This window comes from Psychrobacter sp. T6-4 (genome assembly GCF_052258425.1).
Taxonomy (GTDB): domain Bacteria; phylum Pseudomonadota; class Gammaproteobacteria; order Pseudomonadales; family Moraxellaceae; genus Psychrobacter.
This window is the reverse complement of the sequence record NZ_JBQQEZ010000010.1, coordinates 1-115,343: the sequence shown is the minus strand read 5'-3', so window position 1 is coordinate 115,343 and position 115,343 is coordinate 1. Positions and strand designations below refer to the sequence as shown.

The 115,343-nt window shown below is 45.4% G+C and carries 87 protein-coding genes, 1 tRNA gene and 2 pseudogenes (1 of these 90 running past the window's edge); 35 read left to right on the top strand and 55 right to left on the bottom strand.

The window, feature by feature from the left end:
• From ACTXGE_RS08750 to otsB, 8 genes are all read right to left on the bottom strand, one after another.
• Nucleotides 1-624 carry the 5' portion of an ABC transporter permease gene (locus tag ACTXGE_RS08750; RefSeq protein WP_443543104.1) on the bottom strand. Its footprint begins 1,179 nt before the window's first position, so 624 of the gene's 1,803 nt are visible here — the first part of the coding sequence; its start codon is at nucleotides 622-624; its stop codon lies off the left edge, out of view.
• The gene (locus ACTXGE_RS08745; protein ID WP_435950926.1) at nucleotides 621-1,919 is read right to left on the bottom strand and encodes an ABC transporter substrate-binding protein; all 1,299 of its coding nucleotides are present in this window, start codon (nucleotides 1,917-1,919) and stop codon (nucleotides 621-623) included. Before ACTXGE_RS08745 ends, ACTXGE_RS08750 begins: the two co-directional genes overlap by 4 nt.
• 301 nt (nucleotides 1,920-2,220) lie before the next feature.
• A complete protein-coding gene (locus ACTXGE_RS08740) occupies nucleotides 2,221-2,895 on the bottom strand; it encodes a glycosyltransferase family 2 protein (RefSeq protein ID WP_435951030.1) in 675 nt (224 codons plus the stop codon).
• Nucleotides 2,896-2,948: 53 nt separating this feature from the next.
• Nucleotides 2,949-3,719 carry a class I SAM-dependent methyltransferase gene (locus ACTXGE_RS08735; RefSeq protein ID WP_435950927.1) on the bottom strand — a complete coding sequence of 257 codons (771 nt, stop codon included), beginning with the start codon at nucleotides 3,717-3,719 and terminating at the stop codon, nucleotides 2,949-2,951.
• Entirely contained in the window at nucleotides 3,703-4,536 is an 834-nt protein-coding gene (locus ACTXGE_RS08730; protein WP_435950928.1) for a PIG-L deacetylase family protein, read from the bottom strand. Before ACTXGE_RS08730 ends, ACTXGE_RS08735 begins: the two co-directional genes overlap by 17 nt.
• Entirely contained in the window at nucleotides 4,524-5,657 is a 1,134-nt protein-coding gene (locus tag ACTXGE_RS08725; RefSeq protein WP_443543101.1) for an acyl-CoA dehydrogenase family protein, read from the bottom strand. The genes ACTXGE_RS08730 and ACTXGE_RS08725 overlap by 13 nt, the downstream gene beginning before the upstream one ends.
• Before the next feature lie 13 nt (nucleotides 5,658-5,670).
• Nucleotides 5,671-7,290: an alpha,alpha-trehalose-phosphate synthase (UDP-forming) gene (locus tag ACTXGE_RS08720; RefSeq protein ID WP_443543099.1), complete on the bottom strand. Its 1,620-nt coding sequence runs from the start codon at nucleotides 7,288-7,290 to the stop codon at nucleotides 5,671-5,673.
• A complete protein-coding gene (gene otsB, locus ACTXGE_RS08715; RefSeq protein WP_435950931.1) occupies nucleotides 7,287-8,171 on the bottom strand; it encodes a trehalose-phosphatase in 885 nt (294 codons plus the stop codon). Before otsB ends, ACTXGE_RS08720 begins: the two co-directional genes overlap by 4 nt.
• Before the next feature lie 520 nt (nucleotides 8,172-8,691).
• Between otsB and ACTXGE_RS08710 the strand changes: the two genes are divergently transcribed.
• The 5 genes from ACTXGE_RS08710 to ACTXGE_RS08690 all read left to right on the top strand — a co-directional run bounded on the left by ACTXGE_RS08710 (nucleotide 8,692) and on the right by ACTXGE_RS08690 (nucleotide 16,189).
• Entirely contained in the window at nucleotides 8,692-9,843 is a 1,152-nt protein-coding gene (locus ACTXGE_RS08710) for an acyl-CoA dehydrogenase family protein (RefSeq protein WP_317199398.1), read from the top strand.
• Nucleotides 9,844-9,938: 95 nt separating this feature from the next.
• On the top strand, nucleotides 9,939-11,147 hold the full coding sequence (locus ACTXGE_RS08705) for an acetyl-CoA C-acetyltransferase (protein WP_435950932.1): 1,209 nt from the start codon (nucleotides 9,939-9,941) through the stop codon (nucleotides 11,145-11,147).
• Nucleotides 11,148-11,202: 55 nt separating this feature from the next.
• Nucleotides 11,203-13,386: a 3-hydroxyacyl-CoA dehydrogenase NAD-binding domain-containing protein gene (locus ACTXGE_RS08700; RefSeq protein WP_443543096.1), complete on the top strand. Its 2,184-nt coding sequence runs from the start codon at nucleotides 11,203-11,205 to the stop codon at nucleotides 13,384-13,386.
• On the top strand, nucleotides 13,379-14,449 hold the full coding sequence (locus tag ACTXGE_RS08695; RefSeq protein WP_443543094.1) for a CaiB/BaiF CoA transferase family protein: 1,071 nt from the start codon (nucleotides 13,379-13,381) through the stop codon (nucleotides 14,447-14,449). Before ACTXGE_RS08700 ends, ACTXGE_RS08695 begins: the two co-directional genes overlap by 8 nt.
• 60 nt (nucleotides 14,450-14,509) lie before the next feature.
• Nucleotides 14,510-16,189 (top strand): AMP-binding protein, encoded by a 1,680-nt coding sequence (locus tag ACTXGE_RS08690; protein ID WP_443543092.1) that lies wholly within the window; start codon nucleotides 14,510-14,512, stop codon nucleotides 16,187-16,189.
• A gap of 11 nt (nucleotides 16,190-16,200) precedes the next feature.
• Here the strand turns inward: ACTXGE_RS08690 and ACTXGE_RS08685 are convergent, their stop codons facing one another.
• Nucleotides 16,201-16,920: a TetR/AcrR family transcriptional regulator gene (locus tag ACTXGE_RS08685; protein WP_443543091.1), complete on the bottom strand. Its 720-nt coding sequence runs from the start codon at nucleotides 16,918-16,920 to the stop codon at nucleotides 16,201-16,203.
• Nucleotides 16,921-17,246: 326 nt separating this feature from the next.
• On the opposite strand from ACTXGE_RS08685, the gene ACTXGE_RS08680 reads away from it, so the two are divergent.
• On the top strand, nucleotides 17,247-18,398 hold the full coding sequence (locus tag ACTXGE_RS08680; RefSeq protein WP_317199404.1) for an acyl-CoA dehydrogenase family protein: 1,152 nt from the start codon (nucleotides 17,247-17,249) through the stop codon (nucleotides 18,396-18,398).
• Nucleotides 18,399-18,445: 47 nt separating this feature from the next.
• Nucleotides 18,446-20,938 carry an SDR family NAD(P)-dependent oxidoreductase gene (locus ACTXGE_RS08675; RefSeq protein ID WP_443543088.1) on the top strand — a complete coding sequence of 831 codons (2,493 nt, stop codon included), beginning with the start codon at nucleotides 18,446-18,448 and terminating at the stop codon, nucleotides 20,936-20,938.
• A gap of 131 nt (nucleotides 20,939-21,069) precedes the next feature.
• Here the strand turns inward: ACTXGE_RS08675 and ACTXGE_RS08670 are convergent, their stop codons facing one another.
• From ACTXGE_RS08670 to ACTXGE_RS08635, 8 genes are all read right to left on the bottom strand, one after another.
• Nucleotides 21,070-23,337 (bottom strand): LuxR C-terminal-related transcriptional regulator, encoded by a 2,268-nt coding sequence (locus ACTXGE_RS08670; protein ID WP_443543086.1) that lies wholly within the window; start codon nucleotides 23,335-23,337, stop codon nucleotides 21,070-21,072.
• 48 nt (nucleotides 23,338-23,385) lie between these two features.
• Nucleotides 23,386-23,817, bottom strand: a complete 432-nt coding sequence (locus ACTXGE_RS08665; protein ID WP_443543085.1) for a hypothetical protein — start codon at nucleotides 23,815-23,817, stop codon at nucleotides 23,386-23,388.
• Nucleotides 23,818-24,124: 307 nt separating this feature from the next.
• The gene (locus ACTXGE_RS08660) at nucleotides 24,125-24,472 is read right to left on the bottom strand and encodes a type II toxin-antitoxin system HicB family antitoxin (protein ID WP_443543083.1); all 348 of its coding nucleotides are present in this window, start codon (nucleotides 24,470-24,472) and stop codon (nucleotides 24,125-24,127) included.
• Between the two features lie 2 nt (nucleotides 24,473-24,474).
• Nucleotides 24,475-24,783, bottom strand: coding sequence for a type II toxin-antitoxin system HicA family toxin (locus ACTXGE_RS08655; RefSeq protein ID WP_443543081.1), 309 nt, complete (start codon nucleotides 24,781-24,783; stop codon nucleotides 24,475-24,477).
• A gap of 166 nt (nucleotides 24,784-24,949) precedes the next feature.
• Nucleotides 24,950-25,165, bottom strand: a complete 216-nt coding sequence (locus ACTXGE_RS08650) for a hypothetical protein (RefSeq protein ID WP_443543079.1) — start codon at nucleotides 25,163-25,165, stop codon at nucleotides 24,950-24,952.
• 220 nt (nucleotides 25,166-25,385) lie between these two features.
• A tRNA-Arg gene (locus ACTXGE_RS08645) sits at nucleotides 25,386-25,461 on the bottom strand.
• 52 nt (nucleotides 25,462-25,513) lie between these two features.
• On the bottom strand, nucleotides 25,514-26,305 hold the full coding sequence (locus tag ACTXGE_RS08640; RefSeq protein WP_443543077.1) for a hypothetical protein: 792 nt from the start codon (nucleotides 26,303-26,305) through the stop codon (nucleotides 25,514-25,516).
• A 153-nt stretch (nucleotides 26,306-26,458) separates the two neighbouring features.
• On the bottom strand, nucleotides 26,459-26,926 hold the full coding sequence (locus ACTXGE_RS08635) for a hypothetical protein (protein ID WP_317199408.1): 468 nt from the start codon (nucleotides 26,924-26,926) through the stop codon (nucleotides 26,459-26,461).
• A gap of 253 nt (nucleotides 26,927-27,179) precedes the next feature.
• Here ACTXGE_RS08635 and ACTXGE_RS08630 point away from each other — a divergent pair, with 253 nt between their 5' ends.
• The 3 genes from ACTXGE_RS08630 to recD are packed head-to-tail and all read left to right on the top strand — an operon-like array spanning nucleotide 27,180 to nucleotide 38,058.
• The gene (locus ACTXGE_RS08630) at nucleotides 27,180-31,364 is read left to right on the top strand and encodes an exodeoxyribonuclease V subunit gamma (protein ID WP_443543074.1); all 4,185 of its coding nucleotides are present in this window, start codon (nucleotides 27,180-27,182) and stop codon (nucleotides 31,362-31,364) included.
• Nucleotides 31,365-31,409: 45 nt separating this feature from the next.
• Nucleotides 31,410-35,783, top strand: a complete 4,374-nt coding sequence (locus ACTXGE_RS08625) for a UvrD-helicase domain-containing protein (RefSeq protein ID WP_443543072.1) — start codon at nucleotides 31,410-31,412, stop codon at nucleotides 35,781-35,783.
• 37 nt (nucleotides 35,784-35,820) lie between these two features.
• Nucleotides 35,821-38,058 carry an exodeoxyribonuclease V subunit alpha gene (recD, locus tag ACTXGE_RS08620; RefSeq protein WP_443543070.1) on the top strand — a complete coding sequence of 746 codons (2,238 nt, stop codon included), beginning with the start codon at nucleotides 35,821-35,823 and terminating at the stop codon, nucleotides 38,056-38,058.
• A gap of 69 nt (nucleotides 38,059-38,127) precedes the next feature.
• On the opposite strand, the gene ACTXGE_RS08615 is transcribed toward recD, so the two are convergent.
• The 4 genes from ACTXGE_RS08615 to ACTXGE_RS08600 all read right to left on the bottom strand — a co-directional run bounded on the left by ACTXGE_RS08615 (nucleotide 38,128) and on the right by ACTXGE_RS08600 (nucleotide 42,817).
• A complete protein-coding gene (locus tag ACTXGE_RS08615) occupies nucleotides 38,128-38,691 on the bottom strand; it encodes a hypoxanthine-guanine phosphoribosyltransferase (RefSeq protein ID WP_317199412.1) in 564 nt (187 codons plus the stop codon).
• Nucleotides 38,692-38,792: 101 nt separating this feature from the next.
• The gene (locus ACTXGE_RS08610) at nucleotides 38,793-39,461 is read right to left on the bottom strand and encodes a hypothetical protein (RefSeq protein ID WP_443543068.1); all 669 of its coding nucleotides are present in this window, start codon (nucleotides 39,459-39,461) and stop codon (nucleotides 38,793-38,795) included.
• Nucleotides 39,462-39,563: 102 nt separating this feature from the next.
• A complete protein-coding gene (locus ACTXGE_RS08605) occupies nucleotides 39,564-41,237 on the bottom strand; it encodes a DUF3482 domain-containing protein (RefSeq protein ID WP_443543066.1) in 1,674 nt (557 codons plus the stop codon).
• Between the two features lie 227 nt (nucleotides 41,238-41,464).
• A complete protein-coding gene (locus tag ACTXGE_RS08600) occupies nucleotides 41,465-42,817 on the bottom strand; it encodes a DUF2868 domain-containing protein (protein WP_443543064.1) in 1,353 nt (450 codons plus the stop codon).
• Nucleotides 42,818-43,059: 242 nt separating this feature from the next.
• Here ACTXGE_RS08600 and ACTXGE_RS08595 point away from each other — a divergent pair, with 242 nt between their 5' ends.
• Nucleotides 43,060-43,830, top strand: coding sequence for an SDR family oxidoreductase (locus ACTXGE_RS08595; RefSeq protein WP_435950973.1), 771 nt, complete (start codon nucleotides 43,060-43,062; stop codon nucleotides 43,828-43,830).
• Between the two features lie 81 nt (nucleotides 43,831-43,911).
• Here the strand turns inward: ACTXGE_RS08595 and ACTXGE_RS08590 are convergent, their stop codons facing one another.
• The 5 genes from ACTXGE_RS08590 to prpF all read right to left on the bottom strand — a co-directional run bounded on the left by ACTXGE_RS08590 (nucleotide 43,912) and on the right by prpF (nucleotide 50,140).
• Entirely contained in the window at nucleotides 43,912-45,414 is a 1,503-nt protein-coding gene (locus ACTXGE_RS08590) for a bifunctional 2-methylcitrate dehydratase/aconitate hydratase (RefSeq protein WP_443543062.1), read from the bottom strand.
• A gap of 154 nt (nucleotides 45,415-45,568) precedes the next feature.
• Complete coding sequence (locus ACTXGE_RS08585) at nucleotides 45,569-46,183, bottom strand: GNAT family N-acetyltransferase (RefSeq protein WP_443543060.1); 615 nt, start codon at nucleotides 46,181-46,183, stop codon at nucleotides 45,569-45,571.
• Between the two features lie 12 nt (nucleotides 46,184-46,195).
• The gene (locus ACTXGE_RS08580) at nucleotides 46,196-46,627 is read right to left on the bottom strand and encodes a hypothetical protein (protein ID WP_443543058.1); all 432 of its coding nucleotides are present in this window, start codon (nucleotides 46,625-46,627) and stop codon (nucleotides 46,196-46,198) included.
• Between the two features lie 211 nt (nucleotides 46,628-46,838).
• On the bottom strand, nucleotides 46,839-48,692 hold the full coding sequence (locus tag ACTXGE_RS08575; RefSeq protein WP_443543056.1) for an ABC transporter ATP-binding protein: 1,854 nt from the start codon (nucleotides 48,690-48,692) through the stop codon (nucleotides 46,839-46,841).
• A 224-nt stretch (nucleotides 48,693-48,916) separates the two neighbouring features.
• Nucleotides 48,917-50,140 carry a 2-methylaconitate cis-trans isomerase PrpF gene (prpF, locus tag ACTXGE_RS08570; RefSeq protein WP_443543054.1) on the bottom strand — a complete coding sequence of 408 codons (1,224 nt, stop codon included), beginning with the start codon at nucleotides 50,138-50,140 and terminating at the stop codon, nucleotides 48,917-48,919.
• 86 nt (nucleotides 50,141-50,226) lie between these two features.
• Here prpF and ACTXGE_RS08565 point away from each other — a divergent pair, with 86 nt between their 5' ends.
• Entirely contained in the window at nucleotides 50,227-50,379 is a 153-nt protein-coding gene (locus ACTXGE_RS08565; RefSeq protein ID WP_443543052.1) for a hypothetical protein, read from the top strand.
• Between the two features lie 3 nt (nucleotides 50,380-50,382).
• Here ACTXGE_RS08565 and ACTXGE_RS08560 read toward each other — a convergent pair whose 3' ends face one another.
• The 6 genes from ACTXGE_RS08560 to ACTXGE_RS08535 form a co-directional block, all read right to left on the bottom strand.
• The gene (locus tag ACTXGE_RS08560; protein WP_443543050.1) at nucleotides 50,383-50,628 is read right to left on the bottom strand and encodes a type II toxin-antitoxin system Phd/YefM family antitoxin; all 246 of its coding nucleotides are present in this window, start codon (nucleotides 50,626-50,628) and stop codon (nucleotides 50,383-50,385) included.
• A 207-nt stretch (nucleotides 50,629-50,835) separates the two neighbouring features.
• Complete coding sequence (gene acnD / locus ACTXGE_RS08555; RefSeq protein ID WP_443543123.1) at nucleotides 50,836-53,490, bottom strand: Fe/S-dependent 2-methylisocitrate dehydratase AcnD; 2,655 nt, start codon at nucleotides 53,488-53,490, stop codon at nucleotides 50,836-50,838.
• 212 nt (nucleotides 53,491-53,702) lie between these two features.
• Complete coding sequence (prpC, locus tag ACTXGE_RS08550; protein WP_317199423.1) at nucleotides 53,703-54,830, bottom strand: bifunctional 2-methylcitrate synthase/citrate synthase; 1,128 nt, start codon at nucleotides 54,828-54,830, stop codon at nucleotides 53,703-53,705.
• Nucleotides 54,831-54,900: 70 nt separating this feature from the next.
• Nucleotides 54,901-55,791 carry a methylisocitrate lyase gene (gene prpB / locus ACTXGE_RS08545; RefSeq protein ID WP_317199424.1) on the bottom strand — a complete coding sequence of 297 codons (891 nt, stop codon included), beginning with the start codon at nucleotides 55,789-55,791 and terminating at the stop codon, nucleotides 54,901-54,903.
• Nucleotides 55,792-56,194: 403 nt separating this feature from the next.
• A complete protein-coding gene (locus tag ACTXGE_RS08540) occupies nucleotides 56,195-57,466 on the bottom strand; it encodes an NRAMP family divalent metal transporter (protein ID WP_443543048.1) in 1,272 nt (423 codons plus the stop codon).
• A gap of 161 nt (nucleotides 57,467-57,627) precedes the next feature.
• On the bottom strand, nucleotides 57,628-58,584 hold the full coding sequence (locus ACTXGE_RS08535; RefSeq protein ID WP_443543046.1) for a LysR substrate-binding domain-containing protein: 957 nt from the start codon (nucleotides 58,582-58,584) through the stop codon (nucleotides 57,628-57,630).
• A gap of 142 nt (nucleotides 58,585-58,726) precedes the next feature.
• Here ACTXGE_RS08535 and ACTXGE_RS08530 point away from each other — a divergent pair, with 142 nt between their 5' ends.
• On the top strand, nucleotides 58,727-59,491 hold the full coding sequence (locus ACTXGE_RS08530) for a hypothetical protein (protein ID WP_443543045.1): 765 nt from the start codon (nucleotides 58,727-58,729) through the stop codon (nucleotides 59,489-59,491).
• 127 nt (nucleotides 59,492-59,618) lie between these two features.
• Here the strand turns inward: ACTXGE_RS08530 and ACTXGE_RS08525 are convergent, their stop codons facing one another.
• Both ACTXGE_RS08525 and ACTXGE_RS08520 read right to left on the bottom strand, forming a co-directional pair.
• Nucleotides 59,619-60,749: a zinc-binding dehydrogenase gene (locus ACTXGE_RS08525; RefSeq protein WP_443543044.1), complete on the bottom strand. Its 1,131-nt coding sequence runs from the start codon at nucleotides 60,747-60,749 to the stop codon at nucleotides 59,619-59,621.
• A gap of 116 nt (nucleotides 60,750-60,865) precedes the next feature.
• Nucleotides 60,866-61,543 carry a glutathione S-transferase family protein gene (locus ACTXGE_RS08520; protein ID WP_443543043.1) on the bottom strand — a complete coding sequence of 226 codons (678 nt, stop codon included), beginning with the start codon at nucleotides 61,541-61,543 and terminating at the stop codon, nucleotides 60,866-60,868.
• A gap of 220 nt (nucleotides 61,544-61,763) precedes the next feature.
• On the opposite strand from ACTXGE_RS08520, the gene ACTXGE_RS08515 reads away from it, so the two are divergent.
• Nucleotides 61,764-62,675 (top strand): LysR family transcriptional regulator, encoded by a 912-nt coding sequence (locus ACTXGE_RS08515; RefSeq protein ID WP_443543042.1) that lies wholly within the window; start codon nucleotides 61,764-61,766, stop codon nucleotides 62,673-62,675.
• A 10-nt stretch (nucleotides 62,676-62,685) separates the two neighbouring features.
• Entirely contained in the window at nucleotides 62,686-63,414 is a 729-nt protein-coding gene (locus ACTXGE_RS08510; protein ID WP_443543040.1) for an SDR family oxidoreductase, read from the top strand.
• 249 nt (nucleotides 63,415-63,663) lie between these two features.
• On the opposite strand, the gene ACTXGE_RS08505 is transcribed toward ACTXGE_RS08510, so the two are convergent.
• Nucleotides 63,664-64,161 (bottom strand): hypothetical protein, encoded by a 498-nt coding sequence (locus ACTXGE_RS08505; RefSeq protein WP_443543038.1) that lies wholly within the window; start codon nucleotides 64,159-64,161, stop codon nucleotides 63,664-63,666.
• A 146-nt stretch (nucleotides 64,162-64,307) separates the two neighbouring features.
• On the opposite strand from ACTXGE_RS08505, the gene ACTXGE_RS08500 reads away from it, so the two are divergent.
• Nucleotides 64,308-64,967: a hypothetical protein gene (locus ACTXGE_RS08500; RefSeq protein WP_443543037.1), complete on the top strand. Its 660-nt coding sequence runs from the start codon at nucleotides 64,308-64,310 to the stop codon at nucleotides 64,965-64,967.
• Between the two features lie 110 nt (nucleotides 64,968-65,077).
• On the opposite strand, the gene ACTXGE_RS08495 is transcribed toward ACTXGE_RS08500, so the two are convergent.
• Entirely contained in the window at nucleotides 65,078-65,821 is a 744-nt protein-coding gene (locus ACTXGE_RS08495; protein WP_443543035.1) for a M90 family metallopeptidase, read from the bottom strand.
• 124 nt (nucleotides 65,822-65,945) lie between these two features.
• Entirely contained in the window at nucleotides 65,946-66,098 is a 153-nt protein-coding gene (locus tag ACTXGE_RS08490; RefSeq protein WP_443543033.1) for a hypothetical protein, read from the bottom strand.
• A 143-nt stretch (nucleotides 66,099-66,241) separates the two neighbouring features.
• Between ACTXGE_RS08490 and ACTXGE_RS08485 the strand changes: the two genes are divergently transcribed.
• Entirely contained in the window at nucleotides 66,242-67,339 is a 1,098-nt protein-coding gene (locus ACTXGE_RS08485; protein ID WP_443543031.1) for a DUF2855 family protein, read from the top strand.
• A 56-nt stretch (nucleotides 67,340-67,395) separates the two neighbouring features.
• On the opposite strand, the gene ACTXGE_RS08480 is transcribed toward ACTXGE_RS08485, so the two are convergent.
• Nucleotides 67,396-68,025, bottom strand: coding sequence for a GDSL-type esterase/lipase family protein (locus tag ACTXGE_RS08480; RefSeq protein WP_443543029.1), 630 nt, complete (start codon nucleotides 68,023-68,025; stop codon nucleotides 67,396-67,398).
• A 26-nt stretch (nucleotides 68,026-68,051) separates the two neighbouring features.
• Nucleotides 68,052-68,558: a hypothetical protein gene (locus ACTXGE_RS08475; RefSeq protein ID WP_443543028.1), complete on the bottom strand. Its 507-nt coding sequence runs from the start codon at nucleotides 68,556-68,558 to the stop codon at nucleotides 68,052-68,054.
• A 261-nt stretch (nucleotides 68,559-68,819) separates the two neighbouring features.
• Between ACTXGE_RS08475 and ACTXGE_RS08470 the strand changes: the two are divergent.
• The 3 genes and pseudogenes from ACTXGE_RS08470 to ACTXGE_RS08460 form a co-directional block, all read left to right on the top strand.
• A pseudogene (locus ACTXGE_RS08470) lies at nucleotides 68,820-70,396 on the top strand (circularly permuted type 2 ATP-grasp protein); the annotation flags it as partial.
• An 847-nt stretch (nucleotides 70,397-71,243) separates the two neighbouring features.
• A complete protein-coding gene (locus ACTXGE_RS08465) occupies nucleotides 71,244-72,029 on the top strand; it encodes a transglutaminase family protein (protein WP_443543026.1) in 786 nt (261 codons plus the stop codon).
• A 34-nt stretch (nucleotides 72,030-72,063) separates the two neighbouring features.
• Nucleotides 72,064-72,804, top strand: a complete 741-nt coding sequence (locus tag ACTXGE_RS08460) for a peptidase (protein WP_443543024.1) — start codon at nucleotides 72,064-72,066, stop codon at nucleotides 72,802-72,804.
• Nucleotides 72,805-72,877: 73 nt separating this feature from the next.
• Here the strand turns inward: ACTXGE_RS08460 and ACTXGE_RS08455 are convergent, their stop codons facing one another.
• From ACTXGE_RS08455 to ACTXGE_RS08440, 4 genes are all read right to left on the bottom strand, one after another.
• Complete coding sequence (locus ACTXGE_RS08455; protein WP_443543022.1) at nucleotides 72,878-73,825, bottom strand: EamA family transporter; 948 nt, start codon at nucleotides 73,823-73,825, stop codon at nucleotides 72,878-72,880.
• A gap of 99 nt (nucleotides 73,826-73,924) precedes the next feature.
• On the bottom strand, nucleotides 73,925-75,148 hold the full coding sequence (locus ACTXGE_RS08450) for an MFS transporter (protein WP_443543020.1): 1,224 nt from the start codon (nucleotides 75,146-75,148) through the stop codon (nucleotides 73,925-73,927).
• Between the two features lie 240 nt (nucleotides 75,149-75,388).
• Nucleotides 75,389-77,023, bottom strand: coding sequence for a DEAD/DEAH box helicase (locus ACTXGE_RS08445; RefSeq protein ID WP_443543122.1), 1,635 nt, complete (start codon nucleotides 77,021-77,023; stop codon nucleotides 75,389-75,391).
• Nucleotides 77,024-77,493: 470 nt separating this feature from the next.
• Nucleotides 77,494-78,552, bottom strand: a complete 1,059-nt coding sequence (locus tag ACTXGE_RS08440) for a DUF1176 domain-containing protein (protein ID WP_443543018.1) — start codon at nucleotides 78,550-78,552, stop codon at nucleotides 77,494-77,496.
• Nucleotides 78,553-78,778: 226 nt separating this feature from the next.
• Here ACTXGE_RS08440 and ACTXGE_RS08435 point away from each other — a divergent pair, with 226 nt between their 5' ends.
• Complete coding sequence (locus ACTXGE_RS08435; protein ID WP_443543016.1) at nucleotides 78,779-79,435, top strand: IS1595 family transposase; 657 nt, start codon at nucleotides 78,779-78,781, stop codon at nucleotides 79,433-79,435.
• A gap of 138 nt (nucleotides 79,436-79,573) precedes the next feature.
• On the opposite strand, the gene yghU is transcribed toward ACTXGE_RS08435, so the two are convergent.
• Nucleotides 79,574-80,425: a glutathione-dependent disulfide-bond oxidoreductase gene (gene yghU / locus ACTXGE_RS08430; RefSeq protein ID WP_443543014.1), complete on the bottom strand. Its 852-nt coding sequence runs from the start codon at nucleotides 80,423-80,425 to the stop codon at nucleotides 79,574-79,576.
• A 189-nt stretch (nucleotides 80,426-80,614) separates the two neighbouring features.
• Between yghU and ACTXGE_RS08425 the strand changes: the two genes are divergently transcribed.
• Nucleotides 80,615-81,991: a DHA2 family efflux MFS transporter permease subunit gene (locus tag ACTXGE_RS08425; protein ID WP_443543012.1), complete on the top strand. Its 1,377-nt coding sequence runs from the start codon at nucleotides 80,615-80,617 to the stop codon at nucleotides 81,989-81,991.
• A 227-nt stretch (nucleotides 81,992-82,218) separates the two neighbouring features.
• On the top strand, nucleotides 82,219-82,551 hold the full coding sequence (locus ACTXGE_RS08420; RefSeq protein WP_443543010.1) for an ArsR/SmtB family transcription factor: 333 nt from the start codon (nucleotides 82,219-82,221) through the stop codon (nucleotides 82,549-82,551).
• Between the two features lie 68 nt (nucleotides 82,552-82,619).
• Here the strand turns inward: ACTXGE_RS08420 and ACTXGE_RS08415 are convergent, their stop codons facing one another.
• The 5 genes from ACTXGE_RS08415 to ACTXGE_RS08395 form a co-directional block, all read right to left on the bottom strand.
• Nucleotides 82,620-83,342, bottom strand: a complete 723-nt coding sequence (locus ACTXGE_RS08415; protein ID WP_443543008.1) for a sulfate/molybdate ABC transporter ATP-binding protein — start codon at nucleotides 83,340-83,342, stop codon at nucleotides 82,620-82,622.
• A gap of 29 nt (nucleotides 83,343-83,371) precedes the next feature.
• Nucleotides 83,372-84,328 carry a sulfate ABC transporter permease subunit CysW gene (cysW, locus tag ACTXGE_RS08410; protein ID WP_443543006.1) on the bottom strand — a complete coding sequence of 319 codons (957 nt, stop codon included), beginning with the start codon at nucleotides 84,326-84,328 and terminating at the stop codon, nucleotides 83,372-83,374.
• Nucleotide 84,329: 1 nt separating this feature from the next.
• Nucleotides 84,330-85,160 carry a sulfate ABC transporter permease subunit CysT gene (gene cysT, locus ACTXGE_RS08405; protein ID WP_435951032.1) on the bottom strand — a complete coding sequence of 277 codons (831 nt, stop codon included), beginning with the start codon at nucleotides 85,158-85,160 and terminating at the stop codon, nucleotides 84,330-84,332.
• A 214-nt stretch (nucleotides 85,161-85,374) separates the two neighbouring features.
• Nucleotides 85,375-86,463 carry a sulfate ABC transporter substrate-binding protein gene (locus ACTXGE_RS08400; RefSeq protein ID WP_443543004.1) on the bottom strand — a complete coding sequence of 363 codons (1,089 nt, stop codon included), beginning with the start codon at nucleotides 86,461-86,463 and terminating at the stop codon, nucleotides 85,375-85,377.
• A gap of 264 nt (nucleotides 86,464-86,727) precedes the next feature.
• Complete coding sequence (locus tag ACTXGE_RS08395; protein WP_443543120.1) at nucleotides 86,728-87,756, bottom strand: sulfate ABC transporter substrate-binding protein; 1,029 nt, start codon at nucleotides 87,754-87,756, stop codon at nucleotides 86,728-86,730.
• Between the two features lie 310 nt (nucleotides 87,757-88,066).
• Here ACTXGE_RS08395 and ACTXGE_RS08390 point away from each other — a divergent pair, with 310 nt between their 5' ends.
• The gene (locus ACTXGE_RS08390; RefSeq protein WP_443543003.1) at nucleotides 88,067-88,597 is read left to right on the top strand and encodes a hypothetical protein; all 531 of its coding nucleotides are present in this window, start codon (nucleotides 88,067-88,069) and stop codon (nucleotides 88,595-88,597) included.
• A gap of 156 nt (nucleotides 88,598-88,753) precedes the next feature.
• A complete protein-coding gene (locus ACTXGE_RS08385; RefSeq protein ID WP_443543002.1) occupies nucleotides 88,754-89,875 on the top strand; it encodes a Fic family protein in 1,122 nt (373 codons plus the stop codon).
• A 78-nt stretch (nucleotides 89,876-89,953) separates the two neighbouring features.
• Here ACTXGE_RS08385 and sat read toward each other — a convergent pair whose 3' ends face one another.
• A complete protein-coding gene (sat, locus tag ACTXGE_RS08380; RefSeq protein WP_443543000.1) occupies nucleotides 89,954-91,222 on the bottom strand; it encodes a sulfate adenylyltransferase in 1,269 nt (422 codons plus the stop codon).
• Between the two features lie 274 nt (nucleotides 91,223-91,496).
• Here sat and ACTXGE_RS08375 point away from each other — a divergent pair, with 274 nt between their 5' ends.
• From ACTXGE_RS08375 to ACTXGE_RS08365, 3 genes are read left to right on the top strand one after another with little or no spacing between them, the layout of a single operon-like run.
• A complete protein-coding gene (locus ACTXGE_RS08375; RefSeq protein WP_443542998.1) occupies nucleotides 91,497-93,188 on the top strand; it encodes a nitrite/sulfite reductase in 1,692 nt (563 codons plus the stop codon).
• A complete protein-coding gene (locus tag ACTXGE_RS08370; RefSeq protein WP_443542996.1) occupies nucleotides 93,181-93,783 on the top strand; it encodes a DUF934 domain-containing protein in 603 nt (200 codons plus the stop codon). Before ACTXGE_RS08375 ends, ACTXGE_RS08370 begins: the two co-directional genes overlap by 8 nt.
• Before the next feature lie 54 nt (nucleotides 93,784-93,837).
• Nucleotides 93,838-94,476, top strand: coding sequence for a phosphoadenosine phosphosulfate reductase domain-containing protein (locus ACTXGE_RS08365; protein ID WP_435948902.1), 639 nt, complete (start codon nucleotides 93,838-93,840; stop codon nucleotides 94,474-94,476).
• 95 nt (nucleotides 94,477-94,571) lie between these two features.
• Here ACTXGE_RS08365 and ACTXGE_RS08360 read toward each other — a convergent pair whose 3' ends face one another.
• The gene (locus ACTXGE_RS08360) at nucleotides 94,572-95,087 is read right to left on the bottom strand and encodes an SDR family NAD(P)-dependent oxidoreductase (RefSeq protein WP_443542995.1); all 516 of its coding nucleotides are present in this window, start codon (nucleotides 95,085-95,087) and stop codon (nucleotides 94,572-94,574) included.
• 238 nt (nucleotides 95,088-95,325) lie between these two features.
• Between ACTXGE_RS08360 and cobA the strand changes: the two genes are divergently transcribed.
• The 3 genes from cobA to ACTXGE_RS08345 all read left to right on the top strand — a co-directional run bounded on the left by cobA (nucleotide 95,326) and on the right by ACTXGE_RS08345 (nucleotide 102,634).
• Nucleotides 95,326-97,035, top strand: coding sequence for a uroporphyrinogen-III C-methyltransferase (cobA, locus tag ACTXGE_RS08355; protein ID WP_443542994.1), 1,710 nt, complete (start codon nucleotides 95,326-95,328; stop codon nucleotides 97,033-97,035).
• A gap of 175 nt (nucleotides 97,036-97,210) precedes the next feature.
• A complete protein-coding gene (locus ACTXGE_RS08350; RefSeq protein WP_443542992.1) occupies nucleotides 97,211-98,701 on the top strand; it encodes an exonuclease SbcCD subunit D C-terminal domain-containing protein in 1,491 nt (496 codons plus the stop codon).
• Nucleotides 98,702-98,752: 51 nt separating this feature from the next.
• Nucleotides 98,753-102,634 (top strand): AAA family ATPase, encoded by a 3,882-nt coding sequence (locus ACTXGE_RS08345; protein ID WP_443542990.1) that lies wholly within the window; start codon nucleotides 98,753-98,755, stop codon nucleotides 102,632-102,634.
• A gap of 119 nt (nucleotides 102,635-102,753) precedes the next feature.
• Here the strand turns inward: ACTXGE_RS08345 and ACTXGE_RS08340 are convergent, their stop codons facing one another.
• Nucleotides 102,754-107,610, bottom strand: coding sequence for an NAD-glutamate dehydrogenase (locus tag ACTXGE_RS08340; RefSeq protein WP_443542989.1), 4,857 nt, complete (start codon nucleotides 107,608-107,610; stop codon nucleotides 102,754-102,756).
• Between the two features lie 654 nt (nucleotides 107,611-108,264).
• On the opposite strand from ACTXGE_RS08340, the gene purD reads away from it, so the two are divergent.
• The gene (gene purD / locus ACTXGE_RS08335; protein WP_443543118.1) at nucleotides 108,265-109,590 is read left to right on the top strand and encodes a phosphoribosylamine--glycine ligase; all 1,326 of its coding nucleotides are present in this window, start codon (nucleotides 108,265-108,267) and stop codon (nucleotides 109,588-109,590) included.
• Nucleotides 109,591-109,764: 174 nt separating this feature from the next.
• Complete coding sequence (locus tag ACTXGE_RS08330) at nucleotides 109,765-111,162, top strand: ABC1 kinase family protein (RefSeq protein ID WP_443542987.1); 1,398 nt, start codon at nucleotides 109,765-109,767, stop codon at nucleotides 111,160-111,162.
• Nucleotides 111,163-111,310: 148 nt separating this feature from the next.
• On the opposite strand, the gene ACTXGE_RS08325 is transcribed toward ACTXGE_RS08330, so the two are convergent.
• Nucleotides 111,311-111,967 (bottom strand): methyltransferase domain-containing protein, encoded by a 657-nt coding sequence (locus tag ACTXGE_RS08325; protein WP_443542985.1) that lies wholly within the window; start codon nucleotides 111,965-111,967, stop codon nucleotides 111,311-111,313.
• 134 nt (nucleotides 111,968-112,101) lie between these two features.
• Between ACTXGE_RS08325 and ACTXGE_RS08320 the strand changes: the two genes are divergently transcribed.
• The gene (locus tag ACTXGE_RS08320) at nucleotides 112,102-112,293 is read left to right on the top strand and encodes a DNA gyrase inhibitor YacG (RefSeq protein ID WP_443542983.1); all 192 of its coding nucleotides are present in this window, start codon (nucleotides 112,102-112,104) and stop codon (nucleotides 112,291-112,293) included.
• Between the two features lie 140 nt (nucleotides 112,294-112,433).
• Complete coding sequence (locus ACTXGE_RS08315; RefSeq protein WP_435948910.1) at nucleotides 112,434-113,615, top strand: aspartate aminotransferase family protein; 1,182 nt, start codon at nucleotides 112,434-112,436, stop codon at nucleotides 113,613-113,615.
• Nucleotides 113,616-113,679: 64 nt separating this feature from the next.
• Here ACTXGE_RS08315 and ACTXGE_RS08310 read toward each other — a convergent pair whose 3' ends face one another.
• Entirely contained in the window at nucleotides 113,680-114,579 is a 900-nt protein-coding gene (locus tag ACTXGE_RS08310; RefSeq protein WP_317199468.1) for a LysR family transcriptional regulator, read from the bottom strand.
• Between the two features lie 218 nt (nucleotides 114,580-114,797).
• A pseudogene (locus tag ACTXGE_RS08305) lies at nucleotides 114,798-115,343 on the bottom strand (DNA polymerase III subunit gamma/tau); the annotation flags it as partial.

Below are 115,343 nucleotides of genomic sequence, written 5' to 3'. Positions count from 1 at the left end.
GCCAAGCGCCATCAGTAATAAAAACGGCAGCTCTTTTAGCACCAGTCCCAAAATGATACTAATGCCATAAGGATCGTGCGGTAGTATTCCTTGCGGCGCAAGCTCCCAACCGCTCAGCCATGGCGATACTAATCGCGCAATCATGCCTGAGGGCGCAATCAAAAACCCAATGGCGATCGCAGCCGCCGCATGTGGAATGACCAAGATTGGACTAAGCAAGCGCTCGATACGGGTCAGCCATACACTATTAAAAAACGCAGCTAGTATCATCAGAGCTATGATAAAAGCGAGCAGGGTACTGACAAGGCCCGTGGCAACACTCAACGCTACCATCTGCCCCAGACCGGGGGTTTGCCATAGTGCTTCAAACCCTTGTAAATTAAAGCTCGTTTGACCGATAGCAGGTACCCACCCAAAGGCCGGCAAAAGTACGCTGACAAGGCCACCTAGTACAGGGAATAGCAGTAAAAGCAGTAAAAATTTGGGGCTAAGGGTCACTAAGCGCGTAAACAGATCACCGTTGTAATGGGTAGTCATACTAGTGTTACCAGTATTAGAGTTCTGAGAACCTGAATTTTTAGCTAGTTCAAGTTTTTCATCTTTGTCATCAAAGAACTGACTCATTCGCTGACTCCATAGCGAGCTTGCCAGCCTTCAACAATAGCATCTACCCAACTTGGATGAGGTTCGCTAACGGTGCGTTTTATCGCGTCAAAGGGCAGTGCGCTTGGATGGGGCTTAGTCGTTGTAAATAGCGCTTGCTGCTCTGTGCCCAGGGTCGCAGGTACCAAGACCGTTTTGTCACCCCAAACGCTGGGATTTTGTTTATGAGCTTGCGCTTCAGGACTAAGTAAAAAGTTGGCGACCAATTGCGCCGCTTTCGGATGGCTAGCATTATAAGGAATTGCGACAAAATGCGTATTGCTCAAGCTGCCATCACTCATCGCATAGCTACGGATGCTCGGCGGCAAGTCATAACGCCGAACAGCGGCTGGGACTTCAGGACCTGAAAAAGTAAAGGCTAAGCTCAGCTCAGTATCATCAACCAAGCGACGCATTTGCGCGCCGCTTTGCAAGAATTGTTCGCCGTTACGCCAAAGGGTTGGATGCATCTCATCCAAGAACTCCCAAAGCGGAGCAAGCACGATTTCCTTGTTTTGCGCGCTGACAGGCTGATTTAACTCAGCTCTAATATCGGTGCCTGTCTTGGCATCGTTCTGCTCATGTATTATTACTAAAGCATACTTCAAAAAGCTGATACCCAAAAAGTCAGGTGGCTTGGGATAACCAAAGCGTCCAGGGTTTTGCTGTGTCCAGTTGGCAAGCTCATTCAAGGTTGTCGGCGGCTTCTTTACCGCTAAGCTATCATAATAAAAGGTCAGCGATGCCTGTCCCCATGGCGACTCCATACCCTCGGTAGGAATACCAAAATCAAGAGTCACGGCTGGATTATTGTTGGGATCGGTAAGAGTAAAGTTAGGTAGGCTATCTGCCCAGTCCTTTAATAGTAATGAGTTCTCGCTCATAGTGGCAAAATTAGCGCCATTGATCCAAATCAAGTCGACGCTACCTCGATCATTGTTGTTAGCAGATTTCTCAGCGAGTACGCGGCTGACGGCTTCACTGGTGTCACTTAATTTGACATGGACCAGATTGATATTATATTTATCATCAACCGTTTTAGCCGCCCACTGAACATAAGCATTAATCTGTGGATCGCCGCCCCAAGCGTGGAAGTAGACGTCTTGATTTTCACCCGCTTTTTGTACTTGTTGCCAATGGGGTTGATTGTCGTTACTTAATACTGCGATAGTCGATGCAGTACTAGCAGAGATACTCGCACAAACCCCAACTGCTATAGCGTAGCTGCTATAGCGAATCGTGTTTTGGATGGCGGGCAAGTATCTAGTCATGCGCATGAAATAATAACCTTTGATGCTAAATATGAGGTCGGACAAAGTATTTTTATTGAAGACTCTTTATGAGAGCATATGATCGTTGTTGAGTGATTACTCAAAATATTATATAGAGGATATAAAACCAAAGCCAGTATTTATACAAAGGTGAAGCGCTCTTTTGAATGGTTATGATAAACAGGCGCAAGCTTAGAGTTTAGAAAAGGTGAGTTTTTGATTAAGCATTGAGACAATAAAGGACATGGGATAGGTACACACTAAAACATAGTTATAGTAGACAGGTAAAAGCATGACACTGACGTAATTATTTTCTATTGGTGCTTTCTATATTGGCTAAAAATGCAGCAAACCCTTCACTTGCTCGCGCTTGCAAGCGGCTACTGGTAGTGACGCGGACACGATTACTCCAAGTAATAGCGTAACCTTTGGACTCGAACTTTTTGACCAAATCCACATCCTCATGGCATTTAAGGGGTGCAAAACCACCGACCTCGTTATACGCCTGACTACTAAAGCTTAAGTTTGCACCATGAATATGACGGTGATTCATTTTATCTTGATAATGGGCCATATACTTACTGCGCGTTTGCGGCATTAGGTGTGCCCAACTATCGACACTCACTACCCCGCAGATCATATCAGTCGGTTTATGGTTGATATGTGCAATTTGCTGCACCAGCCAATCTGTAGTCACTACTGAATCGGCATCGGTACAAGCGATCCAAGTGAACCCTTGCGTGATCGCATGGCGAATCCCTAAGTCCCGTACTTGCCCTACGCAGTGATAATCGCAGCTTAAATAGTCAACGCCAGCATTTTCGACTATCGCGCGCGTAGCATCCGTACAGCTATCGAGCATGACTACTATATATGTATCGATGGCTGCAGCTAATTGCTCGATTGAGCTTTGCACTGCGTTTAAGCAGTCGCTGATAGTCGCCGCTTCGTTATGCGCAGGAATGACGATAGCGATTTTTATATCCATCTGGTTATTATTATCATCCGCTTTATGATGGTGCTGATTATTATTAATCATATTAGATTTTCTTGCATCGCGACCGACTGCTCGGAGTACTGCCAAACATCTAACAAAAAATCACGATCTATGATCTGACTTTGATGCTCAAAGGCTAAGTGTTCTGCTTGATGGGTTGATGCATCAAACGCTTGCTGTAAGCGTTGATGTACGGTCTCGCCCGTCATAGCAAAACCCTCGATAACGTAGCGCCAATGACAACACAATAAAGTACCGCCTGTAGCTAGGTTTTGCTTTATCCATTTAATAACGCTATCGACATCAGCTGGCGATAAGTAATATAAAATTTCACTGATAATAATTGCATCAAAGGGGGGATGATAAGTGAGTGCATTGTCTGACAAAGCATCGTTTTCTAGAGTGAATAGCGCGCCAGGAATGATACCTTGTACCACCTTGACCCCAGACAAGTCTCTTAAACGCTGTCTGGCAAGTTGTACGGCTTTGGCATTACCATCTAGGCTTAAAAGCGACTGACAACGACGTGCAAGCAGCTCACTAAATACGCCATTACCGCAGCCCAATTCTATGGCATTGGTATACTTTGCTTGTGGCAATACCGCAAGGCACATGTCTCGTTTGCGCTTTTCATACCAGCGCGTCTGGTACTGCCAAGGGTCGCTGTTGTCAGTATACAGCACCTCAAAATACGTCTCTGAATACGCGTCAGATTGAGGACAATCCTTAGAAGCGCTTAAACTGTTATCGCTATTGACTAAAGTGTCGGCAGCATCCAGTGCCATAATAGATTTAGGATTGTGGCTCATGCAAATAAACCTCCCAAGGTTGGCTGATTCTAGCGATAGTTTGCGCGGATAAAATAGGCGGATTGCCTGTACTCTCATCAGTGGTGATTTGACTGGTAAAACAAGTAATAGCTTGCGATTTACGCTGTACCTGCTCAGCACTCAAATCTAGTCTTAGTGCACTGTGCCAAGGAATACGGTTATCGTCAGGCTGCGCCCAATGCCATGCCCAAATCAGGACTTGATAACAGGCTAAATGTTGGCGCTTAGCAAATGCTTGAATGACTTGTCCCGTCGCTTCATGATCAGGATGACCGTCGTGAATAAAAGGCGTCACCAAAATATCATTAGGCTGGATAATAGTCGCTAATTTTTTATTAAATAGTTCTTGCTCAGCGAATACGTTACCATCCGTCAAGTCCAAAGCGATAATGGATACTTGGTGCGCAATACCTAGCGCTTTTAAGGCGTTAATGCTCTCTTGCGGGCGAATAGTATTGAGCTGCTTTGGAGGATAAAGGGTTGAGTCTGGATGACTTTGGGTGCCATTGGTGACATGTACAAGGAGGATAGGGTTGCCATTAGCGGCTACGTGCTGGAGTAGTCCGCCGCAGCCTAGTATCTCGTCATCAGGGTGCGGAGCAAAGATACATACGCGCTTGTGCGCTGGGAGATGTGCTGTTATATCTAGCGGCGGCAGATGATGCAGTCCTGGCCAGTTTTGCCAAGCGTCTTGACTGGTACCATCGCCCTCAATTACGCGATCACCTACGATAGGATGGTTTTTTATATTATTTGCATTTGCCGTATCTGTTTGATCCTCTGCTATAGTTGCCATATGTTTTCTCGCATATGGGTTGAGTCATTTCTCAACTGGCTGACTGATTGAGCAGTGAGCTCGCCAATTTTTTGTAGATCAAAAGCGCCATGGCTTTGGCGTATAAATACAGGTAAGTCAGCGGCCACTCTTGCAAAATGTGCATTGCCGCAAAACGGTGCTGCACCTAGTGCCTGTCCGGCAGCATCCAATACTTGCCTTGCTACTTGCTCAGTATGTGCTCTGAGCTGACGAATAGCTAACTCATGACTGTGCTGCGGCTGCGTATCGATTAAGCGCGCGACGTGATAAAAGGATTGCTGAGTCGCTGCTAATATCATGCTGACTTGACCTAAATACATGGCCTTAAAATCGTTAGGCTTATGCTGATAAGCTTTGATTAAATAGTCTGCTAGACAGACTGTGGCACCATACCAACAAGCGGCAACTCCAGCGGCGCCATGCCAAAATCCTACTCTGTCTAAATACTCATTTGCTGCGCCAACTTGCTCAGCGGCTACGTTATCAAAATCTATCGTCGCTGTATCCGTAGCTTGCATACCAACCGCCTGCCAGCCACTAGTGTCAATAGCAATACCGTCTTGTTGCATATCGACGATCAGCAATTGCGAACGAGCGTCTTTGTCACGATAAGTCATCAGCCCATAATCAACAATGTGCGCCCCTGAGCACCAAGCTTTAGTGCCATTAACAGTGCCATGAACTTGGCCTTGCTGGTTAGTTTCGTCCGGCTTAAAGGATAAAGGGTGACCCTCTGCTGCCCAAACTGCAAGCAAGCCTTTTACAGGTTTTGCGTAGCCAATTTCATAGAAGATACTCAGCGCATCTAAGTGTGATTCAAACCATTTAGCAAGGGTTAGATCAACACTTGCGACATAAGCGAGGATTTGCCAACGCTCAAGGGTGCTTGCATCTTGTCCATTGCCATCACTAGTGGCGTTACCAGGATGCGGTACGCTTTGACTGTACTTAATTAAAATGTCTAATATATCGTAGCGTCGTTCATCGGTGATACTAAGCGTATTTAGCACTTGCTGATCAGCGACTAGCCTTTTTTCTATATCGCCTTTGATACTCTCTAATAAAGTATTTTGCCGTAATGGGACTTCTATATTAGCCATAACATTCTCCAAATTACTCTTGTAAATCAAACTTATGAGTAGCTCTTGGTAACGTGTTTTTTGCTTGATCAGACCTAATAGTATATAGATCCGCTAAAAAGTCTTGTTGCCAGGCATTAATATCATAGTTGCGTAAGCCCGCTAGTAGCGTCTGATGCCGCTCTTTTCGCTCCGAAAGTGGCATCGTTAAGGCCGTTTTTAAACCCTCTATGATACTTACGGGTTGATGCGGATCAATGATCACTGCTGCTTGCATGTGTTCGGCGGCACCTGCATATTTTGAGAGTAGTAGCACGCCAGGATCATCAAGATTTTGCGCGGCGATATATTCTTTGGCTACAAGGTTCATACCGTCCTTAAGCGAGTTCACCCAGCCCACATTACTATGCCAAAATGCTTGCATCAGCGTCTCATGATCAAGCACTTTTTCGCTGTAATGAACCGCCTGCCAGTTATGTTGTGAAGTACAGTTACGAGATGTATTTTGTGAGTGATATGTGTGACAGCTAGAAGTTGCAAATTGCTGATTGATATCATCAACGACTTGCTTAACCTGAGTATAAAGCTGCTGGTAAACGGGTAAGTCCAAGCGGCTCGGACAGGCAATTTGTAGTAGTTCAAGCTGATGTTGATAGGCAGGATATGTCTTGAGAAATTTATGATATGCCCAAAACCGCTGTAACAAACCTTTTGAATAATCAATTCTATCGACTGCTATGATTTGCTGTGCTACTGACTGAGTAGTACTGTCTTTTGATCTGTGTGTCAAATTTTTGGATGATAGATGACTTACTTGTGTTTGAATTTTATCGACATTGATGCCTATAGGGTAGGTGTGGATGGTCAAATGGTGCGATGTAGGGTAGCCCAAATCAAATTGTACATGGGTTTTATCTGATTTTATAGACTCTACATCATTCAACAATGGATATATCGTTTGAGTGTTTAGATCGTTAGATAAATAGTAGCTTAAGACGTCTATACAGTTGATCTTATCTTGCACAGTTTGCATACCAATGACGTCGTAATGGGCAAGATGCGTTATAAGTTCAGCACTTTTGTCTATCTTTTTCCAAAACGCTAATAGCGCAAACGGAATGTGCAAAAAAAAGCCAATACGGTTGTTGATACCTAGCTTTCGGCAATAATACGCCACGCTCAAAAAGTGATAATCATGTACCCAAATGACATCGTCAGGCTCAATGATTTGACTTAATTGACGCGCAAATAAGCGGTTTACCGCCTGATAGCCGGCATAATCATCCATAGCTTCATTAACTAATTCTGGGCGCTCATGTAGCATGAACCACAGCACACTATTAGCAAAACCGCAGTAGAAATGCTGATACTGCCTGCGCGTAAGTGCTGTCGTCATGTAGGTAACGTCTTTATGCGCTTGCTGCTTACAAGAACGTGTATCAGTTTGTGTATTGGTCTGCGAAAAAAAGCTGTGTTTGCGGCTATTAAACTGGTTACTATTATCAGCAAAAGTTTCGACCACTTCGCCATTCCATCCCATCCAAATCACCGAACTGCCGACCAATATATCGTCCAATGCTACGGCAAGCCCGCCCGCCGCCTGAGCATCATCAGGCATTTTCACCCGATTTGATAAGACGATCAGACGGCTCACAATGATGGTCCTAAATATTTAGGCGAATCAAGTAGAGAAGATTCTGTCAAGTGACGAGGTAGTGAGGCTTGCTTTTGACAAAAAGCAAAAAAGCGATGTAGTAGGGTGACTACTTCATCTGTGTCATTCACATAGTAATGTGCAGAAGTCGGCTCAGTACCGACTTTGATACCCATACCTGCTTTGTAATCGCCCTGTATCGCCTCAAATCCTGCTTCGTCAGTGCTGTCATCACCAATAAATATAGGACAAAGTGTCTTATCCGTCTGCATTGATTGTAGCAAAGTCAAAATCGCCGTGCCTTTATTCGCGTCTTGTGACACTAGCTCCCAAACATATTTACCAGATTTTATGACCCAATTAGGGTAAGGTTTTGCGACTTGAGTGATCAGGCTATACGCAACCTCTGCTAAAGCTGGATACTCACGGAAATGTAAGGCGATAGAGTAGGGTTTATCTTCTATACGGACTTTAGGATAAAACTGGCAGGCCTGTAGAAGTGCCTGTTTGATAACGCTAAGCTCTTTGATATCTATCTGCTTGATATGAGTCATATCGTCTGTCTGACCCGTTGAGTGCTTATTGGTAAAGATCTCAAGACCGTGGGTGGCGGCGATAGGTAAGACCAAAGGGAAGAGCATTGTCCTTGCGTTATCCAAACTACGCCCAGTGACAACCGCAATATCGACGCCTAAGTCTTGTATTTGTTGCAATATATTAAGAGTCGTACTAGGAATGAAGCTATTTTTTGGGTCAAGAGTAAAAGTAGCTAGCGTGCCATCGATATCCAAAAACAAACAGTATTGATTCTGATAGGACAGATACTCAGCGAACGTATCAGGCGCCAAGTATATAGGCGTGGACTTGCTAGATAAGGTCATGCTTTTTCCTTTAATAGGACAGGGTTAAGACCTATTTGAATAAGGGGTTAAAAACGAGAAGTTTATCAACCATTAATGCTCAGAAACCATTGATAACTAAGGCAAACCTTATAGTAAGTTTGCCATAATACAATGGCAAAAAAACCAATAGTTGTGTAGATTTTTTTAGTATTCGTCTTTATCGCTACTGTAAAAACATCTGGTTTGCTTTTACTTACCTCATGACTTTTAGCAAACATTAAACCTATAATTTCTAGCTTAAGTGTTGTGTTAGTGATTTATCGAAAATCTCATATCTCTAAAAATTAGAAAAAGTAATATTAATTACTATTATATTGAATCCGATTGCATCGCTACTTTTATTGTCTTAGTATAACTGCCACACTCCAACGATATTTAATATCAGATAATGGTTTGCAGAGGTAATAAATATTACCATTAGTGCTAAATATTCTATTCGACATCTACAATATCAAAACAAATTAATTATTACTCCCCAAAATCGTCAAGGAATAATTCCATGAGTATCGAAAACCTAGCGCCAGACTGGATGACTCAAGAGCGCAAAATGATTTATGAGAGTGCGCTCAAAATGTTCAAAGGTTGGGAGCCAAAAGACGAGCAGTGGCGCAAAAATGGCATGATCGATCGCGAGGCTTGGGAAGAGGCTGGCGAGAACGGTTTTTTGTGTGCCTCAATGCCTGAAGAGTATGGCGGCGGTGGCGGTGATTTTCGTGATGAAGTCGCTATCATTTATGCTCAAGCAGAATCCAATCAGTCAGGATTTGGCGGTATCGTGCATTCAGGAATCGTCGCGCCTTACATTTTGCATCATGCAACAAAAGAGCAAAAGCAAGAATGGCTACCAAAAATGGCAAGTGGCGAATACATCGCGGCTATCGCTATGACGGAACCGGGCACAGGCTCAGATTTGCAAGCGCTAAAGACTTATGCGGTAAAAGATGGCGACGACTATATTATCAATGGCTCAAAGACCTTTATTACTAATGGTCAGCATGCCAATTTGATTTTGGTGGCTTGCAAAACGGATCGTGATAAGGGCGCTCAAGGCGTCTCACTTATCGTCGTAGAGACAGAGGGGTTAGAAGGGTTTGAGCGTGGTCGCAACTTGGATAAGGTTGGTCTGTCATCGCAAGATACCTCAGAGCTTTCGTTTAGTAACGTGCGCGTCCCGCAAAAGAATCTGCTCGGTCCGATAGAGGGGATGGGGTTTATTCAAATGATGCAAGAGCTACCACGTGAGCGCTTGATTATTGCGCTGACAGGTATCGGCGCGATGAAGCTGGCTATCAATTTGACTTTGGATTATGTCAAAGAGCGCGAAGCCTTTGGCAAGCCGGTGTGGAAATTCCAAAATACTAAATTTAAGATGGCAGAGTGTTATGCCAATTATCTAGCTGCTCATAGTATGTGTGATCTAGCGATAGATGCCATTATGGAAAAAAGACTGTCGATTCCTCATGCCTCATTAATCAAATACTGGGTCACTGAAAAGCAGTGTGAAGTGATCGATGAATGTGTGCAATTATTCGGTGGTTATGGTTATATGAATGAGTACCCTATTGCGCGTCTATACGCTGATGCGCGGGTACAGAAAATATATGGCGGTACTAACGAGATTATGAAAGAGCTTGCGGCCCGCTTTATGTAGCCTGCTATAAAAAAATGTAGTTAAATTTTAAAAGAGTCTAGCTAGACATTTATTACCAATATTATTACTCATTTAAAAAGTGAAAAGGGATTTTTATGACTGAGACCGCTTATATCTATGACAGTATTCGTACCCCTCGTGGTAAAGGCAAAAAGGACGGCGCTTTATATCAAGCGTCGCCTACTTGGCTGGTTCGTGGCTTATTAAAGGAGATGGAGCAGCGTCATAACTTGGACACCAGCTTGGTAGATGACGTGGTGCTAGGCTGCGTCACCCCAGTCGGCGAGCAAGGCTCTGATATCGCTCGTACTGCCGTTCTTGACGCTGGTTGGGCGCGGGGCGTGGCAGGATTAACCTTGTCGCGATTTTGTGCATCAGGGCTTGAATCTATTAATCTAGCTGCAGCCAAAGTCATGTCAGGTATGGAGGATATGGTCGTCGCAGGCGGCGTTGAGTCCATGAGCCGCGTACCCATGGGCTCTGATGGTGGTTCTTGGTACATGGATCCACGTATCAATGACGCGACTGGCTTTGTACCGCAAGGCGTAGGTGCTGACACGATAGCTACGCTCAAAGGCTTTAGTCGTAGCGATGTTGATGCCTTTGCAACCGAGTCACATCGCCGCGCTGCCAATGCTTGGGAGCAAGGTTATTTTGATAAATCAGTCGTGCCCGTCACAGACATCAACGGCATGCTACTCTTAGATAAGGATGAGACCATTCGTCCCAATACCAGTGTTGAAACTTTGGCAGGGCTAAATCCTTCTTTCGCTATGCCCGGTCAGATGGGTTTTGATAGCGTCATCTTGGATAAATACACGACTATCGAGAAGGTAAATCACGTCCATCACGCGGGTAATTCCTCAGGTATCGTTGATGGTGCGGCGCTTTGCCTAGTCGGTAGTGCTGCTGCTGGTAAAAAGGCAGGACTCAAACCGCGCGCCAAAATCACCATGGCCTCAGTCATAGGTTCAGAGCCCTCTATCATGCTAACGGGCCCCACGCCTGCCTGCCAAAAAGCGCTAGATAAGGCGGGCATGCAAGCTTCAGACATTGATCTATGGGAGATTAACGAAGCGTTTGCTGCGGTACCTATGAATACCGCTCATGACCTTGGTATCTCGCTTGATATCGTCAACGTCAATGGCGGCGCTATCGCCATGGGACACCCGCTAGGGGCTACTGGCGCTATGCTCATGACTACGGTGCTAGATGAGCTTGAGCGCCGTGACCTCAAAACCGCTATGCTGACCTTGTGTGTTGGTGGTGGTATGGGTATTGCGACTATCATTGAGCGCGTATAACCTCTTTATTTACTACATGAAAATGATAACTTTGAGATCATTTAAAGGATAAAAAATGACGACAAATACAGCTACAGACAGCATAGATGCTATCAACACTCTCGCCAATTTTTCAGCGCAGCGTGATGACGATATCATTATCGTTGCTATCAATCAAAGCGCGCGAAAAATGAACGTTATCGGCGATGGTTTTACCGATGCTTTTGCTGCTATGACAGACAGCTTTATCAAGGATGAGTCAGCTAAAGGCCTCATTTTAACGTCAGCAAAAGACAGCTTCGTGGTTGGCGCGAATATCGATCAACTCTCAAACATTGAAACGGCTCAGCAAGCCTTTGATTTAGTCGAAGATCTAAAATCTAGCCTACGGAAACTTGAAACCTCAGGTAAACCGGTAGTCGCTGCTATGACGGGAACGGCATTAGGCGGCGGGCTTGAGCTGGCACTAGCTTGTCACTACCGTATAGCGATTGACTCTCCAAAAACCAAACTGGGTCTGCCAGAAGTTAAGCTAGGTCTACTACCGGGCGGCGGCGGCACTCAGCGCCTGCCAAGGCTCGTCGGTATTCAAAAAGCGCTTGAGCTGATGACGCAAGGGGTCGAGCTTCGGGCTAAAGCGGCCTTAGATATCGGTCTTATTGATGCAACAGCTACTGATTTCGATGATATGTTGGCGCAAGCTAAAGACTGGATCAAAGCCAATCCGAAAGCGCAGCAACCTTGGGATAAAAAAGGCTTTAAAATCCCTGGTGGCAACAGCATGCACCCTAAAGTGGTGCAAATGTTCTCAATCGCACCTGCCATGGCTAATCAAAAGTCGCATGGCAACTATCCTGCGATCACCCATATCATGTCTAGCGTCTTTGAAGGCTGCATCGTCGATATCGATACTGGTCTTGAGCTTGAGTCGCGTTTCTTCGCCGCTTGTGTGTTATCGCCCGAATCTAGAAACATGATCAACACCCTTTGGACGCAGCTCAATAGCATCAAAAAAGGCCAGTCGCGTCCTGATGGTATTGAGCGCTACAAGACCAAGAAAGTAGGCATCTTAGGCGCAGGTATGATGGGCGCAGGTATCGCCTATGTCAGTGCTAAGGCGGGACTAGATGTGGTATTACTCGATACCGAATTGGCAGGTGCCGAAAAAGGCAAAGCCTACTCTACTAAGTTGCTAGACAAGGCCATCAGCCGTAAGCGCTCAACTGAGGATAAGAAGCAAGCGCTACTTAATCGTATTCACCCGACCGTCTCTTATGACGATTTAGCAGACTGCGATTTAATCATCGAGGCGGTGTTTGAAAACCGTGAAATCAAAGCTAAGTGTACTCAGCAGTCTGAAGCCGTGATTCCAGAATCAGCCGTTTATGCGTCTAACACCTCAACCTTGCCTATCACAGGATTGGCTGAGGCCAGCAAACGCCCACAGCAGTTTATCGGTCTGCATTTCTTCTCGCCCGTCGACAAGATGCCTTTGGTCGAGATCATTGTCGGCGAAAAGACCGACGATGACACCTTAGCCAAAGCTTTTGATTATGTCTTGCAAATCGGCAAAACGCCAATCGTCGTTAATGACAGTCGCGGGTTTTATACTTCACGCGTATTCGGCACTTATGTGTCAGAAGGCGTCGCCATGCTAGGCGAGGGCGTACATCCGCGCAGTATTGAGGTCGCAGGTCTGAAGACGGGTATGCCTATGCCGCCCTTAGCGCTACAAGATGAGGTATCACTAAGCTTAGCCTTACATGTGAGTGAGCAGCAGCAAAAAGATATGGAAGCGGAGGGTAAAACCATGGAGATGCGCCCCTCGTACGATATTCTCAAAACTTTAGTCAAAGAGCACGACCGCGAAGGTAAAAAGAACGGTAAAGGCTTTTACGAGTATCCTGAAAAAGGCGATAAGCACTTATGGCCTGAGCTGGTTAATTTATATCCAACCGCGTCAGAGCAGCCAAGCCAAGAGGATCTTGTGGATCGTTTGATGTTTATTCAAGCCAACGAGTCGGCTAAATGTTTTGAAGAAAACGTCGTGCGCTCAGTGGCCGATACCAATATCGGCTCTATCTTTGGTTGGGGATTTGCACCGCATCAAGGCGGCACACTACAGTTCATTAATTCTATGGGTGTCGAGCAGTTTGTCGCCCGTAGTCGTCAGCTTGCCAAGCAATACGGCGAGCGGTTTGAGCCGGCTACTATCTTGGTCAAGATGGCGGCAAATGGCGAGGAGTTTGTAGATGGTTAATCAAGCTGATGGGCTGAGTAATTGCTTACAAGGATTGAGCGTCATAGATTTGACGCGCAATCTACCGGGGCCTTTTGCGACACGTTTGCTTGCTGATTTGGGCGCAGAAATTATCAAAATCGAGCCCAAAGGGGGCGATCCTGCGCGCGCCTTGGGTGGATTATTCGAGGCTCTAAATCACGGTAAAACCATCGAAAAGGTAGATTTTCGTGATGCTGAGGGCATAGCGTCAGTCAAGGAGCACCTCAAGAATGCTGATGTCATGCTCGACAGCTTTCGTCCTGGGGTGCTCAAGGGTATGGGTTTAGACCCCCAAACCTTACAGGCTATTAATCCAAAACTGGTCATTGTCTCTATTACGGGCTACGGCACGATTGACGGTAGTGACGTGACTCATGACTGGGCGAATAAAGCCGGTCACGATATCAACTTTATGGCGATGAGCGGGGTACTCGATCAGCTACGTACCGCAACTGGCGAGCAGGCTATGCCCAATATCCAGTTTGCAGACTTAGCAGGTGGTAGTGATACGGCAGTAATTGCCTTGTTAGCAGCGGTATTTGCCGCCAAGCAAACGGGCAAAGGTCGTCATGTCGCTGTCAGCATGACGCATAGCTTATACAATCATATGATTATGCCCAAGGCGACAGGGACGCTCGTCAAAAGCTTCTCAGAACAGAATCCAGCGCCGCATCATGACTTTTTGGGTGGATTATTGCCATGCTACCGCTTATACAAAACTTTGGATAATCGTTACATGGCGGTAGGGTCACTAGAGCTAAAATTCTGGCAAGGGCTATGTGAAGTTTTAGAGCTGCCTGAGCTCAAAGACGCGCATTGGCAGCGCGGCGTTATGCCCAACCTGCCAGCGAGCAAAGAGGCTGCTGCTATCGTTAGTGACAAATTTGCCAGTCAACCGCTTGAGTTCTGGCAGCAAGCTTTTGAGACCGCAGACGTTTGCGTAACGCCAGTTTTAAGCTTAGAGGAGGCCAAAGCACACCCACTATTTGCTCATCAAGACGGGCATCACAGCACGCTAGGATGGCAAGATATCAGACAATAATTCTCAAGTATGAGTTTTGAGGTTGTTTTTATTTAAACCGATTACCAAGGAAGGTAAGTTATGGATAAGTTTTGGACACAGGGTTATCCAGCAGGGGTCAATGCACAGATAGATCCGCCGCACAGTACGGTGATTGATATTGTAGAGAATAAGCTCACAGAATTTGCTGATAGAGAATTCTCTAGCAACATGGGCGTAAGCTACACTTATACGCAAATTGACAAAATGTCTCTGATGATTGCAGCTTGGATTCAAAACCTAGGGTTAGCCAAAGGCTCAGTCATCGGTATTATGATGCCCAATGTTCATCAGTATTTGCCCGTCGTTTTGGGCGTTATACGGGCAGGCATGGTCACCACGTTAATCAATCCATTGTACAGCCCGCGTGAGCTTAGGCATCAATTGGTCGACTCTGATACCTCAGCGTTATTTATCTTAGAGCCGTTTTGTAAAACGCTAGAAAAAATAATCGATAATACACCCGTTAAGACCGTCGTTATCAGCAAAATAGGCGATATGCTAGGGACTGCAAAAGGCACGATCGTAAACCTTGCTGCCAACTACATCAAAAAAGCCATTCCTAGCTATGAGCTAAGCTCCAACGATAGTTATAGTGTCACCCGCTATAAATCTATGCTAAAGCAAGCTAAAAACCTCACTTATTCTCGGCCTACTGCAAGAGCTGATGACTTATTAATGTTGCAATATACAGGCGGTACTACTGGCGTCGCTAAGGGTATTTTGATTAGCAACAAAAACGTCGTAACGGCAACTTATCAATTCGGTGAATGGTTTAAACCCGTCTATGCTAATATTGCTGATAACGTTCAGATGAACACCATCGTTGCGCTGCCGCTTTATCATATTTATGCTTTTATTTGCTCTATAGTAGGCTTGAGCGTAGGTCAACATCTCACCTTAGTTACCAATCCGCGCGACATTCCAAGTTTTATTAAAATTTTAGCTAAGCGCCCCTTTCATTTTCTTCCTGGTGTGAATACTCTATTCCAAGCCTTTGTGATGAATCCTGATTTTAAAAAATTGGACTTCTCAGAATGCAAGCTAACGGTGGTAGGCGGTATGGCTGCAACTCCCGAAACCGCTAGGCGCTGGCTTGAAGTGACAGGTCTGCCTATCTTAGAGGGCTGGGGTATGTCTGAGACTCTAGGAGTCGGCACCGCCAATCCATTCGATGGAACTAAGTACACTGGCAACGTCGGCTTGCCGCTACCAGGAGTCGATATCAGTATCCGCGATGACAAGGGTGACATTCTAGAATTAGGTGAAGTCGGTGAAATGTGCATCAAAGGCGATAATGTCATCTCAAGTTATCATAATATCGATAATGATCAGTTTTTTACTGCTGATGGCTACCTAAAGACAGGCGATATTGCGTCAATGGACGAGCAGGGCGCGATCAAAATATATGACCGCAAAAAAGATATGATTATCGTTAGCGGTTTTAACGTTTACCCTAATGAGGTCGAAAATGTCATTGAGACTCACTTTAAAGTTGCTGAATGTTCAGTCGTTGGTATTCCTGATGCGCTGCAAGGCGAGTCTGTCAAAGCCTATATCGTTAAAGCCGATCAAAGCTTAAATGAGGAGGAGATAAAAGCGCTGTGCCAAGAAAACCTGGCAGGCTATAAGTGTCCGCGCCATATCGAGTTTATAGACGAGCTCCCTAAATCTACGGTAGGTAAAATACTGCGCCACAAACTTAGAGCATCAGCAGCTTGAAGGGTCTGCGACTAATTGATAGGTTTTTGAGCGCTAGATATCTCAGGCTTGGACATGGAGCGCCACAAAATACTAAACAATGCGTCAAAATTTGCGTTTAGCGGTACATCCGCTTGACGAATGGTATGCATAATTCCAAGGCGGCTGATAAATCCCATAAACACATCAAACAAAATGTGCAGTGGCACTGTATCGACAAGTACGCCGCGCTTTTGACCATCCTCAAGTACGCTCAAAAAAGCATCGATAAGCTCTTTATTCTTGTAGATAGCAATATTATGAAATCGCGCTATCGATACTTTAGAGAGTACCATCACCGCATCAGGCTGCGTATCCACAAAGTCCAAGCACACCCACAATGTCTTACGCAGGCGATCCTCCACGCTATCAATACCTTGCAGATGATCCATCATCCGCGCAGCAAGCCTCACCAGCACAATATCCATAATGGTATAGAGCACCGTTTGCTTGTCCCCAAAATACTTGTATAGCGTCTGTAGCGACACATTAGCGGTACTGGCAATCTCAATCATCGTGATATCGCTGGCATCACTGCCTGCAAAAAGCTGGCGCACTGCTTTTTCTATTTTATCTAAGGTAGCAGGGCGCATCTCACTCAATGGGGCTATAGCTAAAGGTTTGTCCTGACTGTTTGCGTTAACTGTTTGGTTTTTAGATGAGCTTGATTTTTTACTACTAGCAGATTTCGGTTTTGAGCGCGCAGATTTCATATAGCATTTTCCGTAGGTAAAGCTAGCTTTGGGGCCGTTAGTTTTTAAAACTATAGGTTTTTAGGACTATAAACTAGGATAATAAAAATTACCATTATAATATATTTAGTTGCTAATGATAGGCTGTTTTTATACAATAAAACCATACTTACAAAGTATTGCGTTGTTTATAAGTACTAGCTATAAAGGTAATTTTTATTACTCTTAGTTGATTTTAGTATTTTAAAGCTAAACAGTGGTTAGCTCATAGGCTTACACCCTAAAGTATTTATCACTAGCACAGCATCTGCATTACCTACTCAAATTTACACTATCAAGGAAGAATTATGGCGATCAATTGCTTTAAACCCAGCTGGATGAACGAAGAGATTGAGATGCTGCATGAGAGTGCGCTAAAGCTATTTAAAAGCTGGGAGCAGCATGATGAGAGATGGCGCGACGATGGAATGCTTGATCGCGAAGCGTGGTTAGAAGCGGGCGAGATGGGCTTTTTGTGCGCCTCTATGCCAGAGGAGTATGGCGGGGCAGGTGGTGACTTTCGTCACGAAACCGCGCTTATTTATGCACAATCTGAAGCCAATATGTCAGGGTTCGGTGGGTTTTTGCATTCAGGTATCGTCGCTCCTTACATTCTCCATCACGGTACTGAAGAGCAAAAGCAAGCATGGCTACCAAAAATGGCGACCGGTGAGCTCATCGGTGCGATCGCCATGACCGAACCGGGCACTGGATCTGATTTACAAAACATCAAAACGCATGCTGTCAAAGACGGTGATGATTATATTATCAATGGCTCAAAGACCTTTATCACTAATGGTCAGTTGGGCAATTTGATCATTGTAGCCTGCAAGACTAATAGAGACGAGGGGGCAAAAGGCGTCTCACTAATCGTCGTCGAAACAGACAAAGCACCTGGGTTTGAGCGCGGTAAAAAGCTTAAAAAACTCGGCATGGCGTCACAAGATACCTCTGAGCTATTCTTTACCAATATGCGTGTTCCGCAAAAGAACTTACTCGGTACCGTCGAAGGTATGGGGTTTATGCAGCTGATGCAGGAGCTACCGCAAGAGCGCCTTATTGTTGCACTAGCTGGGGTTGGTGCGATGAAGTTGGCGCTGGATCTGACTATTGACTACACCAAAGAGCGTACCGCTTTTGGTAAGCCAGTTTGGAGCTTTCAAAACACACGCTTTAAATTAGCAGAGTGCAACAGTCATTATATCGCCTCAAGCGCGCTTTGCGATGCGGCTATTGAGTCGCTACTAAAAAAAGAGCTAACCGTCCAACATGCCGCTTTAATCAAATATTGGGTAACCGAGAAGCAGTGCATCGTCATGGATGAATGCGTGCAGCTATTTGGCGGTTATGGCTACATGATGGAATACCCGATTGCTAGGCTGTACGCTGATGCCCGCGTACAAAAAATCTATGGCGGTACCAACGAGATTATGAAAGAGCTGGCATCAAGATTTATGTAGATTTTATTCAGGCGAGAATTAGTTTTTACAATTGGTTTATATGTAATATGAATATTCAAAAGACTGACAAACCCAAACGTACGCCTATCGATCGCATCGCTGATCTATTGATGGAGGTGGAGCCTACCCGTCAATTCAATCGAATTAAGAGAATCGTTGCTAAGCGCTCCTTTAAAGATGAGTTATGTCACAAGGTTCAAGGCAAACGTATCTTAGTCACTGGTGCCTCCTCAGGGGTGGGTCGTAGTGCCGCTTTATCTTTGCTCGAGTCAGGCGCACATGTGTTACTGGTGGCGCGCCGTAGCGATAAGTTGCAAGAGGTCGCTGACGCCGCCGCTAGATTTGATGGTACAGCTTTTATTTATACTTGTGATTTGAGTGATGATGATGACCGCGAAAACCTGATTAAACAAGTGCTAAAGGTGCATGGCGGAGTCGATACGATCATCAATAACGCAGGTCGCTCAATCCGCCGCACTATTTATGACGCGGTCGACCGCTTACATGATTATGACCGCGTCATGAAGATTAATTACTTTGGCGCTATCAACCTCACCATTCCTTTGGTCGATCGTATGCGTATTAGCGGCACGGGCGGTCATGTTATTAACATCTCAACGATGGGCACGCAGCTCAAAGGCACGCCAAGATTTGGCGCTTATATTGCTTCAAAAAATGCACTGGATGGCTTCGCTGAAAGCGTCGCAGCTGAAACCTACAATGATGGTATCAACTGGACCACCGTACATCTGCCGCTTACCCAAACTGATATGATTGCGCCTGCACAAAACACGTGGAACGCTTATCCTAAACTATCGGTCGAGGCGGGCGCGGACATGATCTTGTATGCTGTCGCTTACGAGCCTATACGGGTCTGGCATCCGGGTATTTGGGTGATGGGAGTCATTGATAGCCTATTTAGTAAGTCAGCTCTTAAATATAAGTCGCTTGAGTTTCCCAAATATGAGTCAGAAAAGCCGCTACCCAAAGTGGCTGTTATTGGCGCAGGCATGTCAGGTATTGCGATGGCAAAGGCGCTAAAAGAGGCTGGAACTTCCAATTTTGTTGTTTATGAAAAGGCAGATTCTGTTGGCGGCACGTGGCGTGACAATACTTATCCCGGACTTGCCTGCGATGTTCCTGCTCACTTTTACTGTTATAAAGATGAGCTATCGCCCAAATGGAGTCATGTCTTTGCGCCCGGTCATGAGCTGCGTGATTACTTTGAGGATGTCACCCAAAAGCGCGGCTTGACCGAGCATATCAAATTTAATAGTGAAATCGATGAGGCCAAGTTTGAAGACGGCCTTTGGAAGATCAGAACTAAGACTGGAGACACTGACGAAGCGGACGTCCTAGTCTGTGCGACAGGGGTGTTACATCATCCCAATATGCCAGATATTTTAGGCATTGAGTCCTTTGCAGGTGCAAGTTTTCATAGCGCTCGCTGGGATCACAGCATTCCTCTAGAGGGCAGGCGCGTTGGTATTATCGGTAATGGCTCAACAGGCGTGCAAATTCTTAGTGCTTTATCTGAGCAATGCGCGCAAGTGACTCTGTTTCAGCGTAGCGCGCAGTGGGTAATTAGTGCGCCCAATCCAGAGATCCCCAAATCACTACAAACGCTCGCCAAAAAAGTACCTGCTGTTCAGCGCTTGGCATACCACACCGCGGGCAAAGTGTTTACCAGTTTGTTTAAGGCGCCACTAGCTCCAGGATGGCAGCGTACTTTTTTTAGTAAAAGTGCCAAGGGCAGCTTGTCACAAGTGTCCAATGATGAATTGCGCGCGCGCTTGACGCCGGACTACGCGCCGATGTGCAAGCGCATGATTTCATCCCCAACGTTCTATAAAGCGGTGCAGCAATCTAATGTCGAGATTTGCACTACCCATATCGGGCGTATTGATCCCAAAGGAGTCATTACAAAGGATGGTCAGCTTCACAAGTTTGATATCTTAGTCTTTGCCACAGGCTTTCATGCGCAGTCCTATATGCGTCCAATGCAAGTAACGGGTCGTGACGGTATGGCTTTGGATACCGCTTGGAATGAGGGGCCAATCGCTCATAACACTACGATGATCCCAGGTTTTCCAAATCTATTTACGCTTATGGGCCCTAACAGCCCTATTGGTAACTCATCGCTAGTCCCTATTGCAGAGGCGCAAGCAGAGTACGTGATAAAATGGATGGATCGGATGCGCCGCGAAGGTATCACTGAGATTGAACCAACCGAGGCGGCCACCGAAGCCTTTTATCAAGAAGTAAATGAAGCCTTGGGTACGACAGTTTGGGTCAGTGGCTGTAATAGCTGGTATCTAAACGAGGATGGTCGCCCGATTCTATGGCCATGGCCTCTAAAGGAGTTGACCCGCCGCTTAACTCAAATCGTAGAGTCTGACTTTCACATTAAGCGTAACGATCAGGCCGATGCCAAGCTAGCGGATGGCTATCGTGCAGACTCAGCCGATGAGTTTGACAGTCAACTGCTCAAACCAGATACTTTAAGCCCAAGGCCAGATTTGGTAGGCCCTAAAGCTTGAGCGGTTTAAAATTATTTAAGATTTATTCAGTTTTTTAAAAATAATGAATAGTTTTAAGTGAGTGACTTATGAGGGTTTTTATTAGGGTATGTGGATAATATCTGTTCAACACTTCCTAATATATTGGTTGTTTATATCAGCCCAAGCTCTCGAGCAATCGCTACAGTCTCTGTCCTACTGTTGGCTTCTAGCTTTGAGTAGATGCTGCGCAAATGAGTTTTTGTCGTGGCCTCAGAGATAAATAAACTCTCTGCAATCTCTTTATTTCGCATGCCTTTAGCCAATAACACCAAGGTTTGTCGTTCTCGTTTGGTAAGCGCAGGCTTAGGTTGGTTTGGAACTGGAGCGTCAGTGAGGACATCAAAGTCGCCAAGTTTAGCCAAAAACTGCCTATCGATTGAGAGCTCGTCTATCTTGTTAGCACTCTTTTGCCGCCACAGTCTTATCAGTTCATGAATACTTTTATCTTCATCTAAGAATATTCGCACAAATCCTTGCTTACTGGCAAAAACTAACGCATCGGTGAATACACGCATAGCGGGATTTTTTTTATTTAATGCCAGTAACGCGCTACTAAGTAAGATTCGCACTTTTAGTGCTCGGCGTAAACGCAAGTCAGCTTGGGCGGTTTTAAGGGCTTGTTTAAGCTCGTTTTGTGCCTGCTGCGCTTGCCCATCAGCAATCAGTAGTCGCCAACGCATGATATCTTGTGATTCGATATCGTGAGCGGGCCACACAAAGTTGGTCACATTATTTGGAATGTGCATGTCCTCAACTTGCGTCAAAGCAATTTTGGCTGCCATCATATTGTCATTTAGCCAATGAATGCGAGACTCTTCAAGCTTTACGCTCATAATGACACGCTTTAATCCTGCTTGAATACCGATGGCTTCAAGCTCTTGCAAGTAGTGATGGGCGCGGCTGATATCGCCATGATGTCTGGAGATTTTGGCTTGTAGTAAATAGGCTAATATCAAAGAGTCGACAGTGCCGTTTTCGCGCACGTAGGGCAGGCACTCTCCCAAAATGTACTGCGCGCGCATGAGCTCATCTCGCTCATAGAACAGCTCAGCATAGGGCACCCCAATCACCGCTTTGCCGCCAGGTATAGATTGCTCTCCTTTAATCCAAACTTGCTTGTAGCTCCGTTGCAACCGCAGCTCGCCTTGATTAAGCTGGCCTTGGATAAGATCTATCCATCCCTCTAGCGCATTACATAACGAGCGAATAAAAGTGTTTTGCAGGTTTAAATGTTGATGCAGCGCCTGATTCATGATCTGTCTTGCGTCATCATATTTACCTTCAACGATAAGACAATACGCCATAATGCTGATCAGTACCCCATACATCAAAGACTGGCTAGGTTGCTGATTGACGCTCATCCTTGATAACAAGTCCTTGGTTTGCTCATAACAGGTTTCAATTTGATCAGTCATTGACAACTGCAAGCATTGTAGGGTCAAGATTTGCTCGTATTGACTGTCCGAATACGCATCAGCACTCTTTGCCATAAAGCTATCTAGGATCAATTGCGCTTCAATATGACGACGATTGAGTACCAACACCCACCCATAGATGAGCTGTAGCGATTGATGTTGCCTAAAAGCGTTTGGCGAGAGTTTATCGAACCAACGTAGTAAGCGCCGAAAGCGCCCTTCAACCATCAATGACATCGCATATTGATTAAGTAGAACAATAGCGGGCCTTTGATCAGGATCAGCTAATAGGTGCTCAATAGCCATTACTGGACGGCTATGCTCAAGATACCAGCTTGAAGCGCGGCGGTTGAGTTGTCGGTGTAGCGTAGGCTGAGTCGATTTTAGGTAGCCAAGCAGGTAGCTTGAGAATAGATTATGATAGCGATAATACTGATGGCTGCTGTCTGTTGGGACTAAAAATAGATTGTTTTGAGCCAAAAGACTCAGCTTGCTAGCGCTATCATCGATTTGCATCACATGATTGCACAGCGGTGCGCTCAGCTCCGTCAAAATACTGCTTTGTAATAAAAAATCTCGTTGAGCATCGCTAAGTTTAGTTAAGATATCTTCGGCTAAATACTGGGCAACCTCAGTATTTGAGCCTGAAAAGGTCGAAAAAAACTGTTCGGCGTCCTGCTGTTCACCTAATGCCAATACTGCTAATTGAATCGCAGTAATCCAGCCTTCAGTCCTATCTAACAACACTTGAATGGTTTTGTCTCTAAAGGACAGACCTGAGGTTTGTTGTAGTAAATGCATAGTTTCGCTAAAGGAGAATAACAGCTCTTTTTGAGTGACTTCAAGCAGTTGACCATAGGAGCGTATGCGTCCTAATTTTAGATCGGGAACACTTCTAGAACCGATAATAACTTCGCTATTAACAGGTAGATATTCGATGATTTGCTGAATATAATTGAGCACCACAGGACTATGGATAGATTCAAAATTATCAAAAAATAGCCTAAGTGGCTAAACACTAGAAGCTAATCGCTCAAGTAGGCCTTGGTAATTAGCAAAAGCGTCGTCAGAGAAAGGGGAGGAAGCGGTATTGGCACTAGAATCTAAACTGGTATCTAAGTTAGTGTTTAAGCTGCTATTTTGGTCAGTCTCCCATCTAGCATAAAGATGCCGTACTAGTCTTTCAATATCGTTATCAGCATTGTCGATGGTGAGCCAAAGGGTTTTTGCCTCGATCGATTGGCAATACTGCCAGTATTGCGTGAGCAGTATTGACTTACCATAACCGGCTGGTGCTTGTACCAAAACAACTTTAACACTAGATTCTTTGTGGATAAGAGCATCTAGTAGTCTCTTACGATAGACACATTTAGTCTGTAATGGGGCAGGTTGAAGCTTGGCTAAAGCTAACTTAGGATGATATACCTTAGCTTCCTCCATCATATTTCCTTTGCGGTTAAAATAGAGCCATCTCCAGTTATCGGAACGTTTTTATAAATAGTCGCAAAAACTATCAGTTCTTACAACCCTTATCTAACCCCCACTTTCAAATCCCAACATTTACAACGTCACCTAAGTAAATTATAAAATAAAAAAACGTTCATAACGTTGTATGAAATATACTGTTATGAACGTTTTTTGCTATTTCGCACTCTCACACCCTAAAATCAAAATAGGTGCAAGGCGCTGACAGCTAAGGGTGCGGTTGCTGTCGTTCGGGTAATTAGTCCTAGCCTTGCAATCGGTTATGCTATGCCATGCCCTCATTATCGACAGCGTTGGCAAGCGTATCAGTGACCCATTGGTTTAGGCTCATACCGTGACTGGTGGCAATGGTGCTAACCTGCTCATGTAAGCCGCTAGGTATGCGAGTCACAAACTTACCTGAAAAGCCTTTGTATGGCTCAATATCGTTCTCTCTGCACACCTCAAAAAAGGTCTGTAGCGACTGTGCGCCCTCACGCTCTAGCGCGGCTATGCTGTCACCGTAGAAGTCAGCCCCACCATTTAAGCCCACAAACTCACCACGAAACATACTTAGTTCAGGGTCATATTGAATAATGGCTTTATGCTCATTAATCATCATTATATTTTGCATAATTACTCCTTATTATCGTTGGTTACGGGTGCGGTCTGTGTTACATCATCGTCATTAATAGGACTATAGCCTAAAGCATCTAGCCACTTTCGAACACTTGCTACTGCGCCTTTATCGGTTGTTGGCTGAGGGTGTGGGCGGTGATAGACTTGTACTTCACCATCTAATACGATTGCCACTCTGGAACCTGCGCGTTCGCTGACCTCTGCACCCAGTGCTATAAATAATGCTTCGATAGCTGACCATTTAATACTGCCTGATATGGGTTTATTAAAAATGGCTTTTAGTGTTTTTTGGTGCTTGCGCTGCATAACCTACCCTTAAACCTGCTTATATTATTATAGTATCATATTATGATACTAACAGTTATTAATTAGCCACTATCACTAGGTTCTGTCAGTTTTGACAGTGCTGTCTTGCCGTATATTTATATTTCTATGGCTAAAAGCCGGCGCGTCATGATGTTAAAAGGTGTTGTTAAAGCTGTTCGGCAAGCTGCGCTAGTAGCTCAGGCGATATGCCTTGTGCCTGTAAGCTCTTTATCGGTATGTCTTTATACAGCGAACCCTTTGGGTCGTGGACTAGATGAAGGTTATCACCATCGCTATATCTTTTACGTTTAGTTGGCGGGTCAAGCTTAGCAATAGCCTTTACACCATTGATGTTTAATAGGTAGTTTTTGCGCTCAGCCATTGCCACACCTCGATTAGCGACTATTAATAATTACCATGTACAACAATAATGCGATTTGTGTACAACAAAACAATCATAATTCAATACATGTACATCAGCATGTACAATATCGTAGTGGTGCTAGTAGGTAATGACAAGTGTTTAACAAAGACTGATAACTAGGTATGATAGGAGCTTAGAGGGTTTGAGGTAACGCGAGGTTATGTCTAAATACTATGATTGGTGCGCCCACCAAGACTCGAACTCGGATCGATCGCTTAGGAGGCAACTGCTCTATCCTGTTGAGCTATAGGCGCATTGAGAGGTGAGGCTATTGTAAAAAAGTGATGAGTCAAATGCAAGTTATGCTTATTGACCATTTTGTAATATATCAGTGACTTCTACGTCCTCTATCACGCCGCTTGAGGAGTCATTGAACAGATCATCCATACTGTTGTCATAGCCATCGATATTACTATACTCGTAGTTATTCAAAATGTCTTGTCCTACGCTTGAGAGCAAAAAATTACGCAAACTGAAAGCCCCTGGGTTGTTGGTCAAGATGACACCATCTACAGGCTTGGAGGCTTTTATGGCATAGCTAAACGAGCTGAGCGTTCGAGCCTCATTGTTGTCAACTTGCGTACTGCCGTCTGCTTGTATCTGATTATCACCTATCTGGTTTTCATTGAGCTCAGACTGCGCCTCATCTATGAGGATTTGTAGTGCTGATAGACGCGTGTCATCTAGGTTGCTATCAGCGATAATGACATCGATCGTGGCTTTGAGTGGCTGCGCAAGATCGCTTGTATTCTGGGACACATCAACGGTCGGCAGGGTAAGGAGCTGCGCGCTTGGGACATAACGCACTGAGGGTTTGACACTTGGGTAGCGCGCCTCAAAACGTGCAATAATGTCATCAAGTGCGGGCTGTAGTCTGTTTTCTGCTTGTATATATAGGACGGTCGTGGCGACTTCATTACCACTATCAGGATCCTCTTGCTCATTAGTTGTAGCACTTATCATCGCACTATCGCTTACCATCACAGGTAGCGGATCCATGTTTTTACGGTTACTTAGCCAAAGCCAACTCAATAGGCCGATGATTACGAGCAATAGCAGTAGCGCGATAGCTATGAGTACGCGTTTGTAGTCTTTCATAGAAGTGACTTATTTAATAGTAAGAATAGGCGTTTAAGTGATTATCTACTAAGTGATTATCTACCCAGCGTTTTGCTTAGTCTCTATCAGTGCCAGGATCGAGTGTTCAACAGACCCTAGACTATATGTAGAGCATGAGTTCAAAATACAGCTTTAAAGGTCTAAAACCTCATCGATCAATTCTGCAAGCATTGTATCGAATATATCTTTATTATTTAGAGGCTCAGAATTATTTTGCGCAGGGGATGATAACACAACTGACTCAGTTGATGACGACCCTGTTTGATGCACGGCAAGCGGGGACTGATGGTTATCTACTAAGTCTTTAATCCAGTAATAGCCTTGCGTCTCCCACCAAGCTTCAAACCGAGCAAGCGTACTCCCGCGTACTGCTTGAGGCAGATTAAGAGTGCGTAGCTTCGCCGCGAGTGTTGGGTCTGCTATAGCCTGCATTCGGCTAAGATACAGCTCGTCTTTATCTCCATCGTAGGGCTTGCGACGCCTCCAAGCTGCCGCGTCAACTTTCATACGCGGCAACTGCCATAGCACGCCGCGGTAGTAGACGACGTACAAGCGCCTTTTTGGATTGACAAATATCGCATCTATAGGACGTAGCGGCATAGCTTGAACCTTTCATTATCAACCATACTCAAAATATCTCTACGACGTTGGTTGTCGTACCTGTTTCATCAGCGCTGTCAGATACTGGTAAAATGCATCTATCGGTGGCACACTAAGACGCTTTGCATCCTGTGCTATGAGCAAACAATATAATAGCAGAAAATAAAATGTAGACACGCCTGCGATGCACAATTAGCAGTAGATAGTGTGTTTAGCGTCAATATTAACCTCTTTTTAGTTGATAAGATCCTCTATGTTTACCATTATTCAGTCCCATTTGACCGAACGCCTTGTCGAGCACTTACTGACGGCTTATCAGTCCAAAAACCAAGGTATCTTTGATGAGTTTATCGTCATTGTACCCTCAATGGTGCTCGGTGATTGGTTAGATAAATCTATCGCCAGTCAGGCAGGTATTAGCACTTTGGTCACGACGACGTTTTGGGGTCAGTATCAGTGGACATTGATGCAAAAGGTGCTATCTGCACACAACGAGTGGCTGGTAGTCAATGAGCGCGCGCATGACGCTTTATCTGTGCCTGAGGTCGCTGTACTCACAGGATCAGTTATGCAGTGGCGTTTGTTTGGCTACTTTACTTATTATCAAAGACAGATAATCGCTGATGACACTCATCCTTTGCATCCGCTCTTATCGGCGCTGCTCGATGACAAGTCGGACTCAAGTCAGCAGGATATACGGCTTTGGTCTTTGGCGACTGATTTTGCTCGAGTATTTAGCCGCTATCTTACGCACCGCGAGGATTGGCTTACGCTATGGTCACAAGATAAGCCGGTCGATGTCGAGACCCTTATCAAGGATAAAGATGAGCTGGCAAAACTGTTCGATGAGCATGCTGGCATGACGCCTGAGTGGCTGGTTGCGCATTATGTCGAGCTTGAGCGCGCGCAGCGTCATTTGTGGCGCTTATTGTTTGCTCTAGTCTATGAGCACCGGCAAGCGATTGAAGTGCGCTTTTGGCAGATTATGAAAAGTGCCAAAGACGGCAGTGGTATAGAGACAGGGGTAGATGTCTTCTCAATACTGCCAAAGCAGCTGCATATCTTTACTTTGCAGCAATTACCGCAAAACGAGCTCAATTTTTTGCAAAAGCTATCGACTTACTTTGATATTACTTTATTGCATTACAATCCATCACAGCTGTTCTGGGCGGATATTGTCGATAAGCAGTGGTTACAGCGTCAGCAGGTCATTAACCCAAAAAGTGTATTTTTGCGTGATCACGGGCACACGCTATTATCGCGTTTGGGTAAGCAGTCGCGTGAGACTTTTGCGATGCTGGCGGGACTAGATAATAATGATAATAAAGACGGTTTTGTGCTCGATTGGCAAGACAGGTTTGAGGTTGCAGACTCTGGAGTCAGTAACTTGCGCCCGCTTAGTTTACTGGCAAATTTGCAGCAAGATATCTTAATGCTTGATGAGAGTGCGACTCAGCAGACGACTGCGGGACGTTTGAGTGCTGCACTTGGCGCGCAGATGCAGCTAGATCTAGAAGATAGCGCCTTGGTTGATGGACATTCGACTAAAGCCGATATTAGTGAGAGAGGTAATAGCCTGAGCAAAAATAACCTAGATTCTAACAACTCAAATACTAGTCATTGGTTCAGTGATGATAGGTTACAAGACAAGCGTTACGAGCAAGCACGCCAGTGGCCATTATCACAATATGATAATAGCCTAAGTATTCACTCTTGCCATAGCTTACAGCGGCAGCTTGAGATACTGCGCGGCATGATTGGGCGCTGGCTAAATGAGCCAAATGACGATGGGAGCGCCCGCCACGTCTCTGATATCGTTGTATTACTACCTGATGTCGAGCGTCATCATGAGCTGATAAGTTCAGTATTTGTAAGCGGCGAAGGGCAAGACGGTTTGACGCTACCTGCGAAGGTGACAGGAGTGGTCGATAAGTCGATTCGTCAACTTTGGGAGGCGATACGCGGGTTTTATAGTCTGCTAGGTAGTGACAGCGCACGCTTTGAGGCCGCTGAAGTGTTTGACTGGCTTATGCTACCGCCTCTATATGAGAGCCTAGGGTTGACTCATGAGCAGATGAGCCGCGCGTGTGACTTGCTGGCGCAGGCGGGGTTTGTACGCGGGTTCGATGAGGCGCATTTTCAGCAGACACTAGATACCTCTGACTACGATTATCGCTTTAGTTTTGCCTACGCGCTCGATCAGATAGCGCTAGGACTGGTGATGCCTGAGGCCAAGATTAGCGGTTGTTTGTATCCTGAGCACTGGTCGGATAAGGCCTTGGCAGAAAAAACGATACCCATCTCCTCTATCAGCCTAGCGGACGCGCCCATCATCGAAGCGCTGTGCCGTATTCATGCAGGCGTGCATGCCTGTCGTGATAAGTATCAAGCTCGCCACAAAGCTGAGGAGTGGCTTGCGACGATCGAGAACACCATTATCCATCCTTATTTTGGCGCTTTAGATCAGACGCGTCCTATGCGCGCTATCTTTAACGCGATGAATGGTTTTAAGAGTAGTCTACGTGCCAACCGCCACTATCAGCAGTACCGCGTTAATAGTACTGATGAGGGGCTGGCAGTAGAGGATAATCAGCACGTTGAAGCAAGGCTTGCACAGGTGAGTAACTTGACGCTTAAGCTTAGCTTTATGCTTGATAGTATTGAAGATGAGCTTGAGAGTCAGCAAGTGAGTGCTGAGCCGACAGGGGTGATCACCTTTGGTCGTTTTGGAGCGCTACGCAACGTGCCTTTTGGCCTTGTGGTGATGCTCAATATGGATTTGGCTGAGTTTCCTAATCGTGACCGCGACAATCGCTATGATCTGATGAAGTCTGGGGTGGCGCGCCGCGGGGATAGATTCAGTGAAGACGACGACAACGGCGCGTTTTTGGATGCTATGTTATGCGCGCGCAGTGCCTGCTGGATATTTTATAACGGTCAGCGCTTAACCGATACCCACGAGCATCTGCCTGCCAATCCAGTGAGTGAGCTATTACAGTTTTTAAAAGGTGAGGTGCAGTGGCAGTGGGATCCACTAGCGCGCGCGCATAACGGCGCTGATTTTACAGAGCAAGTGCAGCGCTATTTGCCTAAGCTTATCGAGCAGTGGCTGGTGACGCGTCACTCCGCGCTACCATTCGCACCAGAGGTATTTGTAGAGCCAGAAACATCCATATCACAATCAGATACGACAGAAGATGACGCCTACATTGTCATGCTCACGCAAGCGATGACAAAGGAAAAGCTCAATCAGCAGCGCGCTCATGCACCCGCGCAAGTTTGGCAACAAGTGTTTAATCGCCTGCAAGCGCAAGAGCGTATGACCAACACGCCACCGATTAAGGTTAAGCTACCGAGTAAAGCCGATTACCAAGCCATTGCCGCGCGCATTTTAGCTCATAAAGAAGCAATGGATACGCCTTTTGATATCATGCAAGTAGATATGGAGCACCTATATTATCAAGCGCGTCATCCGGCCAAGCACTTTTTACGCGAGCAGCAGGTTCATATCGTTTTGCCAGAGGATGACACCATACATCAAGAGCCGTTATCGCTCTCAGGTCTGAGTGCTTATACCGTCAATACTCAACTGCTTACCGCGCTACATAGCAATCATAGTGATAGTGGCAATACTTCTACAAGCCTTCTTTACAACCCAGTGATGCCAGCAGGGGTCGCGCGTCAGTCCACCTTGAGCTATCAGCAGCGCAAAATGGATCAGCAGTGCGAGGATTTTTGTAGTGAGCTTGCCGCTTTAGGTATAGATATAGATGTAAATAGTCTGATTACCCCTTGTAGCGAGACCATAACTTTAGTACAAGCTCCTGACATGAACACTCAAGGCCAATTGACTCTCAAGGGGGCTGCACCAAAGCCTGCGCAGTCAGTCAGTCTTTGGCTCAATTTACTGCCTAATAGTGCACGCACGCAATACCTATTGCGGTTTTGGCTGGCGCATCTGTACTGGCAAGTGGCGCGCGGTACCACAACAGAGCAGGTCATAGCCGAGGATGGCAAGAGTATCTGGCGCTTTCATAAGTCTACAAGCGAGCACGATTGCTACAAGAATAAAACCACGTTTGTACTTATGCCAATAGACTGTGAAACGGCGCAAAACGAGCTACTTAAATGGGTGCGTTTTGCTCATATCGCGGGCAAGACGCCGCTTATTATACTGCCTGTGCACGCCCTTACTTATTTGCATAAAGTAAAAAAGGCACAAAGCGAGGATACGCCGTACCAGCCAAAACCTAATGACTTTGATAGTTGGCTACGACCTAATCCTAACCATGATACGGTTTTTGATACCTGCGCGCAGCATGAGCTGTGGCAGTATATTTTGGATAAGCAGGATAACTACTCAGCGCTAATGGATGCTCTGCCAGCGCTGACCTCACCGTTATTTGATACGATGCACAGATCCTTACAGCCGCTATAAATACGTGTCATCTAAATGCGCACTACCTTGAACAAGTGATAAATTATGGATAACCCTACCACGCCTACTAATGAAAACAACGTTGGCATCAGTCCTGCCAAGCTAGCAGACACCTCATCTAAAAAGACAGAGCTGCCACCTGCCGTTCGTATTGCGCTCACAGGTCAGTATCTGATAGAAGCCTCAGCGGGTACAGGTAAGACATGGACGCTCACTGGCATCGTCCTGCGACTGCTGATTGAGGGTAAGCGTTTGCCTGAACATATCATCGCAACGACCTTTACTCGCGCTGCTGCTGCCGACATTCGTAAGCGTATCCATGAGCGCCTAGAGCAGTTTCATGAGGCACTATTGTGGCTTAATAAAATACAAGCAAACCCCAGCACCCATGCCATTCTTTATCCGCAATTTAACAATAACGCTCATAAAACAATAGATGACCACAAAGATCAAGGCGCTACTAAAACTAGCAAAGCCATTACCGACAAAATCAGTACCGAGCAAAGACAAGCGCGCCTGCACTGGCTAGAGGAGCAAGCTCGTCTATCAGGTAGTACTGAGATCGTCACTGAGCCTATCAACAGTCACTTGATGGAGTATTTACTAGATCATGCTATTGAGTATCCTTTAGCTGATGCTATTCGGCGCTGTAAACTGGTACTCATTACCTTAGATAAGCTGTTTGTCGGTACGCTCGATAGCCTATCGCAAAAGTGGCTGTCTGAGTACAGCGCGGAGACAGGCTATCAGCAGGGCGTGCAGATTAGTGATAACGAGCAAGTGGTGATAGAGAGTATCATTCACGATGCGGTGCGCGCTCATCACAGTTATCTGTATTATAAACAGCCAAAGATCTATGAGCTGATGCAGCACACAAATCGCTTAACCACACCTGCCGACCATATCTATGTAGCGCAAAAGTCCTTGCAGTTTATATCCACACCAATCGAAAACGTCGATCTAGGCGAGGCGATAGATTTTGCTGGGTATGAGCAAGCGCTAACAGATTTTATGAAATGTGATTTGACAGATGTAGCGCCATGTTTTGATAAAGACTATCGCAAAGCTCAAGGCATGACTTGGAATGCAGGTTTGGCAACTAAAGTGGAGCGTATAGGGTATATACAAGTTGCTATACAAAAAAACGGTCATTTGTTTTTCGTACATCTAGATGATGACACGCAAAAGTTTTTTGATGCGCTACCTTTAGCCTTTTTAACTAAAGAGGAGGGCGGTAAAGGGTTTAATAAGAATAAAGAAGTAGAGCGCCAAACCTTTATCCATCTGCCAAGCATCCAAGCGCTCAAAGCGGTTTATGATTTTACGGATCAGATTGAAAGACATCTCGATGCGCTAGTTGACAATCTAAACCGCGATATTGCCTTGCAAGTACGGCAAAAGCTGCCAGCAGTGTTGGAGCAAAGACGTGAGACGACTTTCTCTTTGCAGATGGTACGCCTAAACCAAGCACTATCAGGCAAGCAAGGCGAGCGGCTGGCGCGTTACATTCGTCATCATTATCCCATTGCGCTCATTGATGAATCGCAAGATATCAATGGTGAGCAGGCGCGGATGATTGAGCGTATTTATTTGACCAAAGCTGCTAGCAAAAAGCAGAGCGACAACCAAGAGACCAAAGGCAGCTCTCGAGAGTTCTTGTTATTAGTTGGTGATCCTAAGCAGGCCATTTACGGCTTTCGTGGCGGCGATGTTGCTAACTATAATGCTATGAAGACACTGTTTGCAGCCAAGCAGCGCATGAGCCTAAACATCAATAGACGCTCAAATGAGCGTTTAATCACCGCCCTCAATTACTGGTTTGGCCGCTCGTCACCAGCGCAGGACAGTCAGGTAGAGAATAGTCAGCTACAAGCGTCAACACAAAGCGCAGCCGATCACTTAGCGCAGCTGGGTAAAGGCATCTATTATCAGCACATTACCGCCGCCAAAACCGAGGTTTGCCTATCTTGGCAGCAGCCCATCGCTCAGGAGCTATCGCCTCAAATAGCCGCGATTATGCCCAACCAGCCAGTGAGCGTGATTCACCTGCCATCATCTAAAGATGCCAAGCACAATGACTGCGAGCTTACCGCCCTACATATCGCCGCCCTGCTGGCAAGCGGGCAAACCCTAGAGGGACGAGCGCTCAAGCCTAGTGACATCGGAGTGCTTGGACGGCGCAAAAAAGATCTTAAGCAAGTAGAAGATATGCTGAGCAAGCTTGGCGTACCGACTCTTGAAACCGCAGAGCGCAATGTCTTTGATACTGCTATCGCTGTTGACTTAGCGGCTTTACTAGAGGTAATGATACGACCACATCGCCGCGATATTATGAACCGGGTATTGACCAGTCATTTTTATCAATTGAGCCTAGTTGAGGTACAGCACCTCATGCTAAGCGTCGATGAGGAGGTTGACGCTTTACAGTCAGCAAGCGCTCACTCAGAGCAGACAGCGCTAAAGCGGCGCTATCAAGACTTTCAGAACTATATCAAGACGGCGGCGGCGTACTGGCAGAGTAGCGGTATCTTATCCGCGCTACATTATCTGTTTGCGCGTAATCCAATGACCACGAGTAGCACAGACAATCAGAATATATGGGTGGCTCTAGCAGAGCTCAAGGAGGGTGCCCGTCATCTCATGGATCTGCGCCATCTACTAGATATATTAGCGCAGCATGGTATGCATATCGGCGAGCATGAGCTAATAGCTTGGTTTAAGAAGAACATGAATAGTCGCCGTACTCCCGAATGGGCGCAGCAGCAGCCCCTACCGACTGAATCTGGTGTTCAATTGATGACGATTCATAAGTCAAAGGGGCTTGAGTTCCCCGTGGTCTATGTCATCGGTATGGATAGCGCCAGTCCAAAGGCGGGTGCTCGTAGCAAGCATAACCTGTTTTTGTTTGACCATATACAAGAGCAAAAGACGCAGCGCCGCCTATCTACTAGTAAGGGCAAATCATTTAAGTCCGCTAAAGGTGAGGCTGCTAAAGAGGCTGAGGATTACTATGCGCAGTTTGAAACCGATGAGAATTATGAAGAGATGCGCCGCTTAGCTTACGTAGCCTTTACCCGAGCTAGTGAGCAGTTATATATGGTGCTTAAAGATTCGAGTAGAAGCCAAGACGACGATCGCAAGCCTTGCGCTCAATGGCTTAATGGCAGTGGCAAAAATTTAGAGCTACCAGAGCGATTGCACAACTATATCGGCTGGCTGCCATATGACAGTGTTGAGTCTAATGCCCAAGCGATTGTGCAAGCAGATAAAGACTCAATTGATACGCTACAAGTAAAAACGGATAACAGTACCCTCATCAATTACGACGACGCTTACGCGCAGATTCAAGCACGCTACTTTAAGGGCTGGGCTAAGACTAGCTTTACCGCTCTGTCGCGCCAACTTGGCAAGCAAACTCAGGCTTTGGCTATTTTCGATGACAGCATAGAGGACGACTTGGATATAACCGATGGTATGCCGTTGTCTATAGCCGCCGTGTCTGGACAACATCATACTGATGAGTATGATAACCAAAACACTACGGGTTCAATTACTAGCAATAATATCCGTTTTCGTTTTGTAAAAGGCGCTAATGCAGGTACGTTTTTGCATGAGATCTTTGAGAAGATAGATTTTACAGATAAACAAAACTGGTCAGCGATTATCGATCAAAGCGTCCGTCAATATCAATTACCGCTCATTTATACCAGCCGCGCGCATCAAGAGCGCTTACAGCAAAGGTCATTATCAGGGAGTGGAGTTGATACAAATGCTGATGTGAGCGAAGGTGAACCACTCTCTGAGCCCAGTGAGCACAGTGAGCTGATCACTTGGATCGCTGACGCATTGGCAGCACCGCTACTGGCGTCAGAGCAACCGTTACAAAAGATACCTCTCAACAAACGCTTCGCTGAGCTTGGCTTTAATATGGGGTTGTCAGAGGATTTTGAGCCTAAACGCATTAATGAGGTATTCGCTCAATATTTACCTGATGATCCTGACAAGCACATCGAGCTAAGTGCACAGTACTCTAGTCATATCTATCGCTACCTACGCGGCGAGATTGACTTGGTGTATGAGCACGCGGGCAAGTATTACGTTGTGGATTACAAGAGTAATTACTTAGGAAATAGCCTAAGTAATTACAACAGTGAAAATTTGAGTAAGGCTATGAGTAAGGCAGGGTACTGGTTACAGGCTGCTATCTATCAAGTCGCACTACACCGATTCTTGAGATTACGAATAAATGGCTATACTGGCAATGAAGAGAATTACCTAGGCGCTGTAGAGTACGTGTTTTTGCGTGGTATAGACTCGCAAGGCGCGCATGGTCTAAATGATTATGGGCGAATCAAATGGCAAATTCCTTTTGCACTCGTGCAAGCACTTGATGAGATGTTCGGTAGTCCAAGTATTTAGACACTATATAAATTCTAAACCGTTAAGCGAATTAATAATGAATAACAGTAAAGACGTCAATACTACTTTTAATACGATGCAGACCAGTCATGAGCTTGGCAGTATTACCTCAAACATAGAGGATACGACTACGAGTAGCGCAGATATAGATAGCAATTGGGCAACTAGCGTCAGCCAGTATTTACTTGCGCGGCGACAGCAGACGTACCAAGCCTATCAGAGTCAACTACAAGTAAACAACGCAGAGAATGAAGACGTGGCTCTGGCTGATGACGATTGGCTATTTAAATCTCTCCTTGAGCTGCTCGTACAACGTTTGGAGGAGGGGCATACGGTTGTTACTCTGTCGAGCACAGGTCATTTAGATCGTACCTGGCAGTGGCAGCTTGTACAGCCCTTGTTCCAGCCGTTATTAGATTATGCGACCAGTATTCTTGCTCAAAATATCGATATACAGACACTTATAGACAATAAGCACACGCTATGGAAAACCGTGATGCTTCAATCCACTTTATCGCAATTTGAGCAACAACGCTTTGCGCAGCGCTTTGACGCGGCAACTAAGTTATATAACTATATTCAATCTTTAAATAATGACGATAAAGAAAATAGCCTAAGCAAACTAATTCATAAATTGTCACAAAAGAAGCTAATAACAAATAATAAAAAAGAAAACAGAGCATCACCAATTATTTTTGAAACAACCTTTGAAGAAAGTAGTCTTCAAAAGAGTAGTGGTACAACGCTTACCCTCTGGTTGCATCGAACTTGGCAAGCAGAATATAATCTTGCATATCATATTCTGCGTATTAAGAATCAAACGGTGCAGGCATTACCTATTGCAGCAAACTCACAACTTAACCCTGAGCAGCAAGAAGCCATCTATATGGCTAACCGATCGGCGTTTAGCATTATCACTGGCGGTCCTGGTACTGGCAAGACCTATACCGTAGCGCAATTGGTCATAGCTTTGCAGCAAGCACAAAATGGAGTAGTAGACCAGCCGCACACGGGTATAAACTTGGCTTTAGCAGCACCGACGGGCAAAGCGGCGCAGCGTATGCAAGAGTCGCTACAAGATGCCATTGAAAGCGCTGGAGTCAACATTCAATTGCCAGAGGCCAAGACCATTCATAGACTGCTCGGTATAGGGCAGGGCGGACAGCCTCGCTATCATACAGACAATCCATTGAGCGAAGATATTATTATCGTCGATGAAGCATCGATGCTAGGCGTAGAGTTGGCCAATTATCTAGTCAGTGCAGTAAAGCCCAGTGCTAGATTGATACTGCTCGGCGACGCCAATCAGCTAGCGGCGGTAGACGCAGGGGCGGTGCTGGCAGATTTGTGCCGCATACCAGCATTACAGCGAGTAAGTCAGCGCTTAGAGAGTAGTCGCCGATTCACCGCGGACTCTGGTATTGGTAAACTAGCGAGGCTAATCAATGATAAAGATACGTATGCAAAGTCCAACATGAACACAGTATGGCAGCTCATGCATGAGAATGAGAGTTTGGGTTTTTATCACTTAACCCAGCCGCGGGCAAATCAATCTGATAGCGTAGGCATTGAAAAAGTACAAATAACAAATAGCCTAAGTAAAACGGAACTTTGTAAAGGTCTCTATAATTTTTATAAAACCTATGTGAGCCAAACTTATAATAATTTAGCAAAGGTAAAAAGAGCTAAATCTATGCCAATATCTGAACATATTGATAGCTTTAGTAAATTAATGAGTACTTTGAATCAGTTTAGAGTACTCACTGCTGGACATCATGGGCGCTGTGGTGATCATGCTATTAATCAATACATGAGTGAGCAGCATCGTCAGCAGCTAAAACTACCTCTATCCAAGTCGCCTTGGTATCACGGCAGACCTATCATGGTCTTGCAAAATAACTATGAGCTAGGGCTGTTTAACGGTGACATTGGTATTTGTATGCAGACTGATCAAGGGCGCTTACAAGTATTTTTTGAGAACAAAAAACAAGGTATTTCAGTCAATATGCTCGGTGATGATATGGTTGCCACAAGTTACGCTATGACCATACATAAGTCTCAGGGGTCTGAGTTTGAGCATGTTGCTATCTGTTTTGACGATAGTAATGCTAGATTGCTGAGCCAAGAGCTTATTTATACAGCTGTAACACGTGCCAAAAAACAGGTCTCAATATTCAGCACTGAGACAGCATTCACGCGGGCACTAGCAACACCAACTATTCGCCAGACAGGGCTCAGTCTACAGTTCAAAGCGATGGGTCAGGCAAATGAGTAGCTACAAAAGACTAAAATGATACGCAAAAAAAAGCATCCCTTTAAGGATGCTTTTTCAATTAATTTGAATTTACAGCTTATCTTCTTTAATAGCGTAGATACCTGGCAAATGGCGCAAATACCCATGAAAATCCATACCGCAACCATAAACATAACGATCAGCAACTTCAATACCAACAAAATCCACTTCAAAATTTGCAACTTTGCGATCATGTTGTTTGTTTAGTAATACGCACGAATCGATAGAGGCGGGATTTTCCTTGCCTAATTCTTCTACGATTGCCTTTAGCGTAATACCCTCATCAAAAATATCATCAATCAATAAAACATGCTCACCCTCGATACTAACGTCAGGCTTAAACTTCCAATCTAAATCATTAGTACCTTGGTTATCACGATAACGCGTCGCATGAACATAGTGCATACGATGATAGAAGGTGAGGTGAGTAAGCAATTGACCTGCTGGGATAAGGCCGCCATTCATAACAACCATAACGATTGGATTAAGACCAGCATAGTGAAGATTAAGCTGAGCGGCAAGACGCTCATAAGCCGCAGCTACTTCGATACTACTAATGAGACATTCTGAATTGCGTAGAGTCTTTTCGATTTCTTGATTACTGATTTGGGTCATGAGTTGCGCCTTCGATAAAAGTGCCGCCTATTTTAGCAAGTTTTAGTGAATCTGACCAACACCAAGTGACTGATAGCATCAAGTATTGATCAAAATTAATATCACTCAGCCTTTTCTACGATAAAGGGGCGATAGTATTCAGCCAGACGGTTCATAGAGCTATCAGGCAGATCAGGTAATAGTTTAGTCAGCGCCATGTTCATGCCCTTGTCGATTACCGCTTTGGTTACAGGGACAGATTTGCGTTTAAACATGCCCAGTTTCAGCGTTTCAGCATAATGAGTGATAAAATGTGTGAGCGTCTCATCATTCATAGTCTCAAGTGCCGTCTTAAATTTGACAGTATCAACCTGCTCAGGGGTCACGGACGCAAAGCCTTCGGTGATAGTTTGCGCGGCGCTCTCGGACAATCTGTAGCCTACGCGACTAACGCCTTCATTATCTATAAATGTCGCTTGATCTCGTAAAAAGTGAAAGCTTGGCATCACATCTTCGTTGTTCTCTTTATTAAGCAAAATATTAAGCAAAGTGTCGGCAGCTTTTTCTATCGTACCGACAGTCTTGCGCATAGCTGCTTGGCGCTCAGGATTGGGGATAATCTCAACTAAGCCTACAAGTAGATTGTCAATCAAGTCACGAGCAGTTTGATGGGTGAGAGCATCGCGGTATTTGTAATACTCAACATGCTCATCCGATGCTTCTGCTTGTGCTGCCTCTTCGATTAATTGTTTGAGTTTTTCTGAAGGTTCAAATCCAAAATAATGTGCCATATAATATCCTTGGTTAGGTTGTTGATAACATGTTATTGATAACAAAGTGCTACCATTTAATAAAAGCGTTTTTAAAAGGGGTTATATCTAACTGTGTTGGTTTTAAGATTTTCCTGACTGTAATTTGGATGATAGCGACCATGCCATATCCAGACGCAGACTTTTAGCAAGCTCTGACTGACCACCGCCAAGCGACGACCATTGCGGTTTGCTACGTGCTTTTTTGAGCTCACTGGGTAATTTATGAGGTGGCCATAGGGTGATTACATTATCTTCTTCGTTATGATCTTTTATATTATCAGGGTTTTGCAACTCATCCTCAGGCGTCAACTCATTTTGATACAACAGCTGAGTGGCGTCGGTTGCTGCATGCCCGCGGTGGCGCAGCGCTGTAAGTAGATCTACGGCACGCGTTGCCAATAAGGTAAGGGTAGCGGGGTCAACATATAGACGCTTAACGCCTGTGATCATATCGGCAATGCTACTCGTGTTTGAGAGCAAACCGCCACCAATGGCGCCTAATGCAGCACCAAGTCCTAACGTCGTACCCAGTGCTGCAGCATCAATGCCTAATCCTAATAGTGCGCCGGCCGCCGCGCCCGATGTGGTTCTGATCCCATAACTTTTAAGTAGGTCTGGATCAAAGGGGTCTTGCTGATAGGCCTGCAGTTCAAGGGGTGTTGAGGCTATATCATTATCATAGAACCTATATAGATTGAGTAAGCTATTTTGCATAGCGCGCTCGCTTTGACGAACCGCCTCCCTCATCTGCGTGAGGACAGGCATTGGATCATCGTCCTCATTAATCTCACGGACAAAGGCGGCGACATTTAGCAAAAAGTCAGCAATGATAATATTTGCCTCATCATATAGTCTTGCCCAGTCCTCAGTGCGGCGCTGCATTAACTGCTCAAGCATTTCTGAATGAGTCAGCATAGTCGCAAGATTACCCCACAAGCGCATCTCATCGTCGAACTCAAACGCTACCGAATCAAAGCGAGTTGAGATATGCAGATTACGACGTGCCAGCATCATTTGCCAGTCATCGATATTAGCGTCTTGACTATCGGTAAAGTTAAACACAGGCATCACGGGTATTGCCGCCCATGACAGTATTGCCAGCTCATCTTTATATTTACCCAATACCGGCTCGCGCGCATCGACGACGTAGATGGCCATATCACTTGCCAGCAATTGCCTGATGACTTTGGCCTCTTGACTATAGTCATCAAAACCCGTCGCGTCTCCAGTTGCAATATCTGCCGCCAAAAATTGCCCTAAGCGCTCGATGCCATCACGGCGACTGGCAGTATTGTCCTCAAGCCAGTCCATAAGTCCTGAGGCGTCCTCTAATCCTGGCGTGTCATACAAAGTCACCAGCACTTCACCTGTCTGGCTGTCCGTCAGCTGCGCGCGCTCCACATGACGAGTGGTCGCCGCTTCATTTTTGACTTCACCAAAATAAACATCACGCAGTAGGGTACGGAGTATGGAGGTCTTACCCGTATTGGTATGCCCAACAACGGCCAACTTTAAGGACTCACCACTGGCAACTGTAGTTTTATTCCCATTATTAAGCTTGTTATCAACAGTCTGACTACTATTCTCTTCATCAATCGATATAGGTTGTGATGGTTCAGCGTCGCTAAGTGAGGTATTAGCATTATTGTCTATAGCGTCACTGGTAGTTATAGGCGTATCATAAGCCTTGTCAGCGAACAGACCTCTACCTTTTGGCTTTTGATTAGGCTTGTTGTTAGATTGATCATTATTCATAATGAATTCTTATCGTTGTCGTTCTTATTATTACCATGCTTATAATTGTAGCGTAAATAGTTGTAGCGCATAATCAGTTTAGATAACTCAAAGTCTAGCATTTACGTTATCTGTCATTAATTGATAAGAAGGAGTATGGGCTAATATAAGATGAATAAGGTAAAAAGTCAGTAGAGGATATAGCCGCTTGCGTCATTTTATGTCAGGCGTACTTTTATACCTACTCTCTATTCACTGCTAACCAGACCAATTTCACGAGCAGATAGCGCTGTTTGCCACTGCCCAAATCGCGCTTGGCTCTGTATGTCATCAGTAGTGCCGCCTAATAACTGAACGATAAGCCCTTGTTTGGCATGACTGGCGATGCTATCGAGCTTGCGTAACGTTCCGCGATCAGGCAGCGCGTGACTATGAATACCTAGTAGCACCTGTACAGGGTGCATGTCTAAATAAGCAATGAGCCGCGCCATATCATCGCGATCATCAAGAATACCGAAATCCTTGATCTCGTCATTGGCCTTATCATTGACAGTATTAAGACCTGCCTGCCACCAACGCTCATCATCATAAGGATACTCAAGTAGCGCCACTAGTTTTTTGCCAGCACTTACCTGTGCCTTTGGTGCAACAGGGGCAGGCGCTTGCTTAAAATCATCAGCATCAACGACCTTACGCTGCCAAAAGTTAATTATTTTTTGATAATAAGGCAGTTTGATATCTAAGCGCATCTTTTTGCGGCGGAACATAAACGCGCAAAATGCCCAAGCAATCGCCCGAGGTACAATACCGTACATCAGCAAACTACCAATGAGTAGGCCGGACCACTGACGGGCGATAGATAAGGGTAGGGCGTTGGTGACCAAACGACTTTGAATAATCGCCTCATTATCAGGTACACTAAAGCCTACCATGCTAGGCAACCAGCCGAGCACTTGCGTCAAGGTAATAAGCGCTTGATCAGAGAGCAGTGTTGACTCCCAACTAAAGCTATATTGACGTACTATCAGCAAAAATATAATCGCAAGCAGCATGCCAGTAAGCGTCGCCAGCCACAACTGATGGCTAAACTTGCCCAAATACCAGCGCATACCACTATGCTCTAGCTGACGCTCATAAAGATTAACCGCCGCTTGGGTAACATCATCCTTGCCGCGTATCAAACGGTTGGGGCTGACAAAACTGGCAAACCAACTAGGCGTTTGCTTACCTTGATTCATCAGCGTGAGCACAAGCCAGCCCACCAGCATAATCGTATGAAAGCCAAGTAAGCAGACCAAAACATAAAAGAAATTAACGACATTGGCTTGTAGCAAGGTAAATAAACCCAAAAATCCTGATAGGCACCACACGATACTCATGATGAGCATGATGCCTTTGATACGACCATCAATCTTGCCTAAGACTCGCGCCAGCGCACCGTTGCTGTCGATACGAGTCGCACGGCGATGCAATTTTTGGATCGGCGTGCCATCCTCGTTTTGCAACTTTTCGGTTATCAGGAGCGGATCGGTCGCAAACACATGCTGCTGGCTCTCAAGCGTACGCACCAGCTCAGTCAATTGGTCTTGGGGTGATAGCATGTTCTGATATCCATGTAAAAATCAAGGTGAGAGGTTAAAGCATAAAAGAAGCTTATCATAACCAAAAACGCGCTAATAACAAAGCTATCTAGTCTATAGCCTGTTTTTGCAACTCTAAAAGCTTGTTAATAAAAATCATAATATGCACGGTTTTGTCACAGTAAAAGTTATAAAAATCAGCCAAAATAAATGAGTAAGACAAAGACGTGAATAGTAGAAACAAAAGTAATAAAGGATTTATTATGAAAAATAAAGTCTATCTTATCATCGGCGGTACAGGCGGTATTGGTCAGGCGATGGTTGAGCACCTTATGCAAGCGACCGCTAATGAACAAAGCAGCGAAGTCAACAACAGCACTAAAATATTCGCCACTTACCATAGAAGCGTTCCTGACTTTGAAGCAGATAATCTACATTGGTTACAAATGGATGTCAGCGACGAGGATAGTATTGCGCAAGCGGCCGACGCTATCAAGCAGCACAGCACTCATTTAGATTGGGTCATTAACTGTGTCGGGCTACTGCACACAGATACCTCGCAACCAGAAAAAGCCTTGAGACAAGTGGAGACGACTTTCTTCTTACAAAATATGCAAATTAACGCCTTGGCAGGTTTGCTCATTGCCAAACACATCAAGCCCTTATTAGCAAAAGCTGAGCGTAGTGATGATAGGCCTGCGATATACGCAACGATATCTGCGCGCGTGGGTAGCATTAGCGATAACGAGCTTGGCGGCTGGTATAGCTATCGCATGAGCAAAGCGGCGCTCAATATGGGTATGAAAAACTTGAGTATTGAATGGAGCCGCTCATTAAAAGACGTCTGTATCGTGGTTATGCAACCAGGTACGGTCAACACACAATTATCAGCGCCTTTTCAGGGTAATGTCGCAGAAGGTCATCTATTCTCGCCTGCCTACAGCGCTGAATGCTTACTGGACGTACTATCTAGTATGACGGCGGCGCAATCGGGGAGTTTTGTGGATTGGTCAGGGGCGTCGATACCTTGGTAAATATAATCTTAGAAAAGTAAATCAGTACAAAAAAAGGGCGTGACGTTATTTAATCAACGACACGCCCTTTTAATTCAAAAATTAATTAGTCACAAACAAGTCCATGAACTCGTTAACAGGCGTTTGCTCTAAGCGCGCTTGATCATCACATAGGGCGATAATTTCATTACAGCGCGTCTCAACGAAGCGCGTGGCTAGATTGGCTCTGAACTTCGCCTCCAGTATAGGAATACCTGCCTCGCGCCGGCGTTTATGCCCGATAGGATATTCAATAGCCACTTTATCCGTACTGCTACCATCGTTAAAAAATACTTGAATGGCATTGGCAATAGAGCGCTTACTCGGATCGTGATAATCTGCTGAGTAGCTCGGATCTTCTACGACCTCCATCTTGCGGCGTAGCGGATCAATAAGTAGATGATGCTGTTCGTGGTAATCATCCTCGTAGTCCTCTGCCATCAGGTCTCCTGTTAATAGGGCAACGGCAACCATATACTGTAAACAGTGATCTCGATCCGCAGGGTTGGATAGCGCGCCTTCTTTTGAGATAATTCGAATCGCTGACTCATGGGTGGTTAGGACGATTTTATCGATGTCATCAATTCTATCTGCTATACGCGGATGCAAAATTACCGCCGCCTCACAAGCCGTCTGCGCATGAAACTCGGCGGGGAAGCTGAGTTTAAACAAGATGTTTTCCATAACATAACTGCCAAACTCGCGCTGAAACCTAAATTGACGCTCACCCTCAGGCTTAAGTGCTAAGTCTTTGTTGGTATGGCTAAAGAGCACATCATAAAATCCCCATTGCGGCGCGGTTAAAGCACCAGGAATACCCATCTCACCGCGCAGGGTAATATCGACTAGGCGTACCGCACGGCTAGTGGCATCACCTGCTGCCCAAGATTTGCGGCTACCGGCGTTGGGCGCATGACGATACGTACGCAGCGCTTGACCATCGACCAAGGACTGTGAGATTGCCGCCATCATACGCTCGCGCGGCAAGTTGTGCAGCTTTGCCACGACCGCGGTTGAAGCCAGCTTAACCAAAAATACATGATCGAGACCGACACGGTTAAAGGAGTTCTCCAGAGCCAGAACCCCTTGAATCTCATGCGCCATAATCATCGCCTCTAGCACATGACGCATGGTGAGTGGTTCATGCCCTCGGCTGATATTGCATTGACTGATATAGTCAGCGACAGCCAAGATACCACCGAGATTATCAGAAGGGTGTCCCCATTCTGCCGCCAGCCAAGTATCATTGTAATCGAGCCAGCGCACCATGCAGCCAATATCAAAAGCGGCCTTGATCGGATCTAGCCTGTAAGCAGTACCGGGCACGCGCGCGCCATTTGGGGTGATTTGATCAGGGCTGTTCGGTCCTAAATGTTTGGTGCATTCAGGGAATCGCAGTGCTAGCAGACCGCAGCCAAGCGTATCCATCAGGCAATGACGCGCAGTATGCCAAGCCTCAACGCTATTTGGGGAGTCGTTATCGATAGAATAATTAAGGACATAATCGGCGATTTTTTGAATTTCATCGTCGTACTCTGGACGAACGTTGCTCTCTACAGTAGACATAACCAGTACCTCTTCCTTGAGTCAAATAGGGATGAGCTATTTTTTAGTCAGAAACTAACAATAGTCATGACTCAAAAGTAGCACAGTCGCTAGCGACTCGCCAAAGGGTATTATGTTATGAATGTTTGTAGGTATGAGTTTTAAGGGACAAGATTTAGGTCATTAAATAGATAAGACCTGCGATAAACAGCAGACCTAATATCAGTAATAAAAAGGTAAGTACATTGGCCACAATGCCTGAGGATTCTTTTTTTACTTTGATTTTTTGCGGGACTCGCAATACCATTTTGATATGTTCGATACCGTCCTCTAAATAACGCTCGCCCTCAGGGATAAAACCTAATGACTCGTAGAAGGGTAGCAAGTAGGTTTGCGCAGAGATAATAATAGGCTTTTTGCCATATTTTTTGCGGCAGTATCTAATGGCATCGGTCATGATCTGACGCGCCAGCCCAGAGCTGCGGTATTGCGGCAGTACCAGCACGCGGCCGATAGCAGGCATAGTGTTCAATGCAGCGTGAGAGGATGAGGTGATAACAGAGAGATTGGCGCTAAGAGTATTGAATTCAGGCGGAATAATACGGCAGTAACCGATGAGCGCCTCGTCTTTGTGTGCGATCAGATGCAAGCAGTCAAAATCGACTTCGTCCATATCTTGATAAGCGCAGTTTTGCTCTACCACAAAAACCTGCGAGCGGGCTTTTAGAATGTGGTAGAGATCAACGCCGGTCAGCTCATCAAAACTTTTTATTGATAATTCACTATCCATAATAAGACTTTATTAATATACTAAGCGCATTTTGTTAGCTTGAACGGTCTTAGCATAAGGGCTAATACCTTTGTCCATGATTTTGATCGTTTCAGAATCAATATGTTTGCCAAAGTTACTAAAGGCATTGTGGTTACCTGACATCAGGCGCTGCCAATCATTCATCCACTGTTTGCCCAAAGCGAGCTGTGAGGCGATAATTTGTGAATGGATATCACCAATAGACTCTATAAAGGCTTTTTCTTTTTCAGAGATCATCGTTTGAATCTCTTTTTGCTGCGTATCTGTATCCATAGGCATGCTCGCCAGATTCCAGATACGAGTGGTCATGACTTGTGGAATCGCCATAAACATCGCCACTGTTTTTTGTTGCAATTGCAACGCAGGCGCTGAGCCCATCATCGACGTGGGTAGTGAAAACTCTGGCATTTGAAATGTAATCATTGATATCTCTTTGTTATATAAAAGCGCTACGGTTTATACTAAGGAGTAAGTATACATGCCATCGCTTTAACCAAACATAGTAGTATGCTTGGGAATAAAAAGCATTTTACTCCGCTCAATACAATTAGCAACCGCACAAGTGTATTCTTTGTGACTCAAGTGACATATCAAAGAGGAGAGCTGATATAAAAAGAGCCGATATAAAGTCCGCTTAGCCATTAATGGTTTGGCTGATTTTGTCTAAATTTAAGCTATCGGACATCGCGCTAAATATCTCGTAATACTTACCGCCTTTATCATACAGCTCCTCGTGCGTACCGGTTTCAACCACTCGGCCGTTCTCTATTACCACCAAATCATCAGCATCAATGATTTGCGCGATATTGTGCGAGACCATAATGACAGTGCGATCCTTTTTGATCAGATCCAAGCTTTTTTTGACCTGCTGACTGGCGATAGCATCGAGGCTAGCGGTTGGCTCATCTAAGAATACAATCGGGGGATCTTTTAAGAACATTCTTGCCAGCGCAATACGTTGCTGCTGACCACCCGATAGCGATTTTGCGGTACTGTCATAACCGTCTGCGAGGGTGATGACCTGCTCATGAATCGAGGCTTTTTTAGCCGCGACTATGATGTCATCCATGCTGGCGTTCATATTGCCGTAGCGAATGTTTTCGCTAATAGTACCTGAGAATATATGATTGCTCTGTAGCACCAAGCCTATACGTTGACGCAGTTCATGCGTGTCACAGTCTGCTAGATCATGACCATCTAATAGTATAGTGCCTGAGTCAGGCTCATAAAACTTCACCAGCAGACTGATAATAGTGCTCTTGCCAGCACCAGAGAGACCAACGAGCGCGGTAATGCGATTAGGCTTAATAGTGAAGCTGACATCTTTTAGCGCCTGCGTACCATTGGGGTAAGTAAAATCAACGTTTTTAAGCTCAATATGACCTGTTAGGTTTTTGGTACTCATACCTGTGATGTTTTCTACTTGCTTGTCATCTTCTAATATCTCAAAAAACCCTTCGGCATAAGTCAAAGCGTTATTAATCTGATCATAAATACGGTGCAATTGACGAATAGGCGCGGCGACGTTTTGAAACAGCATAACGTGGAACAATATCATGCCGATGGTCATCTCGCCTTGTAAGACAAAATAAGAAGTAAGCAAAATAATGACCACCACGCCGATCTGCTCGATAAAGGTCTTAATAGCATCGTAGATAAAACCAATACTACGAATATGCAGCTGATTATCGGTCATCTCTTTTTGGATTTTAAGATGCTTTTGCGCTTCAATAGGCTCACGAACAAAGGATTTGACTACGCTAATTGAGTTGATTAGGGAGATAACTAAGCCGCTTTTGGCTTCTCGAAAGCCGCGCATCTGCCGACGAAATCCTTGCAAGCGCCGCGCTTGTTTTTGACTGATAAAGAAATAAATAGGAATAATAATCAGACCAACTAAGCCTATCCAAAAGTTGGTCGAAAACATAATAATTAAAGACACCAAGGCGCTGGCAAACAGCGGTAGCATATCGATAAAGAAGTTTTGCACGAGGCTTGTTAGGCTACTAACCCCATAATCAATACAGGTTTGCAGCTTGCCACTGTCGTTCTCGCTACTGGTATAAAACGCCATGCGGTAGGTGAGAATGCGCTCGATAATCTTTTGTGATAAGTCACGCGATAGATTAATGCGAATCTTTTCGCCATAAAAGCGCTGACCAAAGGAGATAAATATCGATAATATCTCTTTGGATAACAGCACGACGCTAATGATAGTCAGCATCCGCAAACCCGCTTCCCAAGGCTCAGCTAAGGTTGCAATCTCGGTCAAGGTGTCGACCGCATAACGCAGCACAAAGGCGTTGACCTGGGCGGTAAAGGAGCCGAGCACTGTTAAAATCAGTGTCGCAACAATCAAGACTTTATAAGGCGCCGCAAAAACAGCGAGCTTTTTGAGAATATCCCACAACAAAGCACGCCGCTCAGTCTTTTTGACCGGCGGCTTTTTGTCGAGTGGGGATTTGCTAAGATTAGGAGTGTTTGTCATGCAGGTAGGGTAAAGTAATCGCGCTTAAAAATCTATATTCATAAGTTTATTAAGATAGCATTTATTTAGATTTTGTAGGGTGTGCTCTGCGCACCTGAAAGTTTTAAAAATGAAACAATGCTTCATTAGACTTGCAAGGAAAACCCCTTAAACAGGATTTTCTATTATCAGATCATTATAATAATGACGCGCAGAACACCCCCTACGACTAAACTTTTTTAAAACTAAAACGCATCCGCTGGCACAAACACCTCACCAACCATGATACGACGTGCTGAGCGGCTCATGGATACCTTTTTGGCTTGCCAGCGTCCATCGACTTGCTCAGTTTTGCCGCCGACAAGTAGCGTACCCGACGGATGACCAAAACGCACCTCGGACAGCTCGCCACCGCCAGCGGCTCCATTGACGAGCGTACCTTGAGTTGTCGCTGCTGCGGCAATCGCTACCGCTGCCGTACCCATCATGGCGTGATGCAGTTGACCCATACTCATCGCGCGTACGACTAGATCAATATCGCTTGAGTTAACTTCTTTGCCACTAGACGCAGTATAACTTTGCGCAGGAGCGACCCAAGCAATTTTGGGAATATGCTGGCTACTTTGTGCCTCGCTCTCATCTTTAAACAGTCCCATTGCGACACCGCCACGCGCGCGGATTTTTTCTAACTTGGTTAAGATCTCGCTATCGCTATTGATATCACCTTGCAACTCTGTACCAGTGAACCCTAAGTCATCGCTTTTCATAAAGATAGTCGGAATGCCCGCGCTGATAAAGGTCGCTTTGACGCTATCTTTATCTAAACCACAACCAGAGACATCAAAGTCATCAACTAGATTGTTAGTCGGAAACATATCACTAGAGGAATCAACCGGATCAATAAACTCAATCTTCACTTCAGCAGCAGGGAAGGTGACGCCGTCTAATTCAAAGTCGCCCGTTTCTTGTACTTGCACTTTGCCGTTATCATCTTGATAAACGGGTACATGCGCAATGATAGTTTTACCGATGTTTTCTTGCCAAATGCGTACTTCACATATGCCATTTTCAACGCTGTTCGCTACTTTTTCCGCATCAACGATACCCATATTTATCGCACAAGCACCAACCGCTGCAGTTAAGTTGCCACAGTTACCCGCCCAATCTATCATCGGCTTGGCGATATTAACTTGTCCAAATAGATAGTTAACATCATGGTCTTCTTGCTTGGCTTTAGACAAAATCACCGTCTTTGAGGTGCTTGAGCTACCATTACCCAAGCCGTCGATTTGCTTGCCATAGGGATCAGGGCTGCCAATAACGCGTAATAAGAAATTATCGCGCGCTTGGCCTGGTTCTTGGCAACGTTCAGGTAAGTCGGATAACTTAAAGAAGGTGCCTTTTGAGGTGCCGCCGCGCATATAGGTGGCTGGAACTGAGATTTGTGGGGCAAATTTGGGTTGAGTCATGTTGGAGGTCCTTTGAATAGTTACGATTTGGTTTTGTTTTATTGATAATATAAACAGAGATACAGTAATCAGAAATAGAGAGCATCATGGAAACAGATAAAGAGCTGAATGCAAGCTCAGCTAAAATTAAACAGATTATGCAAGACAATCCTGATTTGTCTTACGAATTTGTACGTCAATTATTAATTGCTAAATATGAGGTTGAGGCTGGTAAGGTTAAACCTTTTAAGTTTGGTTAGCGGTTAATCTTTTCCGAAACTCACTTTGCTAACTTTATACTGATCGATAGACTTGGCTAAATGTGCTACATTCGCAGGCGATCCCAATAAATAAAGCGTCTCTTTCAAACTACTATAATGATTGTATGACATGACAACCGCATCATTATCATTTTTACGATTTATGACAACCACATCAGCATCATTGTTCACCGTATCTAAAACGGCTTTAAAGTCTTTATTAGCGTCTGTAAAGCTGATAACTTCCATGATGGCTCTCCTAATCAATACTTAATGTACGTCGTTGTGGGCTGTAGTTTTAGCGCAGCTTCTAGACTTTACAGAATTACGATGCTGGGTTAAAAACTCAGCCTACGCCAAATTCAAATAGTTAGAGATTATAAGCTTAAAAAAACCGATGCCATATCACTATATAACATCGGCTCTATTTTGATTTACAAGCTAAACCTGAGAGATTTAAGCGACTTCACCAGCTAAGAATTCTTTAGCAAAGCGCTGTAGCATACCGCCAGAGTTGTACATTTTTACCTCATCAGCGGTATCTAAGCGGCAGATAACAGGCGCTTTATCGATGCTGCCGTCTTTACGATGAATGACTAGCGTCATATCACCGCCAGCTGAAACCTCACCTTCAATATCGAATACTTCGGTACCATCGATGTTTAGCGTGTTACGGTTGACGCCTTCTTTGAACTGAACGGGGAGTGCACCCATCCCGACCAAGTTTTGGCGGTGAATACGTTCAAAATCTTCAGCCACGACGACTTCCACGCCAGCGAGACGTACGCCTTTAGCCGCCCAGTCACGGCTAGAGCCTTGACCGTAACCGTCACCTGCGATGATGATAAGCGGCTGCTCACGATTCATGTAGGTCTCGATCGCCTCCCACATCCGCATGACTTGCCCTTGCGGCTCGACTCGTGCGAGTGAGCCTTGAATGACGTTGCCGTCCTCATCACGTACCATCTCATTCAATAGCTTTGGATTAGCAAAAGTCGCACGCTGAGCGGTCAAGTGATCGCCGCGATGGGTAGCATAAGAGTTATAGTCCTCAGCAGGCAATCCCATGGTATCGAGATACTCGCCAGCAGCAGACTCACCCATAATAGCGTTCGATGGTGACATATGATCGGTAGTGATGTTGTCGCCCAAAACTGCCAATGGACGCAAGCCTTTAAGCTTGTTCATTGCCGCCATTTTGCCTTCCCAATACGGCGGACGGCGGATATAAGTACTCAGCTCGCGCCAGTCATACTGCGGGTCGGTAACTGATGACTCATTGCGACCCGCATCTGCTTTGGCTTCATCAAACATCGGGATATAGACTTCGTTAAATTGCTCAGGCTTCACCGCTGATTTTACAATAGCATCAACTTCTGCGTCATCGAACCAGATATCTTTTAGATAGATATCATTGCCGTCTTGGTCTTTACCGAGCGAGTCTTTTTCGATATCAAATCGAGTGTTACCCGCGATAGCGTAGGCGACAACGAGTGGCGGGGAGGCAAGGAACGCTTGCTTGGCGTAGGGATGAATACGACCATCAAAATTACGGTTACCAGAAAGTACTGCGGTACTAAACAGATCACGTTCGATGATTTCTTTTTCGATCTCTGGATCGAGCGCACCGCTCATGCCATTACATGTGGTACAGGCAAAGGCGACAACGTCGAAGCCGAGCTTTTGGAGTTCAGGGAGTAGTCCTGCTTCTTCTAAATACAGCTTAACGGTTTTTGATCCTGGAGCTAGTGAGGATTTTACCCAAGGCTTACGCACAAGACCCTTTTCAACGGCGTTACGCGCAACGATACCCGCCGCGACCATATTACGCGGATTTGAGGTATTAGTACAGCTGGTGATAGCCGCGATAATGACCGCGCCATCTGGCATGAGACCATCTTTTGGCTCAGGCAATTTATTACCTTCGCCATGAGCGATACCTTCTTTGACCAAATCAGTTGTCGAGACGCGAGCGTGCGGACGTGATGGGCCTGCGATATTACGCACGACTTTGGATAAGTCAAAGCGTAAGATACGATCATATTCAGCATCAACCATGCCATCAGCCCACAGGCCGGTTTGCTTAGCATAGGCTTCCACAGTTTTGATCTGCTGCTCGGTACGACCCGTTAGACGTAGATAATCAATCGTTTGCTCATCGATAGAGAACATTGCTGCGGTTGCACCATATTCTGGTGTCATATTTGAGATAGAAGCACGGTCGCCAACGGTAAGGTTGCGCGCACCGTCACCGTAGAATTCTAGATAGGCGGATACAACGCCCTCATCTCGTAAGAATTCGGTCATGGCTAGGACTAAATCCGTACCCGTAATGCCTTCTTGTAATTTACCTGTCAACTCAACGCCAACGATATCTGGCAGACGCATGTAGGAGGGATTGCCTAGCATCACGCTCTCAGCTTCAAGCCCGCCCACACCAATAGAGATAACACCCAAGGCATCAACCATAGGTGTATGGCTATCAGTACCCACTAGGGTATCAGGAAAGGTAATGGCATCACCGTCTTGGTCGGCGACCACTTGTACCACGGGTGACATTTTCTCAAGATTAATCTGGTGCATGATGCCGTTACCGGGCGGCACGACGTTGACGTTATCAAAGGCATACTGACACCAGTTGATAAAGTGAAAACGGTCTTCGTTACGGCGCTCTTCGATAGCGCGGTTTTTCTCAAAGGCGTCTTCTTCAAAGCCTGCGTGCTCAACAGCTAATGAGTGATCGACGATCAATTGCGTGGGCACGATTGGATTGACTTTGGATGGGTCACCGCCCTCAGCTGCGATAGCGTCACGCAAACCTGCCAAATCGACAAAGGCAGTCTGACCTAAGATATCATGACAGACGACGCGAGCAGGATACCAAGGAAAATCAACATCTTGCTTACGGTAAATATGCTGTGACAAGGCTTCGGTTAAGTCCTCTGGTGGACAGCGGCGTACTAAGTTTTCGCACAATACTTTTGAGCTAAAAGGTAGCTTGGCATAAGCACCTGGCTCAATATCATTAACCGCTTGTTCGACATCAAAGTAATGCAAATCAGTACTGCTTTCATCTAAAGACGGCAACGGCTTTTTGTATTGCTCATTCATGGTTTGCGGATTAACTTGCGTTAAAGGCTGCTTGCTATCGGTACTCATGGCGTGCTTTCCTTTATAGGTGAGAAGGGATAATTTATTTAGCAAAATTTATGGTTGATAATAAGTTTTGCTAAATAAACAAAAGTGATGAGTATATAAATTTAACGGCCAAGTCTGTAAACAAAGCGACTTGACCGTTAAGCGATAATTGCTAAAAAGACAGATTAACGATTAGCAATATCTGGCACGTCTCTTGGCTCTTCACCGATATACTCCGCACTTGGGCGAATAATACGGTTGTTAGCGCGTTGTTCAAAGACGTGAGCGGCCCAACCTGTCAGACGTGAGCACACAAATATCGGCGTGAACAGTTTGGTTGGAATACCCATGAAGTTGTACGTTGAGGCATGGAAAAAGTCTGCATTACAGAACAGTTTTTTCTCGCGCCACATCACTTCTTCACAGCGTACTGATACTGGATACAAGACGGTATCACCCACATCGTCGGCGAGTTTTTCAGCCCACTTTTTGATGATAACGTTACGCGGATCAGACTCGCTATAGATCGCATGACCAAAGCCCATGATCTTGTCTTTACGCTCAAGCATCGCCATCATCTCTTCTTCGGCTTCATCAGGCGATTTGAAATCTTGGATCATATCCATCGCCGCTTCATTTGCGCCGCCATGCAAGTTACCACGTAAGGATCCGATAGCGCCTGTAATACAAGAGTGGATATCAGAGAGGGTAGAGGCACATACGCGTGCGGTAAAGGTTGACGCATTGAACTCGTGCTCAGCGTACAAGATAAGTGAGACGTTCATCACTTTGGTATGGAGCTCATTTGGCTTCTCACCTTTTAACAGATGCAAAAAGTGACCGCCGATAGTGTCGTCATCCGTTTGGGTCTCGATACGCTCGTTATCATGCGTGAAGCGATACCAGTAGTTGATGATAGATGGGAATACCGCGAGCATGCGATCGGTCTTATCGTTCTCTTGCTCAAAGTCGGTTTCGGTCTCAAGATTACCCAGCATTGAGCAACCAGTACGCAGTACATCCATTGGATGAGCATCTGCTGGAATACGCTCTAATACGTCTTTAAGCGCTTGCGGTAGACCGCGCAGTGTTTTGAGCTTGGCTTGATAATCATCTAGCTCACTTTGAGTGGGTAGATTGCCATAAAGTAGCAAGTATGCCACTTCTTCAAAGATACATTTCTCTGCCAAGTCTGACACATCATAACCACGATACGTCAGACCTGAGCCTGATTTACCAACGGTAGATAGTGAGGTTTTGCCTGCAACCTGACCGCGCAATCCTGCGCCTGAGAGTTCCTTTTTTGCTGCCATAATACATTCCTTTTTGGTGGCTTGGTGGTACAGTGAATTGACTTACTAACATAGACTTACGAATGCTGTTTTATTTGCTATCGGCAAATAATTTATCTAGCGTTTGCTCAAACTCATGATAGTTTAAGAAATCATATAACTCCATACGCGTTTGCATGGTATCGACGACTTTTTCTTGCGTGCCGTCATCGAGTAGATGCTGATAGACATTAAGCGCCGCTTTGTTCATCGCACGAAACGCAGATAGAGGGTAGAGCACCATATCGACACCCACGCCATGAAGTTGCTCAGTGGTGTAGAGGTCAGTCTGTCCAAATTCTGTCATATTGGCAAGGACAGGAATGTCGAGTACGTCGGTAAATTTACGATACATCTCGATATCGGTCAAGGCTTCGGCGAATATCATGTCCGCACCTGCCTCAGAGAATGCAACGGCGCGCTCAACAGCGGCATCCAAACCTTCAACAGATAGCGCGTCAGTACGAGCCATCACTACAAAATCAGGGTCTGTTTTGGCGTCAAGAGCCGCTTTTAGACGATCGACCATCTCTGAGATGCTGACGATTTCTTTATTAGGACGATGACCACAGCGTTTTTGGGCGATTTGATCTTCGATATGCACCGCCGCCACGCCAGCTTTTTCCATTTTTTTGACACTCTGACTAATGTTAAAAGCGCCGCCCCAACCGGTGTCAATATCGACTAGTAACGGGGTATCTACGGCATCTGTAATACGGCGCGCATCTTCTAAGACGTTATCAAGGCTCGTCATACCCAAGTCTGGCAGACCAAAAGAGGCATTAGCAACGCCGCCACCTGAGAGATACAAGGCTTTATGACCCACTTGAGTGGCCATCATCGCTGTATAGGCATTGATGGTGCCGACGATTTGTAGCGGTAAGTTATTATTGTTCTGCTCTTTCATCGCACTGCGAAAGCGTGCGCCAGCTGATGATGACATAGTAGTATCCTTGCGTAGAGGGTAGGCTTATGATTGCCCAAATTTAAAATAGAAATTGTAAAATGATTGAATCTTTATCGACTTAGAGTACACTTAATCACTGACATTGAAAAGTCTTAAAATCATCTATTATTAAGTTAATAATGAATTTAAGTGTAACTAAGCTAATAGTATGCAATTTATGGATGATGTTATCTATTTGTTAGTGTTCAGCCGCTTATAGTATTCACATTACCCAAAATAGGTATGAGATATTTATGATTTATTTACATTTGGTTACATCTATCTTAATTCAACTGTTTTGATTTCATAGTCGTTACGTATTTTTATAAACAAAAAAGGTCTCACTAACGACGATAGTGAGACCTTTTTTATCGATAAGCTCTGTTTTGACGTTATAAATTTAGCCAAATAAACCTGCTAAGTTGGCTAAGAATAACAGCGCAAAACCGCCTAAAAACAGCAAGCCTGCGATAGAGTAGGCGTTCATGCCAGCGGACATTTTTTTGTGGCCTTTTACTAGTGAGTAATTAAGCCAGCCAAAAATCGGCGCTGAGACAAAGGCGGATATCATCGCAAACTTGAGCATAGCGCCTAGTTGTCCGGTAAAGAAGGTAATGATAACCAGACCACCACCGATGGCGTAGGTTGTCCAAAAGGCGACCTGTTTTTTGTTAATCTCGCTCTCGCCCTTCAGCAGACGCCAGCATTCAGCATTAGCGCGGCCATAGCCATCAGCGCAGGTAATCGTCGTGCCAAACATACACATAAAGGCGACAAAGGCGACGAGCAGACGCGACCACTCACCGATAGTGGCGGTATACATGTTGATCAGCTGATTGATATAAGCGCCGCCAACCAGTTCAATCTCTTGTCCTGACCCATACTGGACAAACACGCCAAGCGATAAAAAGAACAGCGCCAAAATAGCCGAGACCAAAAAGCCGACGTTAAAGTCGAGCAGTCCTTGACTATAAGTGGTGTTGTCTGCTTTTCTTTTGGCAGAGGTCCACATCGAGGTGATAGCGGCAAACTCAAGCGGTGCTGGCATCCAGCCCATCAGCGCGACAATAAAGCCAAGTGTTGCCAAGTTCCAAGGCGAAGCGGCTACAAAATCAGCGGTCATCACTGTAGGCTTGCCCGCCGCAATAGCGACGGCGGTAACCGTTGCTAGTGTCAGCGCAATCATAATCCATTTGGTCACGCCGTCTAATAGCTTGTAGTGTCCGGCGATCAAAAACACCCAGCAGACGACTACAATAATAAGCGATAACCCTATGGTTGAGAGCCCCAAGGACGCAGGTAGCATAAAGCCAAGTATGACCGCTGCAATCAAAGATACTGCGCCTGTGCTAATGACTGCTGATAAGATAGAGAGAATAAAGTATACCCAGAGATAAGCCTTTGAGCGCTTGGCATAGCCTGCGATGAGACTCTCACCTGTGTCATAGACGTATTCGGTACCGAAGCGAAAAAACGGATATTTAAAGACGTTGGCAAGGATAATCATAATCGCCAGTTGCCAGCCATATATCGCGCCTGCCTGCGTCGATGATATAAGGTGTGAGCCGCCAATAGCCGCAGTCGCCATCAAGATACCTGGCCCAAAGATTCGCCAGCTAAAGCCCTCGTTTTGCGGTGGATTTGCCGCGTTGTTTATGGATTGTGTGGTCATGTGTGCCTCAGATCGTCATACAAATATCAGCAGACTGTAGCATACCTATCAAGACGCAAGCTATGCAAAGTTTTGCCTTATTAGTAAACATCTGGGCATAGTTGAGGTAGAAGTATAGTTTAGTTTGAACTTATAACTTGGCTTGAACTTAGTTATGTTATTTATACAAACTGCTGACGACGGTAGGTAATACCGCGCTGCTCATACACCTCATAGATAGCAGCTAATAGATCAGGCGCTTTTGGGTGGACAACGTCTCTAAGAGTATGCAGATAGATAGGGGACGTGACGTTTTCGTGCATCAACCGCTGATAGCTGATTTGCTCTGCACGTACGGTTTGTAAGCTTGCAGGTACTAAAGTAATGCCTTCACCTGCTGCAACCAAGCTGAGCGCCACTTGTAGATCACTGACCTTAGTCGTCATCAGCGGCGTGATACCGTACTGCGCAAACAGATGTAAGAGTGGCTCAGTTATGGGCGCACTATCGTCTGCTACAGACTGCTCTATAGGCGCAGGTAGCGGCAGATGGGTTTGGTGATAGAGGATTAAGCGATTATTGACCAAATCTATTAAGCGCTGATCGCGGGTGTCGGCTAGGGGATGGCTTTTGGGCAGGGCCACCATATAGCGCTCATGTCGCAGCAATATCTGCTGAATCCAAGGGTCTTGATGCGCAAAACGTCCCATACCGACATCGATATCCCCACTTTTGAGCGCCTCTATCTGCTGATATGAGCTGATGTCCTTGAGATTGACCTCAATATCGGGATAACGCCGTTTAAGGGCGGCGATAATCTCAGGTAGCAGCCCGTACAATACAGAGGGCACAAAACCGATATTGAGCGCTTTGCTTGGCCCAGATAAGCGTTGGGTCATACTGGTAATGGTCGCCATCTCTATGAGTAGCACGCTGATTTTGTCATAAAAAAACCGTCCAGACTCTGTCAGTTGTAGCGGCCGATGATAGCGATCAATCAGCTCGACCCCTATGTCCGTCTCCAATTGCTTGAGCATACGACTAAGACTGGGCTGAGAGATACCTGTGGTACTCGCCGCCAAGCTAAAACTCTGACAATCAGCGATAGCGATAAAAGCGTTGAGCTGTTTGATATCCATGTGGTGCACTCTTAAGGTAGAAGTTGGAGCAAAAGACAGTAGGGCGCTAGCTTAGTTTGGGGCGCTGGCATAGTTATTGCTTATTTGCTTAAGCAAGGATAAGCCTATCTAAATTCTAACAGTAAAAATGCCGTGGTGCGCTATGAGTGATTTAAATAAGAACAATACCCAAGATATAAAGGTGTCAGATAATGTGGAGTCAGAATCTATTTATAGAGATTTAAATGAAGATGAGCTCAGTTTTTTTAGCGATGAATTTGAAAAAGAGCAACAAGCGCTTCATGCCAGTACCAATACTCCTGTGCATAATGAGACTCGTATCCACAATAACCGAGTATTAGATAGTCAAGACCAACCTGCAACTCTCGATATCAATGATAAAATATCGGCGCATCTAGCAAATAAAGCTCATAAAGATAAAGAAAACAACAAAGTAGCGAAGAATAGCAAAACAAATAGTGATACCAAAAGTCTAGTTATGATCGGATTGATCGCCGCGCTGCTAATGAGTGCTACCGTAGCCGCCGCCATAGTCATCCTAAATATTACTGGAAAAACAGATATCATGAGTGTGTTCTCAGGCGACACCCTAACAGAAGAGGTCTCGCCCGTACCCAACGATGAAGCGGTGATCATTGCTGAAAACGATGTAGATAACGAGTCAACCACAACCACAACCACTAACGACATAGAAGTTGAATCTACACCCGCACAGCCCGCTGACCCGAGCTTGAATAATGCTACTCAAGCAGATGATCAGCCGCAGCCTGCACAGGTACCTAATGCTGCTGAAAACCAGAACACAACTCAAAATATGGTTCAAAACACAGATAAGAACACCCAGATGAGCCTTGAGGAGTTTATGCAAGAGTCTGAGGTCACCTTGTATCGCGATACTTCGCAATAAAAATAAGGCAATTTATTCTGCATCAGGCAGTTTTGATTGTTATTGTTTTCTTTCGCTGATATTTCAGACCACAAAAAAAGCAGATACTAATTAAAGTACCTGCTTTTTTTCAAATAGGATCGAACCTCTACGACTGCTGCGGGGTAATCAAATACTTCTCGCCAGTCGCTTGTTTGCCATAAGCGGCGATAGACTGTAAATGCAGAACCTCAGGCAATGACACTTCATGAGTATAGCTGCTGGCAAAGGTGGTTGTGATCTCATCGGCCACTCGCTGACGCATTTTCATAACGGTCTTGGTGCCGAGTTTACCAAGCGCGTTGAACAACAAGAAACCGCCAACGCCCCAAGCAAAACCAAAGTTGCGGTTTAGAACGATAGGTCCGCGATTTAAAGCGCCATAGACATAGACTTGCTTAAAGGTATTAGAGCCATAGACGCTGTATTCTTCAACATCATGAGTGATCGCCGCTTCCATACAGTTGAGGATATCGCTGGTTAGTTGACCACCGCCGATAGGATCAAAGGCAATCGTAGCGCCTGTCTCGATAATCGCTGCGGTCAAATCGTCAAGGAATGACTCACTGCTAGAATTAACCACATATTTTGCGCCCATATCACGTAGCAAGGTTTCTTGCTCATCTTTACGCACGATGTTGATTAAATCAATACCATCAGCCATACAGATACGGTTGAGCATTTGACCTAAGCTTGAGGCGGCAGCGGCATGAATGATCGCTTTGTGACCTTCAGCGCGCATGGTTTCAGTCATTGCAAGGGCAGTTAGTGGATTAACAAAAGAGGATGCGCCTTCTTTAGCGGTTGTACCTTCTTTTAATTCCAAGCAGCTTTGCACATTGACGCAGTGATATTGACGATACGTACCGCCGCCGATGACTGCAACGGTTTTACCCATTAAGGCTTGCGCGGCGGGTGACGAGCCTGCGGCAACGACCGTGCCTGCGCCTTCATTGCCGACAGGGGTGTCTTTACCCACGCGGGTTTTGACCGCTGGCATGAACTTGGCAGGGACGTCTGCTGTGATCACTGGGTTTTGATCGTCGCCTGATTGCGCGGCGGTAGACATGTCAGCGACGCTAAATAAAATCGCTAAATCAGAGGGATTTAGTGGCGCCGCTTCAATACGTACGACAACTTCATCGTCACTTGGCTGCGGCATGCCGATATCTTGCAACGATACGGTGAGTTTGTTGTCGTCGCTGATAGTAGAGATGAGTTGTAAGTTTTTATCGCTCATGGTGTTGCTCCTGCAAATGATTAAAAGAATAAGACCAAGTATTTATGTTGATCATAGAGGGTTTGTTATTTAAATAAGCCATTATTTAGTTTAGCTTAGCGCTACTTAGCTTAGCGCTACTTAGTATTAGCAGCTTTGATCTGAGCCTGCACGTATTGCATAAATTCAGGCATGTTGGTTAGGCGATCTACATCCACTCTCTTCGCGATATCAGATTGACTCATAGTCTCATTCCACTCTGTCATACCTGATATCTGCGCCATAATATCCCAGTCAAGCTGTCGGGCTGCAAAGGCGCTAACGATAGTATTGACGTAGTACAGGTAGATATCAGCCATAGTAAAGTGCTCGCCTGCAACCCAAGGTGAGAACTGACTCAAGTGATTTAAGGCGATAATACCGCGCTCTAATACTTGACGCACCTCCATAGCGATAGGCTTAGGCACTTGCGTACCTGAAAAAGTAAAAGGTATCAGGCGACGGCTTGGCAACTCAAAATACAGCTCCGCTATCTTCATAATTTGGCGTATCGTTGCGCGCTCTTTAGCATCGGCAGGATATAGCGGTGTGTCAGGGTAGGTCTCTTCAATAAAGTCACAAATCACGCTCGATTCTGATAGATTAAACCCATCAGGCATGGTGATAGCAGGCACTTTACCGACTGGACTGACGGCTAGTAACTCGTCACTACTGGGGTAGACTAAGTTTTCTTCAAAGGGAATCTCTTTATATAAAAGAGCGTGTTTTACTAAGTTGTAATAGTTGCTCGCAGCAAATCCGTGCAAAGTTATCATAAGTCGTTTTCCGTTATTGATGTTTTTTAATAGTCAAAGCGTTTTTGACATCCCTGTATCGAATACGTCTTAGCATCTGTACTCGCTAAATCAAACCTATTATTACTGGTTTTAATAAGCTTGTATATGCATATAAACGTGAATCACTATTGCTTTTATGACAATAATAAGGCGAAAATGGATAGATACGTGCAATTAAAGCGGTAAAAGGAGAGGGGAGTTGGATCAACTGCGAGCCATACGCTATTTTTGTAAAGTCGCTGAAACTGGCAGCTTTACCAAGGCGGCAAAGGCGTTTGGGGTGCCACCATCGTCGCTGTCAAGACGTGTGGCTGATTTAGAAAAGAGTCTGGGCGCAACCTTATTAAAGCGCTCAACCCGCATTGTCAAAATGACAGAAGTGGGGCAAATTTACTATAACGATGTGCAGCAGATACTCAGTCAGCTCAAACAAAGTTCAGAGACCGTCCAGAGTTATCAAACCACGCCAATGGGCCGGCTGCGCATTAGCTCCATGGTCGGCTTCGGTGAAAAAATCCTGCTGCCATTGTTAGATGAATTTAGCGCGCTGTATCCAAAGATTGTCTTAGATGTAAGCTTAAGCGATGAGCTGTCCACCCTTGGGCGTGATGACGTCGACATTGCCATTCGCGGCGGTTATGCGCCTAATGAGCGCGTACTGGCGATAAGACTTATGGACAATGGTTTTATCCCTGTCGCAGCGCCAAGTTATCTAGATAACTATGGCACGCCCGAAGACGCAATGGCATTAAAACAGCATCAAGGCTTGTATTTTAAAGCGCCAACAGGGCCAACGCCTTGGCTTTGTTATATAGATAATCAGTGGCATGATGTCTCAGGGCCTGCGGTCGCCATATCTAATAACGGGCCGTGGCTGGCAAAAAAGGCTTGTAGCGGTGACGGTATTTTGATGTCTACGCGCTGGGCGTTAGCCTCATATCTGGAGTCAGGGCAGCTCATAGAGCTAAAGTTTACGCATCCATTAGCGATTACTCAGCAGGCAGATATGGCTGTTTATCTGTTATACCAAAAACAGCGCTACTTGGTACCCAAAGTCAAAGCTGCGGTGGATTTTTTGGTTGAGAGAATAAAAGTGGTTAATGAAAAATAAGGAGATAGTTATGAGTAGAGCACCAGTAGCAGTTGTCATTGGCGCAGGCGACGCCACTGGCAGCGCGGTTGCCAGGCGTTTCGCTAGAGAAGGATTCACCCTATGCGTGACTAGAAGGACTGCTAATAAACTAAGCACGTTAGTTAGTGATATTGAGGCCGCTGGTGGTATAGCTATACCATTTGGCTGTGATGCTCGCGTAGAGCAAGAGATGGTCGCGCTGTTTGCTCATATTGAGCAAGATGTTGGCCCGATTGAAGTTGTGGTGTTTAATATTGGTGCAAATGTACATTTCTCCATTTTAGAGACTACAGAACGCGTCTATCGAAAAGTATGGGAAATGGGCGCATTAGCTGGGTTTTTGACAGGTAAGGAAGCGGCAAAAGTCATGTTACCGCGCCAAAAAGGCACCATTATCTTTACTGGTGCGACGGCATCATTACGAGGTGCTAGTGGGTTTTCAGCTTTTGCGAGTGCTAAATTTGCCCTGCGAGCACTGGCACAAAGCATGGCGCGCGAGCTTGGGCCAAAAGGCATACACGTAGCGCACACTATTATCGATGGGGTTATCGATACTGAATTTGCTCGAGATAACTTTGCTGATCTCTATGCGCTCAAAGATCAAGGCGCAATACTAAATCCAGAACATATCGCCGAGCAGTATTGGCAGCTGCATTGTCAGCCAAGAGATTGCTGGACACATGAGATGGATCTACGTCCTTGGATGGAAACCTTTTGAAGTTGATGAATCATTAGAGGATGTATTAAACTCTATACAAAGATAAGACGGCAAGTATGGCTTGCCAGATAGTTAGCCATTAACGGTCTGTAATAGTGTTTATTTAACATAATATACATTATGCGAAAACAAACCAATGGCTTTTAGGGCTGCGTACATATTCTTTACTAACCGCTATTTGCAAATATTGTTTTTATAGAACTTATTTAAAAGAACTTACTCAAACCTTTTACAACGAACACGCTAACTTTAATTTAATGAGCGACAACTTTTAATTAAATACTCCCGTAAAGATGTGCCGTCGCTATCCAAAATGACATCTGCTATCTGGCAGACACTCTCATCGCACGCTAACTCATAATACACCTGATTAGACACATCATCGACTTGCGCTAAATTGACTTGAACCATTCCAGTTGTCGTCAGCGAAAACGTTTTGTCTTGCGTATAGTCAGGATCTTGCGAGCGCCACAGTACATCATAGCCAATATGACAAGATACTTGCTCTTTATCAAAATACTCTTGCTCAAGTTGCATAGCAACCTGTAGCTCTGAGTCGGCATATTGTTGCAACGTAGACGGATACTCTTGTCCTTGATTACGGCTATCTTGCTCGTACATTTTAGCAATCGTATCTACTTTTAATGCAAAAGCCATCTGTAGCGGCTCCGTTAAGTTGGCGCTCGCGGTTACTGCCAAGACTCCTGTTATTAACAATCCTACAGCTAAAAAAATCGATTTTTGCATGGTATCCTACGTTTATGGTATCTTAATAGTTATATTCATAAAAACAAATAAAAAAGCTATCACTACCCATAAGCAACATTCTATAAGTAGCATCATTTAGGTTAAGTGCACAATTGCTATATTCACATAACGATAAGGATATTATTATGATCTCATCTGGTTTTAATGTATCTCGCCCTTATCTCAAATCTCTATTGGCTGGAGCACTCTTTGCGTCCCTTATTGTGACTGGCGGCTGTCAACTCTCAGCTGAGTCAAATATGGCGACGTCGTCAAATAATGCGTCCACAAACTCTGATATGAGCCAGCAAACCCTTATACAGCAAGCAATGCGCATTCAGCGGGCACTGGCTAATAACGACTATGCTAGAGTTGCTGATGATATCCATCCCACGCGTGGCGTGCGTTTTTCTATGTATGCCTACATTCAACCTGAGTCTGACAAAGTATTTAGCCGCGAGCAATACACGCAGTATCTTGATGAATCCAATGTGCGCTTCACTTGGGGTCAAAAAGACGGCACTGGCGATATATATGTCACGCCACTGCCAGATTACCTCAAAGACTGGGTAAAAGCGGACTATTTCAACGATCAATCAACGACTACCAATGCAACCGCTGCCGTAGGCAATAGCATTAACAACTTAGATCGTATATATCCAAACTCAGAGTACGTTGAGTTTTACAACCCTGGGGTCAATCCTGAATACGGCGGTCTGGACTGGCGCGCGCTACGGCTGGTGTTCGATGAGTATCAAGGCCGCCGCTACTTGGTCGCTGTCATAAGTGATCAATGGACGACGTAAGGTTTGATTTATATGCTAATTTTAATAAAAAGGGCATGGCGTCGATAGTGATACCCTGCCCTTTTTTATCGCTATAGAGTTATCCTGTGCTATAGATCTACCTTAAAAGGTCAGATTGGCATCTGTTTAAAGAATTTGACCATAATGTCATAAATATCAGGATAGGCATCAACCAGCTTTTGCGGGGTCTCAAAAAACACTTCGCTTAGCACCGCAAAGAATTCGGCAGGATTGGTCGCGCCATATCGATCGAGACCTGATTTGCGATGTTTTTGGAAGTCCTCAAAATCGCGGCTCATAATGGAAGTCCAGCGCTCAGGATCCATATCAGGTTGCATGGGCGGGAAGCCATTAGTGCGCCCATTTAACATATCGAGCTTATGTACAAACTCATGAATGACGACATTATGTCCATCGCGCTCGCCTGAATGCTTGGCATCTTTCCAAGACAGTATGACAGGCCCGCGTAGCCACGCCTCCCCGCTACGATGCTGCTGGCCCTCGTGCACGATACCGGCCTCATCGACCGTTTTGGTGATACTTTTATACGAGCCTGCGTAAATGATGACTGATGACCAGCCTGCGTACCAGTCAAGACCCAGATTGAGAATCGGCAGGCAGGCTTGTAGCGCAATCGATTGCCTAACCTTATCGGTAATCTCAAAGCCCTGCGCGCCAGTGATAGACTTGTCTGCCAAAAATAACGTCGCCAGCTCAAATAGTCTTGCCAGCTCATCGTCGTCTAAACGATCAAGAATAACAACGAGCTGCGCCGCTTGCGCCCAGTCATCTTGGCTATATTTACTATTGTCCAGTACACGCTGCTCACGCCACTCTTTTATCATCTCAAACATTTATATTATCCTTGCCTTATCGCTAATAGAGAAATTTTGCTTTTAAACTTAAATATTATTAGTACTAGTCTAATGGTAATGAAGTTAGAGTTTCAGAGTGATAGCAAGCAACTTAGCGCTATACTTATTGATCGCGCCCAAATAATACTGTCATCTGTGCCTGTGAGAGCCAAACAGTATCCGCGTCAAAGCGTACGTCAACTCTTGCTTGACCATCGATACTTTGATAACTCTCTATTTTATTGTGCAAACCTAAGTCATTACTATTTATCGTCATTACTATTTATCACTGTCATTGTTTGACGGTTATACTTTAAGATTGACTTAATAGTAGCACTTTAACTTGTGGTGTTCGTTTAAATATTGATATGCATAGCGCAGTATAGTGAACACTTAACAATAATAATCAAGGAGAAAATCATGCCAATAGTCAACGTACAAGAATTCCAAACCAATAAAGCCGATATTACTCAGTCGCGTATCATTGAAACGAGATGCCAGCCGATCACTGATGGCGAAGTACTGCTCAAGATCGACCGCTTCGCCTTTACCGCCAATAACATTACCTACGCGGTGATGGGCGATTACCTGCGCTATTGGCAGTTTTTTGCGCCCAGTGGCGATAACCCTGAGCACTGGGGCATTATTCCTGTTTGGGGCTTTGCCGATGTCATCGAGTCAAATAATGATGGTATCCTTGTCGGCGAACGGCTATTTGGTTATTTCCCACCCGCCACTACCCTTGTGATTAAGCCTGTGCGCGTAAGTGGCTCAAGTCTTATGGATGGCAGTGATCATCGCGCGCATCTGCCACCAAGCTATAACTTATATCAGCGCGTCACTTATGAAGCAGGTTACGACCGCGCTTATGACAACCCACGCATGTTACTTGCCGTGCTGCATCTCACCGCGTTTTGTATTCAGGATATGCTGGCGAGCAATGACTGGTATGGAGCTGAGCAAGTCGTTATTATCAGCGCCTCTAGCAAGACCAGCATCGGCTTGGGATATGGACTAAGTAATGACACAGATGCGCCAACCGTCATCGGTCTGACCTCAAATCGTAACTTAGACTTCGTACAGTCCATAGATGCCTACGATACGGTGCTCAGCTACGACGATATCGAACAGATTGACACAAATACTCCGACCGTCATCGTCGATATGTCCGCCAATACTGAGGTGCTTAGTCGCTTGCATACGCATTTGGGCGACAACATGCGCTTTACTAGTAACGTTGGACTGACGCATTGGGATGAGCCGCGTCAAGCTGAGGGCATCATCACGCAGCGCAGCGAGCAATTTTTTGCGCCAAGTCAAATTCAAAAGCTAATGAAAGAATGGGGCGCTGACCAGTTTAACGAGCGCTCAACGCGCTATATCATGGACTGTGCTGCCAAGACCAGTTGCTGGCTAAAGATCAAAGAGCTGGACGGCGTAACGGGATTGTCGGATGTCTATGCTGATGTTTGCGAGGGCACGATACCCGCTGATGAGGGGTTAATCGTTGTGATGTAATTAAAAGTTAAATGTAGTCAGAGCTAAGTGATCAGACTAAGTCGCTACACTTATACTCAACGCGTCCAGCCCTCTGCCTGCAAATACGCATGCAGCCCCTCTGCAAAGTAGCGATAACCTGCGGCGTTGGGATGAATCTGGTCTGATTTGAGTTTATCGCTTGATATCACCTCCGACCAGCGTTTGCTATATAGTGGTACGTTTTCGCTTTTGGCAATTTGCTTATAGATAGGATTATCGCTCGCTCTACCGAACAAGGCGCTGGTGCTAAAATACGGCTGGGCGATAAGAATGACGGGAATGTCAGCGGCTTTTAGTTGCTCAATAGCCAGAGTGATATTGGCGCTCGTCGTCCCTGATTGCACGCGCCTGAGCACATCGTTGCCACCGACGCCCAGCAGTACCAGATCAGGGTCAAGCGTAATAACCTGATCGATACGTGCCAGCACATCAGCTGAGGTATTGCCATTGACGCCTGCGTTGATGACCTGCCAGCCTGTCAGCCCTGTCAATACGCTAGGATAATTGTTCTGCGGCGTTGTGCCATAGCCATAAGTGAGCGAATCGCCCAAAGCTACAACGCGGCTACCTGCTGGTAAGACTTGCATATCATACTCCTGACTACAGCCTGTCGCCAAGCTGAGCGCTAAGATAGGCAACGCCCAGGATGCCGTTAGTCGTCTCATGTCTTAACCCTTAAGCGCTAGCATATTCACTCAGAAACTTGGAAGTCAACACTCAGAAGATTAGAAATTTTTTCACTAAACATTCTAATATTTACGCCATCGTCTAACATCCAGTACTTAATATCTAAGCTAGTATTTATTTTACGTGTATGGGCTTCATATCCGAATTCATCACGTAAGGAGCTTAGCATCATATCTTTTGTGTAATAACACTTGTCCCACTCTATACAGTGCAACTTTACGGCTTCTAAATTATTGTCTTTAAAGAAGAAAAGCACCTTAAAGTAAGTGTCGAAGAGTTTATATTCATCAATTACCAATAAAGGTTCTATGTCATCAGACCTTCCAGAAATTGAAAGATACTCCTCCCTTTCTTCAATATTTGGAAAAATTTTCTGAACTTCACTTGTACTCATACCTTTTTCAGCACCATGCCATAGCTCTTGTCCATAAGCTGGTAGAACCAAAAACAGGAAAGTACATGAAATAAAATAACGTAGCATATTTATTTTTGGGCTAAAAAATTTATTCATTGTTTGAAATTTACCGAATTTTAAGACTGAATGAAAGTTAAAACTAATCATATATTGAAAACTACACCACTTCAATCGCATCGATCTGCTGCATCATCCTACGCATAATCGCCGTTATCTGACAAAAATACACCCTAAAAACAAACATTTAATATAAAACCTCTGTTGTGCTTATCCCTATAGACGCGTTATAGTCAAAGCGTACAGGATGCTGATGCGCCATTAGACCCGTCAGTTATCGAACCCATGACTTTACCAAGGATGCGTGAGGTATTTATGAATAAAGAAGCGACCCAATCTCAAAACCAGAGCCAAAGCCAAGACAAGAATGACGACACTAAAGGGACTCAGAGCCAGACCACGACAGAGGCCAAAGCGACTACTAGTGCTGCCAATACAAAAGCGCCCGCCAAATCCAATAAACCACCCCAACCCTTTGATGAATTAAAGGTCAATAAAGATGAGTACCGCCCCGTCGCGCAAGCAGTTGGCGACTGGCTCGATGACATCAGTATCGATGCGCTTAATCATCTCAACGAGCAAGCGGAGAATATCTTTTATCGTAAAGGCGTGACATTCACGGTCTATAGCGATGCCAAAAACATCGAGCGCATGATACCGTTTGATATTATTCCGCGTATCATTGCCGCCAGCGAATGGCAGCAGATAGAGGCTGGGTGTAAGCAGCGTATCACCGCTTTGAATGCGTTTTTGCATGATATTTATCACGAGCAAGCTATTATGAAAGCGGGCATCGTCCCAGACAGCTACGTCTATGCTAGCGGCTGCTACGAGCCGTGGATGATGGGTATTGAGCTGGACAAGCCTATTTACTCACACATCAGTGGTATCGATTTGATCCGCGATGAGAGCGGTAAGTTCTGTGTATTAGAGGACAATTTGCGCACGCCCTCTGGCGTCTCTTATATGCTTGAGAGCCGAACTATCTCTGAGACGCTACTGTCTGATCTATTTATGCAAACGCCGATATTGGGCGTGAGCGACTACCCGCAGCGCCTCAAAAAATGTCTTGCCAGCTCAACGAGCAAATACGATCCACAGATTGTCATCCTAACCCCAGGACGCTTTAATAGTGCCTACTATGAGCATGCGTTTTTGGCGCATGAGATGAGCGTGCCGCTGGTGCACGGTTATGACTTGGTGGTTGAGGATAGCAAAGTCTATATGCAAGGCATACGCGGTAAGGTACAGGTCGATATCATCTATCGCCGTATCGATGATCCCTTTATCGACCCATTAGCGTTTCAGTCCAATTCTATCCTTGGGGTATCAGGTCTTATGAGTGCCTATCGCGCAGGCAACGTGGTCATTGTTAATGCGCCCGGTACTGGCGTCGCTGATGACAAAAGTCTCTATCCGTTTGTGCCTGATATGATTGAGTTTTATTTGGGTGAAGAGCCAATCCTGCCCAATATCGAGACCTTTCAGTGCCGTAAGCCTGATGAGCTCGCCTACGTGCTCGACAATCTAGATAAGCTGGTCGTCAAAGAAACCCAAGGCTCAGGCGGCTACGGGATGCTGATTGGACCGACCTCAACCAAGCAAGAGATTAGCGACTACCGTAAGCGCTTACTTGAGAATCCAGCAGGCTTTATCGCCCAGCCGACTATTTCACTCTCCACCAACCCTACTGCCGTCAGCGACGGTATCGCGGTATCGCGCCGCGCCATATCGATCTGCGCCCCTTTATCTTAAGCCACGGTGATGGCTCTGTCGATATCGTGCCAGGCGGTCTGACCCGCGTGGCGATGGTTGAGGGCTCACTGGTCGTCAACTCCTCACAAGGCGGCGGTATCAAAGACACTTGGATCATCGATGACAGTCAATTATCAGCTGATGGTTTGGCAACTAGTACTAGCCAATCCTCTGAGCTAAGTACGCTTGAGAGCACCTTTGATAGTATCGCTAAGTATGACAACCATGCCAATTACTATGATCGCGTGCAGCCGACTGAGGCCGGCTTTGAGGATCTCGATGATGCGCCGATGATACTACTGCTATCAACTAGTAGTTATCTGGTATGGCTGGGGCGCTATAGCGAGCGCTTGTACTGCTACGACAATATCATGAAAAAGCTCATCAAAGGCGACCTCAAAAAGCCGCAAGTACAACATCTGATCACAAGATTAGGGTTCGATGCTGATGCTAGCGAGTCCATGAAAGTGATGCGGGCGCAGCTGATACATGATTTGGGTAATCTTAAGATACCAAGCGTGGTGGCCTCAATTGAGACTAATGTGCAAGAGGCCAAAGGTGTTATCGGTAAAGATACCGCCGAGCTATATAATCTGATTAAGCGTCTCTCTAACGCTGGCACTTACCGCGCCGCCACTTTGCAGCTGCATGCCTGTAACGCGGCGATGAAGCAAGAGCATCCAACTGTGACTTGTTTTTGGCAGCTTGGGCGCTACTTTGAGCAATTAGAGCGCGCAGTATTACTCGGTGAAGACGTCACTCAATTAAGTCTAGAGTTTAAGCACTGGATCAACCAGCTGCCAGAGAATACACGCTGGCGTGAGCTGACTCGCTTGACCAATCAGATGATTCGCTCCAAGGCGTTTAATGATTTTAAACTGATCAGTCGCGAGTTCAACATTATCTTGCAACAAGGGGTTTAAAGCCGTTATATATGTACTACTAATAACAAAATAATAAGAGGACAATATGAAACTTCAAATCAGTCATCAGACCAATTACTATTATGGCGAGCAGGCGCAGCGCAGCGTACAGTATATCCGTATGACACCTATGAATCTGCCGCATCAAACCATTCATCGCTGGGATGTGCTATTGCCCAAAGTCGCAACCAACCTAAAGGACGGTTTTGGTAATGAGTGGCTCACTTTGAGCCGTAACGAGACCCATGATAATTTGCAAATGCAGGCCTCAGGTATCGTTGAGATCAATACTGATACCGAGCGCTTAGAGGACTTAGCGCATGTCCCCTACTTGCTGTTTACAGTTCAAAGCCCGCTGACTCAATGCTCAGAGGCCATGCGTGAGTTTGCCGCGCCATTTTTGCAAAATGTCACTCACGAGAGCCTCAAGACTTTGGCTAATGAGCTGATTATGATTATGCCTTTTGTCAAAAACGTCACGCATGTCGGCACCACCGCAAGCGAGGCGTTTGAATTAAAGGCAGGCGTCTGTCAGGATCATACCCATGTATTTTTGAGTCTACTGCGAGATCAACAAATCCCCGCCCGCTACGTCTCAGGCTATTTGTATGACGACACCGAAAACCATATGGCAAGTCACGCTTGGGCAGAGGTGTACTTAGATGGTTACTGGTATACTTTTGACATATCCAATCAAGCGTTTGCCCCTAACTCACACGTTTATGTCGCTATCGGGCGTGATTATCTAGACACCGCGCCAGTACGCGGAGTGCGTATGGGCGGCGGTTATGAGAATCTTTACAGTCAAGTCTTGGTCACACGGTTATCATAACCCCCTATTTAATTATTAACGTAAAGGAGTATATATGACTTATTGTGCCGCCATCCGCTTAGAGGATGGCTTGTTGTTTGCCAGTGATACCCGTACCAATGCAGGCGTCGATCACATCTCAACGTTTCGCAAGCTCTATCAATATGGCGTTGAGGGCGAGCGCTTTATGGTACTACAAACAGCAGGCAGCCTTGCCACCTCGCAGGCGGTGTTTAATAAGCTACAAAACGATATCGATCAGCATAACGAGGGCAATATAAATACCGTCGCGACGTTATTTGATGCCGCGCAGATGGTTGGCGAGTGTATGCGCAGCGTTATGAATCACGCCAAAAAAGTGGCTAATGCCTCTGTCGATGGTGCGTTTACCAGCTCGTTTATGCTTGGCGGTCAAATCAAAGGCCAACCGAGCGAGCTGTACATGATATACCCACAAGGCAACTGTATCAGAGCGACTGAGGATACACCGTTTTTTCAATTGGGTGAGAGCAAATATGGCAAGCCTATTTTGGATCGCTCAGTTAAATTTGATACCGATATCAATCACGCAACCCAAGCCTTGATGCTCTCGTTTGACTCAACCATACACTCCAACCTCTCTGTCGGCATGCCGATCGATTTTGTCGTTTATCAAAACGATAGCCTTACCATGCCTAAAGGTCGCCGTATTGAGGCCGATGATGAACACTTTAACAAAATCAGCCGCGACTGGTCAGAGGCGCTACGCAATACGTTGATGGAGCTACCCGCCTGCCCTGAGGATTATTGGGATTAGGCGAGATCAGGGCTTTAGCGCTTAACATCTAGGGTGTACCCCGCGCATCAATCTCTTACTATTGATGCGCATCTCAAGAACCAACCTCAATACTTTTTTTACCAAACCTCAGCTTCACATTCGCCAGTATTAGTCCTGATAAAATAAGCACCATCGCCAGCATCTTCCACCAGGTTAGCGCCTCCCCTGTCAGTAGCACTGAGGTCGCCATACCAGATATTGGCACCAGCAGAGCAAATGGCATAACCTTTGAGGCGGTGTTTTGCGCCAGCAGATGCGCCCACAGTCCAAAGCCTATTAGCGTCGAGATATAGACGATAAACCCAAGCGATAGCCAAGACTTCATTGATGCCTGCGTGAATGTTACTAGCTGCCAAGCATCAGGCTCAAGTATCAAAGATGATAGCGTCAATATCACGCAAGCGATTAACCCGCCCCATACCACCAGAGCTAACGCTGATAATGCTGCTGATCTATTCGAGGTCTTGCTATTATTCATTGAGATAGCAGATGTCGTTGTGATCTGCTGCTTTGAGGCCTGTTTTGAAGCAATGTTGCCAAAGCTCCAACCTATCGCGGCAATCAAAATACAGATAAAGCCCGCCAGCGGCATATCACCGCCGAGGTTCAATGCAATCACCCCAAGTCCAAGTACACCGATCACCATCCCTACTATTTGCTTACCACTTACCGCCTCACCCAATAATAAAAAAGCCAGCAATACGGTGATAAAAATCTGCATTTGTAATAGTAGCGCTGTAAGTCCTGCCGATGCGCCTAGATGCATAGCGGTAAAGACAAAGGCGTACTGCAACACAAAGGTACCAATCGCATAAATAAATAAGGTGCGATTAAATTTGGGCGGCTTAAGAAACAGCACTAAGGGCACGGCAGTAAAGAAAAAACGCATGGCGGTGAGCATGAGTGGCGGAAAGCTCTCAAGTGACCATGCAATAAAGGTGAAGTTTACGCCCCAAATAAAGGCAACTAGGACAGCTAAAGCAATATGAATTGGGGTCATGTTAGTGTCCGATAGGTATTGTTTTTATAAAGTTTAAAATTTTATAAAGCCTAGAGTTTTACAAAGCTTAGAGCAAGGTCATCCACCCAGTGGTTTACTCTATCTATAGCTTTTGTTTTTGAAAAATAACACAAACAGGATAAAAAAAGCAGAGATAGCAATCGAAAAAACAAAGAATATGACATTGGTATTGATCCAACCAAAGTAGCTCAATATAGGCGCAGGCAAAAAAGCACCTAAGGTAGCAAACAGCGCAATGATAGTCTCATTAATCCCCTGAAATTTTAGTCTTTGCGGCCCTTGAATATTGCTTAGCAACGTAGAGCCTCCTGAATACGTAAAATTCCAACCTACGCCCAAAACGATCAAAGCAATATTAATATAAATAGTATCAGCAAAAAGTACAGGCAATAAGCAAGAGAGCGATATGAGTAAGAAGCCAAGTATAATGGTATTGACGCTATTAATAATATGAATCAATTTGGCGACAAAAAACGAAGGTAAAAACATCGCCAGCACATGCATCTGGATAGCGTAGGAGGCATAGTCAAAAGAATGACTTTGCTTTAAAAATAGTGACGACGCTATCATCATCAGATTCATGATGTAGTAGCCCAGCGCCCCGCCCAATATAGCGATGATAAGGGTATATTTTTTGACCGTCAGCGCATTCGAGACCGCTTTTGCATTTTGCGTACTACTCACATGCTGGGTGTTTGACTTGTGGTGATGGCTGTTTGATTGATTCCAATGATAAAGGATTACAGATAGCACAAGCGCTAAAACTGACAAGGATAAGTAGATCAAAGCGTAATCTGGTAAGTCCGATAGTTTGGCTAAATTTATCGCCAGTAGTGGCGCGATGATAGCGGCAAACACGCCGCCTGAGATGACCATTGAGGTCGCTTTAGCAATAAGCTCACCACTTAGGATATCTGTCGCGGCAAATCTATAAAAATTAGCCGTTGAAATAAACAGTCCTAATAAAAAATGGCTCAAGCACAAATACAAAAAGTTCTCATAAATTAATGATAAAAACCCAATAACGCCTGACAAGAATAAAAATAAAATACCCATCTTAAAAATACGATAACGACCAAACCTCTCCATCAGCTTTGAGAACATAACCGTGCTCAGTAAAATCGCCAAAAACTGCAATCCATAGGGGATGGTGGCGTAACTGACTTTTGGCGCTAATGTCAGTCCGACCAGCGCCGCCACCGTCACTGACAACACCGCTGTGGTCAAATTAATACTTTGAGCTACTAATAAAAAATAAACCTGCTTAGGTAGCTTATTGTGTTTTTGTATATCACTTTGCATATCTAGGCTCTTTTAGAGGATCAGTCAGATTGTAAAGGGTAAGTGAGATTAGACTTTGATCTGTCAGACTGACTTTACAACCAAAGCATACTACACCCAAACACAAAAAAAGCCAGAGACTAGCTTTCGCTAAATCTCTGGCTTTGGCTTGTACCTCTAACTAAATGAATCGCTTCATCTAGTTATTAGGTTTAGTTACTTAAGTGTAGCTGCTTAAGCTTAGTTACTTAAGCTTAGCTACTACGAGTTGCCACCACGGTTGCCGCTGTTTGAGCGACCGCCTGAGCGATTGGCTGGACGACCTTGGCTGCCACTTGGACGACCACGGCCTGTTGCCGCGCGATCACCGCGCGGTACGCCAGTACCATCACTGCGACCAGGGCCAGTACGTTTACCTTGATACGGCTTGCCACCAGAGCGCTCATTTGGCTTACCTGATGAGTCGCGCGGCTTACCTTGATAACCGCTGTCATTGCTGGCGCGCTGAGAAGTAGCAGCGCCACTTGACTTGCCTGCGTAACCGCCGCCATTGCCTGAGCGACCACGGCCGCTACCACCGCCGTTTGAGCGACCACGTCCACGTCCGCGACCTTTAGGCTTGTTCTCACTAGGTACGTACGTCTTTTTGGGCTCCATACCAGCGATGACGCAGACTTCCATTTTGCGATCAAGATAGCGGTTGATAGCATTAAGCTGCGGGCGATCATCCATGCTACATAAGCTGATAGCAACACCAGTACGACCCGCACGGCCACAGCGGCCAATACGATGCACGTAATCTTCGGTTTGACGCGGAAGATCATAGTTGATGACGTGTGATAATGCTGGCACGTCAAGACCACGAGCGGCGACGTCTGTTGCGACTAGGATTTTGCACTTGCCGTTACGCAGGTCTTGCACGATACGGTTACGCTTGCTTTGAGGTAGATCACCATGCAAGAAGCTGGCTTTATGGCCTTGCTCTTGTAGAGACTTGGCTAGTTTTTCAGTGCTGCGCTTAGTGGCGGCAAATATGATGATTTGCTCCATCTCAGGCTGGCAGACGAGCGTGTCGAGGATCTTGTTTTTGTGATTGAAGTCATCACAGTAATAAACTGTCTCATCGATGTGAGCCGATTCAACTTTGATAGAGACGCGCTCAGGATTTTTGGTAAAGCTTGCTGCGATTTTGCCGACAGGGCCATCCCAAGTTGCCGAACACATAATGGTTTGACGATCAGTTGGCGCCGCTTTTAGGATATCGCTGATGTCATCAGCAAAACCCATATCGAGCATACGATCCGCTTCATCTAGTACTAAGACCTCTAAGCTTGATAGATCAACGCGGCCTGCATTGATATGATCAAGCAAGCGACCAGGTGTTGCTACGATAACTTGCACGCCTTTTTTGAGCGCTGTGATCTGACCATTGTACGGCGCGCCGCCAACTAAAGGCACACAAAATACGCCGCGCATGTCTTTAGAATACGTGCGTACGCTATCATGTACTTGCTGAGCAAGCTCACGAGTTGGCGTTAAGATAAGCGCTTTGGTTAATTTATCAAAGCTCGTTGAGCGGCTTAAACGATCGAGTACAGGAATGACGAACGCTGCCGTCTTACCACTACCTGTTTGTGCTGATAATAAAAGGTCACGGCCCTCTAGAGCAAAAGGAATGGCCTGTGCTTGAATAGGAGTTGGGTTAGTATAGCCACTGCGATCAAGCGCTGTTAAGATAGGCTTAGCAATGTTAAGGTCTTTAAAAGTGACTTGGTTTTCGTCAGTAGTCTCACTGTCCGCCGCGTCTGTAGTAGGCGCTTGAGTAGCAGTATTTGCAGTAGTGTTGCTATCGATGATGCCGTTTTGAGCGGCGATGGTAGATAAGATATCAGTCATGAGTTGCCTTGGTAGTATGGGCTGCTGTAAATTCAGCATGCCAGTTGCCTACCACTGATAACCGCGCATCACACAACTTAGATCATCTATCGATGATATTTGCTACTAAAAGCAGTCTAAAAAAGTTGTCTGTTGTCTGACGTATTTTGGTGGTAGCGCCGAGTGTCTTATCCTTGCCTGTTATAGACGTTTTATCAAAGCTTTAATCCAAAGCCGATAAAATCAAATAACACCCAATTTGGCGCATAGGCCAGTAGATAAGATATGAGTCAAAAATAATAGGATTATTTCAGAACACAAAATCATCGGCAACAATTACTCTTAGCCATCCTAGGCTCAAAATCGCAGGCGATGTTATCAATCTCATAATTCACGCAATATCAAATTGCGTGGCGACGTAGTATAGCACAGTAAAATATATCTGCTCATGTTTTTTTGATTTTTCAATTCACAGGCCTATCAATAATCCATTACTGACGGATAATTTTGACATCAGAGACATATGTAGGTAGCTGCCATGCGCCGCCAACTGACACCATGCGGCATAGTCCTGTGGTGCTTTCATGACTTTTGACAAAGCGCTTGCCATTCCATATCCAGTCAGTTTTGGACAGACAGTCGCCAAGGCTACGCCCTTTTTGTACCGCGCTTATCTTGCCGCTTTTGTATTCAGTAGCATTGGTCGTTACCAGCTGCGGGTTATAGGGCTTGCGATCATTGATAACCCAAGCGCCTGCGCCAGAGTTATAGACGGCGCTCCAACAGTTGTGCTGCACCAGTAGTTTGGTGCTACTCAAACGCGCCACTTGCCAAGAGGAGCTATCGGCAATATTAGGACAGTCGCTGCTATCTTTTAAAGTGGGTTTAAGCATAGAAGCAAGGTTGGATGCGCGCATAACAAACTTGGTGCTTTGATTGGTGGTTTGAGAGCTTGGAAGTACCAAATTTAAAGAGGGCGCAGCAGCGGCCGAGAGTACGCTAGTATTCGATCTAGTCGCGTCTTCTGAGCCTATCAAAGCGCTGGGCGTCCCTACTCGGCCTTGCACCGCGTCCACTTGCATCATAGCAGCGGTTGCGCCTTTATCAGAGAGCTGCCAGCGGGTGTTACGTAAGACCAGCTCAATTTTGCTAGATTTAGCGAGTGCTGTGACTAAGGCATTCACTTGCGCTGCAGTAAGATCAGCGTCTCCTGATGACAGAGGTTTAATCTTGCCCAAATCTTTATTATCTATAAACAATGAGATGCGGTGACGATTACCCAACTGCATCAAAGCTTTAGAGGAGCTTTCTTTAGCGCCGCCAAATTTGACTTTGCCCTCAACGCTGGTATCAACGCCTGCGCGTCTAACTAAGAGAATAGAAACGGGCTGCTCTGAGCTACCTTCTGCCTGATAACCTGCGAGCCGACAAGTACGCGTATTGTCACACACCGCCTGCCAGTCTTGTTGAGTAAATTCCAGTGATGTAGCGGCTAGCGTCGAAAAGCTAGATAGCATAAATGCTGTAGATATAGCGGTAATACGCCACATATTTTTGGCTATTGGTCTTTTTATTATATTTCGATAGATCTGTACCATAGTGCGATCTCTCCTCAATAACACTTGCATATTCAAGGACAATAATGAGCCATTCTAGCTGGGTAGTGTGTCAATCTATTATGATAATGTAGCATTATGTAATAATGCAATCAACGAAATATGTAACGATTATTAAAATTGGGGCTGTAGTAGATAAGCACTATTCTAGACTACTTTTATGAAGATAACCCGTTGTAAACTAAGTAAAAAAGCACAGCGAAGGCTGTTAGAGTTTTTTACGGCTGAAGTGACTGCTAGAACAGCCGCAGATTTGCTTGATATTCAGCCTAATACTGCTGCACTTTTTTATCATAAAATAAGACTTGTGATAGATTACCATCTCTCATTAGAAGCTGATGAGCTTTTTGATGGTGAGGTCGAATTAGATGAAAGTTACTTTGGCGGTGTACGCAAAGGCAAAAGAGGTCGCGGGGCAGCTGGTAAAACCGCTGTATTTGGTATTCTAAAACGAAACGGTAAGGTTTATACCATTGTCGTAGCAGACACCAAACAGACTACCCTAATGCCTGTTATTAAGCGTAAAATCAAGCCTGACAGCTTTGTTTATACGGATAGCTATCGAAGTTACAATGCATTAGATGTGAGTGAGTTTAAACATTTCAGAGTCAATCACTCTATAGAGTTCATTTGCGGTAAGAACAATCACATCAATGGCATTGAGAACTTCTGGAATCAGTCCAAACGAACACTCAGAAAGTATAATGGGATTAATAAGAAAAACTTCCATTTATTTTTAAAAGAATGTGAGTTTAGATTTAACTATGGTTCACCATCTAATCAGCTGAAAATCCTGAGAAAATGGTGTGATATTTAATCCTTATTTACTACAGCCCCTTAAAATTTATTGTCTATAGATACTAGCCTTGTTAGCTTAGCTTACCAAAAAGCCTGATAAGAATATCCTTATCAGGCCTGTTTTGTATAGTACTTTAGACAGTAAAGTATACGGTTATTAAGATTGACTAATAGGATTAAGAGGCAGTTCAACTGCACGTTTAACTGCAGGGCGTTCTGCTATCGTTTGCGCCCAGCGTTTTAGATGCTCATAGCTATCAACTTGCAAAAACTCTTTTGCTTCATACAGCTTACCGAGTACCAATTGACCATACCATGCCCAAATAATGATGTCGGCAATATTGTAATCACTCTCGCTATCACCGCACATGTATCTTTGATTCTGCAAATGCTTGTCCAGGACATCAAGCTGGCGTTTGGTCTCCATAGTAAAGCGGTTAATTGGATATTCCATCGGATATGGCGCATAGGCATAAAAATGACCAAAACCGCCGCCCAGATACGGTGCGCTACCCATCTGCCACATTACCCATGATAAGCATTCACTGCGCGCGCGTCCCTGCTGCATCGGTATAAACTGCCCAAATTTCTCTGCCAAGTACATCAAGATAGCACCCGACTCAAACACTGCAAGCGGCTCATCATTTTTATTGGCATCAATTGTGCCGCTATTATGATCCACCAAAGCAGGTATTTTAGAATTGGGATTGATCTCAACAAACCCTGAGCCGAATTGATCACCCTCTGAGATGTCTATTTTGTAGGCATCATAAGCCGCCTCTTTGATTCCAAGCTCAGCCAATTCTTCTAACAAGATATTGACCTTGATACCGTTTGGCGTGTTTAAGGAGTATAGCTGTAGCGGCGCTTGTCCTACAGGTAATACTTGTTCATGGCGCGAGCCTGATTCTGGGCGATTGATGTTGGCAAATTTACCGCCATTTTCTTGATCATTCGTCCAGACTTTGGGCGGCGTGTAAGATTTTGCTTGGTTATCAAGATGGCTCATGGGTTATCCTCTTAGATTGTTATTTGATGATGATTGTAGGTTTATGTTGCATCGCCGCCCTACTATAACGGGCATAGCAAGGCGCTATAAAGCCTTATTTAGTAATCCATACGTTTACTTTGATGCTCTTTAATTATTTGGGCGGAGTTCTTATACTAGCGCCACTTAGGTAATTTAATATAGGCGATAATGGTGAAATTGACCCCCACTCAGCAAAAGTTTTTGCCTTATGTACTGGCAGTGGCTTTGTTTATGCAGATCCTTGACGCCACTATTTTGAACACTTCATTGCCGCAAATGGCGTTAGCACTTGGTGAGTCGCCGCTTAAAATGCAATGGGCGGTTATCAGTTACGCGCTCGCTTTGGCTATATTTATCCCCGTTAGTGGTTTTTTGGCAGACAAATACGGTACGCGCCGTGTGTTCTTATCTGCCATTGTCGTCTTCTCTGTCGGCTCTTTAATGTGCGCCGCCTCGCCTACGCTTAACATCTTAATCGGGTCACGCATCATACAAGGTTTAGGCGGTGCGATGATGACGCCAGTGGCGAGGCTTATCTTAGTCAAGTCCTATCCGCGTAACCAGCTGCTTACCGTCATGAATTTTGCGGTGATACCCGCGCTTATTGCGCCTTTAGTTGGCCCTGTACTTGGCGGATATATTGTCCAGTATGCCAGCTGGCACTGGATATTTTTAATCAATATTCCTATGGGGCTACTTGGGTTCGTTATGGGGCGCAAACTGGTGCCCGCCTTGTTTGAGGACACCCAGCGTTTAGATTGGACAGGGTTTTTGTTATTTGCCGCCGCGGCCTGCGGATTTACCCTAGCGGTTGAGTTTGGCTCGCAATCAGGGCGTGCAGTGTACGGCCTACTACTTGGCGCTATCGCCTCAATACTTATTGGCGCGTATGTTTGGCACGCTAGACGTAGAGCCGCGCCCCTATTTCCGCTAGGATTATTTATTATTCGTACCTTTCGCATCGGTATCGTCGGAAATTTATTCACCCGTCTTGGCATTAGCGCAGTGCCTTTTTTATTACCGCTATTACTACAAGTCGTGTTTGAATACTCGCCGTCGCAGGCAGGTTGGCTACTTGCCCCTATCGCTATTGGCGCAATAGGTATCAAGCCTTGGGTTAGCAAAATCATCCAGCGTTTTAGTTACCGTAAAGTCTTGGTGGTCAACACCATTATGCTAGGGATACTTATCATTATCCTAGCGCAGTTCAACGACCCCTCTTACTGGATGTGGTATATTCCTGTGCTGATCTTAATGGGTGCGAGCAACTCTATGCAATTTAGTGCTATGAACACCCTGACCATAGGCGACTTACAAGGCACGCAAACCAGTAGCGGTAATAGCTTAATGGCCGTCAATCAGCAGTTAGCAATAGGGTTTGGTATTGCTTTTGGCGCTGCGGTTTTAAACCTATTACGTGAGCGTATGGAATTTGATACCTTACTGGCCTTTCAAACGACCTACTGGATACTGGGTATCTTAACGATCTTGTCAGGTTTGCACTTTTTACGACTAAAACCCAAAGATGGTCAAGGATTATACTGACAAATGTTTGCAAAAATACCTTAGATATACTATATTAATAATGCTTATGTGAGTAATTGCCATGTATAAGTATTACGCTAATATGTCGCTAACTGTATGTTTGTAAATGGATATTAGCAACCCGTAGTCCCTTTACGAAAACTGTAAAGTTTTCTATTATTATTCGATTATTTATTCATCTACTGTTATATTGTGTTTTTAAATCAAACCATAAGTTGGAAACGTCTATGTCTACTGATAGTTTTGTAATGCAACCGCTTGGACTGTTCAAAGCTTTGTCTGATCCAACTCGGTTAAATATCTTTTATATTTTGTACAAAAAAGAAGCGCGCTGCGTTGGCGAATTAGTGGATATGTTAGATCAGCCGCAGCCTACTATATCGCGTCATCTTAACCATCTTAAAAAAATTGGTCTGCTCAATGCAGTACGAGATGGTACGTGGATGTGGTACGAAGTGGCGAACGATTTGCCGCAGTGGTCTCAAGTCATTCTCGAGTCTACTCACGAGACGATGGTCAAACAAGCCGAGGGTAAAAAAGCCCTACTTGCAAACCTCTAATTTAAAAGACCTATATATTAGGTCTTTTTTACGCCTATTTACTTTTGCATCTAGACACCTTCAAACAGCTATACCAAATCCAAAAAGTCACTGACAAAGGCATTGCTGGTCTGCTCAATGAGGCTCTCAGGCGTGCCGACTTGCTCAACGCGTCCTTGATTCATCACCACAATCTCATCTGATACTGCTCGCGCCTCTTCTTGATCATGAGTGACCATAATACTGGTGATACCCAGCTCGTGATGGATATTCTTAAGCCAAGTACGCAGCTCTTTACGCACTTTGGCATCGAGTGCGCCGAATGGCTCATCTAGTAACAAGAGTTTAGGCTTGACGGCTAATGCTCGCGCAAGCGCAATACGCTGCCGCTGCCCGCCTGAGAGCTGATGCGGATAGGCATTAGCCAATTGCGGCAATTGTACCAAGTCTAACAAATCAACCACGCGCTGCTTGATTTCAGTTTTGCTAGGACGCTCGTTTTTGGGCAGTAGCGTCAACCCAAAAGCGATATTATCAGCGATGTTTTTGTGGCGAAACAGCGCATAATGCTGAAACATAAAGCCAATATGACGCTTTTGCACGGGCGTATTGGTCACATCAAGACCATCAAACAATATCTGACCTGAGTCGGCATATTCAAGCCCTGCGATGATACGTAGCAAGGTCGTTTTGCCGCAGCCTGAGGGGCCAAGTAAAGTCGTCAGCTTGCCAGTTGGCACGGTAATATTAATATTATCCAACGCGGTAAACTTACCAAAGGTTTTATTAACGTCTCTTATCTCAATGCTCATAGTGATATCTCTGTGTCATTCTTTAGGATTTATTTGACGCCGTCGGTTTTAGCTGGTTTCTCGATTGGCTGATTGTCAACCGTCGCATTGGCGCTCACTGGCAACCCAGGCGATGCCGCTAAGCGCTCAGACTTGGCAAACTTACGTGATTGCATCTTTGTCATAATCTGCTGCACCAGCAAAGTGACGAGTGCTAAAGCGGCAAGCAAACTTGACAAGGCAAAAGCGGCGGTAAAGTTATACTCGTTATAGGCAATCTCAACGAGTAGCGGCATAGTATTAGTCTCACCGCGTATGTGCCCTGATACCACGCTTACCGCACCAAACTCACCCATCGCGCGCGCATTGGTCAATATCAAACCATATAGCAGCGCCCATTTAATATTAGGCATTGTGATGTGCCAAAACGTTTGCCAACCGCTGGCACCTAGGGTCAATGCCGCTTGTTCTTCAGAGTCGCCTTGGGTTTGCATCAAAGGGATAAGCTCACGGGCGACAAAGGGAAAGGTCACAAAAAGCGTTGCAAGCACAATCCCTGGTACCGCAAATATTACCTGAAACCCTAGGCTCTCAAGCCAGCCGCCAACAGGGGAATTTAGACCAAACAGCAGGATAAACATCAGACCTGCAACCACAGGTGATACCGAAAATGGTAAATCAAGTAAGGTCGTCACCAATTGCTTACCCCGAAATTGATAGCGGGTTACCAGCCAAGCAATAGCAATACCCATCACCATATTGATCGGTAAAACGATAGCGGCAGTGAGCAAAGTCAGCTTAATCGCTTGTAGCGCCTCATCCTCAACTAGGGAAGCAATATATAAATCCCAACCATTTTTTAGCGCTTCATAAAACACGGCAAGTAGTGGGATGACTAACATGATAATCATAAATAAGACGGCGATACCGATAAATACTCGTCTGACCCATGGTTTATCTTTGGTCGCAGGATTGCTTTGGTAGTCGTAGCTATTGGCGATTTGCATATTAGCGAGCTCCTACGCGGCGCGACAGTTTCCACTGCACGATATTGATACTGAGCAAAATAACAAACGAGATCATCAGCATAAATAGCGCCACAGCCGACGCCCCTTGAATATCAAATTGCTCAAGTTTACTGATGATGATGATAGGCAAGATCTCAGACTGCATGGGAATGTTGCCCGCGATAAAAATTACTGAACCATACTCACCAGTTGCCCGCGCAAACATCATGCCAGCGCCCATAAACAGCGCAGGTAATAGCTCAGGCAGAATCACTTTGCGAAACGTCGTCAAACGAGTTGCACCTAGTACCGCAGATGCCTCTTCAAATTCAACCGATAGCTCAGCGAGTACAGGCTGTACGGCGCGCACGATAAAGGGAAAGCTGACCACTACTAAAGCGAGCCAAATACCGATCGGCGTAAACGCCACTTGAATACCAATCTTGGCAAACCATTGTCCGATTAGGCCATTAGGCGCATAGAGCGTGGCAAGCGAGATGCCCGTTACCGCTGTCGGTAGTGCAAAAGGCAAGTCAACTAAGGCGTTAATCAAGGACTTGCCCCAAAACTCATAGCGCACCAGCACCCAAGCGACAAGGGTACCAAACACCATATTAGTCAGCATCGCCAAAAACGACATCCAAAGGCTCAGCTTAATTGCGGCGGTGACCTGCGGCTGGGATATGGTCTCCCAAAACCCGCTCCAGCCCATCTGGGTGGTGGTATAAGCCATCATCGCAAACGGCAATACCACAAGCAGGGATAAACTAAAGACTGTGATACCCATGCTAAGACCAAAGCCTGGTAGCACGTTGCGCTGACGCAAACGCATGAGCCAGCCTTTATTAGGAGGAGCAAGCGTATTGGCTAAAGGAGTCTTTGCGCTCATAAGGGTAGTCCTGTTTGTTCTTATTTTTTATGACTTTACAATTGAAATGCCTTATACCATAAAGGACATAGCAGTGATCGCTATGTCCCCATGTCTGCATATTTATAAGTCTCAATATCCATAAGCTACAGTCGCTTATAGTGAATAAAGCGCTTAATTACTGCGGAGCATTGACGGCGAGCTGATCAAAGACGCCGTTATCGCTAAAGAACGTACCCATAATCTCATCCCATGAACCAAAGGCATCGTTCGGGCGGAAGGTTTCAACAGGTGGTAATTTATCGCCGTTTTTATCAAGGACGCTCTTAACGCTAGGACGCAGGTATAGATCAGCAGCTAACTGCTGAGCCGGCTCGCTCCATAGGTAATCCAGATAAGCTTTGGCCGCATCTGTCGTCCCTTTTTTGTCTGTAACCGTGCTTACGATGGCAACGGGGCTCTCTGACTTAATAGAGTACTTAGGATAGACGATATCAACTTGACCTTGACCGAACTGCGTGGCGGCTAGATTGGCTTCGTTCTCAAAGGTCACGAGCACATCACCGATACCGCGCTGCACAAAGGTTGTGGTCGCCGCACGTCCACCATTCTCATAAACCTTGACGTTTTTGAGCATGTCGCGGACGTAATTTTTGGCGTTGTCTTCATTATTATCAAAAGCATGCAGACCGTAGCCATAAGCGCCCAAGAAGGCATAACGACCGTTGCCTGTGACCTTTGGATTGGCCATGACAATCTCAACACCTTCTTTGGTGAGATCTTCCCAATCATTGATGTTTTTTGGATTGTCTTTACGCACCAAAAATACGATCGTGCTGGTAAAGGGTACGGCGTTATCAGGGAACTGAGCTTCCCAATCATCAGCGACCAAGCCCTCTTTTTGTAGTAGCTCGATATCTGAGCCTTGGTTCATCGTCGCCACATCCGCTTGCAAGCCATTTGCCACAGATAACGCCTGTTTGCTTGAGCCGCCATGAGACTGTTTGATATTCACAGTCGCATTTGGATTCTCAGATTTGTAGTGCTCAACGAACATAGGGTTATAATCTTTATAAAAATCACGCGCCACATCGTATGAGACGTTGAGCAGCTCAATATTTTGATTCTCAGCGGCAGGCGTACCATCAGCATTTGTGGTGGTCTCGGTAGTATCATTGTTGCTACAGCCTGCTAAGCCAAGCGTGACCGCAAGACCTGCAATACTTAGTGTACTAATGGTTTTGTTTTTATAAACTTGATAAGTCATAGGAGTCTCAAAATAGGTCATGTGAGTTAAGGGATGCCAGTATGCTAACAGCGCCAGCTTATTATCTTTAATGATGAATATGCGTATGTTTCTGCCAAAATGGAATAATAACGCGAAACACAAACCTTAAAATAGCCAATGGACTCGCCTTTTATTCTACAAAATCCATCGCTATCAGAGACTTGTATGGTTGCAATGTTGTGCCTTTGCCTTTTAATAAACCGTACTTTTACTAGGCACAAAACCGCATGTCATCTAACGACTCTACGAAGTGCTCTTTTGTACCAGCTTATCAAAACGTCCACCATCAACAAAAAATTCATCCATAATTTGTGTCCACGATCCAAAGACAGCTACTGGCTCAAAAGTCTCAATCTCAGGTAGCGTCTGTCTATGTGCGGCAAGTATGTTTTCATCGCTTGGGCGTAGATACGTTTTTGCTATAAGCGTTTGCGCAGGTGCATCCCACAGCCCTTTTAGATAAGTATTAGCCGCCTCGGTACTACCGTGTTTGTCGCTCACAGCTTTGACGACAGCGACAGGGTTATGGATCTTAATAGAATAGCTTGGGTACACGATATCCACTTGACCTTTAGCGTGCTGCTTTGCGACTAGGTGCGCTTCGTTTTCGGTGGTGATGAGCACGTCCCCTAGCCCGCGCTGAGTGAAGCTGGTGGTTGCCGCACGGGCACCATTGTCAAAAGTGACGACGTTGGCAAGTAGTTTGCTCATATAAGTATCTGTTTGAGCCGCGCTTTGGGCACTTTCACTAAACTTGTGAAGACCGTAGCCGTAGGCACCCAAAAATGCGTAACGCGCGGTACCACTGGTCTTAGGATTTGGCATGAGTACCTCGATATCTGTACGTGCCAAATCCTGCCAGTCCTGAATATTTTTTGGATTGCCTTGGCGCACTAGCAGTACGATAGTGCTGGTATAAGGAACGGCATCGTTTGGAAAAGCCTGCTTCCAATCGGTTGCAACCAGTCCCTTTTCGACAAGAAGATTCATATCACTTTCTTGGTTTAAAGTGACGATGTCTGCTTGCAAGCCATTAGCTACTGATAACGCCTGCTTACTAGAGCCACCATGCGATTGATCAATCTGAACATCACTATCTGGATACTGCGCCTGATAGTCCGCTTTAAACAGTGGATTATATTCTTTATAAAAGTCGCGTGATACATCATAGGAGACGTTGAGTAGCTTAATATCGTGCAAAGCTGTGTCTATATCCGCTTGCGTAGCAGGCGCTTGCGTGCAGCCTGCTAACACTAAAACAGCACCCGTCATCAGTAATGCGCTTGATTGAACATAAAAGCTTTGCTGGCGGTTATTAGGTCGCGATCGCTTAGGGGTAACTATTTTTTTGGTCATAGTAGTTCTCTGTTAGGTGAATGACTCATTTTTATAACTAGCGCAAGCTTAGGTGATAAACAACAGACTCTCGCAGTAATGAGCGCTATGCTAGCAGCTGATTTATCTATTGCTTAGTGACAAATTCGCTTATCACCTATTCAAGTTGGCATAAGTGAATTTATTGGGTATTCTACGAGCTGCCTGCAAAAGCGTATTTTTTTAACTTCAATAAATGAGCGACTATATGACCACTCCACTTCTGCCCTACGCTGCTGCCGCGGTGCTGCTTGCTGTTATCACTGTTAGCGGCTGTAGCACGTCTCCTACTCATGTCACGCACACGACATTATCAACGCACACTTTAGGTCAATCAGTCGATGTCCAATATAAGCCCTCATCTGCCGCAAAAAGAGTCATTGGCAGCTATGTCTCTGAGGGTTATAACAAGCGAGCGCAGGGTTACGACTGGGTGGCTATCAAAATTAGTCACGATAGTGACGTTAAAGATAGTATTAAGATAAAAGTGCATAGCCGTAGCGATATCAAAAAGCCAACTTGTCAGTTCAATGGTACGGCAACTTTATTAGGTCAAGATCAAGCGCACGGCATTATTTTTAAGACACATATAAATGACAGTAGCGTTTTTTTTCAATTTAAAGACGATACACTCGCTATTGATAGCCAAGATAAATATGCGCTGAGTCGCTTCTGCTCAGGCGGCGGCTCTATGGCTGGCGAGTATCAAAAACTTGCAAGAGATTTAGATCTGAATTAAAGCATCGACGTCTAGAGAAAGGTTAACTTTAAAAATTAGCATAAGCTTAGTACTCAAAATGCATTGAATAAGCCTCTTAATCTCTGCATAATATGCGGAGATTAGGTTATTAATGACCGCACAGCTTTTTGATTGCCTCATGGCTTAGGAATAACAATGAAGCAGGCGATTTATATTCATGAAAGATCAGACTGGACACAGTGGTGCTGGTCAGATAAGCAATTACTACCTCTAGTGAGTCGTGTGCGGATATTACAAGGACATCTGCTTGGTAAGTTAGTCACCTTGGGTTTTGATTTGAAAGTTGAAGCACAATTAGATGCGGTTACTCTTGAAGTCGTTAAAACATCTGAGATTGAAGGTGAGACATTAAATAATGAGCAAGTACGCTCCTCGGTCGCACGGCATTTAGGTATAGAGACTACCGACATGCCTGCTGCCACGCGTGAAATCGATGCGATCGTTGAGATGATGCTTGTAGCCACTTATGGTTATCAAGAGCCACTGGCGTTGAATGACTTGCTGGGATGGCACAATGCCCTGTTCCCAACAGGATATAGTGGACTGTATAGCATCAAAGCAGGAGCAATTCGTGATGATAGCAAAGGAGCTATGCAAGTGGTGTCTGGTGGTTACGGGCGTGAGCAAGTCCATTTTGTGGCGCCAAGTGCAGATAGGTTGCCCATAGAGTTAGAGCGCTTCTTAGTTTGGTTTAATACATCCGCAGATGAGCAAGATAATTTGGATCTAGTCATCAAAGCTGGTATCGCTCATTTATGGTTTGTGACCCTGCATCCTTTTGATGATGGTAATGGCCGCTTGACGCGTGCAATCACCGAAAGAACGCTAGCTCAAAGTGATGGTAGTCTGCAACGTTTTTACAGTATGTCAGCTCAAATACTTAAACAGCGCAATACATACTACAAAATACTAGAGCGTACGCAAAAAGGGGGTTCAGATATTACGCAGTGGTTAGTTTGGTTTTTACAAACGCTAGAGCAAGCGCTATTAGCCGCACAGAAAACAACAGATAAAATCATCAGAAAAGCCAGCTTTTGGCAGACTCACCGTCAGCAATCATTGAACCCAAGACAAGTAAAAATGCTCAACATATTATTGACTGACTTTTATGGCAAGCTTACGACTAAAAAGTGGGCCTTGATGACAAAGTGTTCAGCGGATACCGCGTTAAGAGATATTAATGATTTAATAGAAAAAGACATACTAAAAAAGTCCATCGCTTCAGGACGTAGTACACATTATGAAGTGGTGCTGTAAATATAGAATAGATAAAAAAGTAAAATCCCCAGTCGCTAAACTGGGGATTGTGCATTCATTAGCTATAATTCGTTCGAACTACACCGCCGATGCGCCAGTGAGCTTGACCTCAGCGCGTTCTTCCTTAGCAATACCGGCATAGTATTCACGCAAGATCTCAAGCACCTCAGGACGGCTAAAGTTCTCTGGCACCTCCTCATCCTCTGATAGCGCTTTACGCAGTTTGGTACCTGATACTTTGACATGATCGGCAGCGTCATGCGGGCAAGTTTTGTCAGAGGCCATAGCATTACAAGCATTACACCAAAACGTCCAGCCAATCTTTAGAGGCTGCGTAATAAGGTCATCCTTTTCAACTTTATCAAAAATCGTCTGCGCATCAAACGCACCGTAGTAATCACCGACGCCTGCGTGATCCCGACCAACGATGAGGTGGCTACAGCCGTAATTTTGGCGGAATACGGCGTGTAATAATGCTTCACGAGGGCCTGCGTAACGCATGTCTAGTGGATAGCCTGCTTGTATCACCGTGTCAGATCTAAAGTAGTTATCAATCAAGGTTTTAATCGCTTCTTGGCGTACATCGGCTGGGATATCACCAGGCTTTAGCGCCCCTAATAAGGAGTGAATGAGCACCCCATCGCATATTTCAATAGCAATCTTCGCCAGGTACTCATGCGAGCGGTGCATTGGATTGCGCGTTTGAAAGGCGGCAACCGTTCTCCAGCCTTTATCGTTCAAAATTGCGCGAGTCTCGCTTGGGGTTTTGTAAATCTCAGGATACAGCGCTGGGAACTCCCCTTCACTAAGCACCTCGACGCGGCCTGCGACGTTGACCTCCCCTTGATTGAGGACTTGCTGCACGCCTGGATGCTCAGGATCAGTGGTGGTAAACACTTGCTGGCATTCATGATCTTTATCGATAGTATAAGTTTCCTCTACCGTGAGGATACCCATCACTTCGCCATCATCTGCGACCAAAGCGACTTTATTCCCTTGATTTAGACTATCGGTCATGACTTTTGGCGCGGATAACGTAATAGGTATAGGCCAAAACAGACCTGCATTATCACCCGATTTTAGGCGCATCTCATCGACCACCCCTTGCCAGTCCGCTTGGTTCATAAAACCCTCTAGCGGGGTAAAACCGCCGATACCTAGCATAATCAAATCACCGCGCGCGCGTGAGCTGAGCGTAATGGTCGGCAAGCTGCTGGCAAGTTTAAGCGCATCAGCGTGCGCTTGTCCTTTTAATAGCAAAGGCTTTAGAGTGTCACTGCCATGTGGCGGGACTAGCTTGGATTGTGATTGATTATCTGATGTTGACTGCGCAGGAATAGACGTCATAGTGTTTTATAACCTTAGGTTGTGAGCAATAAATGGATGACGCCTAGGCTAACCAATTTTGATTATGAAAATTTATGCTGACTTTGGATATGGATATGACTTAAAGGAATTACTGTTTTAATGCATAAGCTTATATGATGTGACCCTGTATTGCTTTACGCCTGTTTGTACTGGGCACCGAGCACTGAGCATTGGTTACGAGCACCGCAAAAGTGCTGCCCAAGGTATAGGCGCTATTCTACGGCGCAAGAATAAAATAAAATGAGATGACATCATGTATCAATACAATTACGCTGATCAAACGCTAGTGGAAGAACGGGTCGCCCAGTTTCGCGATCAGACCGAGCGCTTTTTAGCAGGCGAGCTACCAGAGGAGCAATTTTTGCCCCTGCGTTTGCAAAATGGCCTCTACATTCAGCGATATGCCCCTATGCTGCGTATCGCTATTCCTTACGGACTACTCGCCAGCTATCAGCTGCGCAAGTTGGCTGAGATTACCCGCAAATATGACAAAGGCTACGGACACTTCACCACGCGTACCAATATTCAGCTTAACTGGCCCAAGTTAGAGGACGTCCCTGATATCTTGGCAGAGCTGGCATCAGTGCAAATGCACGCCATTCAAACCTCGGGCAACTGTATTCGTAATACCACAACCGACCCCTACGCTGGCATTCACCAATCAGAGATCGCAGACCCGCGCCCTTATTGTGAGATTATCCGTCAGTGGTCGACCTTTCATCCTGAATTTGCTTTTTTGCCGCGTAAATTTAAGATTGCCGTCATCGGTACGGATGAAGATCGCGCCGCCACCCAAGTGCATGATGTCGGTCTGCATCTAAAGAAAAACGATGCAGGCGAGCTTGGTTTTGAAGTGCTCGTTGGCGGCGGCCTTGGTCGTATTCCAGTACTGGGTAAAGTTATCAATGAGTTCTTACCCCGTGAGCATTTGCTTAGCTACTTAGATGCTATTTTGCGCGTCTATAATTTGCACGGTCGCCGTGACAAGGGCAGCAAATACAAATCACGCATCAAGATCTTGGTCGATACTTTGGGCGGGCGCGAGTTTGCCAAACTCGTCGATGCCGAGTGGGAGGCGAACACCAAAGATGGCGAGCTGACGTTAACGGAGGAGAACTTTGCCACTGCCATTAGCTTCTTTAGTGAGCCTGATTATAAAGCGTTTGACGCGTTGCAAGTGCAAGCTAACTTGCAAGCGCAATTGACGGATAATAAAGACTTTGCCAATTGGTACAACCAAAACACGGTCGCGCATAAAGTTGCTGGTTACCGCGCGGTGGTCATCTCCTTAAAGGCAGGTCTCGTTGACGGCAAATACGTCCCATCAGGCGATGTAACTGATACGCAAATGGACGCTCTCGCTGATTTATCCGATACCTATAGCTTTGGTGAGCTACGCGGCACCTATCAGCAAAATCTTGTGTTTGCCGATGTCGAAGTCAACAAACTGTATGAGCTGTGGCAACAACTGGTAGAGCTACATTTAGCACGCGCTAACATTAATACCTTAACTGACATGATTGTCTGCCCGGGCTGGGATTATTGCTCGCTTGCCAATGCCACCACCCATAATATTGCTGAACAAATTGAGAATCAATTTAGCGATTTGGACTATCTCTACGATTTAGGTGATATTCGCCTCAATATGTCAGGCTGTATCAATGCCTGCGCGCATCATCATACTGGTGATATTGGTATCCTTGGCGTCGACAAAAAAGGCGAGAACTGGTATCAGATCAGCCTTGGCGGTAACTCTAGCAACGATGCCAAACTTGGCAAAATACTGGGCCGCTCAGTGCCTACCGAAGCGGTGGCGGATACCATTCAACAGATCGTTGATGTCTATGTTGAGCTGCGCGCGACCACAGATAATGACGTTGAGAGCTTTGGCGAATTGGTTGAGCGCGTCGGTATTGATCCCTTTAAGGAAAAGGTTTATGGCTAATCATCATATATTAGATAGTAAAGGCGTTGATGTGAGTATTGATGATACGTGGCAGGCGCTTGCGACAGACAACTTGCCAGATAGCATTGGTTTAAGTGAGATAACTTTACTTGAGCTGCTCCATAGACAAGAAAAACCTGAGGTCATAGTACCACTCACTGATTTACTAAGCGACAAAGGCCTACTTGCAAGCGGCCTTGTCAAAGAAGTCTATACGCTTATCGAGCAGCATTCGAGCCGTTTAGGGGTGTGGATCACCGCTGATACCGACGCTGATGTATTGAGTGCAGTCAGTGAGCTGTTATTGCAGCAGTCACTCATCGTCATCCACGTGCCCAAATTTGCTGATGGACGCAGCTTTAGCTTTGTACAAACCTTGCGTCAACTTGGCTACAAAGATGAGATACGCGTTGCTGGCGAGTTTGGCCGTGACCAAATTGCTTATCTGTTGCGCGTTGGCGTCGATAGCTTTGTACTGAGTGAACACGACGTCCATCCAGACTCTACTTTTAATATCGAGCAGGCCTTTACGGCGCTTGCTAGTAGTTATGATGGTCGCCGCGCCACAGATTTGCCTATGTTTGCAGGTGCTTAACCTTAGTATTAATTTTTATTCATCGTTTTTAAATGAACAATTGAGGAATCTACCATGAGCCAACTACACCCAAATCTTGATATCGACCAAGCCAACCAAGACTTGCAAGGCAAAACACCTGAGCAAATCGTTGAGTGGGCGCTAAGCCAAGCCAAAAACCCAATTATCACCACCAATTTTCGCCCGTATGAGTCAGCGATTTTGCATTTAGTCGCCAAACAGCGTCCTGATATCACCGTATTATGGGTAGATTCAGGCTACAACACGGATGCGACTTATCGTTTTGCGAATAAAGTTATCAACGATTTAGACCTAAACGTGGTTACCTATATTCCTAAGCAAACCGCAGCCCACCGTGACGCCACTATGAATGGTATCCCAGGTATTGATAACCCACAGCATGACGAATTTACAGAACAAGTCAAACTTGAGCCGTTTCGCCGTGCACTCGATGAGCTAAAGCCTGACGTCTGGTTCAATGCTATTCGCAAAGATCAAACTGAATTCCGCCAAGGTCTTGATGTGCTGAGCCTATCAAAAGATGGCGTATTAAAAGTCGCGCCACTATTCGATAAAAATGATGCTGATTTAGACAAGTATTTAGATGAGCACAACTTACCAAATGAGCATGACTACTTCGATCCTACCAAGGTAGAAGAAAGCCGTGAATGTGGACTGCATACTCAGCTGTAATCGTTGACAGTGACCTATCAAGCAAAAGCCCTCTCGTTATGAAAGGGCTTTTTTGTGCAAGTATCAGGCAAAAATTCGTTAACACTTATAACTTACTAACGACCGAGCACCCAACCGCTATCCATAAACACGTTCGCGCCATGCATGTAGTTGGAATCATCAGACGCCAAGAACACCGCCAGGGCCGATATTTCCTCAGGCTTGCCGGCGCGCTGAGCAGGAATACGATTTAAGCGCTCATCCTCGATGCCCTCTGTCATCGGCGTTTCGATGAAGCCCGGTGATAAAATATTTACTTTGACGCCTTGACTACCAAAATCAAATGCCAACTGCTTGGTAAATCCTAATACCGCATGCTTTGAGGTCACATAAGCAGAACCGCCTGGGCCTGCCATCTGCGTGGCTTGCGAGCCTACATTGATGTTGCTATCTTCAATAGCTTTGACGATGCGCTTGCCGTCATCCTCGCTCAGTCCAGTAACGACCACTTTTGCGCCCTCAGCGGCGTAGGCTTTTGCGGTGGCCTCCCCTAGTCCTGATGTCCCACCAAATACGATAGCGACTCTATCTTTTAATTTTGTGTCTTGTAGTTTTTTATCTTGTGATGTCATAGTCATTATCCTTATGTGAGTTATAGATTATTAAAACATCCTAGCACAGTTAACTAAGGGTCAATGTTTGCATGTGTTTAACTGCGTAAAAGAGGCATCCTCTCTATTCCTATATACCGCGAAATCTCCTGCGCTTATGACAAAAATAACTATACTAATGCCAATACACACCGTGAGACTCTGCGCGCAAGCCTTCATAATATCAGTATTATTAGATTGACCTATCCTTGGTGCTGTTATGAATACTTTTCCACTGTTTTTTAAGCTCGATAACCGCAAAGTGCTGATCGTTGGTGGCGGCGATGTGGCACTACGTAAGGCCGATTTGCTCAGCCGTGCAGGGGCGCATATCACCATTTTGGCGCCTAGTATAGAGGCAGATATTCAGGCACTCCTTAGTGACGATAAGCATAGCCTCATTTATAAACACTACGATAAGTCCTATATGACAGGCGCGCGCGTGATTATCGCCGCAACCGATGATGAGGTGCTCAATTATCAGATTCATGCAGACGCCACCGCGCTGAATATCCCCGTCAATGTCGTTGATACGCCGCCGCTTTGTGATTTTATCTTTCCCGCTATCGTCGATCGCAATCCCATTGTCATTGGTATCTCCTCAAATGGCAAAGCGCCCGTGCTGGCTCGCCTCTTGCGCGCCCGCCTTGAGACTTTAATTCCGCAAGGCTATGGTAAATTGGCCAAATTAGCAGGTGATCTGCGTAGTGAGGTCAAAGCAAAGATCCCAACGCTAACAGCTCGTCGCCAGTTTTGGGAGCGCGCCTTTGAAGGCCAAGTGAGCGCCCTAGTATTCGCAGGTAACGAGGCTGAGGCGACTGCGCTATTAAAGGCTGATCTAGATAAAACAGCGGCGCAGATTGCAGTATCTAAAACCACACCTGTCAGCGCCTCAAAAACACAAGAGGATGCGCCTAATACGTTAAGAGCTCATGCACCTGTCCCACAAGATAGTGCTAATGATAAGCAAAACGAACACCATAAGTACGCCCAGCCTGTTGGTGAAGTCTATATCGTTGGCGCAGGCCCAGGTGATCCTGAGCTATTAACCTTTAAAGCACTGCGTCTCATGCAACAGGCCGATATTGTCTTTTACGATGCGCTAGTCTCGCCGCAAGTGCTTGATCTGTGCCGACGTGATGCGGACAAGGTCTATGTTGGCAAAAAACGTAGCAATCATGCGGTCGCGCAATTGGGTATCAATGAGCTGTTAATCAACGAGGCCAAAAAAGGTCGCCGCGTGGTGCGCCTAAAAGGTGGTGATCCGTTTATCTTTGGTCGCGGCGGTGAGGAGATTGAGAGCCTACGCGCGCAGCATATCCCTTATCAAGTCGTGCCAGGCATCACGGCCGCCAACGCCGCTGCTAGCTATGCTGGTATTCCGCTCACCCACCGCGATCATTCGCAATCTGTGCGCTTTGTCACAGGATTCTTAAAGGCAGGCGCACCTAACAATAATTTTAAAAGCTTCTTAAATACTGACGAGACCGTGGTCTTTTATATGGGCTTGCATTCCTTGCCGCGTCTGACCGAAGGCTTGATAGATGCAGGCCGCGCCGCTGACACCCCTATCGCTATTGTCTCAAATGCTAGTATGCCCAATCAGCAAGTGTTAACAGGGACTCTCGATACGATTGTTAAGCTGCAAGAGCAAAAGCAATTACCAACGCCTGCTCTTCTTATCATGGGTGATGTGGTGGCATTGCATCATGATTTGGCTTGGTACAATCAAAACGATGCCACTAGTGTTACGGATAATAGTAATACGGATAATAATTGGCTGCGCGGTGGTAATACTAGGGCTTCAAAAGATCTAGTGACTCAAAATCACCCTCATCATCCTGATGGACAGCATGCCCACGCGCTATCAATGATCACTTCTTTGGCTGAGTCGCAGCATGAGGGTTTGGAGCAGTTGGTGATAGGTTAGACTGATATAAAATCAAGATAAACAAAAAGGTCATATCAGTAGTCTTGGTATGACCTTTTTTTATTTAAAATTTGCTTTTACCCCACATAAGGAGTCTATTTCCAAAGTATTTGTTTAAAGCGGCAAAATTCTTGTTAGAATAAATGCCATCTATTTTTAGTCTGTAAGCTGACCTATGCTTGTCACCACCACTACCTCTTTAGTTAAACCCTTAACCATCCTGCACACCTCTGACTGGCACTTAGGTCGCAGGTTGTATGGACGCATGCGTTATGACGAGTTCGAGGCATTTTTGGGCTGGCTTGAGAGCACCATCAGCGCCCAAAGTGTCGATGTACTCATTGTCGCAGGGGATATTTTCGATACGATGACGCCAAGCAACCGCGCGCAGGCTTTATATTATAAGTTTTTGGGTAAAGTATCGACATTATGCTGTGATCATATCGTTATCGTCGCTGGTAACCATGACTCCCCAACTTTTTTGGATGCGCCAAGCCAAGTCCTTAAATTCTTAAATGTGCACGTTATCGGTACTGCTTGCGATGATCTAAACGATGAAGTCTTAGTATTAAATGACAAAGACGGTAGTCCGCATTGTATTATCGCCGCCGTGCCTTATCTACGTGACCGCGATGTACGTAGTAGTCATGCAGGCGAGTCCATGGACAGCAAAGACGCTAATGTCATAAAAGGCATTCGCGCGCACTACGATGAGGTTGCACGATTAGCGAGGGACGCGCAAAAATCATTAACCCGGGAACACAATCGCCATATTCCTATTATCGCGACTGGTCATCTGTTTGCGGCAGGTAGTAAAACGACACAGGACGACGGCGTAAGAGATCTTTACGTGGGCAATCTAGGTAAAATATCAGCTGAGATGTTCGATAAATGCTTTGACTATGTCGCGCTTGGTCATTTGCATGTACCCCAGCGCGTTGGCGGTCAAGAACATATTCGCTACTCAGGTTCGCCCATTGCTATGGGCTTTGGTGAAGCAAAGCAGCAAAAGCAAGTATTGCTCGTGCAATTTGGCGACGTGCTATCTACTGTAAAAAAATCGCCTCACTCCTTAAGTGAAACCGTTTTAAAACCTGTCAAAAAAACGATTACTCATACCAATGATTTGATAGATGATTTATTTGGTTTTGAAGCGCTTAACAGAATTGAAGAAGAAACGACTCAAACGCTAAGCTATGAAAATTTAGACACCTCTGAAAGTTCAGACACAAAAACGCTCTACTCAAATGAGAGTAATAGTATGCAAGTGATCTCTGTACATATACCTTGCTTTCAAAAGTTAGCGCAAATCTCAGGGGATCTGAGCGTTATAGCAGATACTATCAAATCACTAGAGCCAGCTGACTCAATTTGGTTAGAGGTGGTTTATACCGGTGATGAGATCGTCAGTGAGCTGCGTGAGGACATCAACACGATGATAGAAGGCTTGTCTTGCGAAGTGCTCAAAATCAATAATACTCGCACCTATAATAAAGTATTAAACCAAGAACAAAGCTCTGAAACGCTACAAGACTTAAAAGTAGAGGCAGTCTTTGAGCGCTGCCTAGATATGCATGAGATCGCCGACACCCAGCGCGACTCACTACGGGACGCCTACCAGCAAATACTTCATAATATCTATCATGATGATAGCCGGGCTGAGTGATAATGTACTCTTGTTTTGAAACTCTCATAACTCCATTTTTAAGACCCCACCATGCGCCTAATTGAACTGCGACTCAAAAATTTAAACTCCTTAAAAGGCGAATGGCATATCGATTTTGCTGATTCTGCCTTTATTAATGAAGGCATTTTTGCGATTACGGGACAAACGGGCGCGGGCAAGACCACGATTTTGGATGCGGTCTGCCTAGCGCTGTATGGGGAGACGCCGCGTATTAATAGTATTAGTAAGAGCAGCAATGAAGTCATGACGCGGCAAACGGCAGAATGTTTCGCTGAGGTAGTGATTGATTTAAACGGTATCCACTATCGCTGCCGCTGGGGACAGCGCCGTGCCTATAACAAGCCAGATGGCAATTTGCAAGATGCCACTCATGAAGTCGCCAAAATAAATCTCGCCGATGCGTCAAAAGGCGATGAGATTTTAGAAAATAGTATAAAGAACACTAAAATCAAGATTATTGAATTGACGCGGATGGACTTTCAGCAATTCACGCGCTCCATCTTACTTGCGCAAGGCAGCTTCTCGGCATTTTTAAAGGCCAAAGCGGACGAGCGTGCGGACATTTTAGAAAAAATTACTGGCACGGACATTTATGCCACCATCTCAGAGCAGGTCCATGAAAAAAAGCGCTTTGAGGAAGAGGCTTTAAGTAAATTGCAATATGGTCTACAGGGCTTGACCCTGCTAGACAATGATGAAGAAGACCAGCTAAAAGCAGATTTAAAGTGGCAACAAAGTGCACAAGATAAGCAGCAACAGCTTGTCGATCGTTTGGGCGCACAGATTAAATGGCTTGAGAGCATAATAGAACTAACAAACAAGCGTACAAGGTATCAAAGTGAGATTGAACGAGCGTATCAAGCAAAGCAAGACTTTATCCCTGATAACAAGCGCCTAGCGGCTGCCAATAAGGCGCTGGAGATTGATAGTCAATACAGCCAGATTGTGATAAGTCGTGATACGGTCAATAAAATGAGCGGCGAGCAGCAAGTATTGGCAGATAAATTACCACTGCAAAAAGACGATCTTGTAGCGGCGTCTACTCGTTTAAGTGCAGCCAATGCGCAACAAAAAACTGCCGAACATGAGCTGAACACCGCCTTGCCCAAAATCGCCCAAGTCCGCAAATTAGATAGCGATATCGTGCAGCAAACGCAGAGTTTATCGGATCACATACAAAGAAAGCAGACGCTATCTACTCACGTTGCTCAAGTGCGCCAAGAGATTGCTCAGCTTGAAGAGCATGCTGAGCAAGCTACCCTTAAGCTTGCCAATATGGATAAGAGCCTCGTCCTTGCTCCTGAACTAGCTGATCTTGATACCGATATTGCCAACTTCGATAGTCGCTGTGGTCGCTTAAAAACGCTACTTGAGAGCAATAAATCGCTTAATGCTGAAAACCTTACTTATCAAAATCAGCTTAAACAATCGCAAGATAGTCTTGCTGCTCTTGAGCACTCAAAAATAGCAGACGAGGCAGTCAATGCCAAATCACGCGAGCAAGTATCACTACTTGAGCAGCAGCGCGCGGCACTGCTTGACACGCAATCGCTGGCAAGCATGCGCCGCGAACAAGAGCACAGCGCGCAAATCACGACGCAAATAGAACATATAGATTTTAAGGTACAAAAACTTGGCGAGATTGAGACGCAGAGTCATACGATTAAAGAGGCGCTACCGGGGCTTAATGCTGACGTGGCAGCGCTTGAGAAAGCTATTAAAGCGTGCGAATCTGCGCTTAAAGAGACAAAAAATAGGCGTAAAGACAAACAAACCGAGCTTTTTTTGCGTCAAAAAGTTGCCGCATTAGAAGAGCATATTAACGATCTAAAGGACAATCACCCCTGCCCGCTGTGCGGCGCACTTGAACACCCTTACGGTGAGCAGCATCCCCATCTGCAAAATGGCGAGTCAGAGGGCAAGCAACTACAAGCACACATTGCAAAATTAGATACTGACATCGACAATCGCGCGCGCGACTTATCTGGTCTGCATATTGAGCAGGCGACAAAAGCCAACATGCTCCAGCAGTACACCCAGCAATTGATGCCCCTGCAAAAGCAGTCTGCTGCTATTTTAGAGGATATCAAAGGTCTTATATCTACTATTTATAATTCAAACTACTCTGATGCTATCAATACGATCATTGAGCCTTTGAGTGATCTGCTTACGATAAGTGAGGATACTGTCACTCACAGTGCACCGCAAAACTTAAGCGTGGTTAAAGCAAAACTACTCAACCACAAAGAAAATATGCAAGTTGCGTTGACTGAGTACGAAGCGCTTACAGACACTCTTGATGAGCTAAACCAGTCGCTGCAAACGTTTGAGCAGCAAAAGCAACAACTAGTTCACAATATCAGCGAGATTGGCACGCTAATCAAAATCAACACCTTAAACATTGAGAGTATCAATCAAAACCTTAGCAGTAACTTTGTAGAATTACAGACAATCAGTGCACTGATTCGCGCTTTAATCGGTAAATACGCTGGCAAGTATAGCGCTATCATTAGTCAACACATAGATATTAGCACAGCAAACCTGCAACCCCTATTTGCTAGCATAGATCAGCAAACCGTACTTACCGATGTCGACTATAGTCAGTATATACAAGAGCTACGCCATCAGCGCAGCTGTTTAAAGACATTAAAGTTCGATTTCACGACCTTTAAAGACGCGCAGCAAACGCTGACAACAACATTGAGTCGCCTCAAAGCTCAGATAGACACGCAGCATATTCAGCTAGATAATGAGAATAAAGAGTTAAACCAGATAACAGTGCTAGTTGCAGACAGAACTGAACAGCTTGCCAAGCTTAAACAAGACAGACTTAAGATATTTTCAGACAAAGATTGTGATAGCGAGGAGCAACGACTCCGAAGTATCTTAGATACGGCTCGCACTCAGCAAACCGCCGCGCAGCGGCAGGCAGATAGCACGCAGCAAGTGCTTGCTCAAATGCAAACGCAGCAGCAGCAACTCGCAGCGCAGTTAAATATAGCGTCGACGACCCTTGATACTCAAGAGGCTGAGTTAAAATCAGTGCTTGTGGCCTCCGATTTTATAGATGAGTCAGATTTTGTTGCTGCACGCTTACCTATTAATGAGCGCAATCAGCTTAGCGCGCACCAGCAGCATATAGAGGCTACGCTTAAGCAAGCGCAAAATTTACTTACGCAAACCACGCAAGCGCTTGAGGATAAACGAGCCAATCCTTTGACCACTGATGATATAGATACGCTGACACATCAGCAGCAACAAGCGCTTGATAATAACAAGCACTTGATAGAAGCCATAGGCGCGATGAATCAGCAGCTCAAAGACAATGAGAATAAAAAACACAACCAACAGGCTCAGCTTGCGGCCATTAACGCGCAAAAAGACAACCTACAAGTATGGCAGCAACTGCACAAATTAATTGGCTCATCAGATGGCAAAAAGTACCGCACGTTTGCGCAAGGTCTCACCTTTGATATTATGGTCAGTCACGCCAACACTCAACTGCACAAGATGAGTGATCGCTACTTGCTGATTCGTGATGACAACAGTCCGCTTGAGCTGAACGTCATTGACAACTATCAAGGCGGCGAGACGCGCAGCACCAAAAACCTATCTGGCGGCGAAGGCTTTATTATCAGTCTCGCGCTCGCACTAGGACTGTCACAAATGGCCAGTCAAAACATCCGTGTCGATTCGTTATTTTTGGATGAAGGCTTTGGCACGCTTGACGAGGAATCATTAGATATTGCCCTTGATACGCTGACCAGCTTGCAGCAAGAAGGCAAACTCATCGGCGTTATCTCTCACGTTCAAGCACTAAAAGAGCGCATTTTGACGCAAATTCAGGTACAAAAACTCTCAGGCGGCTTTAGTCAAATCACAGGCCAAGGCTGTTATCGTATCGCTAGCTGAATGACGAGACGTATGTTATCGCACGAGTAGTCAAAGAGAGTAATAAAAAGCCCGCTATAGTTAGCGGGCTTTTTACAGATCAATACCTCAGTTATTTGGTAACTGTTACTTAGTAACTGTTATTTGGTGACCAAGCCACTCAGCTCACTCATAAGCACTGACAACGTGGATAAGCTAATAACACTGTCGTCATTCTTATCTAGTTTGTGCATCTCATTGGTCACAGCTTTTAGATGACTATCATGTCGCTCACGCCACTCGCTAAAGGCCTCTTTTGCATTGGGCTGCGACAATATCGCATCCATGAGCAAGCGCAGACTGCGAGAGAGCTCGTTGACGAGCGCATGACGAGCACGGCGATCCCAGTAGTCTTGCTGCGGCAAGGTGGCGACATTGTCTATCATCCAATCGAGCTGCAACACTTGATAAGCTTCAAAATACAGCGCGGCAATTTCATCGACAGGACGCTCGTACTGTTCGGCGAGCAATGCAGCATCAAGCGCATCGACATGATATGGCAGCATGGCAAATATCGCCGCATCACTATCGGACAACCCATCTTGCACTAGAGCATCAGTATCCTCTTGCAGGTACTGAGCAAACTGCTGCTTAATAAAGCCGCCCGCTTTGGTTAATTGCTCCACGCTATTCTCAAACCGGCTGATCATGTCAGCGACTTTTAGGTCTTGTCCAAAGGCATTGATAAACCACACCACGCCGCGCTCGAGCACATCGCGCAGGCGCAGCTCTAATTTGAGTAGTAATGTTGCATCTACCTGATTGTCTAAAGATTCAAGCATTTGCCAGATAGCTGGCACGTTAAAGACGTCACGGGCAATGGCATAAGCACGAATGATCGTAGCGAGCGATTGATCGGTCTCCTCATATAGACGGAATATCGCTTCTATGCCTAAGCGGTTGACAACGCTGTTGGTCAAATAAGTACTGATGATCTCGCGACTGAGCCTATGCTCTGTCATCTCATCGAAGAAACGCGCCGCCAGCTCATCTGGAAAATATTTGCGCAGCTCATTGATAAAGTATGGATCATCGGGCAAATCTGATAGCAGCAAGCTATCATAGACCCACATTTTGCCGTACGCCATAACCACTGCTAACTCAGGATTGGTCAGTCCTGTATCCACCTTTTGACGTTTTATAATGTCATCATCCGATGGCAAGTACTCAATAGCTCGATCTAATCGTCCTTCACCTTCTAACATCTGAATAAAGCGCTGGTGATCGCTTAGATTGGCGCTGGCACGAATATGACTAAGCTCAATCGCTTGCGGTTGCAGGTAGTTTTGGCGTAGTACCAGCTCGGCCACGGTATCGGTCATACTCTCTAACAGCTCATTGCGCTGCTTGAGGGTCATATCGCCCTGTTCAACGACTTTGCCAAGTAAGATTTTGATATTAACTTCATGATCTGAGCAGTTTACGCCGCCTGAGTTGTCAATGGCGTCGGTATAGATACGTCCGCCAGTTTGTGCGTACTCGATACGACCTTGCTGGGTAAAGCCTAAATTACCACCCTCGCCGACGATTGCCGCTCGTAGCTCATTACCGTTAATACGTACCGCATCATTGGCGCGATCGCCAACATCAGCGTGAGTCTCATTGACACTTTTGACATAGGTACCGATACCGCCATTCCATATCAGATCGACAGGCGATTTCATAAGCGCAGTGATCAGCTCATTAGGCGCTAAATTATCTTCCTCAATGTCAAAGAGCGCTTTCATCTCAGGGCTAATCGCAATACTTTTATCGGTACGCGAGAACACGCCGCCACCTTGGCTAATTAAAGATTTTTCATAGTCATCCCACGTCGAGCGCGGCATCTCAAATAATCTCTCGCGCTCTGCATAGGACTCGGCGGTGTCTGGGTTTGGATCGATAAAGATATGTAGATGGTTAAAGGCGGCAACCAGTTTGGTATGGGTGGATCTAAGCATACCATTACCAAAGACATCGCCGCTCATATCCCCAATACCAACGACGGTGAAGTCATCACGGTTTTGAATGTCCATACCGCGCATACGAAAGTGGCGCTTGACCGACTCCCAGCCGCCGCGTGCGGTAATGCCCATGGCTTTGTGATCATAGCCGACTGAACCACCTGAGGCAAAGGCATCATCTAACCAAAAGTTGTACTCGCTTGACAAGGCGTTAGCGATATCAGAGAAGCTGGCCGTGCCTTTATCAGCGGCAACGACCAAATATGGGTCGTCCTCATCATGACGCACGGTGTCAGCTGGCGGGACAATTTGTCCATCGACGATGTTGTCTGTGACATCGAGCATACCACGCAAAAAGGTTTGATAGCACGCCACCCCTTCAGCTTGAAAGGCTTCACGACCATCTGCCATGGTTTTTGTTTTGACAATGAACCCGCCTTTTGAGCCTACAGGTACGATAACCGCATTTTTGACCATTTGTGCTTTGACAAGGCCAAGTACCTCGGTACGAAAATCCTCCATACGATCAGACCAGCGCAAGCCGCCGCGCGCCACTTTGCCGCCACGCAGATGCACCGCTTCCACTCTTGGAGAGTAGACAAATATTTCAAACATAGGCTTAGGTTTGGGCAAGTTTGGAATATCAGCTGCCAAGAACTTAAAGGATAAGCGGTCTTTACGCTCGCCTTGCTCATTGGTTTGATAAAAATTAGTCCGCACCATAGCGTTGATTAGATCCAAATACCAACGCAAGATACGGTCTTCATCGAGACTATCGACATCGACCAAAGCGCTTGTCAATTGCTCTTGAATTTTTGCACTATTATTTTTGCGCTCGTCCTCAGAATGATTTGGATTCATCCGTGCATCGAACAGATTGATCAGATTTACACTGATATCACTGTTTTTGACGATAGTTTGCTGAATATAACTACTAGAGAAGGGTGCGCGGGCTTGACGCATATAACTGGACAAAGCGCGTAGTACCACGACATCATAGGTATCTAGCTCGGTCGTCAATACCAGCTCATTAAACGAATCACTCTCAACGCGCCCCGCCCAAATTTGCTTTAGGCTCTCTTCAAACTGTGTGCGTACCACGCGGATATCGACCGTATCCACATGCTCCAAGGTCAGCTCGTACTCTTGCATCCAGATGGGCTGCTGTGGCAAGTCAAACTCATAAGTTTGTGCTGAGATGACCGATACCCCAAAATTCTCCAGTATTGGCAATACTTTTGACAAAATCACTGGCTGATTACGACCATAGAGCTTAAGATGCAACTGATTGGCGGCGTCTCCTGTCGATTGATACAGATGCCAAATCATCGGCTGTTCATCATTGATACTTGCTAACCGCTTAGTATCCTCAACTGCGGTGCGCGTATCAAATCGCTCTTGGTAAGCGGCGGGTATATAGTCTAAAAATTGACGGTTTAAGGTATTCGCTTGCTGCTCGCCTACATTATCTAGCAGCGTTCTTTGATAGTCATCATGCCACGATTCCATGAGCGCGGTAAGTTTGGCCTCGAGATCATGTTTATCAACATTATTGACCTGCCCTGGCACGATACGCACATGAACGTGAACACGGGCGTGCTCAGATTCGTTGAATTCAGTGGTGAATCCAGAAGACGTACCGCCGTATGCGTCTTTTAACACCTCTTGCACTTTTATGCGCAGCTCAGTATTGAATTTATCACGCGGGATATAAACTAAGCAGGATACAAAGCGCTGGTAGGAGTCGATGCGGCTAAACAAGCGCAGGCTTTTTTTGTCCTGCAACTCTGCAATGCCTGAGACCATAGGATATAGCTCTTCTACGCTGGCTTGAAACAGATCATCGCGCGGCAAGGTGTTGATGACGTGCATCATTTTATGATACGCATGACCCCCGCGCGGTAGATTCGCCATCGCCATAATTTTACTGGCTTTTTCGCGTAGTAATGGGATTTGCTGAACGCTAAGTTGATAAGCTTGTGAGGTCAGTAGACCAACGAAGCGGTACTCACCAATTAATTTGCCTGCTTCATCGAACTTATGAATGCCTAAAAAATCCATATATACCGGGCGGTGAATGGGAGAGACGCGGCTAGACTTTGATAGCATTAACACCCGCGGCTCAGTTAACAAGGCTTTTAAGTTAGCGGGCAAGCTATTAAAACTCTCAGAAGGCGTATCCTCACTTGAACCCCGCAGCAGACCTAGGCCGCTATTACCAATGGCGAATAAATCTATATCTTTGCTACTGACGCTTTTCTCGTTTGCATCGCTTGTGACATCAATAGCCTGATTGCCCTCTAAGCGGTACTCACGAAACCCCAAAAATATAAAATGATCGTCTAATATCCAGTCCAAAAAGGCTTGCACCTCAGTCTCTGAATAATACACTTCTGGATGTGGTTTTTGGGTTAGATCATCTTTGATATCTTTTAGGCAGGCACGCATCTGTTTCCAGTCGCCGACGACGGTATCGAGCGTATCTACTTTATCTAACAGTAATTGGCGTAGCGCTGCCAGCTCATCGTTATTTTGATATGCGATCTCGCAATGAATGAGCGACATGTGCGATGTGGCACTCTCGTCAGCGTTTTCGATACGAGTAATGTCGCCTTTGTCATCACGCTCAACACTCATAATGGTGTTAAAGGTGCGGTGTACATCGATCCCTTGCGCCTCAAAGGTCATGAGTATAGTGTCGACCAAGAACGGACGATCATAAGCGACCATCTGAATGACGGTGTGTGAGTTATGAAAGTGCTGCTCCTCTGCCACAGGGTTTAAGATGACAAGTTGTGGCTTGGTACCATCGTATGATTTGAGCCGAGTAAAATGATGCAAAGCCATACCCGCAAGGTCGGCATCACTGATATCATTTGCAGTCTCTCGATGTAGCGACTGATAATAAGTATGAATAAAATGATCCAGTAGCGACTTATCAGTTTGCACGTAACTTGTGGCAATGTCGCTAATTTTATCGATACGCTCTTTTTTAATACTTAAAGAGTTGAGCATAGCATTGTCCTTTTTTATAGATGTTTATTTTAACTATTGAAGATGGCGCATTTTTTTATTTTATCTTTTTGGTACTTGGTCCTATTTATAGAGCTTAACGCATATACCCTTAAAGCTGGCGTATACAACATCATTTCATGAATCAGCTTATGGTCAATAACCTTTACTAATAAAAGAGAGTTGATTACTTCTCTTTACTAAAATTAGAGAACACTTGTACTAGTCTACGCTATTACGGGTAGTAAATTGAACCTATTAGACAAATTTTAGTTTTTAACTTTTGTATAGTTGATACATTTTAAAATAAATACAGTACTGCTGGTATTTATACTCCTTATGCGCTATGCACTATGCGCTATGCCTGATATAGGCTGTGCTCGCGCAGATTGAGGTGGCGTAAAACTAATATAAAATGTACATCTCCCAAAAACGTGCTCGTTTTACGTTAGATGGACTACATCCGCTACCTTTTTCTTTTTATTAGCCTATATTCACTTTGTTGCTGGCAGGTGGATACTCATGGCAATCGACGACGATTATTTGTTAGAATGTGGCACAGTTATTATTCACACTCTCGGTAATTATTTATAAATGGCAGGCGTTGCAGATACTGTGACATCCAACAAGTCTTAAAAAACAAGGGCAACACTTATGATGAATATTTTGGTAATTGGTGGCGGTGGACGTGAACATGCTTTAGCTTGGCAATGCGCCAAAGACGAAAAGGTAAAAAATGTCTATGTTGCGCCAGGCAATGCAGGTACTGCCCTTGAACCTAAGTGCCAAAATGTCGTCTTAGAAGATGAGCACAGCGGAGTTATTCGCTTTTGCCAAGATAATGCTATCGATATGGTCATCGTCGGACCCGAAGCGCCTTTGGTCACAGGTATCATTGATGCTTGCCAAGATGCAGGTATAAAAGCATGGGGACCGACGGCTTATTGTGCGCAATTAGAGGGCTCAAAGACGTTTGCCAAAGAATTTATGGCAGAGCACAATATCCCAACCGCTGCGTATCAAGGGTTTACAGATGTCCATGCGGCAAAAGCCTATGTTGATGAGCAAGGCGCGCCTATTGTCATAAAAGCCGATGGTTTGGCTGCGGGTAAAGGGGTTATCGTCGCCGAAACAGTCGCGCAGGCACACGCCGCCATCGACGATATGCTGGCAAGCAACAAGTTTGGGGACGCCGGCAGCCGCGTGGTCATCGAGCAGTTCTTAACGGGAGAAGAGGCCAGTTTTATTTGTATGATCGATGGCGATAATATTTTGCCTATGGCAACCAGCCAAGATCACAAACGCGCCTTTGAAGGCGATACGGGACCGAATACTGGCGGCATGGGTGCTTACTCGCCTGCCCCTGTTGTGACCTCAGCGGTACATGACAAAGTAATGGCAAAAGTGATACAACCTGTCGTCGATGCTATGAAAGCGGCGGGTCATCCTTACACTGGGTTTTTGTATGCAGGCTTGATGATTAATGATGCAGGCGAGCCCTATGTTATCGAATTCAATTGTCGTTTTGGTGATCCAGAGACTCAGCCTATTTTGATGCGCCTGCAATCGTCGATGGTGGATTTGGTCGCACAAGGGCTAGCAGGTCAACTCCCCTCTCAAGCGAAGTGGGACAAGCGCCCAGCCCTAGGTATCGTTGTCGCTTCAAAAGGCTATCCTGAGTCCTCATCAAAGGGTGACGTGATCTCAGGATTGCCAGAGATTGACGGCAATAGCCGTGATGAGACAGTCAAGGTTTTTCATGCAGGGACTGCATTCTCTAATGATATAAATAACGCTGATGTCGATGGCAATGAAAAAGAGGTCGTCACCAGTGGTGGGCGCGTACTGTGCGTTACTGCTATCGCTGATAGTATACTTGGCGCGCAGCAAGCAGCACTAGCCGTCACAGGCGCGATTAGTTTTGATGGTGCGCAGTATCGCCGTGATATCGGTCACCATGCTATTGCGCGTGAGACGTTATAGTCTTTAGCTAATAATCTTTAGCCGACTCCTTTTTCTATCCGGCCTAGTCTATACTAGGCCATATTTTTGGCAGCGCGTAATGTGATACAATTTTTGTATGCACAGCGTCTAATTACCTTGTATTGTCATCCAAATACCCTCACATCATTACAAACCCAATGAATACTGATACTTATGGCAAATGATACGTCTAGACCTTCTGATAATAAACATTCAATCGATAATCTAAAGACCTCTGGATTTGAGCGTCGGATGTCTATTGCCAAAACGTCTTTGAATATTGGTCGCCGCTGGGCGGGTAATAGTATGTCTGGAATGTTTTTGGATAAGCAAACGCGCGAAAAACGTAATCAGGCGTTTATGGAAGCGCAGGCCAATTATGTCGCAGCAGAGCTTGGCAAATTAAAAGGCTCAGTGGTCAAAATCGGTCAAATGTTAGCGCTGTATGGCGAGCATGTACTGCCGCCTGAGATTACTCGTGCGCTACAGACGCTAAATGACGATACTGCAACGCTAGCTTGGCCAAAGATAGAACAAACGCTGCGCCGCACTTTGGGTGAAAAGCTAAGTGAGCTTGATGTGGATACTACGCCTATTGGTACGGCATCTCTAGCACAAGTACATCGTGCAACTATTAAAGCGACGGGCGAGCAAGTTGTTTTGAAGATTCAATATCCAGGGGTGGCGGACGCCATTGATTCGGACTTGGCTTTATTTAAGCGCTTATTAAAGGTTAGTAACGCAGTGCCGCAAACACGCGCTTTGGATACTTGGTTTGAAGAGATTCGAGATTTGCTGCACCGTGAAGTTGATTACAACGTCGAGGCGGCGACCACTGAACGTTTTTATGGTCGCCTAAAAGATGATCCTCGCTATTCTGTGCCCAAGATTATCCGCGACTATTCAAGCCAGCGCTTGCTGTGCATGTCTTTTGAGTCAGGAGTATCGGTCACCTCAGATATATTACAAGCCCTACCTCATGAGCGCCGTAACGCTATTGGACAAGCGGCAATTGAGATTATGATGCAGGAGATATTTGTCTGGGGCGAGATGCAGACAGATCCAAATTTTGGTAATTATCTTGTGCGTATTAGCGACGATGTAAGTGAGCCTGACAAGTTAGTGTTATTAGACTTTGGCGCTATTCGTCAGTTCGATAATGAGCTTTTGGTTATTGCACACGCGCTTCTTCGTGCAGGTTATCATCATGATCATCAAGCGATGAAAGCTGCTATGACAGGGTATGAGTTCTTTGATACGATGAGCGATAAAGTGCGCTCTGATGTGGCCTCGCTGTTTTTACTCGCAACAGAGCCATTTAGCAATCCTAATGCCAATCCAGATATTCCTGTAGAATGTTTAGATGAGCACAACCGCTACATTTGGGCAAATAGTAGACTGCATTCTCGTATATCAGAAAAAGCTACACGAGCGATGCAATCTTTTGAGTTCAATCTGCCGCCAAAAGAGTTTATGTTCATCAGCCGTAAGTTTATTGGTGCATATACCTTTTTGACTGTGATCGATGCTCACACCAATCCTGATACTTTAGTTAGACCTTACTTGACGTAATTAGACCATCGGTATATTTTTTTATTGTCATATTAACGATGTACTTTTTGAATCGCCCTTTAGCGGCGATTTTTTAACTCAATTTTAATTGCTTAGGCTATTTTATATTTGTGATATCTTACTTAGACTAATTACTATAGTTCGATACCTACTGCATTTTATTCCAGGCATCAAAGCGTGTGTGATACCCCTCAGGTTTGATCATGACCAACTGCCAACATGACTCTGCACGCGCCAAATACTTCACTTCAAAATGCGTACGCCGACTGTCAGCTGCTACCTGATAACGTTTTGTTGGTAATTGCCAAACCTTAATAGCTTGCTGCTCAGCATTGACCATATAAGACTCTATATTGGTGGCTAAAACGATCTCGCCGCCTACTCTCAACCTTGATAATAAAAACTCAAAAAAAGGCATGTTTAGCCATTGCTGGTTTGGATTATGCTGCTCAGGATTGGGGTATAAAATATAAATTTTATCAATACTATCAGGTGCGACTCCATGAACAGTCCAAGCAATCGCGTCGGCATGTATCAGGGATAAATTATCTAAATGTTGCGCCGACGCCAACTTAGCAAAGGCTGCAAATTTATTGCGAGTACGCTCAATGGCAATAAGATGAGTACTGGGATTGTCTTTTGCAAAACTAAGCGCGTGCATGCCCTTCCCTGCACCAATCTCTAGCACTAGGTGTTCATAATGTTTAGTAATGGCGGGCATCTCAAAATCACGTGGCGCTGATAGCTTATCTGGTTGAAAGGCTCTATCTTTTACATGTGATAATTTTTTTTCTTTAATAGTCATTTTTACTCAATTTATTTATAATTACTTAGGCTATTTTTAGCACTTGATGCGTGAATGCTAGTCTGTATTTGTCTTTTAATTCGTGCATGCTATTATAGCGACTCTTATTCATAGATAACACTACGACATCTATTATGACTGAATCTAATGCAAACACTGTCCCAAAAACTTACCCCTGTCCGCGCTGCGGTAAGCAAACTGCTTGGCAAGGTAACTCGTCTAAGCCTTTTTGTAGCGAGCGCTGTAAGCTGATTGACTTAGGCGCTTGGGCAAGCGAGGAATATACCCTACCCGCTGAGTCAACGCCTTTTTCTGACGAGTTATAGGCGCTAAAATAACAACTCATTGTATGCATAGTACCCCTTATTACTGTATGAGCTGATTTGCCTACTTTTAGAGCACCAATACTACTTTTAGCTCCAATACCAAATTACATCTTCTTTATACCCTATCCAAAGGACTTTTTATGTCAGCGACTTATCTGATGCCTACTTATACCCGTCAGCCTGTCAGTTTTACTCGCGGATCGGGCAGCTGGCTCTACACTCAAGATGAGACGCCGTATCTTGATGCGCTTACAGGTATTGCAGTATGTGGTCTTGGGCATTGTCATCCACAAATCACCCAGGCTATCTCTGAGCAAGCAGCAACTTTGATTCATACGAGTAATTTATTCGGTATCGACTGGCAGGAGCGCGCAGGCGAAGCGCTATGTATGGCGGCGCAAATGGACAGCGTCTTCTTTGCCAATAGCGGCGCGGAAGCTAACGAAGCGGCGCTTAAAATGGCGCGCTTACATGCCCATCAGCAAGGCTTTAAGCGCCCCAAAGTTATCGTCATGGAACAATCATTTCATGGGCGTACCTTGTTGTCCGTATCGGCAACTGCCAATCCAAAAGCGCGTGAAGGGTTTTATACTTTGGATGAGGACTTTGTCCGTGTGCCTTTTGGTGATATCGGCGCAGTCCAGCAAGCTGCGCAAGAGCATGAGGATATCTGCGCTATCTTCGTTGAGCCTATTCAGGGCGAAGGTGGTCTTAATACTGCGGCGAATGGTTTTAGCTATTTGGAGGAGCTACAGGCTGAATGTGACGCTCATAACTGGCTATTTATGCTTGATGAGGTACAAACGGGCAATGGACGTACGGGCAAATATTTTGCTTATCAGCATAGCAATGCACGCCCTGATGTATTAACTACGGCTAAAGGCTTAGGCAATGGCTTTCCTGTAGGCGCTTGTATGGTACGAGGACGCGCAAAAGACTTGTTTGGCGCAGGTAGTCATGGCTCAACCTATGGCGGCACACCACTTGCTAGCCGCGTGGTACATACCGTGTATGACATCCTTGCTAATAGCGATATTATGACTAATGCAGTCGTTGAAGGCCAGTTCATACGTGACAATATGGTGGACGCTTTGTCACAATATGGCGTTAGTGCTCGCGGCGCTGGTACCATGATCGGTATTGTCTTGCCTGAGACGATGGACTGTAGCCAACTGGTTGATCGCGCCCGCGTGGAGCAAAAACTTATCATCAACGTCACAGGCTCTCATGTCATTCGTCTCTTGCCAACGTTGAACATCAGCCGTGATGAGAGTGAGCAAGTCGTTGAGCGTTTACTGACGATGCTAAAGCCTATGTTTTGATAAAAAACAAAAAACCTCTAAATATTTTAGAGGTTTTTTTATTGCTGATATTACCTCATTAATTTTAATTGGCATTAAAGTACTTTTTGAGCACTTCAAGACTACGGGTAATCTTAGCAGGTTGCTGCTCATGATTGAGCGTTACTGCATATAGTACAAAGCTTGGTAGCTGATAGCCTGTAAGCACCTCAACCAAATTACCGCTTTCAAGCTCACGCTTGATGTCCATCTCCATAATTCTGATTAAGCCATGACCTTCTTTAGCCAAAGTCATCGCCATAAAGACGTTATTGGTATGGATACGCGAGTTCATCTTCATACGGGTCTTTTTACCCGTTTCTGTATGAACTAGCTCAACGTGATTGGCATCTTTCATAATATCGATGACGATCATTTGATGATCCGCTAAATCCTTTGGACTCTCAATCTTTTTGTGTTGTCTAAGATACTGCGGCGAAGCCACTAGCATTTGACGCACATCTGATAGCGGATGATTGCATAGCGTTGAGTCATTGATATTAGGGCTCATACGAATAGCGATATCAATGCGCTCATCAATCATATCAACGTAGTGATTGTCTGCAAGGTAGGTGATACTCAAATCATCATGCGCTGCCATCCAAGTCGATAGCGCTGGCAGTATATGATGTACACCCAATTCAGGCGTTGTGGCAATACGTAGGCTACCAGCAAGTTCATCGCGCAATTGATTGACTTTTATGCGGCCTTGTTCAGCGGCACTGACCATGTCTTTGGCCGACTCATAAAAGCTCTCGCCAGCTTCTGTTAAGCTAAGCTTACGAGTTGATCGATGAAGTAATACTACGCCAAGCTCATTTTCTAATGAGCGTATTTGCTGACTGACCGCACTCGTTGTAATCCCAAGCTCGCGGGCTGAGCCACTAAAAGAGCCGTGTCCGACAACGCTTGCGAACACAGCCATACCACGTAAATTGTCTAACATATTCTCACCTAAGCTAGGTTTTAGTTTTTAATATAACTTAACTAGTATAGCCGATATTAATTAGCAGTACATAATATAAATCTAACCCAAAGGTCAAAAACTGCTTTTAAATCACAAAATAACGGTATCAAAATCAAAACAATAGCTAATTATTATTAAATTTTGAGAATAATACTGACACATCACTGCCTATCAATAAATATCAGAAATGATAATTTTTAATATAACTGAACCTTGCCCATTTTGCCTTGTCCTTGCTCGGTCAGATACTGCATCACAGGAGTGCTTAGTAGTTTAGATTCAGCAACTTCAAGTGCCTGTACCATTCTTTGCGCGCGGCGACGCTCTGGCGTCTTATGCTGAGACTCCATGATACTACTATCAATCTGTAAGCTGATCTCTGTATTGACAAACTGCTCTTGCAACTTTGCTGCCATTTGCTGAAAGATGGTTTGAAGATGCGTACTGTTAACCCCGGTAATAAACGACGCTTTACCATCGCACATGCCAGTCATGACGCCTTGACGTGCAAGCGCTAGCTCATCTTGCGCTAATACATTTGATTCGCGCGCCGTCTGCAGCCAATAGTCCCATTTGTCCGCTGTCCATTCTCCGGTCAAGTCCTGCGGAGCACAGCGCAATAGCTCGCGGGGATCATCGATGCTAGCCAACTGAGAATCATTACGCATCGGCTCAGCAATCGGCTCAGCAATCGGCTCAGCAATCGGCTCAGCAATCGGCTCAGCAATCGGCTCAGCAATCGG

Excerpts from the sequence above, each read along its gene's own strand:
- ACTXGE_RS08625 (WP_443543072.1), top strand. The coding sequence starts at position 31,410 with ATGGATAACCCTACCACGCCTACTAATGAAAACAACGTTGGCATCAGT.
- ACTXGE_RS08635 (WP_317199408.1), bottom strand. The coding sequence starts at position 26,926 with ATGCCGCTACGTCCTATAGATGCGATATTTGTCAATCCAAAAAGGCGC.
- ACTXGE_RS08585 (WP_443543060.1), bottom strand. The coding sequence starts at position 46,183 with ATGGATAGTGAATTATCAATAAAAAGTTTTGATGAGCTGACCGGCGTT.
- ACTXGE_RS08575 (WP_443543056.1), bottom strand. The coding sequence starts at position 48,692 with ATGACAAACACTCCTAATCTTAGCAAATCCCCACTCGACAAAAAGCCG.
- ACTXGE_RS08690 (WP_443543092.1), top strand. The coding sequence starts at position 14,510 with ATGGATAAGTTTTGGACACAGGGTTATCCAGCAGGGGTCAATGCACAG.
- ACTXGE_RS08320 (WP_443542983.1), top strand. The coding sequence starts at position 112,102 with ATGACTGAATCTAATGCAAACACTGTCCCAAAAACTTACCCCTGTCCG.
- ACTXGE_RS08425 (WP_443543012.1), top strand. The coding sequence starts at position 80,615 with ATGGTGAAATTGACCCCCACTCAGCAAAAGTTTTTGCCTTATGTACTG.
- ACTXGE_RS08345 (WP_443542990.1), top strand. The coding sequence starts at position 98,753 with ATGCGCCTAATTGAACTGCGACTCAAAAATTTAAACTCCTTAAAAGGC.
- cysW (WP_443543006.1), bottom strand. The coding sequence starts at position 84,328 with ATGCAAATCGCCAATAGCTACGACTACCAAAGCAATCCTGCGACCAAA.
- acnD (WP_443543123.1), bottom strand. The coding sequence starts at position 53,490 with ATGAATGAGCAATACAAAAAGCCGTTGCCGTCTTTAGATGAAAGCAGT.
- recD (WP_443543070.1), top strand. The coding sequence starts at position 35,821 with ATGAATAACAGTAAAGACGTCAATACTACTTTTAATACGATGCAGACC.
- ACTXGE_RS08480 (WP_443543029.1), bottom strand. The coding sequence starts at position 68,025 with ATGAGACGACTAACGGCATCCTGGGCGTTGCCTATCTTAGCGCTCAGC.
- ACTXGE_RS08445 (WP_443543122.1), bottom strand. The coding sequence starts at position 77,023 with ATGACTGATATCTTATCTACCATCGCCGCTCAAAACGGCATCATCGAT.
- ACTXGE_RS08610 (WP_443543068.1), bottom strand. The coding sequence starts at position 39,461 with ATGGCACATTATTTTGGATTTGAACCTTCAGAAAAACTCAAACAATTA.
- ACTXGE_RS08580 (WP_443543058.1), bottom strand. The coding sequence starts at position 46,627 with ATGATTACATTTCAAATGCCAGAGTTTTCACTACCCACGTCGATGATG.
- ACTXGE_RS08390 (WP_443543003.1), top strand. The coding sequence starts at position 88,067 with ATGACCACTCCACTTCTGCCCTACGCTGCTGCCGCGGTGCTGCTTGCT.
- ACTXGE_RS08460 (WP_443543024.1), top strand. The coding sequence starts at position 72,064 with ATGACTTATTGTGCCGCCATCCGCTTAGAGGATGGCTTGTTGTTTGCC.
- ACTXGE_RS08365 (WP_435948902.1), top strand. The coding sequence starts at position 93,838 with ATGAGCCAACTACACCCAAATCTTGATATCGACCAAGCCAACCAAGAC.
- ACTXGE_RS08605 (WP_443543066.1), bottom strand. The coding sequence starts at position 41,237 with ATGAATAATGATCAATCTAACAACAAGCCTAATCAAAAGCCAAAAGGT.
- ACTXGE_RS08385 (WP_443543002.1), top strand. The coding sequence starts at position 88,754 with ATGAAGCAGGCGATTTATATTCATGAAAGATCAGACTGGACACAGTGG.
- cobA (WP_443542994.1), top strand. The coding sequence starts at position 95,326 with ATGAATACTTTTCCACTGTTTTTTAAGCTCGATAACCGCAAAGTGCTG.
- ACTXGE_RS08735 (WP_435950927.1), bottom strand. The coding sequence starts at position 3,719 with ATGAGCCACAATCCTAAATCTATTATGGCACTGGATGCTGCCGACACT.
- yghU (WP_443543014.1), bottom strand. The coding sequence starts at position 80,425 with ATGAGCCATCTTGATAACCAAGCAAAATCTTACACGCCGCCCAAAGTC.
- ACTXGE_RS08310 (WP_317199468.1), bottom strand. The coding sequence starts at position 114,579 with ATGTTAGACAATTTACGTGGTATGGCTGTGTTCGCAAGCGTTGTCGGA.
- ACTXGE_RS08680 (WP_317199404.1), top strand. The coding sequence starts at position 17,247 with ATGGCGATCAATTGCTTTAAACCCAGCTGGATGAACGAAGAGATTGAG.
- ACTXGE_RS08590 (WP_443543062.1), bottom strand. The coding sequence starts at position 45,414 with ATGTCTACTGTAGAGAGCAACGTTCGTCCAGAGTACGACGATGAAATT.
- ACTXGE_RS08315 (WP_435948910.1), top strand. The coding sequence starts at position 112,434 with ATGTCAGCGACTTATCTGATGCCTACTTATACCCGTCAGCCTGTCAGT.
- prpB (WP_317199424.1), bottom strand. The coding sequence starts at position 55,791 with ATGTCATCATCAGCTGGCGCACGCTTTCGCAGTGCGATGAAAGAGCAG.
- ACTXGE_RS08495 (WP_443543035.1), bottom strand. The coding sequence starts at position 65,821 with ATGTTTGAGATGATAAAAGAGTGGCGTGAGCAGCGTGTACTGGACAAT.
- ACTXGE_RS08560 (WP_443543050.1), bottom strand. The coding sequence starts at position 50,628 with ATGGAAGTTATCAGCTTTACAGACGCTAATAAAGACTTTAAAGCCGTT.
- ACTXGE_RS08505 (WP_443543038.1), bottom strand. The coding sequence starts at position 64,161 with ATGCAAAAATCGATTTTTTTAGCTGTAGGATTGTTAATAACAGGAGTC.
- prpC (WP_317199423.1), bottom strand. The coding sequence starts at position 54,830 with ATGGCAGCAAAAAAGGAACTCTCAGGCGCAGGATTGCGCGGTCAGGTT.
- ACTXGE_RS08730 (WP_435950928.1), bottom strand. The coding sequence starts at position 4,536 with ATGGCAACTATAGCAGAGGATCAAACAGATACGGCAAATGCAAATAAT.
- ACTXGE_RS08350 (WP_443542992.1), top strand. The coding sequence starts at position 97,211 with ATGCTTGTCACCACCACTACCTCTTTAGTTAAACCCTTAACCATCCTG.
- ACTXGE_RS08450 (WP_443543020.1), bottom strand. The coding sequence starts at position 75,148 with ATGCAAAGTGATATACAAAAACACAATAAGCTACCTAAGCAGGTTTAT.
- cysT (WP_435951032.1), bottom strand. The coding sequence starts at position 85,160 with ATGCGTTTGCGTCAGCGCAACGTGCTACCAGGCTTTGGTCTTAGCATG.
- ACTXGE_RS08325 (WP_443542985.1), bottom strand. The coding sequence starts at position 111,967 with ATGACTATTAAAGAAAAAAAATTATCACATGTAAAAGATAGAGCCTTT.
- ACTXGE_RS08530 (WP_443543045.1), top strand. The coding sequence starts at position 58,727 with ATGAGTGATTTAAATAAGAACAATACCCAAGATATAAAGGTGTCAGAT.
- ACTXGE_RS08650 (WP_443543079.1), bottom strand. The coding sequence starts at position 25,165 with ATGGCTGAGCGCAAAAACTACCTATTAAACATCAATGGTGTAAAGGCT.
- ACTXGE_RS08630 (WP_443543074.1), top strand. The coding sequence starts at position 27,180 with ATGTTTACCATTATTCAGTCCCATTTGACCGAACGCCTTGTCGAGCAC.
- ACTXGE_RS08455 (WP_443543022.1), bottom strand. The coding sequence starts at position 73,825 with ATGACCCCAATTCATATTGCTTTAGCTGTCCTAGTTGCCTTTATTTGG.
- ACTXGE_RS08565 (WP_443543052.1), top strand. The coding sequence starts at position 50,227 with ATGGAAACAGATAAAGAGCTGAATGCAAGCTCAGCTAAAATTAAACAG.
- ACTXGE_RS08675 (WP_443543088.1), top strand. The coding sequence starts at position 18,446 with ATGAATATTCAAAAGACTGACAAACCCAAACGTACGCCTATCGATCGC.
- ACTXGE_RS08615 (WP_317199412.1), bottom strand. The coding sequence starts at position 38,691 with ATGACCCAAATCAGTAATCAAGAAATCGAAAAGACTCTACGCAATTCA.
- ACTXGE_RS08535 (WP_443543046.1), bottom strand. The coding sequence starts at position 58,584 with ATGGATATCAAACAGCTCAACGCTTTTATCGCTATCGCTGATTGTCAG.
- ACTXGE_RS08360 (WP_443542995.1), bottom strand. The coding sequence starts at position 95,087 with ATGACATCACAAGATAAAAAACTACAAGACACAAAATTAAAAGATAGA.
- ACTXGE_RS08490 (WP_443543033.1), bottom strand. The coding sequence starts at position 66,098 with ATGACGATAAATAGTAATGACTTAGGTTTGCACAATAAAATAGAGAGT.
- ACTXGE_RS08440 (WP_443543018.1), bottom strand. The coding sequence starts at position 78,552 with ATGTGGCGTATTACCGCTATATCTACAGCATTTATGCTATCTAGCTTT.
- ACTXGE_RS08695 (WP_443543094.1), top strand. The coding sequence starts at position 13,379 with ATGGTTAATCAAGCTGATGGGCTGAGTAATTGCTTACAAGGATTGAGC.
- ACTXGE_RS08595 (WP_435950973.1), top strand. The coding sequence starts at position 43,060 with ATGAAAAATAAAGTCTATCTTATCATCGGCGGTACAGGCGGTATTGGT.
- ACTXGE_RS08375 (WP_443542998.1), top strand. The coding sequence starts at position 91,497 with ATGTATCAATACAATTACGCTGATCAAACGCTAGTGGAAGAACGGGTC.
- ACTXGE_RS08705 (WP_435950932.1), top strand. The coding sequence starts at position 9,939 with ATGACTGAGACCGCTTATATCTATGACAGTATTCGTACCCCTCGTGGT.
- ACTXGE_RS08415 (WP_443543008.1), bottom strand. The coding sequence starts at position 83,342 with ATGAGCATTGAGATAAGAGACGTTAATAAAACCTTTGGTAAGTTTACC.
- ACTXGE_RS08660 (WP_443543083.1), bottom strand. The coding sequence starts at position 24,472 with ATGCAAAATATAATGATGATTAATGAGCATAAAGCCATTATTCAATAT.
- ACTXGE_RS08475 (WP_443543028.1), bottom strand. The coding sequence starts at position 68,558 with ATGAATAAATTTTTTAGCCCAAAAATAAATATGCTACGTTATTTTATT.
- ACTXGE_RS08370 (WP_443542996.1), top strand. The coding sequence starts at position 93,181 with ATGGCTAATCATCATATATTAGATAGTAAAGGCGTTGATGTGAGTATT.
- ACTXGE_RS08510 (WP_443543040.1), top strand. The coding sequence starts at position 62,686 with ATGAGTAGAGCACCAGTAGCAGTTGTCATTGGCGCAGGCGACGCCACT.
- ACTXGE_RS08640 (WP_443543077.1), bottom strand. The coding sequence starts at position 26,305 with ATGAAAGACTACAAACGCGTACTCATAGCTATCGCGCTACTGCTATTG.
- ACTXGE_RS08395 (WP_443543120.1), bottom strand. The coding sequence starts at position 87,756 with ATGACGGGTGCTGTTTTAGTGTTAGCAGGCTGCACGCAAGCGCCTGCT.
- ACTXGE_RS08400 (WP_443543004.1), bottom strand. The coding sequence starts at position 86,463 with ATGACTTATCAAGTTTATAAAAACAAAACCATTAGTACACTAAGTATT.
- ACTXGE_RS08540 (WP_443543048.1), bottom strand. The coding sequence starts at position 57,466 with ATGACCACACAATCCATAAACAACGCGGCAAATCCACCGCAAAACGAG.
- ACTXGE_RS08330 (WP_443542987.1), top strand. The coding sequence starts at position 109,765 with ATGGCAAATGATACGTCTAGACCTTCTGATAATAAACATTCAATCGAT.
- sat (WP_443543000.1), bottom strand. The coding sequence starts at position 91,222 with ATGACGTCTATTCCTGCGCAGTCAACATCAGATAATCAATCACAATCC.
- ACTXGE_RS08485 (WP_443543031.1), top strand. The coding sequence starts at position 66,242 with ATGCCAATAGTCAACGTACAAGAATTCCAAACCAATAAAGCCGATATT.
- ACTXGE_RS08685 (WP_443543091.1), bottom strand. The coding sequence starts at position 16,920 with ATGAAATCTGCGCGCTCAAAACCGAAATCTGCTAGTAGTAAAAAATCA.
- ACTXGE_RS08520 (WP_443543043.1), bottom strand. The coding sequence starts at position 61,543 with ATGATAACTTTGCACGGATTTGCTGCGAGCAACTATTACAACTTAGTA.
- ACTXGE_RS08600 (WP_443543064.1), bottom strand. The coding sequence starts at position 42,817 with ATGCTATCACCCCAAGACCAATTGACTGAGCTGGTGCGTACGCTTGAG.
- purD (WP_443543118.1), top strand. The coding sequence starts at position 108,265 with ATGAATATTTTGGTAATTGGTGGCGGTGGACGTGAACATGCTTTAGCT.
- ACTXGE_RS08340 (WP_443542989.1), bottom strand. The coding sequence starts at position 107,610 with ATGCTCAACTCTTTAAGTATTAAAAAAGAGCGTATCGATAAAATTAGC.
- ACTXGE_RS08710 (WP_317199398.1), top strand. The coding sequence starts at position 8,692 with ATGAGTATCGAAAACCTAGCGCCAGACTGGATGACTCAAGAGCGCAAA.
- ACTXGE_RS08420 (WP_443543010.1), top strand. The coding sequence starts at position 82,219 with ATGTCTACTGATAGTTTTGTAATGCAACCGCTTGGACTGTTCAAAGCT.
- ACTXGE_RS08665 (WP_443543085.1), bottom strand. The coding sequence starts at position 23,817 with ATGATGGAGGAAGCTAAGGTATATCATCCTAAGTTAGCTTTAGCCAAG.
- ACTXGE_RS08525 (WP_443543044.1), bottom strand. The coding sequence starts at position 60,749 with ATGAGCGATAAAAACTTACAACTCATCTCTACTATCAGCGACGACAAC.
- ACTXGE_RS08655 (WP_443543081.1), bottom strand. The coding sequence starts at position 24,783 with ATGCAGCGCAAGCACCAAAAAACACTAAAAGCCATTTTTAATAAACCC.
- ACTXGE_RS08725 (WP_443543101.1), bottom strand. The coding sequence starts at position 5,657 with ATGGCTAATATAGAAGTCCCATTACGGCAAAATACTTTATTAGAGAGT.
- ACTXGE_RS08745 (WP_435950926.1), bottom strand. The coding sequence starts at position 1,919 with ATGCGCATGACTAGATACTTGCCCGCCATCCAAAACACGATTCGCTAT.
- prpF (WP_443543054.1), bottom strand. The coding sequence starts at position 50,140 with ATGACTCAACCCAAATTTGCCCCACAAATCTCAGTTCCAGCCACCTAT.
- ACTXGE_RS08435 (WP_443543016.1), top strand. The coding sequence starts at position 78,779 with ATGAAGATAACCCGTTGTAAACTAAGTAAAAAAGCACAGCGAAGGCTG.
- ACTXGE_RS08700 (WP_443543096.1), top strand. The coding sequence starts at position 11,203 with ATGACGACAAATACAGCTACAGACAGCATAGATGCTATCAACACTCTC.
- ACTXGE_RS08500 (WP_443543037.1), top strand. The coding sequence starts at position 64,308 with ATGATCTCATCTGGTTTTAATGTATCTCGCCCTTATCTCAAATCTCTA.
- otsB (WP_435950931.1), bottom strand. The coding sequence starts at position 8,171 with ATGACCTTATCTAGCAAGTCCACGCCTATATACTTGGCGCCTGATACG.
- ACTXGE_RS08465 (WP_443543026.1), top strand. The coding sequence starts at position 71,244 with ATGAAACTTCAAATCAGTCATCAGACCAATTACTATTATGGCGAGCAG.